Raw genomic sequence first — 115,343 nt, forward strand, 5'->3', positions numbered from 1 at the left:
GATATTAAAGCCAATACAGCAGCTCCAGCAGTAAGTGTAAACCGAATGAATCATGCGCTACTTTTCAATAGTGTGAATCGCACAGTTCCGTTTTTACCAGTCGATGAGCAAATCGTGAATCGAATCGAAGCGGCGTTAAAACAAGCACCTTTTATAAACGGTAAAGATGGTTCTTCAAAAATCTCTATTCGTTTATATCCTGAACAGTTAGGTGAACTAGTCGTTCAAGTAGATCGAAAAGGAAATGAACTTACGATTAAGCTTTTCATGGCGAATGAGCAAACAAAGCAATTGATTGAACAACAACTCGGAAAACTACATACGACACTACATCAACAGAGTCCGGTTGTGAAAATCGAAACAGGTATCATTGCTACGGCAGCAAGAGAATTTGAACAAGGATTCTCTTCAGAACGACGTGAACAGGAAAAACAGGAATCTTCTTCACATCAGCAAGAAGAAGAGCGAGAGGAGGAAGAAGATGACGGAAGGGATTAAAAATGACGGTTCTTCGTTTCAGTTACCTGAAAAAAAGCAAACCGTATCCAACAACTCGATGGATAAAGATATGTTCATGAAGATTTTAATCGCCCAGTTATCGAACCAAGATCCAACAGCTCCAATGGAAGATAAAGAGTTCATTGCCCAAATGGCTCAGTTTTCTTCGTTAGAACAGATGCAATCGATTGGAAAAGGCATGGAAACGATGATCCTAAACCAGCATGCAGGTGCGCTAATGACGTACAGTAACCTGATTGGAAAAGATGTCAGTTATACACCGTCTTCTAACGCTGAGGGTGAAACCTCTTCAACGGAAGAGACAGCAACTGTACTAAGTGTCAAACGAGATGGTGTGGATGTCATCGCTGAATTATCGAACGGTAAACGGGTCAGTGTGTATGACCTGACGCAAATCAAATCTAAGGAGGAAAAATAATGTTACGTTCAATGTATTCAGGAATCAGTGGATTGAAAAACTTCCAAACGAAATTGGATGTCGTCGGTAACAACATCGCAAACGTCAATACATTCGGTTATAAAAAAGGGCGTGTCACGTTCAAGGATTTAGTTAACCAATCTGTCGGATCTGCTTCAGGTGCTGGTGGTAATGTCGGGGGAACAAACCCAAAACAAGTTGGTCTCGGGGCATCGATGTCAACAGTCGATAACGTTTACAACCAAGGAGCACTTCAAAATACAGGTCGGACGCTTGACGTCGGGATTTCAGGAGAAGGATTCTATCAAGTCATGACAGCGGAAGGTGTTCGATATACGAGATCTGGAAACTTCTATACAGATTTAGATGGAAACATCGTTACTGGTGATGGAAACTACGTTGTTGGTACTGGAACAGCTACTGTTCCAACCGTTCCTGTTCCTAACAACTTACCGGATGCACCTGCAACGCCGACTGCCGGTTACCAAAAATTAAAAATCCCTACCGATGCACGAAACTTATCTATTGGGAAAGATGGATTAGTCACTTATGTAAATAATACAGGTGCGTTAACTACGGTAGGGTACATTACATTAGCAAACTTCCCTAACCCGGGTGGTCTTGAAAAATCAGGCGTGAACTTATTCTCGGCTTCGCAAAACTCAGGTGGAGCAGCAATAGGAACACCGAGCACTAAAGGTCTCGGTCAATTGACATCCGGAACACTCGAGATGTCAAACGTCGATTTGTCAGAAGAATTTACGGAAATGATCATTGCACAGCGTGGTTTCCAGGCAAACACACGAATTATTACAACGAGTGACCAAGTGTTAGAAGAACTCGTGAATCTGAAACGATGATTCAGTTAACGACGTTACGGAAAACACCATTAGTCATTAATGCTAGCTTGATTGAATCCATTCGTTCGACTCCTGATACGACGATTCATCTCATTGGTGGACAAACTTATGTCGTGCAAGAATCGATGGAGGAAGTAACGGAGGCGGCAATTCAATTTTATCGTCAAATCGGATTAACCGGTTTGACGAGTATAAGGAGGATCGATGATGGCGGAAGAAGAGAAAAAGAAAAGTAAGCTTAAATTACCATTGATCATGGTCATCGTTGCTCTCATGATGGTTGGAGCTGGATACATGGTAATGAAATATCTGATTGCTCCAGATGAAACGAAAGCAAAAGTAGAACAGCCGACTGGAGAAGAGCTAGACGCACGAAGTCTTCAGACTGATGATTTGACGACGAACATCTCAGATGAACGTTTCTTGAATGTACAATTCACGATCGTAACCGATGACCAGAAGACACGGGATGATCTAGAATTGCGTAAATTTCAAATTAACAATATCATTCTCGGAGATTTATCTACCATGAAAAAATCGGATTTGGATTCGAAAGCCGACATGGAGAAACTGGAAGAAAAACTGCGTGTCCAGTTCAAAAAACTCATCCAAGAGGGTGATGTACAACGTGTCTACACTACGAAAAAAATCATCCAGTGAGGTGGCAGCATGAGCGAAGTATTATCACAACATGAAATTGACGCCTTGCTATCAGCTATTTCAAGTGGAGATATGGAAGTTGAGGAAATCAGGAGTCAAGAAGAAGAGCGTCGCGTTAAAGTGTATGATTTCAAGCGTGCTCTTCGTTTCTCTAAAGACCAATTACGAAATTTAACGCGCATTCATGAGCAATTTGCTCGAGTGCTAACGACTCACTTTTCAGCTCAGTTAAGAACATATGTCCAGTTTACTGTGAATACGGTGGAACAACTGCCTTATGACGAATTTATTCATTCTATTCCAAATATGACATTAATCAATTTGGTCAACCTTCAGCCATTAGACGGGAAAGTCATTTTTGAAGTGAATCCAAACATTGCATATGCCATGTTAGATCGACTTCTTGGTGGACCGGGCGAAGGAATGAACAAAATTGAGAACTTAACAGAAATTGAAACACGAATTTTAACGCAGTTGTTTAAACGAGCATTCGTACAATACGGAGCAGCATGGGAATCGATTACAGAATTAGAAGCTGAATATGATGATCTTGAGATTAATCCACAATTTCTTCAGCTCGTTTCTCCAAACGAAACGGTTATACTCGTGTCCATTTATGTAACTGTCGGCGAAGTGAGTGGCACATTAAATGTATGTTTACCTTTCGTCACGTTGGAACCGATTTTACCTAAACTATCCAGTCATTTTTGGATGCAACAAGATAAACGTAAATCAATCAATGATCAAGCGTCTGAACATATGCAGACTCAATTAATGAGTTCTGTCGTCGATTTGAAAGCAGTGCTTGGCCAGACGGATCTGTCGTTTGGTGAGTTGTTACACCTCGAAGTTGGCGACTGTCTATCCCTGAAGACACGTACATCTGATCCGGTTGAACTGTTCGTCGATGATCGTAAAATGTTCAAGGCGCGACCAGGTCTAAATGGGAAGCATCTCGCTTTACAAGTCATACAACGAATTGAGGAGGAATAACATGAGCGATATGCTTTCGCAAGATGAGATCGATGCTTTATTAAGAGGAGCGCCATCTGATTCTGATGATGTGAGCGATAGCCAATCTGATGAAGAAGTTTTAGACGAAATGGAAATCGATGCACTTGGAGAAGTTGGGAATATTTCTTTAGGGAATTCAGCTACGGCTTTATCCGCGTTATTGAATCAAAAAGTAGAAATCACGACGCCACATGTTCGAATGATTACGATGGATGAACTAAGAAGTCGGTATCCAATTCCGCATGTTGCTTTACGCGTTGGATATACAGAAGGTTTTAAAGGTGAAAATGTCCTCATCTTAACACAACGAGATGCCTCCATTATTGCGAACTTAATGATGGGTGGAGATGGTGTCATTGATGAGACTGCTGAGATGGAGCCGATTGCGCTCTCAGCTGTACAAGAAGCGATGAACCAAATGATGGGAGCTGCCGCTACATCGATGTCAACGGTATTCTCCATGAGAATTGATATCTCACCTCCAGCTGTTGAAATCTTTGATTTTTCTCAAGAGAAAAGTATCGTAGATAGTTTCTCTCTTTGGGACAGCATGGTCATCATTGAGTTCGATTTGAAAATCGGTACATTGATTGATTCGAAAATCGTACAGTTGGCACCGCTCGAGTTTTCGAAACAACTCATTCAAAAGTTGTTCTTAGCGAGTACTGAAGTATCACATGAACCTTCACCGGTTCAACCTGCGGCACATACTCAACCTAAGCCGTCACCGGTCGTTGAAGCTTCTCCGCCGCCTGCAAAACCTGCTCCAGTTCAGGAGCAAGTAGTGAAAGAGAGTGTTGCTGTCAGTCCTGTCCAATTCGGTCAATTAAGTGATGCACAAGTAGACGGAACACCTTCTAATATTGGTATGTTGTATGACGTGCCATTGAACGTCACGGTTGAACTAGGACGTACGCGACGATCGGTTAGAGATATTTTAGAACTGACGCAAGGTTCCATCATTGAACTTGATAAATTAGCAGGTGAACCAGTAGATGTGTTTGTAAATAATACGTTGATTGCGACTGGAGAAGTCGTTGTCATTGAAGAAAATTTCGGAGTACGTATTACAGAAATCGTAAATACAAAAGAACGTCTTCGGATGTTCTAAGGAGGAACTATATAATGAGTGCAAAAGTATTAATCGTAGATGACGCTGCTTTCATGCGAATGATGATCAAGGAAATTTTATCGAAGAACGGCTATGATGTCGTTGGTGAAGCGGAGAATGGATTAGAGGCTGTTTCGAAGTATAAGGAATTAACACCAGATCTCGTCACACTTGATATCACGATGCCAGAAATGGATGGAATCTCTGCTTTAAAAGAAATTAAAGCAATTAATCCGGCTGCCAAAGTCATCATGTGTTCAGCAATGGGACAACAGTCGATGGTTATCGATGCGATTCAAGCAGGTGCGAAAGATTTCATCGTCAAACCGTTCCAAGCAGATCGTGTACTTGAAGCGGTCTCGAAAACTGTCTCGTCATGAAAAAAGTGACTTTGCTGATTTGTCTACTGTTTTTGCTTGCGCTTCCCGTAAATGCAGAAACAGTCGAAGAAAAATTAAATCCAACTCAGAACGATGCACCGGCGACTCAGCAAGTCGATGAGAGTCCTTCCATGGCGTTGACCATTTTTAAAGGAATCGTCGTTCTGATCGTCTTGATCGGCGGATTCATCCTTGTGACACGATTCATTCATGAACGGACGCGAGGTGTTAGACATTCTGGACGATTGACACATCTAGGTGGAGTACCACTTGGGAAAGATCGATCGGTCCAGTTAGTCAAGATACAAGGTAAGATTTACGTCGTCGGTGTTGGTGAAAATGTACAATTATTAGATACTTTGGATGATTTTGAAGGATACGAATCGACGGATTTTGAAGAGTCTTCTCCTAAATCATCACCATCACCGTTTCTTGAGACGTTTAAACAACAACTCGAACAACTGCAAAAGAATCGAGGGCGCTCATGAATACGATTGAGAATCTGATATCACTCGATACTCCGTCAGGAACAGCGACATCCATTAAACTGCTCGTGTTATTGACGTTGTTATCGCTTGCACCGTCACTACTCATCTTAATGACCTGTTTCACACGTGTCGTCGTCGTATTGTCTTTCGTCCGTTCGGCTCTCGGAACGCAACAGACGCCACCGAACCAGTTACTCGTCGGACTCGCTTTGTTCATCACGTTATTCGTCATGTCGCCTGTCTTATCTGAATTAAACACGACGGCTCTTAAACCATATATGGCAGATAAAATTAGTCAAGATGAAGCGTTTGATAATGCGGGAGATACGATGAAACGGTTCATGTCGAAGCACACGCGCACGAACGATTTAGAGTTGTTTTTAAAATACGGTAATTATGAAAAACCAAAAAAGATTGAAGATATTCCACTTGTCGCACTCGTTCCAGCATATGCGATCAGTGAATTAAAAACGGCGTTTCAAATCGGGTTCATGATCTTCATACCTTTCCTTGTCATTGATATGGTTGTTTCAAGCGTCCTGATGTCGATGGGGATGATGATGTTGCCACCTGTCATGATTGCGTTACCGTTTAAATTATTGTTATTTATTTTAGTTGACGGCTGGCACCTGATCGTTGAATCGTTGCTTGTCAGTATGCGTTAGGGGGAGAGAAGATGACTCAAGAAATGATTATTCAGTTGGCAAGTTCTGCTGTCTGGACATTACTCAAAGTTTCGGCTCCCTTGTTACTCGTCTCGCTCGTTGTCGGTCTACTCGTCAGTATCTTACAGGCGACGACGCAGATTCAGGAACAAACGTTATCGTTCGTTCCGAAGATCGTTGCCGTCTTTTTAGCACTCGTCTTTTTCGGTCCATGGATCATGCAGGAGTTACAGACCTTTACGATTGATCTATTTAAGCAAATCGCTGAGGTTTCCCGAAAATGACGTTACTTTCTTTCCTGAGTGTCTTTCTGCTCGTCTTTGGACGAATCGTCGGTTTCCTCGTTTCGGCTCCCTTGTTCTCGTCAAAGCAATTACCTGCGCAGCATAAATTGGCGCTAGCGGCAGGTTTAGCTTACTTTGCGAGTTACGCCGTGAAGACAGATGTCCGCGTAGAAGATTTCGATTTTTTCTTTCGAATGGGAACGGAAGTCCTGATTGGTTTAGCTCTAGGCTTACTTGCCAGTTTTTTATTGTATGCGCCACAAATTGCTGGTTCGATCATCGATTTGCAGATGGGACTTGCGATGGCTTCGGCTTATGATCCGATGTTTGGCGGACAATCACCCATCGTTGGACGATTTTATTACATGCTGACGTTACTCGTCCTACTCGCTTCCAATATGCATCTGATTTTACTTGACGGAATCTATACGAGTTTTCAAATCTTTCCGCCGGGTACTCTGATAGCGGTGTCGGGTGACGCAGGAATGAGTTTGGTCATCCGTGTCGTTGGTCTTGCAATGCTGACCGCTTTGCAAATGGCAATGCCACTAGTTGTTTCACTATTTTTAGTCGATCTCGCACTCGGTTTTTTAGCGAAAACGGCACCCCAATTCAACATTTTTGCAATTGGTTTTTCAGTCAAACTTTTGATGGGGTACGCCATCTTGTTTTTATTAGCAGGTGCGACGATCACAGGGATTGGTCGATTCGTCCCATTACTACAAGATGTACTTGCAGATGCCATTCGATTACTAGGAGGTTAAGGACATGTATACATATCGATTACGCCTTGACCTTCAGTACTTCGCTGGTGAAAAGACGGAGAAGGCGACACCTCGAAAGCGGGATGACTCTCGTAAGAAGGGTCAAGTCGCAAAATCAGCGGATTTGACGAGTAGTTTTATGTTATTCGCGATGTTTCTCGTCCTCTATTTTTTTGGTCCATTTCTAGGAAGGCGATTCGTGCTTGTTTTACAAGATGGTCTCAGTGCAAGTCAAGTCTTGCAGGCTGTCGAGGAGGGACGGATCGAACAGATTCTCGTCGAGATGCTCATTCAGATGGGAATTCTCGTTGCACCGTTTTTCTTAACTGCGGTTGTTATCGGTATTCTAGGAAATTTCGTCCAGATTGGTGTACTTCTGAGTGGTGAGGCGATTCAACCTAAACTAGATCGTATCAATCCACTGCAAGGTGTCAAACGCATCGTTAGCGTCAAAGCGCTCGTCGAGTTTCTAAAATCCGTTTTTAAACTGCTTGTCATCGGTGTGACGAGTGGTACGGTCTTATGGAACAACAAGGTCGAAATTTCGCGGTTGACTTCGGAACCGATTGGCGATGCTTTAGCTATTATTGGTCATTTAACATTTTTACTCGGTTTGTCCGTTAGTATCGCTTTAATTGCGTTAGCCATTTTAGACTTTGCTTATCAAAAATTTGATTTTGAGAAGTCGATTCGAATGAGTAAACAAGATTTAAAGGACGAACATAAGAATACGGAAGGTGACCCTCAAATCAAAGGAAAAATCAAACAACAACAACGGGAGATGGCGATGCGGCGGATGATGCAAGAAATACCAAATGCCGATGTCGTCATCACGAACCCGACACATTATGCGGTAGCGATCCAATACGATGACGGAAAACATATGGCACCGATCGTCGTTGCGAAAGGCGTAGATGCTGTCGCGTTCCGGATTCGGGAGAAGGCGACAGCAGCTGATGTCCCGATTGTTGAAAACCGTCCGCTCGCGCGGGCGTTGTTCGCTCAATCAGAAATTGGTATGGCAGTGGATGAATCGTTCTATCAGGCGCTCGCTGAAACACTCGCCTTTGTCTATCAACTGAAACAAGCAAAATGAAAGGATGAAGCATCATGAGTATATCAACACGAGATTTAACAGTTCTGCTAGGCGTCATCATGATCGTCTTCATGCTCGTCATTCCACTGCCTGCTATCATGCTCGATTTTTTAATCATCATCAATATTCTAATTGCCTTGATGGTACTACTCGTTGCGATGAATGCCAAAGAGGCACTTGAGTTTTCTGTATTTCCAACATTATTACTGATCGTTACGCTGTTTCGTCTCGCGCTCAATGTCTCAACGACACGGGCGATTTTATCAAACGGAAACGGTGGCGAAGTCATCGAAGCTTTCGGTAGTTTTGTTGTCGGCGGTAATGCCCTTGTCGGCTTCGTTGTTTTCTTGATTCTCGTCTTGATCCAGTTTCTTGTTATCACAAAGGGTTCAGAACGAGTATCGGAAGTTTCGGCACGTTTTACACTCGATGCGATGCCAGGGAAACAAATGGCAATCGATGCCGACTTAAATTCTGGCATGATTGATGAACTACAAGCACGAACTCGCCGCCAAAAGATACAATCGGAAGCAGATTTTTATGGAGCGATGGACGGAGCTTCAAAGTTTGTTAAAGGAGATGCGATTGCCGGAATCATCATCGTCATCATCAACTTGATTTTTGGAATGATCATCGGTGTCGTCCAGCAAGGGTTACCGATGATGGAATCTGTAAATTTGTATACGTTGCTAACAGTTGGTGATGGTCTCGTCAGTCAGATTCCAGCGCTTTTGATTTCAGTTGCGACTGGTATCATCGTCACACGTTCTACATCTGACGGAAATCTCGGTGAGGATGTCATCGGTCAATTGACACGGACACCACTTCTCGTTGGAATTGCGGCAGGAGCGATTTTCTTACTCGGATTGTTCACGGCGATTCCAGATTACGTCACGATGCCGATTGCAGCGTTGTTTGGATTTTTTGCTTGGCGAATGAAGCAGACGACAAAGACGATGCAAGAAGAGGTGGCTGTCGAAGAAGCACCAAGCGAAAATTTACGATCAAGCGAATCAGTCATTTCCTTACTGAATGTCGATACGATTGAATTCGAATTTGGTTACGGTTTGATTCCACTCGCTGATGAAGCGCAAGGGGGAGACTTACTGGACCGTGTCGTTATGATTCGAAGACAGCTGGCACTTGAGCTCGGTTTTGTTCTACCGACCGTTCGGATTCGTGATCATCTTCAGTTATCCCCGAATCAGTATCGAATCAAGATTCGTGGAAGTGAGATGGCAAGCGGAGAATTGTTGCTCGATCATTATTTAGCAATGAGTCCAGGTGTCGACGATCCAGAAATCCGCGGCATCGAGACAGTCGAACCGGCATTTGGTATGCCGGCACTATGGATTGATGAGCAGACACGAAGTCGAGCAGAAATGTCAGGCTATACGGTAGTTGATCCACCATCTGTTGTAGCTACTCATCTAACAGAACTCTTAAAGAAACATGCGGCTGAATTACTCGGCCGGGAAGAAACGAAACAATTGGTCGATCATTTGAAGGAATCGCATCCGATTCTAGTGGAGGAAGTTACGCCGCAATTACTATCAATTGGAGATTTACAAAAAGTATTCGTTCAACTATTAAAAGAGAAAATTTCAATTCGAAATCTACCATTGATTTTTGAAACATTGGCTGATTATGCAGCAGTAACCAAGGATAGTGAACTGCTAGCAGAGTATGTTCGCCAATCCTTATCACGTCAAATTACTGAACAGGTCATGCAAGGCGAGGTGTTACACGTCGTAACAGTCTCAAGTGAGATGGAACTCGATATTCAGTCGGCGATTCAGAAGACGGAGTTTGGTAATTATTTAGCGCTTGATCCCGAAAAAGCGAGTCGCTTCATCGAAACGCTTCAAGAGCGAACACTGGAGTTCGAACGCTACGGCGCACATCCAATCATTCTGACTTCTCCAAGTATTCGGATGTTCGTCCGTCAGTTGACAGAACGATACTTCCCAGATATACCGGTCTTATCGTATAACGAATTAATGCCGACAATCGAAGTGAAGAGTATTGGGGTGATATAAGCGATGATAGTAAAAAAAATCGTAGCAGATACGGTAGCTGAAGCCATGGAGCGAATCAAACAAGAGTTAGGCGAAGAGGCTATCATCTTAAATACAAGGCATATAAAAGTCGGCGGTATTTTCGGAGTCTTTGCTAAACGAAAAGTGGAGTTAGTCGGTTCAGTTGATGAACATGTGGAAGACAAATCGGATGTTAAAGTTGAACTACCGTCTAGAGTGAGTCCTCGTGTGAACCAATTAGAAATACGATCAATCGCAGATCGTCCTACAATCATTACCGTAGGAGAAAGACCATTACCAAGAGAGCTCAGACACTATTCGAAGTTACTGGCCGAGCCAGCACTGAATCAGTTGGCAGAGCAGTTACATGAGAAACTTGTGTCGACCTATTATCAAACGCAGCAAACTGAATTGAACACTGTCCTACTCGAAGAGGTTCAAACAAAGATTCGAACGAAAACGACGCACTCGAAATTCATCATGTTAACAGGTCCTACAGGAGTCGGAAAGACGACTACGATTGCAAAATTAGCAGCTTATTATACGTTAACTGAGAAAAAACGTGTCGGTCTCATTACGACGGATACGTATCGAATATCTGCTATTGAGCAATTAAAGACATATGCAGATATTTTAGATATCCCAATCCATGTCGCATACGACCTGCATGACTTCGAGCAAGCGAAAGTAGCTTTACAATCGTGCGATATCGTTCTAATTGATACAGCAGGTAGGAATTTTCTCGATGCGGGGTATGTTGAACAATTAAAAAGTCGACATGATTTCGAAGATACAGATGTTTTTCTTGTACTTAGTTTGACTGCGAAGTACCAAGATCTACTTCGTATGTATGATCGCTTTCAATCCGTACCTGTATCTGGATTTATTTTCTCAAAAGCGGACGAGACAAGTGAATTATGGTCAATTGTTGGTCTCGCAGAAGCGAGTGACTTACCAATTTATTGTATAACTACTGGTCAAGAGGTGCCTGAAGATATCACGTTCAGTTCTGTAGAAGAGATATCCCAGATGGTCGTCGAGAGAGGAATGGGATGATGCAAGAAGATCAAGCTCGAGTCCTACGCTCTAAATTATCCGTAAATGAGACTAAAACAATTGCAATTGTCAGTGGTAAAGGTGGCGTCGGGAAAACGAACGTCGCTGTCAATTTAGGTGTTGCTCTATCTCTTCAAAACAAGAAGGTACTTATCATCGATTTAGATATCGGTATGGCCAACATTGGTATTTTACTTGGTAAATCTTCTAAGTTATCACTGATGGAATGTGTGAAGAGGAGAGAGTCACTACAACAGTCAATTGTAGAGTATTCATCAACCCTTCAGTTCATTCATGGTGGAAGTGGATTCGCAGAATTGACAAATTTTACGAGTGACGATATTACCTTTTTACTACGTGAATTCCGATTCTTCTATGAATATGATTACGTATTACTCGATCTAGGTGCTGGTGCTAATCATCAAACGTTTGATTTCATTGGTAGCGCAGATGAAGCATGGCTGGTTGTTACACCAGAACCTACTTCCATCATGGATGGGTATGCGTTTGTAAAATTAGCACATCATCATGCGAATGAATTGCCCATCTCTGTGATTGTCAATCGAGCTACTAATGGTGAAGAGGCTCTTGAAACATTCGATCGTCTCGAATTAGTCAGCTCTCAATTTTTAAAAAAATCATTACGTTTCATTGGTTTTCTACCTGAAGATCAAACAGTTGTGAAAGCGGTTAAAGCACAAATGCCATTTTATATCATGGATCGAAAAAGTCATGTCAGTTGGCGAATGGATCACATTACTACTTCGTTGACGGGTGTTCGCGTAAAAGAGCGAAAGTTTTTAGATCGATTATTAAGTCGACTAAAGCATGGGAAGGATCATGTCCATTAAGTTGGAAATAAAGGAGGAAATCATTCATGGACTTAAATGAATATGTAGGGTTGTTCCTTGATGAATCAATGGAGCATCTTCAAGCGATTAATACTAGCTTATTGGATTTCGAACAACGTATGGATGACGAAGCTGTCATTGATCAAATTTTTCGGTCAGCTCACACACTCAAAGGAATGGCGGGAACGATGGGGTATGATGCTATTGCTGACTTAACACATGAAATGGAGAGCGCGCTCGATTTAGTTCGTTCTAAAAAACAACCAGCCACCCCCGAACTAATTGATGTATTATTCGTCGCAGCAGAACAGCTTGAGACGATGGTTGAAGATATTAGTCGAGGCGGGAAAGGGAAATTAGATGTAACGGAGACGGTAAATCGATTGAAGCGGTTCATTCAACCGAATGATGTACAGGTCGAAACGAATGTTCTACCTACGACGCAACAGAATTTTGAATGTGATGTCTATTCAAAAGCGGTCGTCCAACAATCGATTGCAGCAGGCTATCAAGCGTACGTGTTATCAGTCGAACTATCAGCTGATGTCATCCTAAAGGCTGCTCGCGTTTATATGGTGTTTGATCGTCTTCAATCACTTGGAGACGTCATCCTCTCCAATCCGACTTCAGATGACTTAGAGCAAGAACATTTTGATACATCATTTGAGATTCTATTCGTAACACAGAGTGAAAAAGAGACTATTCGAGAAGCAGTTGAAGCTGTATCAGAAGTGGCGAACGTTTCCATCGTTCCTTTTGAGACGACGTCAGAAGCGGAAGTTGCCACTTCTACGTTACAACAAGAACCCGTTACTAAAGAGACTCAAAAAGAGTCAACTTCTACGAGTGAACCAATAGATGTTACGGCACCAGTCGCTTCAAAAACGATTCGTGTCAATCTTGAACGGATTGATCGTCTCATGAACTTATTTGAGGAGTTCATCATCGATCGAGGACGCTTAGAACGAATTGCGGCAGAAGTCGGTTCTCCTGAACTAACGGATACTGTCGAGCGAATTAAGCGCGGTACGAACGAATTACAGTCTCTCGTATTGACTTTACGTATGATGCCGATTGAACAAGTATTTAATCGTTTCCCACGAATGGTACGTTCTGTATCCAAAGATGTCGGAAAACACATAAAACTTCATATCACTGGTGCTGAAACCGAGTTGGATCGAACAGTCATCGATGAGATTGGTGATCCACTTGTTCACTTGATTCGTAACGCAATCGATCATGGAATCGAAAATAAGGCGGACCGGATTCTTGCTGGGAAACCTGTTGAAGGGAATTTATCATTACGCGCTTATCATTCGGGAAATCGAGTCTTCATTGAGATTGAAGACGACGGTGCTGGAATCAATCATGAACGCGTCACGCGAATTGCGATTGAGAAGGAGCTAATTACGGAAGAAGAGGCTGCGCTATTAACAATCGAAGAAGCATCGATGTTACTGTTCGCTCCAGGTTTCTCAACAGCAGAAACGGTGACGGATTTGTCTGGACGAGGTGTTGGACTCGATGTTGTTAAATCAAAGATTGAATCTCTTGGTGGAGAAGTATTCGTAGAAACACGTCGTGGTGAAGGTACGATTTTCAGAATTAGTCTACCACTTACGCTATCCATCATTTCAGCAATGTTGGTTGAACTTGGTAAAGAAACGTATGCGATTCCATTGACAGCAATCATTGAGACAACATCGTTACGAAGCACTTCCATTCTTCAGGCTCACCGAGAAAAAGTATTCGATTTCCGTGGACAACTTGTACCTTTAATTTCTTTGAATGAAGTATACGGTTTACCACAACATGATGCGGATGCCTACTCGGTTGTCGTTGTTCGTAGTGGTGAAAAACTGGCAGGTTTAATTGTCTCTGAATTGATTGGGCAACAAGAAATTGTCATGAAACCATTAGGTAGTTATCTAGAAGGTATTCGAGCTATTTCCGGAGCAACTATACTTGGTGATGGACAAGTGGCATTAATCATTGACAGTAATGCTCTATTACGAAAGTGAGGGAATTGAAGATGGAACAAAAGTGGGTTGTTTTTCAACTAGAAGAGAATTCATATGGGATTGACGTACAATCTGTTCGTTCAATTGAACGTCTTATTCCCATTACACGAATTCCGAATGCTGCTTCTTACGTAAAAGGTGTAATCAATTTGCGTGGAGTTGTAACGCCTGTGATCGATTTACGTTCACGTTTAGGTTTTGACGTGATTGAAGAAACCGAAGAAACACGAATCATCATTGCCACACTTGAGCATGGAGACGCTGGATTCATCGTTGATCGAGCGAATGAAGTCGTAGAATCCTCTGAAGTTAGAATCGAGCCTTTGGGGGAACAAAAACAAGAAGATGCATCTTATCTAACGGCAGTCGCAAAAGGAGAAGACCAACTGTTTTCTTTAATCGAACCAAATCGATTATTTGAGGATATCGTTCATGCTTAACTCAGACCAAAAAGATATTTTCAAAGAAATTGGAAATATCGGAGCAGGTCATGCTGCTACAGCGTTATCTACACTATTAGGGAAACCGATTGAAATCGAAGTGCCGTCAGCCGAACTAGAATCGTTTACGACGATCATAGATCGTGTTGGTGGTGCAGAAGCTTACACTGCTGGTGCGTTGTTGCGGTTCTCAGGAGATATTCGAGCGACATTGCTTTTTTTAATGCCACTTCATGATGCAGAAAAGTTAATTGGACAGCTTATGAAATCTGAATTCCAATTTTTCTCTGATTCACATGAAATGGGGGTTTCTGCCTGGGAGGAAATCGGGAATATACTTATTGGTGCATATGCACGCTCGATTTCAGATTGGTTGGATTTATCCCTCCAAGTCAGCGTTCCTGCTTCTGCATTTGATATGGTTGGAGCTCTACTCGAGGTGGCATTGCTTGAATCTTCAACACCAGGAAATATGGCATTGTATATCGACACTCATCTTTCTAGTGCCGGGAATGAATTGACTGGACACTTGCTTCTCCTTCCTGAAGCAAATGCGTTTCAGACAGTTTTTCAGCGATTGGGTGTGGATATTGATGGATGAACTCATACGCATTGGAATTGCAGAATACGCGATTAGTAAACAACCTGTCATTCTTCGTACTGCTGGACTTGGTTCTTGCGTTGGGGTCGTCATTTATGATCAAGAGCGAGGATTATCAAGTATGGCACATGTCATGTTGCCAGATTCAGCAATTAGTCGCAATCGCGAGGCTGAAATCGGTAAATTCGCAGATACTGCTATTCTAGAAATCGTAAAACGCCTACGAGCAAATGGTGCATTACGTTTACGCGCTAAGATTGCTGGTGGTGCACAGATGTTTCAATTCAAATACGAGCATGAATCGATGCGAATTGGAGAACGAAACATTGCGTCCGTCAAAGATATGTTACAAAAGACAGGAATCCCACTCGTTGCAGAAGATGTAGGTGGCACGAATGGACGGACGATCGAGTTCCACTCAAAGTCAGGACGTCTCGTTATCCGGACAGTAAATGTCGGGACGTTGGAAATATAGAGGAGGAATGGTCATGCGTGAGGAATTACAACAACTTTGGGATCGATGGCTATCGACACGTGATATCACGGTAGCAGATGAATTACTTTTGAATTACGAGCCCCTCGTTCAATATCATGTTCAACGCCTAAGTGCAACATTACCTAAAAGTGTCGATCGGGATGAATTGAAAAGTTTAGGAATGATGGGATTGTACGATGCTCTTCAAAAATTCGATCAAAATCATAATAATAAATTCGACACGTATGCCGCCTTTCGGATTCGAGGAGCAATTCTAGATGGATTGCGAAAAATCGATTGGTTACCACGTTCTTTACGAGAAAAAGCAAAGCGGGTCGAAGCAGCTGTTGAAATACTAGAGCAATCTCTTCAAAGAACTCCGACGATTGAAGAAGTATCTTCGATCGTGGAAATGTCTACGGATGAAGTGAAGAGTGCGTTAGCTGAAAGTTATTTTGCAAACGTATTATCGATTGATGAAGCCGTCACCTTACAAGATGAAGGAAAAGCAATGACCGTTTCCTATCTAGACCCTGATACTGCGACTCCGGAAGACATGTTATTGATGCGTGAATTGATTGCTAAATTAGCAGAGGAAGTTAAAGAACTGTCTGAAAAAGAACAACTGGTCGTTTCGTTGTTCTATTATGAAGAATTAACGTTGACCGAGATTGGAGAAATCCTTGAACTGTCTACATCTCGGATTTCTCAAATCCATTCCAAAGCATTACGTAAATTAAAAAATGCATTGGGAAGTGCATACTTAGCAGATCGTGTCGCAATGTGAAAGGAAATCCATCATGACAGTCGTGTATATACTTTTAGCAGCTCTTATATGCTACGCATTACTCTTACTGTTTCGTCAGCAAGCGGATTTAAAAGATCGTATCTCCCGTTTGGAGCGTGAAAAAAGCGAAACAGAGCAAGTTTTATTAAGCTTTATGGAACAAGTGAGTGAAATGACCGAGCAGAACTCAAAAGCTGAAGCCTCATCCAATGTTATAAATGAAGCACATCAGAACCTATCAACGGAATCAGTCTTATCTGAGGAAAATGTTGTGCAAAATGAACAAGCCGAATCATTTCTTAAAGCATCAGTTCTTTCTGAAATACAGATCGAAGAACAGGACTTAACAGAAGAACAAGTCTTAACAGATGTTGAACAGGCGTTACGCGAAGGGACAGATCTTGAGACACTCGCTCGTTCTTTGAATCGAGGAACGGGTGAGGTCGCTTTGATCGCAAAACTTTCTCGTCAAACGAAGGTTGCTCCTCGTTAATCTTTATGCTATATTAGTCTACGGTGTTAATTACGCACGCATGTATCGCCAGCTGCGGTGCCTTTAATAGGTTAGCTGGATAGACGATCATCGCGGAGGACATCCAAAACCCAAAAGGAGGAATTCATCATGGCAGTAATCTCGATGAAACAATTGTTAGAAGCTGGTGTACACTTCGGTCACCAAACACGCCGTTGGAACCCAAAAATGGCGAAATACATCTTCACAGAACGGAACGGAATCTACATCATCGACCTTCAAAAAACGGTCAAAAAAGTAGACGAAGCTTATAACTTCATCCGTGAAGTAGCGTCTGAAGGCGGAAACGTTCTTTTCGTTGGTACGAAAAAACAAGCACAAGACACTGTGAAAGAAGAAGCGATCCGTGCAGGACAATACTTCATCAACGAACGTTGGTTGGGTGGAACTCTCACGAACTTCTCTACAATCAAAAAACGTATCAACCGTTTGAAACAACTCGAAAAAATGGAAGAGAACGGTACATTCGAAGTTCTTCCTAAAAAAGAAGTCATCATTCTTAAAAAAGAAATGACTCGTCTTGAGAAATTCCTCGGCGGTATCAAAGATATGCCAGGCGTTCCGGATGCACTCTTCATCGTTGACCCACGCAAAGAGCGTATCGCGATTGCAGAAGCACACAAACTCAACATCCCAATCGTTGCGATTGTTGATACTAACTGTGATCCAGACGAAATCGACTACGTCATCCCAGCGAACGACGATGCGATCCGTGCAGTCAAATTGCTCACTGGTAAAATGGCTGACGCAATCCTCGAAGTTAAACAAGGCGAAGATAACGTAGCACCTGAAACTACTGAAGAAGTAGTAGCAGACGCTGAGTAATTCGTGATGCCAGGTGATAAAGGGAATCGACCTTTTATCACCTTTTTTTTGAAAATAAGGACGTTATAAGGAGGAATATCGAATGGCTATTACAGCAGCAATGGTTAAAGAACTTCGTGAAAAAACAGGTGCAGGTATGCTAGACTGCAAAAAAGCACTCGTTGAAACTGACGGTGACATGAACGCAGCAGTAGATTTCTTGCGTGAAAAAGGAATCGCCAAAGCAGCAGCAAAAGGCGATCGTATCGCAGCTGAAGGGTTGACTGCAGTTGCAGTTGATGGCAACAAAGCAGCACTCGTCGAAATCAACTCAGAAACAGACTTCGTTGCGAAAAACGAACGTTTCCAAACGCTCGTTCAAAACATCGCTGATGCTGTTCTTCGTAACGGTTCTGAGACTGCTGAAGCAGCGCTCGCTTCTGAATACGAAGCAGGTAAAACAATCGACACGTACATCTCAGAAGAAGCTTCTACAATCGGAGAGAAAATTTCACTCCGTCGCGTAGCTCTCTTCACAAAAGCAGATGACGCAGCATTCGGTTCTTACCTCCACATGGGTGGACGCATCGGTTCAGTCGTCGTTATCGAAGGTACGACAGATGAAACAGTTGCAAAAGACGTTGCAATGCACATCGCAGCAGCTCGTCCACTTTACGTTGACCGTACTTCTGTTACAGAAGAAGAAAAAGCACGTGAAGAAAAAGTTCTTACTGAGCAAGCATTGAACGAAGGAAAACCAGCTAACATCGTTGAAAAAATGATCGTTGGTCGTATGAACAAGTTCTTCGAGGAAATCTGCCTCGTCGATCAAACGTTCGTTAAGGATCCAGACTTCAAAGTTGGTAAATTTGTAGAATCTAAAGGCGGTAAAGTCGTGTCATTCGTACGCTTCGAAGTTGGAGAAGGTATGGAAAAACGCGAAGAGAACTTCGCTGAAGAAGTTATGAACCAACTTAAAAAATAAGAATCGGGATCATCCTGATGACAAGAGAAGGAACACGTATGCTTCAATCCACTTTCGTGTGGAAGTGGTTCGTGTTCCTTTTTTACGGAATTTAGCAAGGGGGACATAGTCATGCAACCGAAATATAACCGGATTGTGTTAAAATTGAGCGGAGAAGCGCTCGCAGGAGATCAAGGGTTTGGGATCAATCCTGTCATCGTCAAATCTATCTCGGAACAGATTCGCGAATTAATTGAATTGAATGTTGAAGTAGCGGTCGTTGTCGGAGCTGGAAATATTTGGCGTGGTAAAACAGGAGCAGAACTTGGGATGGACCGGGCCAATGCCGATTATATGGGGATGCTAGCGACAGTCATGAACTCGCTTGCGCTTCAAGACAGTTTAGAAGATGTAGGTGTTGAAACGCGTGTTCAAACATCAATCGAGATGCGCCAAGTAGCAGAACCATATATCCGTCGCCGCGCAATGCGTCACCTGGAAAAAGGGCGCGTTGTCATCTTTGCAGCAGGTACAGGGAACCCATACTTCTCGACTGATACGACGGCTGCGCTTCGTGCGGCAGAAATCGAAGCAGAAGTCATCTTGATGGCAAAAAACAACGTCGATGGTGTGTACTCAGCTGATCCAAATGTTGATCCAGAAGCGAAGAAATTCGAGACACTTTCTTACTTGGATGTTTTAAAAGATGGACTTCAAGTCATGGATTCTACAGCTACATCACTTTGTATGGACAATGACATCCCGCTCATCGTCTTCTCGTTGATGGAAGAAGGAAACATCAAACGTGTCGTCATCGGTGACGAAATCGGGACAATCGTAAGGGGGAAATAATATGTCAAAAGAAATCTTGAAACAAGCCGAAGAACGGATGGAAAAAGCACATCTTTCACTTAAAAAGGAACTTGCAACACTCCGTGCAGGTCGTGCGAATGTTGCCATTTTAGATCCCGTTCAAGTCGAATACTATGGTTCACCAACACCGCTGAATCAAGTAGCGAATGTCAACACACCAGAAGCACGCCTGATCTTGATCACTCCTTGGGATAAGTCAATGGTCAGCGAGATCGAAAAAGCGATTCAACGTGCTGATCTTGGTCTTGCACCGTCATCTGATGGTACAGTCATCCGTCTTGCGATTCCACCATTAACGGAAGAGCGTCGGAAGGAACTTGTTAAACTCGTCAAGAAGTATACGGAAGAAGGAAAAGTTGCGCTCCGTAACATTCGTCGTGATACGAACGAACAGTTGAAAAAACAAGAAAAAGATGGTGCATTGACAGAAGACGATCTGCGTGGTTACACAGAAGATGTTCAGACGTTGACAGACAAGTTCGTCAAACAACTTGATCAAACGGCAACGGAAAAAGAACAAGAAATCATGGAAGTATGACGCGACGGATCGTCATGGGGGGGACTCTTTGTCACACGAAGAGTCCCTTTCTTCATAATTGAGAGAGGAGGAAGTGCGAATGTTTCAATGGTTGAATCAGACGAAAGAAACCGAAACCTATGAGCGGGTGCCTGAACATGTTGCCATTATTATGGATGGAAATGGACGATGGGCAAAAAAACGTGGGCTTCCACGAATCATGGGACATCGTGAAGGTATGAAATCGATTCGAGAAGTTGTTCGAGTCGCCAATGAGCTTGGTATCAAAAGCTTGACACTGTATGCCTTCTCAACTGAAAACTGGACGCGTCCAGAAGAAGAAGTAAATTTTCTAATGAAGCTCCCAGCTCAGTTTTTAGAATCAGATTTAAAAGAACTCGATGCCCAAAATGTTAAAGTCGAGGTAGCAGGTGAAGTATCTCGCCTCCCTCATTTCACGCGCGAGGCGGTCGAACAAGCGAAGCTGGATACGCAACACAATACAGGACTTCGTCTGATTTTCGCTCTGAATTATGGAGGACGCGATGAACTTGTGCAAGTCATGCAAAAACTGGGCGCCCAAGTCCAAGCAGGCTTATTGTCACCGGATGCGATTACACCGGAGACGATTGAACGCGAGTTGATGACAGGATCCGTGACGGATGTCGATTTTGTGATTCGGACAAGCGGGGAACAACGCCTGTCGAACTTCTTGCTGTGGCAAGCAGCCTATGCAGAGTTTTATTTCACAGATATCCTGTGGCCGGAATTTCGTCGTGAGGCATTTCTAGCTGCAATTGAAGATTACAATCAACGGACACGCCGGTTCGGCGGCGTCTGATTAAAATGAGGAACTAGCTTATGAAAACTCGAATTATTACAGGGATATGGGCGGGCGCCATCTTTTTGGCACTTTTGTACATCGGTGGACTACCCTTTTTAGCGTTTATGGTAGTCTTAACGATTCTCGGGTATACCGAACTCGTCCGGATGCGACAATGGAGTGGCTCACGTATTCCAAGGATTTTATTTGGAATTGGAACGCTATTGCCGTTTATCGGTATTTATGAGGAGGCAGTTGATCGGACACTTCCAATCGGACTCTCACCTATCGCTTGGGCGATGATCATCTTGTTAGTCGGTCTGTTCTGGAATGTCTTTTCAAAGAACGTCTTTACATTTGACGATGTTGCCTTTTTGCTATTGACTGCCGTTTATGTCGGTGTCGGTTTTGCGTCATTCGCCTACATCCGCTTACTCGAACACGGATTAACATGGTCACTCTTAATCATTCTCTTGATTTGGTTTACCGATTCCGGAGCGTACTTCGTCGGGAAACGATTTGGTAAGAATAAACTGTGGCCATCGATTAGCCCGAATAAAACAATTGAAGGGGCAGTCGGTGGTGTCATACTCGCCATCTTACTTGGTGTCGTGTTCGAAACCATTGAACCGACAGTTGGTTTTGGAAAAGTCATTTTACTTGCCATCATCGTTGCCGTCGTGGGTCAACTTGGTGATTTGGTCCAGTCAGCCTACAAACGCCACTACGGTGTAAAGGATTCTGGAACGTTACTACCGGGTCATGGTGGTATTTTAGATCGGTTCGACAGCATGATGATCGTCTTTACGGTCCTCGTCGTACTTGATATCTTTGCTTGAGGAGGCGCTTCATATGAAGAAAATCAGTATCATCGGCGGGACAGGATCGATTGGTACGCAAACGCTTGACGTCATTGCGGCTAATCCTGATCTTTTTGAATTGACGAGTTTTGCATTTGGACGGAATACGACGGTTGCCGTACCGTGGTTGAACCGTTTGCAGCCGATGCTTGTCGGTGTACAGGATGAAACGACTCGCCAAGAACTTGAGCGTCACTTAACATATCAGCCGACGATCGTCATTGGCGAAGAAGGACTGCTTGAGATCGTGACGCATCCCGAAGTCGATACGGTCATTACAGCGGTCGTTGGTGCCGTTGGTTTACGTCCGACGCTTGCAGCGATTGAGGCTGGCAAAACGATTGGGTTAGCGAATAAAGAAACACTCGTAACAGCAGGTCATCTCGTCATGAAACGAGCACGCGAAAAAAACGTCACTATCTTACCGGTCGATAGTGAACATGCAGCAATCTTCCAATGTTTGAACGGGGAACGACGTGAGGATGTGCGTCAAATCATCTTGACGGCGTCAGGCGGAAGCTTCCGCGATCAAACACGTGAAGAATTAGCAGACGTTACGGTCGAACAAGCTCTTGCACATCCAAACTGGTCGATGGGAGCGAAAATCACGATTGATTCCGCAACGATGATGAACAAAGGGTTCGAAGTCATTGAAGCGCATTGGTTATTTGATGTCGACTATGCGGATATTGATGTCGTCATTCACCGGGAATCAATCATCCACTCGATGGTTGAGTTCAACGATGGTGCAGTAATGGCGCAACTTGGCATGCCAGACATGCGGGAGCCGATTCAGTACGCTCTTACATATCCGTCCCGCCTTGAAATCCAAGGGGGAGAACGGTTAAACTTAAAGCAAATCGGACGCTTACACTTTGCTGATGCTTCATTCGACCGTTATCCATTGTTACGACTTGCTTTTGAAGCTGGTCAAGCCGGTGGTTCGATGCCATCAGTACTCAATGCTGCGAACGAACAAGCAGTGGACCGCTTTTTAAAAGGGGACATTCGCTTTTTAGAAATCGAAGCGAGCGTTGAGGCGGCGCTTCAAGCTCACGACCTTATCGAAGAGCCATCCTTGGATCAAATCCTTGCGGCAGACCGATGGGCGCGTGAGTTCGTATCGTCTCTTACATTCGCTAACTAAGGATGGGATAAGTAATGACGACCTTTATTTCAATCGTACTGATGTTCGGTGTACTCGTCGCCGTCCATGAATGGGGTCATCTCGTAATGGCGAAGCGGGCAGGTATTCTCTGTCGTGAATTCGCAATTGGATTTGGACCGAAGATTTTTTCAGTGTTTAAAAATGAGACGTTGTATACAGTTCGCCTATTACCGATTGGTGGTTACGTCAAAATGGCGGGAGAAGAACCTGAACTCGTTGAAATCAAGTCAGGTCAAACTGTCGGATTACAGTTAAAAGCGGGTGTCATCGAGACGATTTATTTCGATGCGGATCAGCCGCAAGTCGATCAAGTCGTCACAGTTGAGCGGATTGATCTACTGCATCAACTCGAACTCGTTGGGTTACAGGATGAGACATCGGTCCGGTACCCCGTTCTCACCAACAGCGTTTCTCGTCGAAGGTCAGACACGGACACAAATCGCCCCGTATGATCGCACATTTGGATCGAAATCCGTATGGAAACGCGTCCTTGCCATCGCTGCAGGACCGTTCATGAACTTCGTTCTTGCGTTCGTCATTCTATTCGGCCTTGCCCTGTATAACGGTTCTCCGACAGGGGAAAGCGTCATCGGAACAGTACAAAAAGGTTCACCGGCTGACAAAGCTGGACTTGTTGAAGGAGACCGGATTGTCTCAGTCAACGGACAGGATACAGCAAAATGGACGGATTTACGTGCTGGATTCCAAGACCGCGCTGGTAAAGCAACAGAAGTGGAATATGAGCGTGATGGGAAAGAGACGACAACCGAGATCACTCCTAAAGTACAACAACAAGGAGAACAGAAGGTTGGTATCATTGGTGTCACGAATGAGACAGAAAAATCATTCGGGACAGCTCTTCAAACAGGTGTCTCTGAAACATGGCGGATGTCGACACTTATCGTCGGTGCCGTTGGAGATCTCGTGACTGGTGTCGTTGGTGTCGATCAGTTATCAGGACCAGTCGGAATCGTCAAAATGACTGATCAGGTCGCAGATAGTGGATTCTCGATGCTGTTGACATGGACAGCACTGTTGTCCGTCAACTTAGCGGTCTTTAACTTGTTACCACTTCCAGCGCTTGACGGTGGACGATTGCTGTTCCTCTTCCTTGAAGCCTTACGCGGAAAACCGGTTGATCCTCAAAAAGAAGGATTGGTTCACTTCGTTGGTTTTGCGCTCTTAATGTTACTCATGCTCGTCGTCACTTGGAACGACATTCAAAAGTTCTTTTAATTAATCACTCAGTCAAAGGAGTTCGTGACTCATTATGAAACAATCAAAACTATTCATGCCAACGTTGCGTGAAGTACCATCTGATGCAGAAGCCATCAGTCACCAACTCTTGCTTCGTGCAGGATTTATACGTCAAAATGCCGCTGGGATCTATTCGTATTTACCACTCGCAAAACGTGTTCTCGCAAACATCGAGACGATCATCCGTGAAGAATTAGATGCAGCAGGGGCACAAGAATTACTCATGCCAGCGATTCAGCCAGCTGAACTTTGGGAAGAGACAGGTCGCTGGGATATCTATGGACCTGAATTAATGCGTTTAACGGATCGTCACGATCGTCGTTTTGCACTTGGTGCGACACACGAAGAACTGATCACATCGATCGTCCGAGATGAGTTGAACTCGTATAAGAAGTTGCCAGTCAACCTCTTCCAGATTCAAATGAAGTATCGTGACGAACGTCGTCCACGTTTTGGTTTATTACGTGGTCGTGAGTTCATCATGAAGGATGCCTATTCATTCCACTCGTCACAAGAGAGCTTAGACGAAGAATATCAAAATATGTTTGATACGTATTCGCGGATCTTTACACGTGTCGGTCTTGAATTCCGTCCGGTCGTCGCCGATTCTGGCGCAATCGGTGGTAGCGGAACACATGAGTTTCATGCCTTAGCGGCAATCGGTGAAGACACGATCGTCTATTCGGATCAGTCGGATTACGCAGCAAACTTAGAGATGGCTGAATCAATCGATGCTTATCCAAAGCAAGACAAAGCACCAGAAGCGCTGGAAGAAGTGCATACGGCAGATGCGAAGACGATTGAAGCAGTCAGTGCACATTTGAACTTGCCAGCTAACGAATCAATCAAGACGGTCATCTTCAAAACGGAACAAGGGCTTGTCATGGCGCTTGTTCGTGGCGATCATGAAGTCAATGACATCAAGTTGAAGAACTATCTCGGTGCACTTGATATCACAATGGCAAGTGATGAAGAGATTGAAGCAGCGCTTCACTCAACACCAGGAACGCTTGGACCGATTGGTGCTGACATGAAGATCGTTGCAGATTACGCGATTCGTGCCTTGACGAATGCGGTCTGTGGTGCGAATAAAGCAGAAACACATTATATTCATGTTGATCCAAGCCGTGATTTCGAAGCAGACTATACAGACTTGCGCTTCGTTGAAGAAGGTGACGTCTCACCAGACGGTAACGGTAACGTTAAATTCGCTCGTGGAATCGAAGTGGGTCAAGTCTTCAAACTCGGAACACGTTACTCAGAAGGGATGGGAGCGACATTCCTCGATGAAGGCGGTAAGGCACAACCTCTCATCATGGGTTGTTACGGTATCGGTGTCTCGCGGACATTGTCGGCAGTCGTCGAACAACATTATGACGAGCGTGGAATCATTTGGCCCAAAGCGATCGCTCCATACGATGTTCATTTAATCGTCGTCAACGGTAAAAATGCAGAACAACTCGAGCTCGGAGAAACATTATACCGTGAGTTGACAGCTGCAGGATTCAGTGTTCTCCTTGACGACCGGAAAGAACGGGCAGGCGTCAAGTTCGCTGATGCGGATTTGATTGGTCTACCGGTTCGTTTGAACGTCGGGAAAAAAGCGGCAGAAAGAATCGTTGAATTAAAAGCACGTCGTGGTGGCGATGCAGAAGAAGTTGGACAAGAACAAGTCGTTGAGGCTGTTCGTTCACTCTATGAAGGTTTAGAATAAAGAATGGAGACGGTCACTTTTCATAAAGTGACTGTTTTCTTGTCTCACACCCATTCGCCCCTTGGGCAATCCGCAAGAGGAGGAGGAGTTGCTGTCACGGTGTGAAGCGATCAGACAGCACAATTGCGAGTGGATACACAACAACGCATGTCACTGTTACTCAGTGACTTGGAATTACCGAACGGGATTATTGAAGAATACTTTCACGAAGCAGTTCTCGAAAAGCTTCGCGTCAATAAAGCTAAAGCCACGTGGACATTTGAGATCCGCTTGCCACACGTTTTACCACAAAACGTCTATCAACTCTTCACGAGTCGTTTAGTCAGTCGGTATCAACAATTTGCCGAAGTCAAAATCATATTGCATGCAGATAGCCGTCCAGACGAGCGTATGTATCATGACTACTGGCCATATGTCGTTCAGGATCTCGCGGATGTTTCATCAGCGATGCGAACTCAACTTGGACGTGTCTTACCAGAGTTCAAAGAACAGAAATTATTCATTCCAGTCCGGAGTGAACCAGAAGCAGGTTTCTTGAAAAGTAGCCTATGTGGTGAGTTACAGTTACTCTATAGTGCTTACGGATTCCCGAAGTTCAACTGTGAACCGATTGTTCAGATTAACGAGTCGAAACAAGAAGAGTTGCGCAATCAGGTGAAGCAGGAAGACATGGAAGAAGCAAAGCGGATGCTCGAATTGCAATTTAAACGGGAGCAGACACGAGATGATGATGAAGGTCCTGTCGATATCCGAATCGGGAAACCGATTCAAGATGAGATTGTCCCAATCAAGACGATTCAGGACGAAGAGCGACGAATTGCCATTCGTGGTCTCGTCTTCTCAGCAGAAAGTCGTGAACTACGAAGCGGGAAGACGATCTTTACGTTTAAGATGACGGATTATACGGACTCGCTTGTCGTCAAGATGTTCGCGCGTGACGAGACGGATGTTAAAATCCTCTCGGCGATCAAAAAAGGCATGTGGATTCAAGCGGCAGGTCGAGTCGAATTCGATACATTCCTTCGCGATCTCTGTATGATGATTGCTCAACTATCAGAAGTGAAGATGGAAGCACCAGCTGATCCTTGGGCAGGTGAGAAGCGCGTCGAATTACATGCGCACTCGCAAATGAGTCAGATGGACGCCGTCATGAACGTGACGAAATACGTTGAACGGGCAGCAAAGTGGGGACATCCTGCTGTAGCAATCACCGATCATGCCGGTGCCCAAAGTTTTCCGGATGCTTACTATGCTGGAAAGAAAAACGATATTAAGGTGCTATACGGAATTGAAGCAAACGTCGTTAATGACGGGGTGCAAGTCGCTTATCATCCGATTGATCGAAATTTAGATGACGCAACGTTTGTTGTCTTTGACGTTGAGACGACGGGTTTATCAGCGATGTACAACAAAATCATCGAACTCGCAGCTGTCAAAATCTATGATGGCGATATCATCGATAAATTCGAAGCGTTCGCAGATCCGAAGCATCTCCTATCGGCAACGACGATTGATTTGACAGGCATTACCGATGATATGGTCCGGGGACAACCAGATTCAGAACAAGTCGTTAAGGAATTCATGGACTGGGCAGGTGACTCGATTCTTGTTGCCCATAACGCCTCGTTTGATATTGGATTCTTAAATGCGACGCTCCGGTCTGGTGGTCATGAGGAGTCACTGTTACCTGTCATCGATACATTAGAACTAGCGCGTGTGTTGATGCCGACATTAAAAAACCACCGATTGAATACACTCGCGAAACGATTTGACATCGAATTGACGCAGCATCACCGCGCCATCTATGACGCGGAAGCGACGGGATATTTGATGGTCAAATTGCTTCAAATGGCGGATGAGATGTTCGACATGAAGACTCATGCCTCACTTAACCGGGAGATGGGGAAAGATATCTCGCGGGCACGACCATACCATGCGACGGTTTACGCGAAAAACCGGACGGGCTTGAAGAATTTGTACCAATTGATTTCGCTTGCCCACACGAAACACGTTCACCGTGTCGTGCGAACACCACGTTCACAACTCGTCGCGCACCGTGATGGATTAATCATCGGTTCTGCATGCGATAACGGCGAAGTCTTTGATGCTGCCCTGAATAAATCGGATGAGGATTTAGCGAAGGTCATGCAGTTCTATGATTTCATCGAGATTCAGCCACCCGCGATGTACGGTCATTTGATTGAACGGGAAATCGTTCAGAATGAACTTGAACTGCGTGAACTGATCAAGAAAATCATCCGCGTCGCAGAAGAACATGATATCTTACCGGTCGCGACAGGGAATGTGCATTACCTCGATCAGCATGACGCGACGTACCGAGAGATTTTGATTCGGACACAAGGCGGAGCGAACATGTTGAATATGCGGAAACAATTGCCACCAGCTCATTTCCGCACGACGAAGGAAATGATGGACGACTTCAAGTTCCTCGGACCAGATGTGTCGGAACGTCTCGTCATCACGAATAGTCAAGCCGTCGCGGAACAGTTTGAGAATATCGACATCATTCCAAAAGATTTGTATACACCAAAGATTGAAGGCGCAGATGAAGAAGTCCGAAACTTGTCATATGATATGGCACATCGGATTTATGGGGAGACATTACCCGAAATTGTCGAAGCACGACTTGAAAAAGAGCTGAAGTCGATTATTGGTCACGGATTCGCCGTTATTTATCTGATTTCGCACAAGCTCGTTAAAAAGTCACTCGACGATGGTTATTTGGTCGGTTCACGGGGGTCGGTCGGATCGAGCCTTGTTGCGACGATGACGGAAATCACGGAAGTTAATCCATTACCTCCGCATTATGTCTGTCCGAATTGTAAGGAATCAGAATTCTTTGATGACGGTTCCGTCGGTTCAGGATTTGATTTACCGGACAAATCGTGTTCGAAATGTGATATTCCGCTATTTAAAGACGGTCATGATATTCCGTTTGAGACATTCCTTGGTTTTAAAGGGGATAAAGTACCAGATATCGATTTGAACTTCAGTGGGGAATATCAGCCGCAAGCGCATGCTTATACGAAAGTCCTGTTCGGTGACGATTACGTCTATCGTGCCGGAACGATCGGAACGATTGCCGAGAAAACAGCGTATGGATATGTCAAAGGGTATCAGTCAGAGAATGAGTTGACGTACCGGAATGCGGAAGTCGATCGTCTCGTTAGCGGAGTCACCGGTGTCAAACGAACAACCGGACAACACCCAGGCGGAATCATCGTCGTACCGGACTACATGGACATCTACGATATCAGTCCGATTCAATATCCAGCGGATGACATGGGTTCTGAATGGAAAACGACACACTTCGATTTCCACTCGATTCACGATAACTTACTCAAACTCGATATCCTCGGTCACGATGATCCGACAATGATTCGGATGCTACAAGATTTATCAGGACGTGACCCAAAGACGATTCCTGTTGATGACCCAGAAGTCATGAAAATCTTCAGTTCGACGGAATCAATCGGTGTGACACCTGAGCAGATTGATTCAAAAACAGGAACGCTCGGTATTCCGGAGTTTGGGACTAAGTTCGTTCGCCAAATGCTAGAGGAGACAAAACCGACGACGTTCTCGGAACTTGTTCAGATTTCTGGACTCTCACACGGAACGGATGTCTGGCTTGGAAATGCAAGTGAACTGATTTACAACGGAACATGTGAGTTAAAAGACGTCATCGGTTGTCGAGATGACATCATGGTCTACTTGATCTATGCCGGTCTTGAACCGTCGCTTGCCTTTAAGATCATGGAGTCGGTCCGTAAAGGGAAAGGGCTCTCGATTGATATGGAAGAGGCGATGATCGAGAACGACGTGCCACTCTGGTACATCGACTCTTGCAAGAAAATCAAGTACATGTTCCCAAAAGCCCATGCTGCCGCTTACGTCTTGATGGCGGTTCGGATTGCTTACTATAAAGTTCACCATCCGATGTATTACTATGCTTCGTACTTTACGGTACGTGCGGGTGACTTTGATATCGGTGCGATGAATAAGGGCTCTGCTGCGGTTCGTAAAGTCTTACAAGACATTAAGGATAAAGGTTTTGAAGCGACGGCGAAGGATAAAGGCTTGTATACAGTCCTTGAAATTGCGCTCGAGATGATTGAACGCGGCTTTACATTCCAGAAAGTCGATCTCTACCGTTCGAGCGCATCAGAATTCTTGATTGATGGGGATACATTGTTACCGCCGTTTGATGCCGTGACAGGTCTTGGGACGAACGCTGCGAAGCAAATCGTCGAAGCACGTAAAGGCGGAGAATTCCTCTCGAAGGAAGATCTTCAAAAACGCGCGAAGTTGTCGAAATCCATCATCGAGACCCTCGATAACCTGGGTTGTCTCGAAGGGTTACCAGACGAGAATCAGCTCTCCTTGTTCGACTTGTAAGCCCTTAGGAACACTTGCTTTGAGCGCTTTCCTATGCTATATTGAGTGAGGAAATGTTTTTTATACTACGACTTGGAAGGAGTAGGGGGACCTGCTCCTTTCTTGTTTGTTTTTTGAAGGAGGATGAAGATGACGAACGTAACGGAAAAGGTCGAAGCGCTCGCAAAACCAATCGTCGAACGAGAGGGGATGGAGCTAGTCGACGTTGAATTCGTCAAAGAAGGGGCGGATTGGTTCCTACGTGTCTCCATCGACAAAGAGGGTGGCGTAGATCTTGAAGACTGCGTCAAAATCAATGAACAGTTATCGGAAGCATTGAATGATAATGATCCGATCGACGAGCCGTATTACCTCGACGTCGCTAGTCCAGGAGCGGAACGTCCACTGAAGAAAGACGAGGATTTCGAAAAAGCAATCGGGAAACATGTGTACATCAAAACGCACGATCCAGTGAAGAATGCAGTTGAATTCGAGGGAACGTTGCTATCGTACACACCTGAGATGCTTGAAATCGAAGTGCGTGTCAAAACAAGAAAATTGAAAATTGAGATACCGGTCGACAAGATTGCACTTGCGCGACTTGCGGTAATGTTCTGACGGAAAGGAAGAGAACGATGGGACCACAGTTACTCGAGGCGATCAATCAAATCGCGAAAGAGAAGGAAATTGATAAGAATATCATCATCGATGCGCTCGAACAGGCATTGATTTCAGCGTACCGACGTAACTTCGGAAAAGAGTCGGAGGCTGTAAAGGTCGAATTCGACCAGCAGACAGGAGATATTCGTGTCTTCGCGCTTAAGGAAGTCGTTGAACGATTGACGCAACCGGAAGAGCAACTCTCGCTTGAAGAAGCACATGAAATCGATCCAACCTATGAACTCGGCGATTTCCATAAAGTCGAAGTGACGCCAGGCGACTTTGGTCGTGTTGCGGCACAAACGGCGAAACAGATCGTCACACAAAAAATGCGTGAAGCAGAACGCGAACGCATCTATAATCACTTCGCGGATCGTGAAGATGAAATCATGACGGGTATCGTCGAACGTCAAGATGCACGGAACTTGTACGTGAACCTAGAAGGTATCGAAGCCGTCTTGACGACACACGAGCAAATGCCGAATGAACGTTTCGGGATTCGTGATCGCATTAAAGTGTACGTCACGAAAGTTGATCCAATGGTCAAAGGATCAGGTGCCTCGATTCTCGTATCACGGACACACCCAGGTCTCTTAAAACGTCTCTTTGAAATCGAAGTACCGGAAATTTCAAGTGGCGAAGTCGAAGTTAAATCTGTTGCACGTGAAGCGGGCGACCGCTCGAAAATCGCAGTCGCAGCGGATGACATCGATCCAGTTGGTGCATGTGTCGGACAAAAAGGCGCACGTGTTCAGCGTATCGTCAATGATCTGAACGGAGAAAAAATCGATATCGTTCGTTACTCGGATGATCCGAAAGAATATGTCGCGAATGCACTCAGCCCTGCTCAAGTCGTTGCTGTTTATGTCAACGAACCAGCGAAGGCAACGATCGTCGTTGTTCCAGATTTCCAACTGTCACTTGCAATCGGGAAGCGTGGTCAAAACGCGCGTCTTGCAGCAAAATTGACAGGATGGAAGATCGACATCAAGAGTGAGTCTGAAGCAGAATCGATGGATCTCGAAGATGTCTTCGCAACGGAAGAGCCGACAGTAGAAGCGGTCCAAGTTGAAGGCGAGGAATAATTCGTGCAAAAAAAGGTACCATTACGCAAGTGTGTCATCACACAAGAAATGAAACCGAAAAAAGAATTAATTCGTGTCGTCCGGACACCTGAACAAGAGGTCGTCATCGATTTAAATGGTAAGATGAATGGGCGGGGTGCCTATTTATCAAAAGATGCGGCAGTCATTGCGACGGCGAAGAAAAAACGGACGCTCGATCATCATTTGAAGGTCAAGACGACAGATGCCTTATACGATGAATTGCTAGAACTCGCGGGAGGTACGCATGAGTAAATGGGAATCCCTTCTCGGTCTCGCGAATCGAGCTAGGAAAGTGACGACTGGAGAAGAACTCGTACTGAAAGAAGTACGAGGAGGACAAGCGAAGCTTGTTCTCTTAGCAGCAGATGCGGGGGCTGCCACGCGTAAGAAAGTCACAGATAAATGTACGAGTTATCAAGTTCCTTACCTAGAAGTCGCCGACCGGACGATTCTCGGTCAAGCATTAGGAAAGGATGCGCGTGTTGTCGTGTCAGTCAATGAAGCCGGATTTGCGAAAAAGCTAACTGAACTCCTCTCGAACGACTAATTGGAGGTGGATCCTTTGGGTAAACGTGTATACGAATTCGCCAAGGAACAAAACGTAACAAGTAAGCAGGTCATCACCCAGCTTGAAAAGCTGGAGAAACCAGTCAAGAATCACATGGCAGTATTAGATGAACAGACAGTACAGCAACTCGATCAAGTATTTAATCCCGAGAAATATCGGGCTCAAAAGACGGAGGCTCCAAAACAAGTGAAATCAGATAATAAACCGAACCGACCAGGAAGTACAAACAAACCAGCAGGTAACCAATCACGTAACAGCAAAGGCGGACGCCCAGAATTCGGCAACCGTAACAACCGTGGCGGCAAACGTCGTCCGAACCAAAAGAAAGCAGAACCACGTAAACTCGAAGTAGCGGATCCGAACTCGAAGTCGAGTCAACGGAAAGCAGCTCGTCGGGCACAAGAAGAGGCGATGGCAAACGTCGTTCAATACTCTGACAACTTGACAGTCGGTGAACTTGCTGAAAAAATGGCGAAAAAACCGAATGAATTGATTATGAAATTGATGGGTCTCGGTGTCATGGCGACGATCAACCAAGATCTCGATGACGAAACAGTTGAACTGCTTGCAACAGAGTTCGGTTTTGAAGTCGAAAAGACAGTCCAAGTCGATGAGACGGACTTTGATCAATACGAATTGAACCTCGACCAGTACGAATTGTCTGAGCGTCCACCGGTCGTTACGATCATGGGACACGTCGACCACGGTAAAACGACTTTGCTCGATTCAATCCGTAACACGAAGGTCACTGCAGGCGAAGCCGGCGGGATCACACAGCACATCGGTGCGTACCAAGTTGAAATCGACGGTAAGAAAATCACATTCCTTGATACACCAGGTCACGCGGCATTTACAACAATGCGTGCACGTGGAGCAGATGTCACGGATATCGCGATCATCGTCGTTGCAGCGGATGATGGTGTCATGCCACAAACGGAAGAAGCAATCAGCCACGCGAAAGCAGCTGGTGTTCCAATCATCGTAGCTGTCAACAAGATGGACAAAGAGGGTGCTAACCCAGACCGTGTCAAACAAGAATTGACAGAGTTCGAACTCGTTGCAGAAGACTGGGGTGGCGATACGATCTTCGTACCGGTTTCAGCACTTAAAGGTGACGGAATCGATGAATTGCTCGAAATGATTCTTCTCGTTTCAGAAGTTCAAGAATATAAATCAACACCAGAAATGCATGGTCGTGGTACAGTCATCGAGGCGAAACTCGATAAAGGACGTGGACCAGTTGCAACGCTTCTCGTTCAACACGGTACACTCCGTGTTGGGGATCCAATCGTTGTCGGTCATACGTTCGGTCGTATCCGGGCAATGGTCAACGATATCGGTCGTCGTGTTAAAGAAGTTGGACCATCGACGCCAATCGAAATCACAGGTTTAAACGACGTACCGAAAGCAGGCGATCAATTTTTCGCATTCGAAGATGAGAAAAAAGCTCGTCAAATCGGTGAAGCGCGTTACCAACGTGAAATCGAAGCACAACGTCGTGATTCGGCGAAAGTCAGCTTAGAAGATCTCTTCGACCGCATTAAAGAAGGCGAAGTCAAAGACCTTAACATCATCATCAAAGGTGACGTTCAAGGTTCAGTTGAAGCCTTAGCCGGTTCATTGAAGAAAATTGATGTCGAAGGTGTTAAAATTAACATCGTACACTCAGGTGTCGGTGCTATCACGGAAGGTGACGTCATCCTTGCTTCGGCAGCGAATGCGATCATCATCGGATTCAACGTCCGGCCAGATGGTAACGCCAAATCGATGGCGGATCAGGAAAAAGTCGAAATTCGTCTTCATCGGATCATCTATAACGCAATCGAAGAAATCGAGCAAGCGATGAAAGGTCTTCTTGATCCTGAATTCGTTGAGAAAATCATCGGTCAAGCTGAAGTCCGCGATGTCATCAAAGTATCGAAAGTCGGTACGATCGCAGGTGGATATGTCACGGAAGGTAAGTTAACACGTGATGCAGGCGTCCGTGTCGTACGTGACAGTATCGTCATCTACGAAGGAAAACTCGATACACTTCGTCGTTTCAAAGATGATGTCAAAGAAGTCGCTACTGGCTATGAGTGTGGAATTAAGATTGAAAAATATGATGATATCAAAGTTGATGATGTCATCGAAGCGTTCATCATGGAAGAAGTTAAACGGAAGTAACAGAACGGAATCCATTCTTCCGAACTGGAGGGAATAACTATGAGTTTACGCTCGAATCGTGTCGCCGAACAGATGCGTAAGGAAATTACGCAACTGCTCATCAAAGATGTCAAGGATCCTCGCGTCAAGACGATTACCGTCACAGGTGTCGAAGTGACAGGAGACTTACAACAAGCGACGATCTTCTACTCGGTCCTCGGTGACGATAAAGCACGTGAGGATGCGCGCATCGGTCTTGAAAGATCAAAAGGCTTTATGCGCAAGGAAATCGGATCACGGATTCGTCTACGGAAAACACCTGAACTATTGTTCGAGGTCGATTCTTCTGTCGAGTACGGATCACGCATTGATGAGTTGCTTCGGAATTTGAACAAAGATTAACACCTAAGGCAGCCACGTGTGTGGTTGCCTTTTTTCAAGGAGGAAATAACGTGGAACCCATCGGAGTATTACCGTTAGATAAACCAGCGGGTATGACGAGTCACGATTGTGTCTTTCGTCTACGTCGCTTGTTTCAGACGAAAAAAGTTGGACATACAGGGACACTCGACCCGGAAGTAACGGGAGTCTTACCGATTTGTCTTGGTCGAGCGACGAAGCTTGCCCGCTTCATCACGGATGAAGGAAAGCGCTACGCAGCGGAAGTGACGATCGGCTTTGCGACGACAACGGAAGATGCGCACGGGGAAACAGTTCGCGAAACAGCGGTTGAACCGGGAAGTATTACCGAGGAAGCAATTGCGGACATCTTGACTCAATTGACAGGAGAGATCGAGCAGACACCACCATATTATTCAGCTGTTAAAGTGAATGGGAAAAAATTATATGAATATGCTCGAAAAGGAATTGAAGTTGAGCGTCCGACGCGCATCGTCCGCATCGATCGACTAGAACGAACATCAGATATTGTATTTGAAGACGGTCTCTGTCGCTTCCGTCTTGATATCGCTTGTGGAAAAGGGACGTATATTCGGACATTAGCGGTCGAGATCGGAGAACGACTTGGTTACGCGGCACACATGAGTGAACTACGCCGGACAAGCTCTGGTGCCATCGCTGAGACGGATACCGTGACACTTGAGACGCTTGAATCGTATGAGACGGTTGAAGAACGGATGCAACACGTTCTACCGATTGAACACGTCATTCAAAAATGGCCACGCTTGACGGTCGATGCGTCGACAGCACAGCGTGTCTTAAATGGAGCGAAGCTGACGAGCATTCCAGTCGAATTCGAGCTGTTTACTGTCTATAATGAAGAAGACGTACCTTTAGCGCTATATCGACGTCTTCCAGAAGAACAGGTAGCACGCGTCGAGGTCATGCTACAAATCGATTAAGATCGGAGAGAGCATCATGGACATCATACATTTGACATATCCGGAACAGCCTCAAAAAGACCCTGCCGTCGTCGCACTCGGCTTTTTTGACGGCGTACATCTCGGGCATCAGCAGGTCATCGCAGCAGCTCGCAAAGAGGCGGAGGCTCGTCGCTTGCCCTTAGCTGTCATGACGTTTGATCCGCATCCGAAACAAGTACTTGGTAAAGGCGATGAACCGGTCCGCTACATCACACCACTTGAACGTAAATTAGAGAAAATCGAACAGCTCGGTGCCGATCGTGTTTATGTGATTGAGTTTACAATTCCCTTTTCGGAATTATCACCGCAAGCCTTCGTTGACGAATATCTGATTGCATCCGGAGCAGAACACGTTGTCGCAGGATTTGATTATTCCTATGGTCGCTTCGGAGCAGGTAAAATGGCGACACTTGATTTCCACAGTCGGGGCACGTTTACACATACTGTCGTTGCGGAATTTCAAGAAGAAGCGGAAAAAATCAGTTCGACCCGGATTCGACGTTTACTTGCTGCAGGTGAAGTCGAACAGGCTGCGCATTTGCTCGGTGAACCCTATCAAATCAAAGGAACGATCATTCACGGTGACGCACGCGGACGGCAAATCGGCTTCCCGACAGCCAACATGCGTCCGGAATTTTCTTACGTCATTCCGAAACTCGGTGTGTATGCGACATTCGTTCGCTTAGCAGACGGTCGTCGGTTCAAGGCGATGACGAATGTTGGGAGACGACCGACGTTTTATGAGACGGGAGACGTCAGTATCGAGACGCATCTGCTTGATTTTGACGAAGACCTCTATGATCAAGAACTGACACTTGAATGGATCGCTTACTTACGGGATGAAAAAGCGTTTAACGGCATCGATCAATTAAAAGAACAATTAGCGCGTGACCGCGAAGAAGCAAATGCACGATTAAGCGTTTGACAGTACGGACAGGGTTCGTTATGATAGGTCAGTACGATCACGTACAGCCGATTCACTTGGCATCTGGTCTCACCATCCGATGCTCGGGAATACGGTCATTCATAAGATGGAGGTGGAGTGACAATGGCACTCACAAAAGAACGTAAAAACGAAATTATCGAAGCATATGCTACGAAACAAGGCGATACTGGTTCGCCGGAAGTACAAGTTGCTGTTTTGACTGAACAAATCACAACTTTGAACGATCACTTACGTACACACAAAAAGGATCACCACTCACGTCGTGGTCTCTTGAAAATGGTCGGTCGTCGCCGTAACTTGCTCACATACCTTCGTAACAAGGATGTTGCACGTTACCGTTCGTTGATCGAGCGTCTTGGTCTCCGTCGCTAATCCCGACGAGAACGAGGTAGGGAAGCAGGAGCATCGTCTCCTGTTTCTTTTTTTTGCCGATTCATGGACTTTTTGCGCAAGAACCTACATAATTAGATTTGAATGAAAAAACGGATAGCAGTGAGAGGAGATTTGTGCATGTCACAAACAAAACAGACGTTTTCGACCGAACTCGGTGGACGTCCATTAACGATTGAAATCGGTCAATTAGCAAAACAGGCGAACGGAGCAGCATTGATTCGTTACGGCGATACAGCCGTTCTTGCTACGGTCGTTGCATCAAAACAACCGAAGGACTTAGATTTCTTCCCATTAACAGTGAACTATGAAGAAAAATTATATGCGGCAGGGAAAATCCCAGGTGGATTCCTTAAACGTGAAGGACGTCCTGGAGAGAGTGCCATCTTGACTTCGCGTCTGATTGACCGTCCGATCCGTCCATTATTCCCAGACGGTTTCCGTCACGATGTACAAGTGGCGACAACGGTTCTTTCGTCAGATGCTGACAATTCACCAGAAGTTGCAGCGATGATCGGTGCTTCGATTGCGCTTTCGATTTCAGATATTCCATTCGATGGTCCAATCGCCGGCGTTACGATCGGTCGCGTCGACGGTGAATTCGTCGTGAACCCGACTTCAGCACAAATGGAAGTCAGCGACATCGATCTCCAAGTTGCCGGAACAAAACATGCCGTCAACATGGTTGAAGCAGGTGCGAAGGAAGTATCAGAACAAGCGATGCTTGAAGCGATCTTGCTTGGACACGATGTCATCAAGGAAATGATTGCGTTCCAAGAAGAAATCGTTGCTCAAGTCGGTAAAGAAAAATTCGAATATACGGTATCAAGCTTCGATGAGACAATCGTCAATCGCCTGAAAGCAGAAGCATTGGCAGAAGTCACACAAGCGGTTCAAGTCGAAGAAAAACAAGCGCGTGACGTTGCTATCAATGAAGTCATCGCAAAATACATCGAGTTGTATGCAGCTGACGAGTCAGTCACAGCAGAGCAACTGTCAGAAGTATCAGGCGTTCTCAACAAGTTCGTCAAAGACGAAGTCCGTCGTCTCATCACGGAAGACAAAGTTCGTCCGGATGGTCGTGGTCTTGCTGAGATTCGTCCACTCGATTCAGAAGTTGGTCTCTTACCACGTGCACACGGTTCAGGTTTGTTCACACGCGGTCAAACACAAGTCTTGTCTGTTGCGACACTCGGTGTTGCGGGCGACGCTCAAATCATCGATGGACTTGGTTTGAAAGAAGAGAAACGTTTCATGCACCACTATAACTTCCCACCATTCTCAGTCGGGGAAGCACGTCCAATGCGTGCACCAGGTCGTCGTGAAATCGGTCACGGTGCACTTGGAGAACGCGCACTCTTACCAGTACTTCCGAATGAAGTTGATTTCCCGTACACGATTCGTCTCGTGTCAGAAGTTCTTGAGTCGAACGGTTCTTCGTCACAGGCGTCAATCTGTGGTTCGATCCTTGCTATGATGGATGCGGGTGTTCCACTCAAAGCACCTGTCGCTGGTATCGCGATGGGCTTGATCATGGAAGGCGATCACTACTCGATCTTGACAGATATTCAAGGGATGGAAGATCATCTCGGCGATATGGACTTTAAAGTCGCTGGAACTCACGAAGGTGTTACAGCTCTACAAATGGATATGAAAATTGGCGGAATCACACGTCAAATTCTTGAAGAAGCACTCGAACAAGCACGTCTTGGTCGTCTGCACATCCTTGAGCATATGCAGACTGTCATCGCTGAACCACGTGTCGAATTGTCGCAATACGCGCCGAAAATCGTCACACTCAAAATCAATCCAGATAAAATTCGTGATGTGATCGGACCTGGTGGTAAAGTCATCAACGGTATCATCGATGAGACAGGCGTTAAGATCGACATCGATCAAGACGGAACAGTCTTCATCGCTTCGACAGATCAAGCAGGTATCGATCGTGCCCGTCAATTGGTCGAAGATATCGTCCGTGAAGTCGTCATCGGTGAAGAGTTCGATGGAACTGTCCGTCGCGTTGAAAAATTCGGTGCATTCGTCGAATTGTTCAAAGGAAAAGACGCCCTCGTCCACATTTCGGAACTTGCACTTAACCGTGTTGGTCAAACGGAAGATGTCGTTAAACTTGGTGATAAGCTAAAAGTCCGTGTTACGGAAATCGATGACAAAGGTCGCGTCAACGCTTCGCACAAAGTCTTACTCGTTGAAGGCTTAAGCGAAGAAGATCGTGCCGCATACGAAGAAAAGAAAAAGACAGAGCGTGAGAACCGCCCGCCACGCCGGGACCAGGGTTCACGCCCACCACGTGACGGACAACGTCCACCACGTCGTAACTAATGAATCCAAGGTGGCTCGACGGTGCAGAGAATGCAACGAGAGCCACCTTGTTTCCTATATTTGGAGGAATTACTATGATCGAACGGATACAACTAGAAAACGGGGTTCGACTAATCGTTGAGCGGATGCCGGAAGCACGCAGCGTTGCGACAGGCATCTTCATTCAAGCAGGGAGTCGGACTGAACATAGCGAAGAGCATGGCATCAGTCATCTGATTGAGCATATGATGTTCAAGGGAACAAAACGCCATACGGCAAAAGAGATTGCGGTTTACTTTGACCGACTTGGTGGAAATATTAATGCGTTCACGAGTAAGGATCAAACGTGCTATTACGTCAAGACATTAGATGAGCATGCGGGAGAAGCCTTTCAGGTATTAGCGGACATGTTCCTCGAATCGACGTTTGACGCGGATGAACTGGAAAAAGAGAAAAAGGTCGTCATCGAAGAGATTAAAATGTACGATGACACACCGGATGATCTTGTCCACGAACTGCTAGCGATTGCAGCATACGGTGAGGATGTCATGGCACGTCCGATTCTTGGAACGGAGGAAAGTGTGCTTCGGATTGATCGGAAGATGATTGGACAGTATCTTGAAGAAGCGTATGCGCCGGATCAAATCGTTATTTCCGTTGCCGGGAACGTAACAGACGAGTTGATTACGCAGATTACGGAGCGAATGTCGATTCTTGTATCACGCGAGAAAACACGTCAAACGACGTCACCAAGGTTACAAAATGGTGTGATTCGTAAGGAAAAGGATACGGAACAGGCACATATTTGTTATAATTTCCGTGCGATTCCTTCTGCTGATCCACGTTTGCCTGCCCTCGCCTTACTCAATAATGCATTCGGTGCAACGATGTCGAGTCGTTTGTTCCAATCGATTCGAGAGGAACGTGGTCTTGCTTATTCAGTCTTTTCGTATTACACGACGTTTGACGATCACGGAACGTTTACGATTTATGTCGGGACGTCACCGGAATCGGTCGAAGAAGTCGAACAGGTCCTAGCAGCTGAAATTAATCGATTGAAGCAGGATGGATTATCGGCTAAGGAACTGGAAGATGGAATTGAGCAGCTGAAAGGTTCTCTCATCTTGGGGAACGAAGGCACTTCGAGCCACATGAACCGAAATGCACGGAATGAGTTGCACCTGCACCGTCATCCGTCACTAGAAGAAGTGTTAGCGGATGTCGAACGGATTCGTCCGTCGGATATCGAGGAACTGATTCAGTACATCTTTTCGGAGGAACCGGCAAAGGCCTATATTCTTCCGGCAGACGATGATGATGAAGAGGAAGCCTGACAGTAGAACGGAATAGATGTAACACATGAAATGACGATGTCGAGAAAGAAGGAATACCGTTGAATTTAGCTGAACTGATTCAAGTCATACAGACGCAAAAAATCGAACGAATGGTAGAGGTGGACGTTACGTCCATCACGACCGATTCACGGGATGTTAAACCGGGCACATTGTTCGTTGCCATCAAAGGGTACACTGTTGATGGGCACGACTATGTTAAACAGGCGGAAGCACAAGGAGCAGTCGCAATTGTCGCGGAACAACCGGTCGACGTGTCGATTCCTGTCATTCTTGTTCGCAGTACATCACGTGCCATTGCCGAGTTGGCTGGTAAATTCTATGATTATCCTTCTGAAAAGATGCGGATGATCGGTATTACAGGAACGAATGGGAAAACGACGACGACGACGATCGTCCGTGATATATTAGCGCACCTTGGTCGGAAGACGGGCATCATCGGGACGGTTGAAGTCAAGATTGGCGACCGCGTCGTACCAAGCCGTAATACGACACCTCAAAGTTCTGAACTGCAAGCCTTTCTCCACCAGATGCACGAAGAAGAGGTCCAAGATGTCATCATGGAAGTATCTTCGCACGGATTAGAGCTTGGCCGGGTGACAGGTGTTGATTACGACGTAGCTGGATTTACGAATTTAACGCATGATCATCTCGATTTTCATAAAACGTTTGAGAATTACGCGCGCGCAAAAGGGTTGTTATTCGCACAACTTGGACAACGGCTGACGACAGAAAAAGTCGCAGTTTTGAACGCTGATGATCCGACGAGTGAATTGTATGAGATGATGACAGGTGCTCGTGTCATGACGTACGGTATTGACAATATGGCGGATCTTCGAGCGACGAACATCCATCAGTCGCTTCAACAAACGACATTCACGATGTTGTACAAGGAAGAACAAGTCGATGTCACGGCGAACTTCATCGGTCGCTTCAATGTCTATAATTTATTGCTTGCGACAGGAATCCTTTTGTCTTGCGGATATGATTTAGCGACGATTGCAGGAGCCATCTCAGCGATCCGTCCGGCAAAAGGGCGGATGCAACGTTTGCCAATTGAAGGGTATAACGTCTATGTCGATTATGCACATACGCCAGATGGCATTGAACAATGTCTGAAAGCACTTGTCGATGTACCGAAGGAAAAGATTGTTTTCCTCATTGGTACAGGTGGAAACCGTGACGTGACGAAACGACCAAAAATGGGTGAACTCGCTTCGACCTATGCAGGAACGGTCGTCATCACGACGGATGATCCACGATATGAAGCATATGATTCGATTACGTCCGGCATTGCAAAAGGGATGACTCACGATCAATTCGTCGAGATCGGCGATCGAGAAGAGGCAGTCCGTTACGCAGCACGTCTTGCGCGACCAGACAATATCGTCATCTTAGCCGGTAAGGGCCATGAAAAATATCAAATCATTGAGGATGAGAAAATTCCTCTCGATGAGGAAGTCATCGTCAAAGAGATGATACGGCAAATGGAGGAACAGAAGTGACTTATCAACCAATCGTTGTAACCATAGATCAATTTGAAACATTCGTAAAAACACATCCAAAAGGCGATTTACTTCAGCTTCCTGCGTGGGGTGAAGTCAAGAGCGCAACTGGATGGACACATGAACGCATTGCAGTCGGAACGACTTCCGGTGAGATTGCCGGAGTCGGGCTGCTCTTATTCAAGAAAGTACCGAAGTTACCGTTTACGCTTTGTTATGCGCCACGTGGTTTCGTCGTCGATTATACGGATACGGACGCACTCCGTGTCCTTCGTGACGAAGCGATTCGTGTCGCAAAACAACACAAGTCGATCGCGATTAAATTTGATCCAAACGTCGAGCGAGAAGAATACCCTGGGCTGTTACAGGAGATGCAAGGCCTCGGATTTAAACATAATGGCTTCGGTGGTGGTTTTGACTATGCACAACCACGTTTTACGATGGAGACGAGTCTTGAAGGGACAGAAAAAGAAATCTTCGATGGTTTCCATTCGAAGTTTCGCTATAATGTCCGCCTTGCTGAACGCAAAGGTATCGTTTGCGAACAAGTCGATCGCGAAGGACTCAAAACATTTGCGAAACTGATGGTCGAGACGGGCGAGCGGGATGGTTTCTCGATTCGTGGTCTGGATTACTTCGAAAATCTGTACGATCATCTGCACCCACAAGGGGACGCTGTTTTGTTCTTGACGAAACTTGATGTCGTCCGTGCGCTTGAAAACACGGAAGCATTATTGCTTCAAGCGGATAAGGAACTCTCGAAGATTCATCGTCAGCTGGAGAAAGAAACAGCTGAGAAGAAGTTGAAGAGCTTAAACAACCGCTTGGAACAGACGACAGCACAAATTGAAAAAGCAGAGAAGTCGAAGACGGAACTGATGACGATTGCTGCGAAACATCCAAACGGTGTCATCTTGTCTGGTGGGTTATTAACGCTCGCTGGTCGACGTTCGTATTACTTATACGGCGCATCGTCAAACGAGTACCGGGAGTTCATGCCGAACCACTTGATGCAATGGACGATGATGCAATATGCGAAAGAACATGGAGCGCTCTCCTATGACTTCGGTGGAGTTAGCGGTTCGACCGATCCAGACGACCATTATGCGGGACTCTACGCCTTTAAATCAGGTTGGGGTAGTCGGATGATCGAAAAGATTGGTGAGTTCGATTACGTGCTTAATCGTCCCTTGTATCTATTACTTGAAACAGGGTTACCGATTCTCCAAAAATTGCGGAAGAAACTCCGTCGCTGATGAAACGGGGGACAATCTTCGGTTGGATCGTGTTTTTATTGACGATGTTTGCGGTTGGATTGTTTCTTGCGGCATCCATGAATCGGATGCCGACGATTTTAATGGATCAGCCAGAGCTCGGAATCGAGAGTTGTCCACGAGACGAAGCGGGTGAAAATCGATTGATTAACGCAAGCGAAGCGAACCTGAAACGTCTGCACCCAGCTGTTGAAGCAGGAGCAAAAGATCTGATCCGAGTTGCCCACTCTTGCTACAATATCGATATTAAGATTACGCAAGGGTACCGCTCGATTCAGCAACAGAACGCGCTTTATGAACAGGGGCGTTCTGAGGCAGGCGAAGTCGTCACAAATGCACGCGGTGGTGAATCGATGCATAATTATGGACTCGCTGTCGATTTCGTACAACTGGTGAACGGACAGATATCGTATGATCTTGAGTACGATGGGAATCGGTCAGGGAAAAGTGACTGGCTTGAAGTCGCTGATATTGGTAAAGCACTTGGTTTTGAATGGGGAGGCGACTGGAAACGATTCGTCGACTATCCACACTTCGAGATGACGTTCGGATATTCGCTTGACGAACTGAAGGATGGGGAACGTCCAAGTCGTTCGGAAAAAGCAAAACGGACGGAAGAAGTCGAAGACCTGTTGAATACATGATCAACGTCATTCCTGGAGTAATGTGGCAGGAATGACGTTTTTTTTAGATTTCCTAGTCGTTTTGTTGGCAGATTGTGAAAATTCGGCTAGAATAGTGATAGTGATAAGTGGACGGCTCACGAAAAGTGAATATGAATTATAGGAGGTCATGTTGTGTCAAAGAAGAAGACGGAAAAAGTAAGCGTCTTTGCTCTTGGTGGCGCCGGTGAGATCGGGAAGAACATGTACGTCGTCGAACTCGACGAGGACATCTTCGTCATCGATGCCGGATTAATGTTCCCAGGAGACGAGATGCTTGGAATCGATAAAGTCATTCCAGACATCAGTTATTTAAAAGAAAACAAAGAGCGGATTCAGGGGATTTTCATTACCCATGGTCACGAGGATCATATCGGGGCACTCAGTTACGTCTTACGTGACTTGAAGGTACCAGTTTACGGAACACGTTTAACGCTCGGTTTGATTGAACACAAATTAAAAGAAGCCGGTTTATTGAAAAAGGCAGATCTTCGTCCAATTGATGCCAAGACGAAATTAACCGTTGCAGGTCATTTTATTACGTTCTTCCGGGTCAACCACTCGATTCCGGATGCAGTCGGGGTTTGTATTCAAACGTCTCAAGGTGCCATCGTCCATACGGGGGATTTCAAGTTCGATTACACACCAGTCGATGGAAAACAGGCAGACTTCGGGAAAATTGCAGCGATTGGTCAACGGGGAGTACTTTGCTTACTGTCTGACTCGACGAATGCAGAGCGACCAGGGATGTCTGGGTCAGAATCGATCGTCGGTTCTGAACTCAACGATGTCATCTATGAGGCACCAGGTCGTGTCATCGTCGCTTCATTCGCTTCGAACATTCATCGTTTGCAACAAGTGTTTGCAGCAGCAGAAGCGAATAATCGTAAAGTAGCAGTCGTCGGTCGGAGTATGGTCAACAACGTCGAAGTGGCACAGCGTTTGAATTACTTACGCTTTAAACAAAAAACACTGATTGATCTGTCTGACATCAACCGCCTCGACGATAACCAAGTCGTCATCTTGACGACAGGATCGCAAGGTGAGCCGATGGCAGCCTTGACACGAATGGCACGTAACGCGCATAAGCAAGTTAACATTCGCTTAAACGATACCGTCGTCGTTGCGGCTTCGCCGATTCCAGGTAATGAAAAGTCGGTTTCGAAAACAATCGACCTATTATTCCGTGCGGGTGCGAATGTCATTTATAACCAACGAAAAGTGCACGTTTCAGGTCACGGTCATGCAGAAGACTTAAAATTGATGCTCAACTTGATCAAACCGAAATTCTTCTTACCGATCCACGGTGAATTCCGGATGCAAAAGGCACATAGTCGTCTAGCACAAACAGTGGGTGTCAATGCAAACAACATCTTCATCATCGAAAATGGTGATGTCGTTGAGTTTGAGAAACGAAAAGCACGGATGTCACGTAAAGTTAACGCTGGTAACGTCTTGATTGATGGAATCGGTGTCGGTGATGTTGGAAACATCGTGCTTCGCGATCGTCGCTTGTTATCGCAAGACGGTGTCGTCCTCTGTGTCATTACGATCAGTCGGAAAAACAAGACGATCGTCTCGGGACCAGAAATCATCTCTCGTGGATTCGTCTACATGCGCGAATCAGAGGATATGATTAATGAAGCGAACCGAATCGTTGCGAAACAACTGCAAGGTAAATTAAACGGAGAATTGGATTGGACGGAAATGAAATCGCTGATTCGAGATAAACTGAGTGCTTATCTCTATGAACAGACGAAACGCCGCCCGATGATTCTTCCAATCATCATGGAGATTTAACAAACAAGCGGCTCAGATTGACCAATACCTGGTCCACTGAGCCGTTTTTTTATCAGGAGGGATGACGTATGGCGACGACGAAACGAAAACCCGTACGAAAAAAAACGCCGCCACGGAAACGACCGGCAGCTAAGAAACAACGTCAGCCGATTGCTTATCGTACATATGCGACCATCATCGCAATCGTCTCACTGCTTGCCTTCTTCCTCGCTTTTGGAGAGTTCGGAAAAGTCGGACTGACGCTAGCTGACGGAGGAGAACGACTGATTGGTCAGTTTGGTTCCTTATTATATGGAGGGATTGGTGCTGTCCTACTCTTACTACTGTCGTCTGCTTCGCGCGCACAAAAATGGGCATGGTCGATGTTACTGATCGGTTTAGTTGTCTGGATCGATTTGATACTTGGTGCACCCCGCGGTATCTTAAACGGATGGCTTTATCAAAACGCAGCCTATTACATCTCAAGCAGTGGTGCCTTTTTGATTGGCCTGTTCTTTATTGGGACAGCCGTTCATTTACTTCGACCAGCGTTCTATGGAGAACTCTGGCTCGGACTTCGGGAACGCATAGAAGAGTTTCGCAATCGTGAACGGATACCTCGTCCTCGTGTCGAAAAAGAGCTGACGCCGAAACCGGTCCGTGAGAAAAAACCGAAGACGTTGCGACCGGCAACTGTCGAGGAACCGGTGGAAACGGAACAAGAAGCAGAGGATCCTTCGGTCAACATTCAAGACGTACCAATCATTGGTTTTGCTGATCATGTTGAACCGCAAGCAGCGGAGACACAAGGACCACTGACGATGACGGAGACACCAGATGGATATCAACTGCCGTCGCTTGATTTATTAGCCGAGCCGACGTCAAAAGACTTATCGGGTGAGAATAAACGACTAAAGGATAACGCGACGAAATTGATTGCAACCTTAAAATCATTCGGAATTGGAGCGAAAGTCTTAAAAATTCACTTAGGACCGAGTGTTACGAAATATGAAATTGAACCAAAGCAGGGCATCAAGCTTAGTCGAATTACTGGACTCGCCGATGATTTAGCGCTTGCGTTAGCGGCGAAAGATATTCGGATCGAAGCACCGATTCCGGGGAAAGCTGCTGTTGGGATTGAAGTTCCAAACCGTGAAGTCGCGATGGTCTCCCTTCGAGAAGTACTTGGCGCAGAAAGTGTACAATCGGATAGCGATCGATTACTTGTAGCGCTTGGACGAAGTATTTCTGGTGAGACGGTAACGGCAAAGTTGAATAAGATGCCACACGTCTTAGTTGCCGGTTCAACCGGTTCTGGTAAATCGGTCTGTATTAACGGTATGATTGTCTCGATATTAATGCGCGCACGACCGGATGAAGTCCGTCTGATGATGATCGATCCGAAAATGGTCGAGTTGAATGTCTATAATGGGATTCCACATCTCTTAGCACCAGTTGTCACTGATCCGAAAAAAGCGGCACAGGCGTTAAAACAAGTCGTCTCAGAAATGGAACGTCGTTATGAGATCTTCAGCCAAAACGGAGCAAGAAACATTGAAGGCTACAATGCATTGATTGATAAGATGAACGCAGAGGAAAAAGTTCATCAACGATTACCGTACATCGTCGTCATCGTCGATGAGTTGGCAGACTTGATGATGGTTGCGTCAAATGAAGTCGAAGATGCGATCATGCGTCTTGCACAAATGGCACGAGCGGCAGGAATTCATATGGTCATCGCGACGCAACGACCGAGTGTTGATATCATCACGGGTGTCATCAAGGCGAATATTCCATCGCGTATCGCATTTAGTGTCTCGAGTGCGACAGACTCACGGACGATTCTTGATACAGGAGGTGCTGATAAGTTGCTTGGACGAGGAGATATGTTGTTACTCGGTAACGGCATGAACAAACCCGTCCGCGTACAAGGTGCCTTCCTATCGGATGAAGAAGTCGAGAAGGTCGTCAATCATGTCATCAGTCAACAAAAGGCACAATACGTTGAAGCGATGATTCCAAAAGATGTACCGGAAGGGGAAACAGAAGTCGATGATCCTCTTTATGATGAAGTTGTCCAGTTCATTCTGACCCAAGAGACGGCATCGACTTCAATGATTCAACGAAAGTACCGGATTGGTTATAACCGCGCAGCCCGTCTAATCGATGCGTTAGAAGAAAACGGATTGATTGGTCCGTCTGAGGGATCGAAACCACGTCGTGTCATGGGACGTTGATCGATTGAAAAGGAAGTCACGGATTATTCCGGGACTTCCTTTTCTTTTTTTAGAATAATGGCTTGATAGAAGGAGAACCTCGTTCATATAAAAATATAAAGGATCAAAACAGAGGATGATTTTGTATAAATAGAAATGAATGGGAAAAATCTAGAATCAAACAAAAATAAAATCGCTTTCATGAAAATAGTTGTCAGACGTCTGTTGATTTTCGAAAGACTTTTTGGCATACTCAGTCATATGAGAGACCGACCTTTGACTAAGGTCTGGGAGCGACTTTTTCACAAATAGATAATGAAAGCGCTCTCATAAATGTAGAGGAGATGGATAAGATGAAGAAGAAACACGTGATCGTATCGATGATGTCAGTAGCAACGGTTGGTCTTGCTGCTTGTGGTGGTTCTGGTGAGAAAGCCGATCAAAAAGATCAATTCTCTGTTGCAATGGTAGCAGACAAGGGTGGAATCGATGACAAATCGTTCAACCAATCAGCTTGGGAAGGACTTCAAGCATACGGAAAAGACAACAAACTTCAAAAAAACGAAGGCTTCTCTTATCTACAATCTAAATCACAACAAGATTATCAGCCGAATTTATCACGTCTTGCTCGTGGTGGAGAAGATTTAGTCTTCGGAATCGGGAACACGTTCAATGAGGATATCAAAACAGTTGCGGATCAATTTAAAGACACACAATTTGCAATCGTTGATAACGTCGTTGAAGGAAAAAACGTCACGTCGATTACATTCAAGGAAAATGAGGGAGCGTATCTCGCGGGGATCGTTGCTGCAATGGAAACTAAAAAAGATCACATCGGTTTCGTTGGTGGAATGAAGATGGACGTTATCGAGCGGTTCCGTGCTGGTTTCGAAGCAGGTGCTAAATCCGTCAATCCGAAGATTAAAATTGATGTTCAGTATGCTGAAGATTTCGCAGCGCCAGAAAAAGGTCAAGCCATCGCAGCAGGTATGTACGGTAAAGGAGCAGATATTATCTTCCCAGCAGCAGGTGGGACAGGAAATGGTGTCTTCACAGAAGCGAAGAATCGTAAGAAAAATGGTGAAGATGTTTCGGTTATCGGTGTCGATCGTGACCAAAAAGAAGAAGGTATGCCTGAAGATGTAACATTGACATCTGTCATTAAGCGTGTTGATCGTGCAGTCGAAGATACAGCAAACGCAGCGAAAGACGGTAAACTCGAAGGTGGAAAAACGATTCGTTATGGTCTGAAAGAAGATGGCGTTGATGTTGTTCCGTCAGAAAAAATTTCGAAGAAGACGATGACGGTGCTTGAAAAAGCAAAAGCGGATGTCGTTTCTGGAAAAATCGAAGTACCTGAGCAATAAGCGTTGAAAAGAGAAAGGGCATTCTTAGGTAGAATGCCCTATTTTCTTCCATTATTGATTGCGTTATGAAAAGGGTTACAAAAGCGCCAGAAGTCAGACTTCTAACCTGTTACAAAATGATTGCAGGATTGTGTTGGGCGTCATATACTTATCTTGGCTGGAGTTCTCATACGTCAGAAGTCTGAGCACTGGTTACAACTAGATAGAGGATGGAGATGCGTCATGTCGATTAAATTAGATCATCGTTTGCTTTATTTACGTGTGATTGAAAAAATCAAGTCTGACATCGATGACGGCGTTTACAAGGAAGGCGAGAAGCTCCCTTCAGAGTTTGAACTTTCAAAGCAACTTGGCGTCAGTCGAGCTACTCTTCGAGAGGCATTACGAATTCTTGAAGATGAGAACATCGTCATCCGTAAACACGGTGTCGGTACGTTTATCAATGCAAGACCACCGTTTACTTCTGGCATTGAGGAGTTATACAGTGTGACAGAAATGATTGCACGTGCAGGTATGATTCCGACATCAGAAGTGTTATCATCCGAGATGGTCCAACCGACTGAGCGCGACCGAGAACGCTTTCAACTTGGTCCGGATGAATTGGTTTATCGAATCGAACGAATCCGACTCGCAGGAGATGTTCCTGTCGTCTATTGTATCGATAAGATTCCAAGCCATTATATTAAAAATGAAGAGCAGTTCACCTCTTCGACATCATTATTTGATGCTCTAGAAAAAGAACTCGGACGACGTGTCACACATGCCGTGACGCATATCGAGCCGCGTATTGATCCGAAAATCGCTGAACAATTACATACGGACCAACCTTTGCTCGCATTGCGCCAGACGCATTATGATGAGCTCGATCGTTCCGTTCTTTTTTCAGCGAACTACTTCCGAGCAGATAAGTTTGATTTCCACGTCATCCGTAAACGTGTGTGAGCCATTGTTTTAGGATGAATACTGAAAGCGCTTTCCGTCATAACCTACGTAACGCTCCTCATCGCCAGCCTCGGGTGCTAGACGTAGTCTTGAACTTTGTATGACCATATTCGAAAGGGGATTTTCCAGATGAAAAAGAAGTCACTTCTCGCATTAGCAGCAACAGGTTTAGCAATGAGTTCGGTCCTTGCAGCATGTGGTGGCAACGACGATTCAAAAGATTCAGGTAGCGGTAGCAAATCAGAAGGCTTTAAAGTAGGTATGGTTACAGATACAGGCGGCGTGGATGATAAATCATTCAACCAATCTGCTTGGGAAGGTATCCAGAAGTTCGGAAAAGACAATGACTTAAAAGAAGGTACTGGCTACAAATATCTTCAATCTGCAAAACAATCGGATTACCAACCAAACCTTCAGCAATTAGCTCGTGCTAAATACGACTTGATCCTCGGTATCGGATTCTTGATGGGTGAAGACATCGGTAAAGTAGCGGATCAGTTCAAAAAGAGCAACTTTGCACTCGTTGATATGGTTGTCGACAAGCCAAACGTCGCGTCAATCGTCTTCAAAGAAAACGAAGGATCGTTCCTCGTGGGTGTTGTTGCTGGATTGACGACGAAATCAGATAAAGTCGGATTCGTCGGTGGCGTTAACTCTGATTTGATCAAAAAGTTTGAAAGTGGATTCAAAGCAGGCGTTAAAGCAGTCAACCCTGATGCAGACATCGAAGTACAATATGCAGAAGACTTCAATGCTGCTGAAAAAGGACAAGCAATCGCTTCAGGTATGTACGGTAAAAAAGTCGACGTCATCTATCACGCAGCTGGTGGTACAGGACAAGGGGTATTCACAGAAGCGAAAAACCGTAAGAAAAACGGTGAAGACGTTTGGGTTATCGGTGTAGACCGTGACCAAGTCGAAGAAGGTATGCCTGAGAACGTCACATTGACGTCAATGGTCAAACGTGTTGATACAGCAGTCCAGCAAGTCGCTAAAGATACGAAAGACGGCAACTTCCCAGCAGGTAAAGTCGTTGAGTTCGGTCTAAAAGACGGTGGTGTTGATATCGCACCTTCGAAAGACAACGTTTCGAAAGAAGCACTCGACAAAGTCGAAGAGTACAAAAAACAAATCATCGATGGCGACATCAAAGTCCCATCGACAGACGACGAGTACAAAGAATACGAAGCGTCACTGAAATAATAATGAAAGCGGGGGTCGCTAGCATTGCGACTCCCCCTTTTAAACTAAACATGGGAGTGGATTTTCTTGGAATACGTCATTGAGATGCTAAACATCAGAAAAGAGTTTGGCAGTTTCGTCGCAAATGATAACATCACGCTCCAGCTTCGGAAAGGTGAGATTCACGCTTTACTTGGTGAAAACGGTGCCGGAAAATCGACGCTGATGAACGTCTTATTTGGTTTGTATCAGCCTGAGGCTGGAGAAATTCGTGTACGTGGTGAAAAAGTCAATATTACGAGTCCGAACGTCGCGAACGATCTAGGAATCGGAATGGTGCACCAACACTTCATGCTCGTTCAAAATTTCACTGTTACTGAAAACATCATTTTAGGTGCAGAGCCACGTGCGGGAATTAAGATCGACCGTGCATCTGCACGTGAGAAGGTACGCCAGATTTCTGAACAGTATGGTCTTGCTGTTGATCCTGATGCAAAAATCGAGGATATCTCAGTCGGAATGCAACAGCGTGTTGAAATTTTGAAGACGTTGTACCGTGGTGCAGATATCTTGATCTTCGATGAACCATCTGCTGTCTTGACACCACAAGAGATCAAGGAATTAATTCAAATCATGAATCGCTTGATCGCAGAAGGAAAGTCGATCATCCTCATCACGCATAAACTGAAGGAAATCATGGAAGTAGCTGATCGCTGTACGACGATTCGCCGAGGTAAATATATCGGAACGGTCGATATCGATGAGACGATGACTCAATCCCGTCTTGCTGAAATGATGGTAGGTCGTGAAGTAAACTTTAATGCGGAGTATTCCAAGGCAAATCCACAAGAACTTGTTCTCGACATCAAGGATTTGGTCGTCAAGGACAGTCGCGGCATCAAAGCTGTCGATGGATTGAATCTCGACATTCGTGCCGGAGAGATCGTCGGAATTGCCGGAATCGATGGCAACGGGCAAACAGAATTGATTGAGGCGATCACAGGTCTTCGTAAAGCAGACAGCGGTGAGATTTTCCTCAACAATAAATCAATCAAAAACTTAAAACCACGTAAAGTGACAGAGTCTGGTGTCGGTCATATCCCACAAGACCGTCATAAACACGGACTTGTCCTCGATTATTCAATCGGGCATAACATGGTCTTGCAAACGTATTATCAACAACCGTATTCAAAAGCGGGCATCATGAACTATAAACAAGTCATGGAAAAAGCCAAAACGCTCATCGAGAAGTTCGACGTCCGAACTCCGAGTCCAGAGACGTTTGCTCGTGCTTTGTCAGGTGGTAACCAACAGAAAGCAATCATTGCGCGAGAAGTCGATCGTTCACCAGATTTGTTGATTGCAGCACAGCCGACACGTGGTCTTGATGTCGGAGCAATCGAGTTTATTCATGAACAGTTGGTTCTCGAACGTGAAAAAGGGCGCGCTGTCCTATTGATTTCATTCGAACTTGAAGAAATCCTTCAAGTATCAGACCGGATTGCTGTTCTTTATGAAGGGAAAACAGTTGCCTTCTTGGATCCAAAAGAAACGAATGAGATCGAGCTTGGCTTCCTGATGGCCGGCGGTAAGAAAGAGGAGGTAGGTCATTCATGAAGTTAGAGCGTTTTTACGGCATCCTCATTCCGATTCTTTCCATCATCCTTGGAATGGTCGTCGGGGCGATTGTCATGCTCATCGGCGGATACGATCCGATAGCCGGTTTTGATCAGTTATTCTATGGTATTTTTGGCGAACCATACAGTATCGGTGAAACATTACGAGCAGCAGCTCCGTTAATCTTTGCCGGTCTCGCGGTCGCGTTTGCCTTTCGGACTGGACTCTTTAATATCGGGGTTGAAGGTCAAGTACTCGTCGGGTGGATGGTCGCAGTTTGGATCGGAATCGAGTTTGATTTACCGACAGCGATTCATTTACCGCTTGCATTAATCGGTGCAGGATTAGCTGGTGCACTTTGGGCTTCGATTCCAGGTATCTTAAAAGCGAAGTTCCACGTGCACGAAGTTATCACGTCGATCATGATGAACTATATCGCGTTATATGTTACGAATGATATTTTACGTCACGTCATCGGAATTACGAACGAACGGACGGAATCCGTAAAAGAATCAGCATCCCTTGCGTCTCCGTTCTTGCAAGAAATCACTGATTTCTCACGGTTGCACAACGGAATCTTCATCGCAGTCATCGCAGCGCTTGTCTTCTGGTTCATCTTGTGGAAAACAACGCTTGGTTATGAACTCCGAGCAGTTGGATTCAACAAAAATGCTGCAGAATATGCAGGGATGGGCGTTAACCGTAACATCATCCTATCGTTCGTCATCTCAGGTGTGTTTGCAGGGCTCGCTGGAGCGATGGAAGGTCTTGGGACATTCCAAAACATGACACTAAACGCATCCTTTACAGGAGTTGGATTTGACGGAATTGCGGTTGCCTTATTAGGTGCGAATAACCCAATCGGTGTCGTTCTCGCGGCATTACTGTTTGCGGGACTTAACATCGGTGGTCTGTCGATGCAACAGATCGGTATTCCGCCTGAATTGATTAAGATCATCATTGCGTTCATTATCATTTTCGTTGCTTCTGGTTACGCGATTCGTCTCGTCATTGAGAAGTTCACGGTTAAGAAAGAATCTAAAAAAGCGAAAGGAGCCGGTCAATAATGGGTTTTCTTGAAGTACTTTATATCATCGTGCCAATCGCACTTGCCTATTCGGCTCCATTGATCATTGCAGCACTTGGTGGCATTTTCAGTGAGCGTTCAGGCGTCGTTAACATCGCATTAGAAGGATTAATGGTCATGGGTGCTTTCACAGGTGTTGTCACAGCGTTAACACTATCAAAAATGGGATTAGGTGCTGCGAGCCCATGGCTAGCGATGCTGATCGCAATCATCGTCGGAGCGGTCTTCTCGCTCTTCCTTGCGATTCCAGCAATCCTTTTCCGTGCAGACCAAACGGTTCTTGGAGTGGCAATCAATTTGCTTTCAGTCGGTCTTGCGATCTTCCTTGTCCGTGCGCTTTATGAAAAAGGACAGACAGACTCGATTCCAAACCGTATCTCGAAAGAAAACGTACCATTCTTGTCTGACATTCCGGTCTTGAAAATGTTCTTTGCGAACGTTTATTACACATCGTATATCGCGATCGTTCTTGCCTTCGTTGCGTGGTATATCATCTTTAAGACACCATTCGGTCTTCGTCTTCGTTCTGTTGGGGAACACCCGATGGCAGCGGACACGATGGGAATTAACGTTACGAAGATGCGTTTCATCGGTGTCATGATCTCTGGTGGTTTTGGTGGTCTTGCCGGTGCTGTCTACGCAACATCCATTTCATTGAACTTCAGTGTCACGACGATCCTCGGTCAAGGGTTCCTCGCAATCGCTGCGATGATCTTCGGAAAATGGAATCCGCTTGGTGCGATGGGAGCTGCGCTCTTCTTCGGATTCGCTCAAGCGATTTCAATCATTGGTCAGCAATTGCCTTTACTTGATCAGATTCCACAAGTTTATCTATTGATTGCACCGTATTTATTGACGATCTTGGCACTCGCTGGTGTCGTTGGTCGTGCGGATGCGCCAAAAGCAGTTGGTATACCGTATATCAAAGGAAAACGCTAAAATTTTACCAATCAAGAACCGGACATTGCCAATCGGCAACGTCCGGTTTTTTAAAACATGACCATTCATCGAGTTCGAAAAAGAGTGAATAAAAAAAGATGTTTCGCGAGGAAACATCTTTTTTTATTCACTTATTCGAATTTTAACGCATCGCCTTCGAATGATTCATCTGCTACTTTGATTGAATCCGTTGGGCATCCTTCGAATGCATCAATCATATCGTCGAATAATGCTTCTGGAATTTCGGCAGTACCATTGTTATCATCAAGAATGACATACGCCAAACCCTCATCATCATAATCATAGATATCTGGTGCCGCTGCTCCACAAGCACCACATGCGATGCATGTATCTTTGTCGACAATCGTAAATTTAGCCATTGAACGGTCTCCTCTCTATACGAAAACATTATTGAAACACGCTGTTCTCATCTATATGTCATTGTATCGGACTCATCGTTGCATTTCAATGACGAAGCGTAAGTGACAACAGAAAATGTATATATCATCACATGCCCGCAAATGGTATGTCTAAAACGTAACGAACGAAAATGGACAGGTATCATACCTAAATAGGTGAACAATAGAAATCAGAAGGGAGCGTGACATATGGAAGTTTCTTTACTGGAGCGTATTTTTCTGGAATCGATTCAGCGTCTTCGAAATGAACGATCGGATCGGAGTCTTTATCATGTTTTTCAAGGGAAGAAGTCAGCCACTTCCCTGCAAGATGCTCATTTTTATGATTTGGAGTCGACGTTCGGTACCGTTACAGTTAGTAAACAACGATTTGAATCGATCTTAACTGAGCTTGCCGAGAAACAGTGGATCGAACGGCAAGAGACATTGCGACTGACGAATGAAGGTACGCGACTAGTGGGTCAATCGAGTAGTGTAGTCATCGATCAATTAGGTGGTGAACTACGTGGATATGCCGAGATGATGTGGAAACGACTCAGTCTGCTCGTTCAAACGCTGATTTGTTTAGAAGCGAAACAACCGTTCATTCCCGTGCAACAGGAGACGATTGTTCGCGAATGGGTAAAGAGTGTTCTTCCAACCATTTCGAATCGATCGAATTGGTTACATGATATGCACCAAGAGTTAATACGGCTCTTTGAGCGTTTGCCAGAGCGAGAGGCGACGTTAATTAGTTATCGATTGTCTGGCGTGCAAGCAGGATGGTCCTATCCGCAATTGGCACACATGATGAAGGTGGATGTTGAGACTGTCCAGTTCGAATTTACAATCGCTTGGCGAAAGTGCATCGCTGACTTAGAAAAAGCACCACTCCTAAAACAGATCGGTGCTGATCTACACACATCTAAAATGACGCAGTCTGCTCAAACGACATGGGAGTTATTGCAGCAGGGAATATCGGTTGAAGATGTTGCGATTCGGAGACGACTAAAAAATAGTACGATGGAAGATCATCTCGTCGAAATCGCCATGTATGCTTCTTCTTTTCCGTTGGATCATTTTGTTATACCCGCTCAGCAAGAAGAAATTCGTCGTATTTCACAACAACTCGAAACTTACGCACTCAAGCGAATCAAAAGTGATATGCAGACAGACGCATCCTATTTTCAGATTCGACTTGTGCTAGCACGTAGCAAATGGGAGGGGATTTAATGGAAGCGTTATTGCATCGTCATTTCGGTTATGAAGTGTTTCGACCCGGACAACGCCCAATCATCGAATCCATCCTGAACGGACACGACACGCTTGCCATCTTGCCGACAGGTGGAGGCAAATCTGTCTGTTATCAGTTTCCTTCTTATGTCCAAGGTGAAGGACTGACATTGATTCTGTCGCCGTTACTCTCGTTGATTGAAGATCAAGTCATGCAAATCAAACGCAGGGGAGAACGGTCTGTCGCTAAGTTAACTTCTGTCGAGACGCGAGATGAGAAAGAACAGATCTTATCTGTCCTCGAACATCTTCGGTATCTTTACTTATCGCCGGAACAACTCGCATTACCGCAGATTCGAGCTCGCTTAAAGCAGGTCAACATCGCATTATTTGTCGTAGATGAAGCACATTGTATCTCACAGTGGGGACACGAGTTTCGACCGGAGTATGCAAGACTCGGTCAAATCCGGCAAGAACTCGGTTTTCCGCCATGCCTCGCCTTAACAGCAACCGCGACGCGTGCTGTGGAGGAGGATATTCGAACACAATTACGTATGCGTGACCCAAAAGTCATTCGTCGTTCTATTAATCGACCAGAACTCCAGTATGTCGTCGATTGCGTCGATCGAGATGAAAAAGATGCCGTACTACAACGATGGATGACACGCATCGCTCGTCCGTGCGTTATCTATACGACAACTCGTAAAGAAGCGGAACGGATTGCGGAAATCATTGAAGGAGCGACCTACTATCACGCTGGATTAACGATTGAAGACCGCCAGCTTGTTCAACAACAGTTTCTTCATGATGAAATTGATTGTCTCGTTTGCACGAGTGCTTTTGGGATGGGCGTTGATAAGGGCAATGTTCGATCGGTCATTCACTATACGATGCCTGCGACGCTTGAAGCCTATATGCAGGAAGTCGGACGCGCGGGTCGAGACGGAAAAGAGGCGACGGCCATTTTGCTGTATGCTGCTCAAGACGAGCAATTACAAACGTACTTGATTGATACACAATATGCACCCGCTCTATGGATTGATCAGTTGCAACAAGGCATGAACCGAGGTGAATCATACACTAAGATAGAAAGTCGTCTGCGTCTTAATCCGGAAGACCCGGCATATCGGCTCCTAAAGTCGCAACTCGAGAACGGTTGGTCGAAGGAACGCATTACCCAGTGGCAAACGGAACGTAAACAACTCAAACGACAAGAGGTCAAGCAAATGATGAACTATATTCACCGGAACGAATGTCGACGGACGATGTTATTACATCATTTTGATGAAGCGGCAGTCGTTCAACCCCGTTGTTGTGATGTATGTGGAACAATTGAGTGGGAAAATCCAGTGAAGAGAAAGATGCCGCAACCGGTAGATTGGAAAATACGTTTAGAACAAGTCTTTTTTTCATCACCATATTCGGTGTAAACTAGAAAATATCCTTATATTTTTCAAGAAAAGGTGATGAACATTGAGTAAACAAGATCAACGACGGTTGCATCAGAGCGAAGAGGATCAGTTATTGCCACCGCGTTCTTCGCGTATCGAACACGTTCGAAATGAACGATTAAAACAGCCATTTCGAAAAAATCCGCTAGCCATCACGCTGACGGTACTCATGATCACGATCATCATCGCCTTCGTCTCCATCGGTTTCATGATGTAAGGGCACATTGTGAACAGAGATTTTTTTCCTTTCAGCGTATACTAGAAAGGAAGGGGAAGGAGGCACGATGCATGGATCGTGGGAAATATAATATCAAAGCAGTCGCTGCGTTAGTGGGACTCAACCCGACGACCATTCGTGCTTGGGAGCGGAGATATCAGGTGCTCGATCCGGATCGAAGTGAATCCGGACATCGAATTTATAGTGATAACGACGTCGCGAAACTACGCTGGATCGTCGATAAACAAAAAGAGGGATTGTCTGTCTCTAAAGCAATTCAATTGTACGAAATGCCTGTTAATCGTGCTGAAGTACCGCACGATTACGGAGTCGAACTGCGAGATCAGTTGTTCCAGGCATTGACGAACTTTGAAGAACGACATGCGCATGACATCATGAATAAAGCATTCTCGATGTTTAGCTTCGATAAAGTCATTCAGGACATCGTCGGTCCACTCTTACATGAGATTGGAGTGAAGTGGGAGTCGGGAGAAATTACGATTGCGCACGAGCATTTTGCAACGGCATTTCTAAGAGCACGCCTCTCGACACTATCGTTACAAATGCCGATCAATCCGTTTTTACCGCGAATCGTCTGTGTGTGTGCGCCCGAAGAAGAACACGAACTCGGATTACTTTTCTTTACGCTTTATTTACGTCAATCTGGATTTGATGTTATTTTCCTTGGTTCCGGAATACCAGTCCAGGATTTAGTGACGGTCACCCATCAGTTGCAACCGAAAGCGGTCATTCTATCTTGCACGTTATCGGATCATTTACCGTTACTTGATGAAGCACTAGCACACTTGATGTCTGATTTTCCGGATCTTGAGATTGGTCTTGGTGGTTATGCGGTCGATCAGCTCCCGGAACGATATGGTCCACATTTGCTTGGTGCAGACGATCAATCTTGGAAAAGTTGGTTAAGTCGACTCACTCCGACAACTGGTGTATAGTATGGTTCATAACGAACGGAGACATCTGTGTTTCCGGTTTTGACTGGAGGAGTCTATATGAGGTTTGAACAAATGAAACAAGGACACCTTCGTGTCTTCATCACAAAGCAAGAGTTATCGCTTCACGACGTCCGACCAGAAACGTTGGCTGTCGGAAAGGGACAAGCTTTATTGCGTAACTTATTAGAAGAAGCTGAATCGAATTTTGGTTTTCAGGCAGCAGGAACACTCGAATTTTTCGTCACGTTCTTCCCAAATGACGGTATGCTCGTTGATGTACGCCGTGAAGGTGATTTACCGGAAGAGATGAATGAAGAGTTCGATCAAGTCGAAATCCGGATGACAGTCGACATCGTCCATCACGTCTTGTATGCTTTGCATTCGCTCGAAGATGTCATTCAGGCGAGCCATGGGTTATTACGGCATATGACATATACGGAGACAGGCGGTAGTCTTTATTTCTTCGAAGGCAGCTATTATCTTTATTTCCAGGAACGAATGAACGACGCATTAGAACGTACGGTGACGACGATTCTATCGGAATACGGTGAACCGAGCCCGAAAAGTCCGCTTGTCATGGCGGAGTATGGAAAGACGATTCAGTCGGAACATGCCGTTGCAACGATTGCTGAACAGTTCAACATTTAAAACATCAGGTGTGATGTTGCCTCTTAAGGCAATGTCGCACCTTTTTATCTTCTGTCCGAAGTGGCACCATTTTGTATTTTTTCATAGTCAGAAGGATGGTATGATAATCATTGAACGTAAGAAGAAGGAGTGAAGTAGGATGAAAGTGGCAGTGTTATATGGTGGGACTTCGGGTGAACGGGAGGTTTCATTAAACAGTGGAAAATCGATCATGGAAGCATTAAACAGTAAAGGACATCAGGTCACGGCTGTTGATTTCCATCCTGATCGGGCACATGAACTCTTCCAACTCGATGTAGATGTGGCTGTCATCGCTCTTCACGGAAAGATTGGTGAAGATGGACGCGTGCAAGCGTTACTTGAACTTGCAGATATTCCATACACAGGTTCAGGTGTTTTAGCGTCAGCACTTGCGATGGATAAGGCACGATCAAAAGTTCATTTTGATAAAGCAGGTATTACGATTGCGCGCGATGTGTTGTTAGAGCGTCAAGATGATATCGAAGAAAAAATCGCGGAATGGAATGGACAATTTCCTTGTGTCGTTAAACCAGCGCAGGAAGGATCATCCAACGGATTGACGATTGCACAAGATGAGACGATGTTACGCGAAGGAATCGCTAAGGCATTTGAAGCAGATGATGCGGTGCTCGTCGAGCAATTCATTAAAGGACGCGAAGTGACGGTTCCAGTCGTTGGTCACAAAGGGGCAGAAAAAGCATTACCTGTCATCGAGATTATTCCGAAGAATGCCTTTTATGACTATGAGTCAAAATACGCAATCGGAGGTTCGGAACATATTTGTCCTGCTGAACTTGACAAAGAGACGACAGCGAAACTGCAGGAATGGGCTGTTAAAGCACATCAAGTACTCGGTTGTGCAGGATACTCACGATCTGATTTCCTTGTTCCGGAATCCGGAAATCCAGTCATTTTGGAGACGAATACACTCCCTGGTATGACTTCAACAAGTTTATTCCCGGACGGCGCACGGGCGGTAGGGATCGAATATCCGGAATTGGTCGAATATTTCATGGAACTTGCAATCGAACGACATCGTCAAACAAAACAGCCGAATCAATGATATCCTAATAAAAGAAGTGGGAAAGCGCTTACAAATATAGGCGTAACCCCTTTCATTACGTTCGAGAAAAGAGTATACTTTATCCGAACAAGGAAACGGCATAGGGGATGCCACTTATGGGGAGGAACGTTGGAATGATCACTGACCAACAACATGCGAATCACCGCAAGAACGTACTGGAAGCGACACAAGAAATCGTCAAGGAAGCACTAGGAAAACTAGGGTATCCGGACGAAATGTATGAATTACTTAAAGAACCACTTCGGATGTTAACAGTTCGGATTCCGGTGCGGATGGATGATGGTTCGACAAAAATCTTCACAGGATATCGAGCGCAACATAACGATGCCGTTGGACCAACGAAAGGTGGAATCCGTTTTCACCCGAACGTGACGGAAGTCGAAGTCAAGGCATTATCCGTCTGGATGAGTCTAAAGGCGGGTATCGTTGACTTACCATATGGCGGAGGAAAAGGCGGCATCATCTGTGATCCACGTGAGATGAGCTTCCGTGAAATTGAACGTCTTAGCCGTGGGTATGTCCGTGCTATCAGTCAAATTGTTGGACCGACTAAGGATATTCCAGCTCCTGACGTCTTTACGAACTCACAAATCATGGCATGGATGATGGATGAATACAGCCGAATCGATGAATTCAACTCGCCAGGCTTCATTACAGGGAAACCACTCGTCCTAGGTGGCTCACATGGTCGCGAGACAGCAACGGCGAAAGGTGTCGCAATCATGATCCGAGAAGCAGCTGCTAAAAAGGGTATCACGCTTGAAGGCGCACGTGTCGTCGTTCAAGGATTTGGGAATGCAGGAAGTTTCTTATCGAAGTTCATGTATGACTTAGGTGCAAAAGTCATCGCGATCAGTGATGCTTATGGAGCACTTCATGATCCGAACGGACTTGATATTCCATATCTTCTCGACCGTCGCGACTCGTTCGGAACAGTGACGACATTGTTCAAAAATACGATTTCGAACAAAGAATTGCTTGAACTCGAATGTGATATTCTTGTTCCAGCAGCAATCGAGAATCAAATCACAGAAGACAACGCGCATGATATCAAAGCAGCGATCGTCGTCGAAGCGGCTAACGGTCCGACGACGAACGAAGCGACGAAAATTCTCGCTGAACGCGACATCCTGATCGTTCCGGATGTTCTAGCTTCGAGTGGTGGTGTAACGGTTTCTTACTTCGAGTGGGTACAAAACAACCAAGGATACTATTGGACAGAAGAAGAGGTCCACGAGAAACTCGAGAAAGTCCTCGTCAACTCATTCAACCAAGTCTATCAGACAGCGCAGACGCGAAATGTCGATATGCGTCTTGCTGCTTACATGGTCGGCGTCCGGAAGATGGCGGAAGCATCTCGTTTCCGTGGTTGGGTCTGACGTAATATGTGCTACACCCGTTCCTTATGATGAGGAGCGGGTGTTTTACTGTTGCAATTTCTTTCGTCTCTGGATGAGATTTGCTAAGATATAAAAAAAAGCAACCGGAAGAGGAGATATTCGAATGTTAGATTGTATCGTAATCGGTGCGGGACCGTGTGGGTTATCTGCAGCAATCGAAATGCAAGATCGAGGACTAGACGTCGAAGTTCTCGAAAAGGGAAATATCGTCGAAGCAATCTATCGTTATCCGACGCATCAAACGTTTTTTTCAAGTAGTGAGAAATTAGAAATCGGTGGTGTACCGTTCATCAATAAGGAATTAAAACCACGACGTCTCGATGCTCTCGTGTACTACCGAGAAGTCGTCAAACGAAAGAAGTTGACGATTCGTCCATTTGAGACGGTCGAGCACATTGAACGTCAAGCGGATCATTTCATTATCCATTCAGAACGTTCTGGGGAAAAAAGACGCCGAGAGGCGCGTTCCGTTGTGCTTGCGACAGGTTATTATGGATTACCGAACCGCATGGACGTTCCAGGAGAAACGTTGCCTCATGTATCGCACTACTTCACGGAAGGACATCCGTATTTTGATCAGGATGTCGTCGTCATCGGTGGGAAGAATTCAAGTGTCGATGCAGCAATCGAACTTGAAAAAGCGGGAGCACGTGTGACCGTTCTTTATCGGGGGCCGGAATATAGTCCGTCCATCAAACCGTGGGTGTTGCCGAACTTCGAATCACTTGTTCGTTCAGAAAAGGTCAAGATGATTTTTGATGCAACGATCGAAGCGATTACAGAGCAAGAAGTCGTTTATCAAATAGATGGCGACAAACGGACCGTCCGTGCCGATTTTGTATTTGCGATGACAGGATATACACCAGACATCGGTTTGTTTGCTGATACGGGTATCACGATTGATCGTGAGACCGGCATTCCGAGTCATGATGAAGAGACGATGGAATCGAACGTACCGGGTATCTATATTGCAGGCGTCGTTGCAGCAGGATACGATGCTAATAAGATATTTATTGAAAATGGACGTTTTCATGGTGAAAACATTGCGAACCATCTCGTCGAACGGTTACGTGGTGCATCAATCCAAGCCTAAACAAAACCTCTCGATTCGGAAAGTAGATGTCCGGATCGAGAGGTTTTTTCATTTATTCAACACGGAATGACTCTTCAAGTTCTGGTTGTGACGCATCGATTTCAAGTTCAACCATCAACTTAAGGCGTGCTTTTTGCGAATTCAGTCCATTTGAGAAAATGACACCGAGTTCTTTTAATTGTTGTCCTCCACCCGTATAACCGTAAACGTCTTGAACGATTCCATTGAAACAGCGACTGACGATGACGATTGGCATGACGGTAATCAGTTCGGCGATCGCATCGACGATACTTGGAGGAACATTCCCTTGACCGAGAACTTCTAGGACGAGTCCGTCATAACCGAGTTGTTTTACGGCAAGTAATAAATCTGGTTCCATACCGGCATAGACTTTTAGAACGGCGACCCGTTTTGAGAGTGACGTCACCATATGTGTTTGCTTCAGAAGCGGTGTGTTGAATAAATAGACGTGGTCCTTCGTCACCATTCCGAGATTTCCGAAATGAACGGATTTAAACGTATCGACGGATGACGTATGCGTTTTCGTGACGTTGAATGCTGAATGAATTTCTCCGTTGAAGACGACAAGGACACCTTTTCCACGAGCGGCTTCACTGACGGCGACGCGAAGAGCTGTGATCAAATTAAACTCGCCGTCAGATCCGACTTCATTGGAAGAACGCATGGCTCCTGTCAAGACGATCGGAATAGGAGCACCAAGCGTCAAATGTAAGAAATAAGCAGTTTCTTCAAGGGTATCCGTACCGTGGGTGATGACGACGCCATCATAGTGTTCTTTTGCTAGCTCACTCTCGATGAAATGCGCGAGACGGAGCATGATGTCAGGTGTCATATGCGGAGAAGGCAAATTTGCGAAGTGACGCGTCGTGATGTTGGCGATATCTGTTGCTCGCGGAAGTGAAGCATCGAGTGGATTGATGTCATTCGGTAAGACGTGACCGGAGTGATCTTGCGCCATGGCAATCGTTCCACCCGTATGAATGAGTAATAATGATTTCATGTTAAATGGTCTGTGTCAGAAGACAAAAGACCTTCACCTACTTTCTATAACGTATTCGATTCGTTCTTCCATATTGTAACCTTTTTCCCTCTTGAAACAACGAGGACGTTTTCTTTTTTCCAAGAAACCTTTATTCTTATAAGGAGGAAGAAAGGGGGAGAGGAAGCGTGGTTCAAATCGTTTTCTCCGGAGTTGCCCCAGGCATCGCACTCCTAACTTATTTTTATCTACGTCACGAACATGAATCGGAGCCGGTCGGATATATCCTCCGTAGTTTCATCTTTGGCATTTTACTCGTCTTTCCCTTGATGTTCATCGACTATATTATCCAAACGGAATTTGGCGGACGTGAAGAGGTGAAATTGGTCCGAACAGCAGTTACAGAAGAGTTTGCCAAATGGTTCGTCGTCTTTTATACGGTTTATATTCATCAGCGTTTTAACGATTATTACGATGGTATCATCTATGCGGTCGCGTGTTCTCTTGGATTTGCAACACTTGAGAATATTTTATATTTGATGGTGAATGGAACCGTCGAACATATGCTCTTCCGTGCCTTGTTGCCAGTATCTGGGCATGCTTTATTTGCGGTCATCATGGGGTTCTTCATGGGGATGGCGAAATTCTCGCCTCATCCTTACCGGTGGTTATCATTATCGATTGCGCTTCCGGTATTTGCGCATATCTTATTTAATTTGTTAATATTGGAAAATGGTGGTATATCTTTTTTGCCGATTGTCTTCATGATGATCTTATGGACAATCGGATTATTTCAAGTAAGAGGTGCCAATCGCTTGAATCGACGATTTAAACGAAAAAAACAACATTCAGATGGCATCAAATAGAGAGTAGGAGCGAAGTAGTATGATGGAAATCGGGGATTTGGTAATGCTTTCGAATAGTGAGGATCGACAAGGTCGCTCAAAGGTAACGGCTGTGACAAACCGTTTGATATGGATTGAAGCACCGAGTGAGGTCGCGACGCTAAAAACATTCATTTTGTCAGAGCAAGAAGAAGTGTCTTTTTATTTCTTTAAGGAAAAAGGTAAATTATTTGGTTTTGATACGGTCGTCGTCGAACGACAAAACGATCCACTTCGTGGTCAACGATATGCTTTAAAACGACCGAAGGACGATCAAATCGAGCGAATCCAACGGCGTCAGTTCGTTCGAGTGCCACAAATACTGGATGTCGCCGTACACCCACATAAAACGCAATTCGATCCGTTCACGACAGTGACGCTCGATCTATCAGCAGGCGGAATGATGATTTTATCAGATCAATTACCGATTCAAAAAGACGAAGAGGTAGAGATGACATTCATTTTACCTACTGGTGAAGGGGTATCAAGTACACTAGACGTTGTTGCTGAACTCGTTCGAATCGATCGTCGTGAAGAAAGATATGAATTAGCATTCCAATTTACGATGATTCCTGACAGAAGTCGTGAACTTGTGTTGCGTCATTGTTATCAAATGCAAATGAAAAGTTCAAGAAGGGGCATGAATCCATTCACCTGACCGTATTTTTTTGCTATGATAACGTTCGGAAGAATGAATCCCTATCAATTAGAGGGAAGATGGAAGGACAGGATGGATGATGATGAAAAAGATTCAAATCGCTTTAGATGGACCAGCGGGTGCTGGGAAAAGTACGATCGCAAAACAATTGGCAGCGCGCCTTGACTATGTATATATCGATACAGGAGCTATGTACCGAGCTGTGACGCTAGCAGCACTTGAACAATCGCTTGATCTCAACAATGGTGAAGTGCTCGGTGAATTGATGAAATCGCTGGATATTCGTTTAACACCAGGTGAAAACGGGCAACGTGTCTTTATTGGTGATCGCGAAGTGACGGATGCGATTCGTTCGATCGAAATCACGAATAATGTCTCGTTCGTCGCTCGACAAAAAGAAGTCCGGGCTGCGCTTGTTACGGCACAACGGAAATTAGCTGAGCGCGGTGGCATCGTCATGGATGGACGTGATATCGGTACAGTCGTGTTACCTGATGCAGAATTAAAAGTCTTTTTGACGGCAACCGTTGAGGAACGAGCAGCTCGTAGACATCGTGAAAACATCGCGCGTGGGATGGATAGTGACATCACGATTCTTCAAGAAGAGATCGCGTTACGTGATAAACGAGACAGTGAGCGTGAAGTATCGCCATTACGCCAAGCGGACGACGCGCTTTATCTGGACACGACAGAGATGACGATTGATGATGTCGTCGTCCGATTGATGGAACTAGCAGAAGGTGTTTTAAAATGAAACGTCAAGATACCGTTTATCGAATTGCGCGGTTCGTCGTCTGGGTCATTGCCAAAATAGTCTTTCGTGTGAAGGTGACGGGGCAAGAGAACATTCCAAAGGATGGGTCTTTACTCGTCTGTGCCAATCACAGTTCGAACTGGGATCCGGTCTTCCTCGTCAGTGCGATCCCACCGAAGCGTGCGGTTCGTTACATGGCAAAAGAAGAATTGTTTAAAGTTCCTGCCTTAAAACAGTTGATGATTGCGGCAGGAACATATCCTGTCGGTCGCGGTCAAGGAGATCGTCAAGCCTTAAAGCGAACGATCGAGTTATTGAATTCGGATGAAACTGTTGGTATTTTCCCGGAAGGAACACGTTCTGCACCAGGTGAATTCACTTCAGCGCAACCGGGTGTTGGATTCTTCGCCTTGCGGTCGACTGCTCAGATTTTACCGATTGCTATCATCGGATCATACCGTCCTTTTAAACGGATGCACGTCGCAATCGGAAAACCGGTTGATATTTCGGATTTACGTGATCAACGTGGGGCAGCAAAATCGATTTCTGATCGAATCATGGACGAAATCAAATCCGTCTACTTCAATCACGCTTAATACCTTGACAAATAGTCAGAATTGTAAGAAGTTAGAAGCAGGATAAACGTATTGACATGTGTCATGCGTTTCTTGTACTCATCGTGAGGAGGTTGTTTTGGAATGGTCGAAGAAATGAAAGATATGCCTGATTTTGAAATTCATCGGGACCAGGTAGTTACCGGAATGGTCGTGAAAATTGAAGACAAGCAAGCACTCATTGATATCGGATATAAAACAGAAGCCATCTTACCGATTAGCGAAGTATCGAGTCTCCATCTTGATGACATTCGTGGCGTGTTGAACGTCGGAGATGAACTACAAGTGAAGGTCAAGAAAATCACGGATGAAGAGGTTGTCGTCTCAAAACGAGAAATTGACGCACTCAAAGCGTGGGAGCAAGTAGAAGAGAAGTACAAATCAGGTGAAATCTTTGAAGTTGTCGTCAAAGACATCGTCAAAGGTGGTCTCGTTGTTGATATTGGCGTTCGAGGATTTATTCCAGCGTCGCTCGTCGAGCGGCATTATGTCGAGGATTTCTCAGACTATATCGGTCGTTCGATCGAAGTTAAGGTCGTTGAACTCGATCAAGAAAAGAACCGTGTCATTCTCTCGCATAAAGCAGTTGTTGAAGGTGAATTGAATGCGAAGAAAAAAGAGACACTTGAAAATCTAGAAGTGGGTCAAGTCCTTGAAGGAACGGTCCAGCGTTTGACAGATTTCGGCGCGTTTGTAGATATCGGTGGCGTCGACGGACTCGTTCATATCTCAGAAATGGCGCATCATCGTGTCGAACGTCCTTCAGATATCGTCACGGAAGGTCAAAAAGTCGAAGTTAAAGTACTTGGTGTTGACCGTGATACTGAGAAGGTCAAGTTATCGATTAAGGAAACACAACCGGGTCCATGGCAACAGATGGAAGGGAAAATCGAAGCTGGGGATATCGTCAAGGGACGTGTACGCCGTCTCGTCCAGTTCGGTGCTTTCATTGAACTTGCGCCACAAGTAGAAGGACTTTTGCATATCTCACAAATTGCAAACCGCCATATTGGATCGCCTTCGGAAGTACTCGAAGAAGGGCAAGAAATTGAAGCGAAAGTATTAGAAGTGCGTCTCGATGAGCATAAGATTTCGCTATCAACACGTGTTCTTGAAGAGGAAGAAGCGTCTTCTGAAGACTACTCAGATTACACGAATCAATCAGAAGGATTTTCTGTTGCTGATTTGACAGAAGAGGACTCAGAGGCGAAAGAATAAAGCATGACACAAAGCGGACACAAGCGTGTCCGCTTTTTATATGCGGTTTGTTATGGTATATGAGAGTTTGATTTGATACAATAGAACGGCTATGAAGCGAGAGAAGAGAAAGAAGGTGTTGGGATGGCAATTCCAGTCGTGGCGATCGTAGGTCGCCCAAATATCGGAAAGTCGACGATTTTTAACCGGGTGATTGGAGATCGGGTTTCAATCGTAGAAGACAAGCCAGGCGTTACCCGCGACCGTATTTACGGAACTGGAGAATGGCTGAATCGTCATTTTCATTTGATTGATACAGGTGGAATCGAAGTTGGGGATGAGCCCCTACTTCAAATGATGCGTCATCAGGCGGAGCTCGCCATTGATGAAGCGGACGTCATCATTTTCATGGTGAATGGACGCGAAGGAATCACAGCAGCAGATGAGGAAGTTGCGAACATGTTATTCCGTTCGAACAAACCAGTCGTCGTAGCTGTCAACAAAGTAGATAATTTTGAAATGCGTGATTTAATGTATGAATTCTACTCTCTTGGATTCGGAGACTTGTTCCCGATTTCTGGTACGCATGGTCTTGGTCTTGGTGACTTACTTGACCGCGTCCTTGAACTTGCACCAGATAAAGAAGAGTTGGAATACGATGAAGGTACGATTAAGTTTGCCTTGATTGGTCGCCCAAACGTTGGGAAATCAAGTATGACGAATTCGATTCTTGGTGAAGAACGTGTCATCGTCTCGAGCATCGCTGGTACGACACGTGATGCCATCGATACACCGTTTTCGCGAGATGAACAAGAATACGTCATCATTGATACGGCAGGGATGCGAAAACGTGGAAAAGTCTATGAATCGACGGAACGTTTTAGTGTCATGCGTGCACAAAAAGCAATCGAGCGGGCGGATGTCGTCTGTGTCGTTCTTGATGGTGAAGAAGGTATCATCGAGCAAGATAAAAAAGTAGCAGGATATGCGCATGAAGCAGGACGTGCGATCGTCATCGTCGTCAACAAATGGGACGCTGTCGAAAAAGATGATAAGACGATGAAGAAAATGGAAGAAGAAATTCGTGAAGAATTCCGTTTCCTTGACTATGCACCTATCGTCTTCGTTTCGGCGAAAACAAAACGTCGCTTGCAGACTTTATTACCAGTCATTCAACAAGCTGCGCACAGTCATGCGCAACGGATTCAGACAAGTGTCTTGAACGATGTCATCGTTGACGCTGTCGCGATGAACCCAGCGCCGACAGATAAAGGGGTTCGTCTTCGGATTAACTACGCGACTCAAGTCGCGTCACGACCACCAACGTTCGTCTTATTCGTTAATGATCCAGAATTGCTGCACTTCTCTTATAAACGATATCTCGAGAACCGGATTCGGGAAGCATTTGATTTTACAGGTACACCAATCCGGATTTTAGCTCGTCAAAAACAATAATGAGGTGAGTCAGTATGACCAAAATCGCAGTCATCGGAGCGGGAAGCTGGGGAACAGCCCTCTCGCTCGTCTTAGCTGATAATGATCAGGAAGTCATTCTTTATGGTCGTGAGCAAATTAATGTTGATCGAATCAATGAGCATCATGAAAATACGCAGTTCTTGCCAGGTGTTGCGTTACCAAAAGCATTAAAAGCAACGACAGATCTCAAAGAGGCGGTAGAAGGGGCGACGCATATCTTAATCGTCACACCATCCTCTGCGATTCGAGCAGTTTCTCGTCAATTAAATGAGCTGTTGACGGAACCGGTTGTTCTGATCCATGCATCGAAAGGGATCGAGCCGAAGACACATCTTCGATTGTCAGAGTTAATCGAAGCAGAGGTCAATCCAGCGAAGCGTAAAGCTATTTGTGTATTGACGGGTCCTTCACATGCTGAAGAGGTTGCGTTACGTAAACCAACGACGGTAACGATTGCATCGGATGACTTAGAAGAAGCAGGGCGTGTTCAGGAACTGTTCACGAATGAAAACTTCCGTGTCTATCTGAATGCGGACATCATTGGTGCAGAACTCGGTGGTGCACTGAAGAACATTATTGCGCTTGCCGCTGGTATGACGGATGGTCTTGGTTATGGTGACAACGCGAAAGCAGCTCTGATTACACGTGGGATGGTCGAAATGGCGCGTCTCGGTACGATGCTTGGAGCTAATCCGATGACGTTTACTGGATTGACGGGTATGGGGGACTTGATCGTTACCTGTACATCGGTTCATAGTCGAAATTGGCGTGCGGGGAATGCCATCGGTCGAGGTGAAAAATTAGAGACTGTGCTTGAAAACATGGGAATGGTCGTTGAAGGCGTTCGTGCGACCCAAGCGGCGTATGATTTAGCGGAGACGAAACAGTGTGAACTGCCAATTACTTCTGCTCTCTACCATGTTCTCTTTGACGGTCATACACCTGAAGAAGAAGTCAAAAAGTTGATGCAACGACCACAAAAAAATGAGATCGAGCATCTCTTCACGACGAAAGATTAACGGAGTGGGGTGGAAACCTTGAGTCCAGGATTATTAAAAATGTGGATTTCGTTCGCTGGCATCGGACTCTTTGCGATCAGTGTCTTACTGGTCACCGTCAGTCGGACGAAGTTGAAAGGGATATGGCAGATTCTTGTATCAACCTTGGCATTCGTTTGTTTCATCGTCGCGTCAATCATCATGGTATTCATCGTCATGGCGGGGCCGAGCGCATGAAAAAATGGTTCGTGCTATTCATGCTCATTCCGGTGACGTTATTATCCGGCTGTCTCTTTCCGGATAGCCAAAAACCGTCTAACCGTGTACCGTATCCGCAACAGTTACGTACCGTTCAGGATGCTGTCGATGCATATCAAAAAGATACAGGTGTACTACCAATCAAGACGATGGAAGCCGATACTCCGCTTATGGAGCGTTACCAAATCGAACTTGGGCGGTTGATACCGCGATATATGAGTGATCCACCAACGAACAGCTTCGAAGGTGGGGGAACGTTCATTTACTTGCTTGTCGATGTCGAGACGAAACCAACCGTTAAGTTGATGGATTTACTTGTTGCGGAAGAGTTACAAAAACTTCAAGTCCGAATTGATGCTTATCGGAAAAAGAATGATAAGTATCCCTTCAAAGGTTCATTTGGTAAGAACCAGTTTACACTTGACTATAAAAAATTATTTATCAAAAAAGAACCGACCGTTCCAAGTCCGTACTCAGATGAAAAATTATCGATTTATGTCGATGGTCAAGGACGACTCTTCATCAACTATTTGCCAGAGTTGAAGAAAGCGGTGCAAACTGCGAAGAAAAAGCCGAAAGTTGGTCAAGATATTCGGTATTTACTCTATGAAGATCAGCCTTTTGTTCCTGCCTATTCTCAAAGCTACACGATAAACGAAAAAGGCGAACCTGTGTTTTCAGAGAAATCGAGCGAAGAATCTGAAAATTGAACGTTATTTACACGAAAATGTTGTAATAGCAACGTTTATGGGGTATGATTACCCTCGAAGAAGTGATTGGGAGGGGGTGAAAGTAATGAACAAAACTGAACTCATTCAAGCAGTCGTCGAAAAATCAGGTCTTACGAAAAAAGACGTGACGAAAGTTGTCGAATCAACATTCGAATCGATCACTGAGACACTTCAGTCTGGAGAAAAAGTCCAATTGATTGGATTTGGTAACTTCGAAGTCCGTGAGCGTGCAGCCCGTAAAGGTCGCAACCCACGTACGAAAGAAGATATCGAGATTCCAGCAAGCAAAGTACCTGCCTTCAAACCAGGTAAAGCATTGAAAGATGCTGTGAAGTAATCCGGCTACATAGTCGCCCGAGATTTTCTCGGGCGGCTTTTTTGTGGACATTCAGAAGCGTGAAAGCCCACCGATTATGGTATATTAAAAAAGAAGAACGTCCATCAACGAGATGGCACTGGAGATCGGGGGGTAAAAGCATGGAACAACATGAGCTGCGCGTGGATGAAATCATCACTGCACTCACCACTAAACAAACGACACGATTGGCTCGACATGTGGATTTCCCTTCCATCGATCGTGAACAGATCAGTTGGTTGATTGATGTCGCTCAGCATGACACGTTGGACGCTGAGGCACTTGTCAAAGCGATTCATTTCGCACAAGTCGCCTTACGTTTGCATGAGCGTGTCAATGAGACGCAACGTGGTTCGAAGGAACGGCAGCTTCTTGTGTTAGCAGGAGATTTATTCTCGAGCTATTTCTTTGAACAGTTAGCTGGGTTGCCAAAAGAGATTCTCGTCTCACTCGGACGGACCATTCAACGTGTCAATGAAGCGAAGTGTGCCTTACACGAAATGAATTATGAATCGACGGAAGAACGGGTTCTCTTATGGTTAACGGCAGAGTTCGGCTTAATGCAAGGACTCGCGGCAATCACCAAACGAGAATGGCTGACACGACAGGGGCGGCAGATCATTCAGCAACAGGCAGAACAATTAGATCTGGTCGCACAGAAATTACTGTTATCACATCTCGAGCAGATGGCGGTAGCATGAGATCTTGGAAAGGGTGAGCAGTGTGCAGACAAAAGATAAAGAGAAAAAAGTATATGAAGTATTCCAATCGATATCTTCGAACTATGATCAAATGAATTCGGTCATCAGTTTCCGATTGCATAAATTATGGAGACGCGAGACGATGCGCCGGATGCAAGTCTTCCCAGGTGCTAAATGTCTCGATCTTTGTTGTGGAACAGCGGATTGGACGATTCAACTGGCGAAAGCAGCAGGTCCGACAGGTGTAATCAAAGGACTTGATTTTTCAGAGAACATGTTGAAAGTCGGCGTGGAAAAAGTAGAGGCGCTTGATATGAAAAACATCGAGTTGATTCATGGAAATGCAATGGATCTTCCATTTGGCGATAATTCATTTGATTACGTAACAATCGGCTTCGGTTTACGAAACGTACCCGATTACCTACAGGTCATCAAAGAGATGCATCGTGTCTTAAAACCAGGTGGAACGGTCGTTTGTCTTGAAACGAGTCAACCGACTGCTCCGATTTTCCGCGAAGCGTATTCGTTATACTTCGGAAAAATCATGCCGCAAGTCGGTCGATTGCTTGCAAAATCATATGATCAATATAACTGGCTACAAGAATCGACGGAAGTATTCCTCGACCGCGTCGAACTGAAACAACTCTTCGAACAAGCAGGCTTCATGCAAGTGGAAGTCAAAGCATTCGCGGGTGGGGCTGCTGCGATGCACCTTGGGAAGAAGTGGTGAGATGTCACTGCATTCCATATACCGTGATGTCACGAAGGAAGTTAATTTAGTCGATCGTTTTCTGATCAATCATATCGCTTCTGAAGAACCAACGATCGATGCAGCAGGAAAACAATTGCTGAAAGCTGGTGGGAAACGAATTCGACCAGCATTCGTCTTGCTCGCATCCAAGTTCGGTGAGGCAGATCGAGATGAACTGATTCGTGTAGCGGCAAGCCTTGAACTTGTCCATATGGCATCACTCGTCCACGATGATGTCATTGATGACGCAGAACTACGTCGAGGAAAACCCACCGTCATGCAATATTTTGATGAGGAAGTGGCGCTGTATTCGGGCAATTATTTGTTTGGAGAAGCCGTTCGGTTGATTGGTGAAGTCGGGAAGCCGGAACTGGTCCAAGTCATGGTTCATACGATGCGTGAAATTTGTGAAGGTGAGATTGAGCAAATTTATGACCAATACGATTGGGAACAGTCGATTAAACGATATATCAAACGAATTGAACGAAAGACAGCTATTCTGATTGAAGCGAGCTGTCATCTGGGTGCAATTGTTGCGAATTGTTCTGCAGCCGATACGAAAGCGTTACGGTTGTTTGGGCGAGATATCGGACTCGCTTTTCAAATTGCTGACGACTTGCTTGATTTCACAGCGAATCGTACAGAACTTGGTAAGCCGGTAGCAGAGGATCTGCGTCATGGACACAAAACATTACCTGTCTTTTATGGTGCAGAGAATGCTACCTTTTACGAACGTCTTTCGCAAATCGAGAGTATGCCAACACATGAAGAAGTAGCACCGTTGCTGTCGTTTCTTCAAACTTCAGGCGCCCTCGAACGGACGCAACAAACGGTCGATCACTATATCCACCGTGCGATCAAACGTCTTGAACCATTACCTAAATCATCAGCCAAACGATCGCTTGAAGAAGTAGCACGCTACGTTGGAAAACGAAAAGGATGAAGATTGTCAAAAATTTCTTGCTGTTCTTCACAAAAGCCAGTAAACTGACTATGTAAGCGCTTTTCTAAAAGCATTTCATAGGGGGAACTAGAGATGGAACAGACATTTTTGATGGTTAAACCAGATGGCGTAGAACGTGGATTGATTGGGGAAATCATCGGACGGATCGAACGCAAAGGATTCATCATTCGCGAAATGAAAATGATGAATGTTACAGAAGAACTCGCAAAAGCACATTACGAAGAGCATGCTGAGAAACCGTTCTTCGGAGAGTTGGTCACTTTCCTCACATCGGGTCCTGTTGTCGCACTTCGCGTCGAAGGAACAGACGTCGTTGCTGTTTCTCGTTTGATGATTGGGAAAACAAAACCTCTAGAAGCAGCACCTGGAACGATTCGTGGTGATTTCGCGAACACGATGAGTGAGAACGTCATTCATGGTTCGGATAGTATCGAAAGTGCGGGGCGTGAGCTTACGCTTTGGTTTCAAGGACAGCCAGTCAACGCGTAATACATGAATAAAAAGACAACGGGGAAGGGATTCGATTTGATCGAATCCCTTTTGTCGTATTCTTGTAAAACGGAATGACCAGATTATCTAATTGCTTTTTGGAATGCCTATAGCTTTATGCTACTATAGAAAATAAGTTGAACTGGTCATGGAGATGACCATTCGATATCGAGAGTGAGCGAGGTGTGCCAATTGGAAGATTATGAACTTTTCATTCAACGGTTCAAGACCAAATCAGGGATTGATCTCGGTCAGTATAAAGAAGCACAGATGAAACGGCGATTGACAGCGTTACGTGATAAAAAAGGCTACAGTACATTTGCGTCTTATATGCAGGCAATGGATAAGAGTACATCGTTATACGAAGAATTTTTAGATCGGATGACGATCAACGTCAGTGAATTTTTCCGTAATCCGATACGTTGGCAACAATTAGAACAAGACATCTTACCGATCCTTGAGTCGCGCGCACACGGACGTATCCGGACATGGAGCGCAGCTTGTTCGACCGGAGAAGAACCGTACTCCCTTGCGATGATTTTAAATGAACGGCTCGACCCGTCCGCTTTTACGATTCAAGCAACGGATTTGGATGATCTCGTCCTTGAAAAGGCAAAGCTTGGACGATACGGCGCCTCCGCTTTGAATGAAGTCGTAGAAGCGCGCAAAAAGAAATATTTCATTGAGCAAGAGCAGACGTTTGAAGTCGTTCCTGAAATTAAGCGACTCGTTCGTTTTAGTAAACATAATCTGTTAGGAGACCGGTACGATACGGGATTTGATCTAATTATCTGCCGCAATGTACTGATTTATTTTACAGAAGAAGCGAAAGCACATGTCTATCGTTCGTTTGTCGATGCCTTAAAACCGGGCGGAATTCTTTTCGTTGGTGGAACGGAGCAAATATTCCAACCTGAACGATTTGGATTGAAGATGAAACAAAGCTTCTTTTACGAAAAAATCGGTTGAACAGAAAGGGATGAAGCGAATGCGTTACATGACAGCAGGAGAATCACACGGAAAAGGGTTGACCGTCATTATAGATGGAATGCCGGCAGGACTCACGATTGATTTCGAAGCGATTCAGCGCGAGATGACGCGTCGCCAAGGTGGATATGGACGCGGTCGACGGATGCAAATCGAACAAGATCAAATTGATGCACGTGGTGGGATTCGTCATGGATACACGACGGGATCACCCATCAGTTTGTTCATCGAAAATAAGGATCATGCGCACTGGACACAAGTCATGCAAGCAGAACCGCTTAAAGAACAGCTGGAACGTCCTCGGACGTTGACACGCCCGCGTCCCGGACATGCTGATCTCGTGGGAGGTTTGAAGTACGGTCATCGTGACTTACGCGACGTACTAGAACGTTCCTCAGCTCGTGAGACGGCAGCACGTGTAGCCGTCGGCGCCTTTGCTAAACAATTACTTCATGAACTCGGTATCGAAGTGTTCTCGCACGTCCGGTCGATCGGTGGAATTGATGCACCTTGGAAAGATCCAGTTGAACATCAGGAAACGATTGATGCTTCACCCGTTCGTTGTGCGGATGAGGTGGCAGGACAACGGATGATGGAAGAAATTGATGCGGCTAAAAAAGAAGGAGATACACTTGGTGGCGAGATTGAAATCGTCGTTACGGGCATGATGCCAGGAGTCGGTTCTTTCACTCAAAACGACCTCAAACTCGACAGTCGAATCGCACAAGCTGTGATCAGTGTCAATGCGATGAAATCAGTCGGTTTTGGGGATGGGTATGAACTTGGTCGTCGTAAGGGTAGTACTGTCCAGGATGAAATCATTCATGATGCATCAGGGTATCAACGACGAACGAACCATTTAGGTGGAATCGAAGGCGGGATGTCGACAGGGATGCCAATTCGTGTCCAGGTAGCAATGAAGCCGATTCCGACGCTCTATCGTCCACTTCAATCGGTTGATATCGAAACGAAGGAAGCGTTTACGGCACAAATCGAACGAAGTGATGCCTGTGCGGTTCCTGCTGCATCCGTGGTCCTTGAAGCCGTCGTTGCGTTTGAAATCGCGGTCGCTATCCTTGAAATGTTCGGGACATCCACACTTGATCGTCTTCAAGCTGCTGTCGCTGCCTACAAAGAGGAGGTTCGGACGTTTTGATCGAGCTCGATATTCGGTTGAATGCGTCATACCCTGTACTTATTGGAGCTGATACTCTATCGCGGCTGTCGCATCTCCCGGCTCTTCAAGCTGCGGATCAGATCTGGATCATCACGGATGAAACGGTACATCAGTTGCACTTGAATACATTACAAAAGGCGTTAGCGGCTACATCTGTTTCGGCAGCTATTCATATTAGCACGGTTGCGGCTGGGGAACAGAGTAAGTCGTTAACGACCTATGGTTCGTTATTAGAAGAGGGAATCCGTTTCGAGATGACGCGTCACAGTATCATCCTTGCGTTTGGAGGTGGCATGATTGGCGACTTAGCAGGATTCGTTGCTGCCACTTTCTTGCGTGGTATCCCGTTCATTCAAATTCCGACGACATTGTTAGCTCACGATTCAAGTGTCGGTGGAAAAGTTGGTTTGAACCTATCTCTTGGGAAAAACTTGGTCGGTGCATTTTATCAACCGAGTGGTGTCGTGTATGATTTGGCGCTTCTTCAGACATTACCGGACCGGGAATGGCGAAGTGGCTTCTTTGAGTTAGTCAAGCATGGATTCCTCGCGCGTCCGTCGTTTGCAGACACGTTACTTGATGTCTCACTAGACGCCGTCAAAGGACTCGATCTAGAAGACTGGCTCGCCCGCGGCATTAGCGTCAAACGCGATATTGTCGAACAAGATGAGACGGAGCAAGGGATGCGGGCGTTCTTGAATTATGGGCACACGTTCGGTCACGCTGTCGAATATGCTAGTCCTGGTCTTGCGCATGGAGAAGCAGTAGGGATTGGACTCGTGTTCGTCAAATTCCTTGAAGGAAACGAAAAGCAGGCAGAACAACTCGGACGATTGCTTCGTCGTCTTGGTACGGTATTACCAAAGCGGAGATCATTTACAACGTATCTTAAACTGATGCGTCGCGACAAAAAGAATCAACAAGCAACGATTCGATTCGTCCTTGAGAAGGAAGGACGATTCGTCCTAGAGGCGATGAGCGAAGAACGATTGCGCCAAGCATTTAATCAAACTGTGAGGTGTTTAGAATGGGCTTAAGAGGAACAGTACAAGTACCAGGCGATAAATCAATGACACATCGTGCCTTCTTGTTCGGAGGAATTGCTGAAGGAACGACACGTGTCAGAAATGCACTCGAAGGAGCCGATTGTCTCGCTTCACTAGATGCGATGCAGTCACTTGGTGCACATGTCGAGCGAACACCAGAGGAAATTCGAATCACTGGAACGGAGACGTTTCAAGAAGCGACGATCGACTGCGGAAACTCAGGTACGACGATTCGTCTTTTAAGTGGTATATTGGCTGGCGGTCAAGCGACGTATGCACTCGATGGAGATGATTCATTGCGTAGACGCCCGATGAAACGGATCACGGAACCACTTGCTTTATTTGGGGCGAACGTAACTGGTGAAACTGCGCCACTACACATCACAGGCACTCCGCTTGTCGGAACGACGTATACGTTACCCGTTGCAAGTGCCCAAGTGAAAAGTGCTGTGTTGCTCGCGGGTCTTCATGCGACAGGAGAAACGACGGTCATCGAGCCGATCTTGTCTAGAGATCATACGGAGCGGATGTTGCCGCAATTTGGTGTCGACATATCGATTGATGACTTCGAAGATGGTCGTCATATTCGCCTCCAAGGTCCTGTTCGTCTGCAAGCGACGTCACTCGACATTCCAGGTGATCCGTCGTCAGCAGCGTTCTGGTGGACAGCGGCAGCAATCGGACAAGATAGTCGCATCACGACGACGCACGTCTTGATGAATCCAACGCGTATCGGTTTCTTACAAACGTTACGACAAATGGGTGCAAGTGTCGAAATCAATCACCGTTCGGAAGCAGGCGGAGAAGAGACAGCAGATGTGACTGTGGAGACGACATCGTTGCAGGCGGTCACGGTCGAAGGCGACCAGATTCCTTCCTTGATTGATGAAATTCCATTGCTCGCGTTACTTGCGACACAAGCGGATGGACGAACGGTCATTCGGGATGCGGAAGAACTCCGCGTCAAAGAGACGGATCGTATCGCAACGGTCGTGGCGGCATTAAGTCGTCTCGGGGCAAACATCGAAGCGACGGATGACGGCATGATCATTGAAGGTCCAACTCCCTTATTAGCAGCTGAAGTGGATAGTGCGGGCGATCACCGGCTCGCGATGATGTTGACGATTGCGGCGACGATCAATCCGGAAATTAACGTTCATGGACGCGAAGTAGTTGAAGTCAGCTATCCAACGTTCTATGATGATTTAAAGAAACTTCAATCCGACCGTTCTGAATAAGATACAGGCGGATAACAGAAAGTGGGGCGCTTGCCTTGAATGAACAACTATTGAATGGCATCATCGAAGAATTAGAACACGGTCATACTTCGGAAGCTTTAGCAGCATTAGAACAACTTGAAAAGACAGGAACGGATGAGGACCGCCTCGCCGTTGCCGATCTCTATATCGAACTCGGATTATCTGACCGAGCGGTTGATCTCTTAGCACCGCTTTATGTCGAATACGCGGGTAACGCAGGAGTTGCCTTGTTACTGGCGGAGTGTTATATCGATTTGGATCGCGAAGAGGAAGCGATTTCCGTGCTCGAGCAGGTTGATACGTCGGACATGGAATACGGTCCCCGTTCGCTCGTGTTACTCGCAGATCTCTATCAGTCACAAGGACTCGACGAAGTGGCATTAGCGAAATTGAAGGAAGCACGTAATCTTGCGCCGGAAGAACCGTTGCTCGCTTACGGATTAGCTGAGCTCTACATGACGCTTGGCGCTTTCGATCAAGCAGTACCATTATTCGCTGAAATCGCAGAACGTCCGGAGTTACGTGCTGAATTGCCACTCGATGCCCTTTATGCGGAATCACTTGCGATGACAGGACAGTTTGAAGATGCGATTCCACTGTATGAACGTGCCGTTGCGGAACGGTCTGACTTGCATACGTTGTTTGGTCTTGCGATGACGGCTCACCGAGTCGGTCAACACCAAAAAGCGGTCGAGACATTCCAACAATTGATTGCGCAGGATCCAGATTATACGTCTGCGTATGTTCCATATGCGGAAAGCCAAGCCGAACTCGGTCTGACAAAAGAAGCACTGAACGTAATCAAGCAAGGGATGGAGCGTGACGATTACAATGACGAATTGCGGACGATGGAAGCCTTATTCCTTCTGAAGCTCGGTGATCGCGCAGGAAGTGTACAAGCTTTACGTGAGGCACTTGCCTTGAATCCTGAATCGATCGTTGCGGCGGAACGTTTGTTATCGTTACTTGCTGAAGACGAGGACCATGATGCGATGATCGAAACGATCTCAGCCATCGAAGAACACGTGACGGCTCCGATTTTGACATGGTATCGGGCACGTGCTTTATATGCCTTAGAGGAATATACACAAGCGATGGAGAATTATGCGATAGTCGAGGGCGCATTTACAGAAGACGCGCTCTTCTTGAAAGAGTATGGTTTTGCACTCGTCGAGGAAGGACGTCGTGAAGAAGGACAACGTCTCCTCCGTCGTGCTGCCCAGTTGACACCAGAAGATAACGAACTCGTTGACTATGTTGAACGAATGGATGGATGACTTCACGGGAGAAGGGAGTAGGATTGAGATGATAGAGAGAAAGCAGCGATTCTTACGCCGCATCTTGACCTATTACACGTTAAAGCGACGGGAAGCGAAATGGATCATTGATTACTGGTTGCGTAATGAGGCAAAACTCGAACAGGTTCACTTCGTTCAAAATGCAACGTTCGCTCCGAAAGCCATCATCATGACGACATATGGATTCGATGCAGAGCCGTTTCTCTTCAAAAAAGGAGATGTCACGACGCTAGACCCAGAAAAAGCCTATCATGATATTCGTCTGACTTCAGAAGAAATTTATATTGAGTTAAATTTCCAAGGTATGATGATGGATGATGAGTATCTGTCTCTCCTCGAAGAGAATCCATTTCGTCCAGAAGTTGCTGTTGAACCGCGCTTAGCAGATGAAGCGACGCATTTCATCGCGGTCACGGTCAATCGACAAGAAGAAGAACGATTGGTCCGCTTGATTGATGAAGCACTCGATGCACGCGATCAACACCGTTTCCACTCCCTTTCCGAACAGTTACGACTCGTTCGAAGTCAACTACCTTAACAGTAGGACCTTATCACCTCTTGAAGGTGATAAGGTCCTTTTTGTATGTGAAGATTTGTGCAAAATATGAAGAAAAATAGACCGGAATTTCATAAAACGTTCACATTAAGACAGCAGGAGGAAATGCGGATATGATACATTAAATGTGACGAATTGTAAGTACGAAAGAAAGGGGGAAATGACTTGCGTTTCAAACCATCCGACGTACAGCGGACACGAAGCGAACAAGCGTATATCGATACGCTGATCGTGCCTTTGCTTCCGATCGGTTTCGATGAGGCGATGCATGCTTACGCAGAATGCGCAGACATGACATTGACGGTGGCGTCCGAAGTTGAACGTCAGCTATCCGGACGGGCTTTGCTCTTACCCGCCATGACATACATCGATACACCATCGATCGGACAGTTGGAAGGATGGCGTCAAGCGGGTGCTTCCGGGCAATTCCGTTTCATCACCTTCATCACCGCTGATTTAAGGTGGAAGGAGACTGCCGCCGAAGAGATTATCTACGTGCCACGTCTAGCTCTTGAGACGATGAGTCGTGACCAACAAGGTCAGATGGTCGGGAATTTTGTTGGACAAGTTCTCGAACAGTTAGGAAACCGTTGGACCGCGCTATGAAGCGGTTGACGCAATGATTTTATTAAGATACTATTACCATGTGAGAAATTTGTGTGAAGTACTGTCGTCTTGGGGCACAGCGTACATCACAAGGGGGGATCGAGATGGCTCAAAACGGGTCTAACGTAACACGTCGTCAATTCTTGACGTATACATTGACAGGCGTCGGCGGTTTCATGGCGGCGACAATGGTCATGCCGATGGTCAACTTCGCAGTTGATCCAGTCCTGAAGAAATCAGGAGCAGGCGATAAAGTAAAAGTAATGAAGTTGTCGGATATCACGACAGAACCAAAACGGGTCGACTTCAAGAAACAAACGCAAGATGCGTGGTATGAGTTCGAAGAAACATTGTCTGCTTGGGTGTTCAAAGATGATAAGGGAGAAATTCTTGCTCTTTCACCGATTTGTAAACACTTAGGTTGCCAAGTCAGCTTCGGCGCAGATCCAACGCACCCGGAGCAATTCTATTGCCCATGTCACTTCGGACGGTATACGAAGGATGGCACGAACGTACCTGGTACGCCTCCAACGAAACCACTCGATGAGTATGAAATGCAACAGAAAGATGGTTACCTCTATCTTGGTAAACCAGTCGAAAGAGGTGCGTAAGCGATGATGCAAAAAATCTATGATTGGATTGATGAGCGCGTTGACATTACGCCGCTCTGGCGAGACATCGCCGATCATGAAGTACCGGAGCACGTCAACCCGGCACATAACTTTTCAGCTTTCGTTTATTGTTTTGGCGGATTGACGTTCTTTACGATCGTCATCCAGATTCTTTCGGGGATGTTCTTGACGATGTATTATGTACCGGACATCATCAACGCACACGCGTCCGTCTATTATCTTCAAAACGAAGTCGCGCACGGACAAATCGTTCGTGGTATGCACCACTGGGGCGCATCTGTTGTTATCGTAATGTTGTTCTTACATACATTACGTGTCTTCTTCACTGGTTCATACAAAAAACCACGTGAATTGAACTGGGTTGTCGGAGTACTCTTGTTCTTCGTCGTCTTAGCTCTCGGTCTGACAGGATACCTATTGCCTTGGGACATGAAAGCCTTGTTCGCAACGAAAGTTACAATTCAGATTGCTGAAAGTATTCCGGTCATCGGTGGTATCGCGAAGACCCTCCTTGCGGGTGGAGAAATCGTCGGCGCAAGTACAATCGCTCGATTCTTTGCGATTCACGTCTTCTTCCTTCCTGCAGCATTGTTCGTCTTGCTCGGGGCCCACTTCATGATGATCCGTAAACAAGGGATCTCTGGACCACTTTAAACCGACTATCATCTAGACAACAAAAAAGGGGGAGAACACGATGCATCGTGGTAAAGGAATGAAATTCGTCACCGATTCACGGGTGTCGATCAACAACCGGATGCCGAACAAGTCGAAAGACTATTCGGAATATCCAGGTCGAACGGAAGCGTTCTGGCCAAACTTCTTACTTCGCGAATGGATGGTTGGAGCGGTCTTCTTGATTGGCTTCATGACACTGACAATCGTTGAAGCAGCACCACTTCAAAACATTGCCGATCCGACGAATACGTCGTACATTCCACTTCCGGACTGGTACTTCCTATTCCTCTATCAGCTCTTGAAATACCAATTCGCTGCAGGTCCATACATTTTGATGGGTACGGTCATCCTTCCAGGTCTTGCGTTCACAGCACTTCTCGTCGCGCCATGGCTCGACCAAGGTCTTGAACGTCGTCCTGCGAAACGTCCGATCGCAGTCAGCATGATGCTCCTTGCAGTCGTCTCGATCGTCTTCTTGACATGGGAATCTGTTCAAACGACTCACTGGGATACAATCCACAAACAAGGTGAGTTGACGATGGACGAAGGACCGAAAATTGATACATCAGCAAAAGGATACGAAATTTATTCGAACCAGTCATGTGTCAACTGTCATGGTAAGAACCTCGAGGGTGGCGCAGCAGCTCCAGCGCTCGTCGGTACGAAAAAGACAGAAAAAGAGATTTATGATATTGCAGTCAAAGGTGTCGGTTCGATGCCCGCTGGTCAGTTCAAAGGATCAGATGCAGATCATAAGGAACTTGCGAAATTCATCGCTTCATACGGTGAAGGCGGCGAAAACAATAAATAAGCCAAAAGCCGGGGGAGCAATCCTCCGGCTTTTGTCGATGATGAGGTGAAACGATTGCAAGGATTACTTACGTTACTCCGTCATAAAGCGGTGCTCTGGGTCGTCGGATTGATCAACTTAGCAGGCACCTTATACGGTTACTACTGGTACGAACCACAACTTGCTACATCAAAGTGGTATTATTATCCGTTCATACCAGATAGCCCAACTGCATCACTGTTCTTTACGATCATCGTCTTTCTCTGGATTTTTGGACGACGTTCCCGGTTGTTTGAAGCACTTGCCTTCGTGACATTGATCAAATATGGGGTTTGGGCAGTCGTCATGAATGCCTTGATGTTGAATCAGCTCGGAACAGAAAATCCGTTCTTAACAGCGATGGCACTGATGTTGATGGTGTCACACGGAGCGATGGCGTTTCAAGCGTTACTGTATAGTCCGCTAATGACGTTTCGTGTTAAGGAACTTGTTCTTGTCGCGATTTGGGTCATTCATAACGACATTGTCGATTATGTCCTCGGGCAATGGCCACGTTACCCGGCACTTGCGGAACATATCCAGTGGATCGGATATGGTTCCTTCTGGTTGACGGGATTATGTCTTTTGATGGGATATCTCCTTGTCGCGCGCGATTCAATTGACAATAAGATCACTTGAACATAAAATAGACCTATAATCAAAAAAAGAAAGGAACAATGTCTCGTGGCAAACTATTTGATCTATCTCGCGATCATCATCATCGTCCCGATTTGGGCTCAGATGCGCGTGCGGAGCACGTATAAAAAGTATCAAGATGTTCCGATTCAGAGTGGGGTGACGGGAGCGCAGGTTGCCGACTTCATCATGAAGCAAAACGGCATCACGAACGTTCGACTCGAGCCGATTGGTGGAACGATGTCCGATCATTATGACCCGACGAACAAAGTCGTTCGTTTGTCTGAAGACGTCTACTATGGTTCGACGGTCTCAGCTGTTTCGATTGCAGCACACGAAATCGGTCACGTCATTCAAGATGCGACGGACTATAATATGATGCGTGTCCGTCACCGGATTGCACCTGTCGCGTCGATTACATCGAATTTATCGTTCCCGCTGTTGTTGGTTGGTCTATTTGCTGGGTTGAGTGGTCTAGCGATGCTCGGTGTCGTCTTGATGCTCGGTGCCGTCATTTTCCAACTCGTCACGTTACCAGTTGAGTTTGATGCCTCAAACCGTGCAATGGCACAGTTGACGGAACACGGAATCATCGATGCGGAAGAAGAGCGTGGTTCACGCCGTGTCTTAAATGCAGCGGCTTGGACGTATGTAGCTGCAACACTTGTTGCCGTTGCCGAATTCCTTCGTCTTGCATTGATCGTTTTTAACCCGTCAAGTGATGATTAAGTAAAAAACACGGATTGCTCAAACGAGCAATCCGTGTTTTTGTCTACTTAGGTTTCTTTGATCGGAACCCGGTTTTCATCGAACGTAAACCCTTCTCCCGTCACTTCATAGACATCATGTAACGTAATGAAAGCATGTTGATCGACACTTTTAACAAGTGTCTTCAAGCGATTGATCTCGTTGCGGGCGACAACGACATATAACACTTCGAGGTCGCGTCCCGAATAACCACCTTTTGCAATCAATCGTGTCGTTCCCCGGTTCATCGTCGCATGGATACCGTCCGCGATTTCCGTCCGGTGATCACTGATGATCATTGCCGCTTTTCCGGCGTACGTGCCTTCTTGCATCCAATCAATGACACGAGCACCGACGTAGACGGCGAGTAACGTATACATCGCCTGTTTATAGTCGAGATACGTCAAGGAAGCGACGATGACGAAGAAATCGAAGATCAAGAACGTGCGACCAATCGACCATCCGAAGTAACGTTTCGTCAGACGCGCGATAATATCGACACCACCTGTCGTACCGCCGTTGTTGAAGATGATGCCGAGACCGACCCCGATGAAAACACCAGCGAACAAAGCAGCGAGGACCATATCGTCTCGAAGGTCAATCACGAGTGGTGAATACTTCGAGATTAGTCCGTACCAAAAGGAAAAGCTGAATGTCCCAATCAACGTATAGACGAAGGTCGTCCGACCAAGAATTTTATAACTGACGAAAAAAAGCGGAACGTTTAGGACTAAGTTCGTGATCGATGGAGATAATCCAAACAAGCCTTTTAAGATCAGGGTAATTCCTGTAAAGCCGCCTTCAGCTAATTCGTTTTGCACGTTAAAATGATAAATACCAAAAGCAAAGATAAATGATCCGACTAAAATCCAGAGGATGTTCTGGATCCGAATCGGAAACTGGAATGGAGGTGCCATTTCCGTATGCTCCTTTCAAATCAAGACTCTTTCTCTAGGGTAACGGCACGGTCGGAAAAAGACTAGCTTTTCCTCAGAAAATTAGTCGAAAAGTGATCAGTATGGTCATTCCGATCGATATTGCTTAGAATAGAGACGAATAGAAGTCATAAAGAGAGTGTGGTTGTATCATGAAAAAAGCAATTGGAATCCTTTGTTATCCCTCTGTTGGCGGGAGTGGCGTCGTCGCAACAGAGCTCGGTATGAAACTGGCGGATCGTGGACATGACGTTCACTTCATTACGTCGAGCATGCCGTTTCGACTGACGGAATATCGCCCGAACATCACGGTACACTTGGTGGAAGTCAACCAGTATTCCGTTTTTAAATATCCCCCTTATGACATTACACTAGCATCGAAAGTAGCAGAAATCATTGATCTATTCGATCTTGATGTCATTCATGCCCATTATGCTGTGCCGCATGCGGTCTGTGCTGATCTCGGTCGAAACATGGCGAAGAAAAAAGGTGTCGCTGTCGTGACGACGTTGCATGGTACGGACATCACGGTCATCGGACAAGACTTAGAGATGCAACCGGCCATCCGGTATGGTATCGAACGATCGGATGCGGTTACGGCCGTCTCAGAAAGTCTAGCGCTTGAGACGAATGCAACGCTTAACGCGCACTACGACATCGATGTCATTGCGAACTCGATTGATGAGAGTGTCTATTATCCGATGCGTGACGAACGTTTGAAACGACACTACGGCATCGAGTCAGATGAAGTCGTTGTCATTCATATCTCGAACTTCCGACCCGTCAAACGAATCGACGATACACTTGCTGCATTCGCAATCGCAGCGAAAGATCGGAAGATGCGTCTATTGCTCGTCGGCGATGGTCCAGAGATGGGGCAAACGAGACGGCGTGCGAAGGAACTTGGTATTGACGATAAGGTCATCTTTGCCGGTAAACAGGAACATGTCGCGCAATTGCTCGCCATCAGCGACATTCATGTCTTGTTGTCTGAAAAAGAGGCGTTTGGACTTGTCGTTCTCGAAGCAATGGCGATTGGTGTCCCGAGTGTCGTTTCGACAGCAGGTGGATTACCAGAAGTCATTCAGGACGGGGTGACTGGGTATATCGTTCCGACCTACGATGTCAAAATGGCTGCAGCGCGTATCGGTGAACTTGCAGATGATCCGATGTTACGCGAACGAATGAGAGAAGAGGGGATTCGCGATACGCGTCGTCGTTTCGATTCGAATGAGATCGTCCGTCGCTATGAACAAGTGTATGAACGGGTGTGTGCACGTCATGAACTTGCTTGAAGGCGCACATCACATCATTGAAACGATCGAACAGGCGGGGGGTGAAGCCTACATCGTGGGTGGCGCCGTTCGTGACATGTTGCTTGACCGAATACCAGGAGACTATGACTTAGCCAGTTCAATGTTACCGGAACAGATCATCGATTTATTCCCGGTCGTCATTCCGACAGGCCTTGAGCACGGAACCGTGACAGTCGTCCTAAACCACGTGCCGTATGAAATCACGACATTCCGTTCTGAAGCGACATATAGCGATCGCAGGCGTCCGGATGCGGTAACGCTTGGCGTAAGTCTGGAAGAAGATTTGACACGACGTGACTTCACGATTAATGCAATGGCACTTAGACCTACGGGGCGCGTCGATTTATTTGGCGGTGAACGTGACATCAAAGAGCGGATCATCCGTACGGTCGGTGCGCCGAAGGAACGCTTTAATGAGGACGCACTTCGCATGATGCGGGCATTTCGTTTCATGAGTCAACTCGAGTTCGATCTTGATCCTACAACTGAACAAGCGATTACGGAACTCGCCCCACATCTAGCTGCTGTTGCGATTGAGCGGATTGCGATTGAGTTTGAAAAGCTATTACTCGGACCAGGAAAGCAGCAGGCACTTAACGCGATACTACGGACTGGGATTGAAGAGTACCTACCCGGGATGGACGCAGTGATTATAGAAGCTCTTGCTAAGCAATCACTACGAGGCGTCTCAAAGGACGCCGTCTGGACACTTGTGCTCGATGCCGGTCTAACGCGTGAGCAATTAACCCGTTGGAAACGGTCGAAACAACAAATGCGGCTCGCTGCGCGCCTGGTCCCACTGCTCCATCGTCCTTTAACGGATTGGGATCGTTATCAGTTATCGGATGAGGAACTGGACATGCTGCGCCAAATGACAGGAATCGATTATCCGGATCGATCGGACTTACCGATTCGTGGACGAAAAGAGCTTGCAGTAGACGGAAAAGATATGATTCGTTTTGGTCTTCGAAAACAACAGATCAAAGAAGCGCTGTTGCATCTAGAGTACGGCGTCATCGAACAGGCTTTCCGAAATGATCAAGCCACATTGATGGAGGAGGTAAACCGTTGGCACATACAGTCCGAGAACAAATCCTGATGGCACTACGCAAGCGGACTTGGTATTCAGGACAAGAATTAGCAGAGACTCTAAATATTTCACGTACCGCCATTTGGAAACATATGCAAACATTAAAGGATGAAGGCTATCACATCATCTCCAATAAAAAACAAGGCTATCAATTAGTCGACGAAGGTGATTTATTGACACCAATCGCGATTGAACAATGGTTAACGACATCACGTCTTGGTCAACAAATCCTTCATTTTGACGAACTCGATACAACGCAGCGGATTGCACACGAACAAGCGCAGCAGCAAGCAGCAGAAGGAACCCTCGTCGTCTGCGATCATCAGACGAATGGACGAGGGCAACTAGGACGGACCTGGCATGAAGCAAAGAACAAGGGTATCGCGATGAGTCTACTCGTCCGTCCGGATGTACCGATGCATCAAGCCGGACAATTAACGCTCGTAGCCGGTATTGCACTGGCGAAAACATTACGTTCTCTTGATACACCAGTCACTATTAAATGGCCGAACGACATCCTGATTCATGGTCGAAAGGTCGCCGGCATCTTGACTGAGATGCAGACCGAGGCAGATCGGATTAGTTCCGTCATTATTGGAATTGGCATCAATGTGCACCATCAACAGTTCTCTGAAGGAATCGAGAATCGGGCGACTTCCCTCGCAAAAGAGACGGGACAGTCGTTTCGTCGAGCGGAAGTCGTCGGTCGTTTCCTTAATCAGTTCGAACTGCTTTATACACAATGGCTTGAATTAGGATTTGGTTCGTTTGTTGCCGATTGGGAATACCTTTCTGACCGATTGCACGAAACCGTAACTTTACGGACGCGCCAAGCGACAGCTTCTGGAACACTGCTTGGTATTGACGAGACCGGAACGATTCGGATCCAGACCGACGCGGGCGAGACTCGTTTTCACTCAGCTGAGCTCGTTTACTGGGAAAAAGAGTGAGTTCTTGAATCAGACGGTTTGCAGGGACCTTTTCCTGTCATGTATAATAAAGCCACGGATGGTATCCGCTTATTGGAACCATACCGAATTGACAGGTGCCAGTTTTAGCTGTTTCAACTGCCTTGATCTTAACGGACAGGGACAGAAGGACGATATTCAATTATTCCGCCTTCTTTCCGCATGCGTTTATTTTGGAAAGAAAGGCGTTTTCCTTTTGTCCTCCCTACACACGTAAGGAGAGAACACAATGCACACAATGGGTCCACTATTAAAAAAACAACAAGCTGGTGAAAAGCTCGTCATGTTGACAGCATATGACTATCCTTCAGCAAAATTATCGGAAGCAGCAGGTGTTGATATGCTGCTCGTCGGGGACTCCCTCGGGAACGTCATCCTCGGCTATGATTCAACGATTGCCGTCACGGTCGACGACATGGTCCATCATGCGCGCGCAGTACGCCGGGGAGCACCACAAACGTTCATGATCGTCGATATGCCGTTCGCAAGTTACCACGGTTCATTTGATCGAACACTCGAAGCTGCAGCGCGCATCTTCCAAGAATCGCAGGCAGACGCTCTGAAACTAGAAGGGGCAGGAGACATCTTAAAAACGATTCGTCGTTTGACGGATGCTGGAATGCCTTGCGTCGCGCATCTCGGATTAACACCACAATCCGTTGGAGTCCTGGAAGGATTCAAAGTCCAAGGGAAATCATTAGAAGCAGCCGAACAACTGATTGCAGATAGTTTGGAAGCAGAGCGTGCTGGTGCGAAGATGCTCGTACTTGAGTGTGTGCCACACCCGCTCGCAAAGCGGATTCAAGAACTGGTTACGATTCCTGTCATCGGGATTGGTGCCGGAGCTGATGTTGCCGGTCAAGTCCTTGTCTATCATGATATCTTGACGTATGGGGTTGGTCGTTTACCGAAGTTCGTTAAAGCGTACACGAACTGGAATGCTTCAGGAACAGAAGCGATTGCGGCTTATGTCAAAGATGTGAAAGCAGGAACGTTCCCGGAACTTGCTCATTCATTCCAAATGGATGAAGAGCTAATTGGTGCGCTTTACGGAGGAAACAAGGAATGAAGATCATTCAAGATGTAAAAGCGTTACGGGACGTCTTATCAGGACACGATTCTATCGGGTTCGTACCGACGATGGGATTCTTGCATGAAGGACATGCCTCATTGCTCAAACAAGCACGCCAAGAGAATGATGTCGTTGTCTTGAGTATTTTTGTCAATCCGACGCAATTCGGACCAAATGAAGACTTGGATCGTTATCCACGAGACGCAGAACGCGATCAGAAGATTGCGGAAGCAGAAGGGGTCGATTATCTGTTTTATCCGACGAATGAGACGATGTATCCGCTCGATATGGCTCGTGTTACGGTCCGTTCGGGGGACGATGTCTTATGTGGTGCGTCTCGACCGGGGCATTTTGACGGTGTGTTGACAGTCGTCAGCAAACTATTGAACGTCGTTCGTCCAACTCGGGCGTACTTCGGTTTAAAAGATGCCCAACAACTTGCGTTGATCGAAGCGTACGTTGCAGACTATTTCGTTCCAGTTGAAATCGTTCGTTGCCCAATCATTCGCGAAGAGGATGGACTGGCGAAATCGTCACGTAATGTCTATCTATCGGATACGGAACGCACGCAAGCCCCAGGTATCCAGCAGGCACTGCAGCAAGCGAAACAAGCGCTTGACCAAGGTGAAGCGATCGAAATAGTTCTCGAGCAGACGCGCGATGCGCTGCAATTTGATGGGACGACGATTGATTACGTCGAAGCCGTCGACTATCCATCGCTACGACCCGTCACTGAACAAACGACGACGATTCTCCTAGCTGTCGCCGTGCAGTTTGCATCGGCACGCTTGATCGATAATTTACTATATACGAGAGGAGCATGACGATGTTACGCACATTCATGCACGCCAAACTACACAAAGCCCGGGTAACTGAGGCGAACTTACACTACGTTGGATCGATTACGATTGATGAGGATTTACTCGACGCTGTCGGGATTTTGGAAAACGAAAAAGTACAAGTGACGAACAATCAGAACGGTGCGCGGATTGAAACGTATGCCATCAAAGGTGCACGTGGATCAGGTGTCATCTGTTTGAACGGTGCAGCAGCACGCCATTTCCAAGTCGGTGATGAAGTCATTATCATGGCGTATGCACAACTATCGACGGAAGAAATCGCGACGCACGTACCAAAAGTAGCTGTTTTGAACGAACAAAATGACATCACACAAATGTTGTCTCAAGAAATCGCCCACACGATCTTATGAAATTTTAGAGACCCGATCATGCCAGCGGGTCTCTTTTTTTGTTAAGATGAAGAATGAGATGCCATCCAATCATGGAGAGGATGGATTAAAGGTGGAGGATCAGTGTTGAAGAAAAAATACGTCGTAGTCGACCTGGAAACGACAGGTCACTCCATAAAAGCTGGCGATGAGATGATTGAGATCGGAATGGCGGTCATTGAGGATGGACAATTGACAGAACAATTGTCTGCCTTCGTACGTCCGACACAGCCGATTCCTCCGTTCATTTCCCAGTTGACGGGCATTACGGATGAGGATGTCAAAGATGCCGAGACATTTGATATCATCGCACCACGCGTTTTGTCATTACTCGATGGTGGTGTCTTTGTCGCCCATAATGTGCAGTTCGATTTGAATTTTTTAAATGATGCATTAGAAGAAGAAGGCTATTTGCCGTATTCGGGACCGGTCATCGATACGGTCGAACTTGCGCGGATCTTACTTCCAACAGCGGAAAGTCATGCGCTCTCGCATCTGTCAGAGTCTTTAAGCCTTGCTCATCAAGAAGCGCACCGGGCAGGAAGTGATGCTTCAGCGACAGCTGAATTGTTACTTGAACTACTCAAACGACTACATACGTTGCCGCTTGAGACGTTGAAGCACTTAAGACGTTTATCACCACGTCTGTTCAGCGCCATCGAAGAGGAAATTGATCATGCGATTCGCTTGGTCGGTATCGAAGAGGATGTACGATTCGACCGTTTTCGAAAAATCGCCTTAAAAAAACGCCAGACGATCGAACGCTTGACGCATCCGCCCGTTCTTGAACCGTTCGGACCGTTTGTTGACGAATTAAATGCTGTCACGTTTCCTCGTTTGTTCGAAGGGTATGAAGAACGTCGTGGGCAACTCGAAATGATGCGGCATGTCTATCAGTCGCTTGATCAAGAAGCGCCGTTACTCGTCGAAGCAGGGACAGGAACCGGAAAATCGCTCGGTTATCTTGTCCCGGCAGCGCATTACGCGCTCGAACATGAAGTACCGATCGTCGTCAGTACGCATACGATTCAATTACAGGAACAACTGTTTGCGCGTGATTTACCGTTGTTACGTCAACTGTTCGATGCGCCAGTTCAGATTGCGCTTCTCAAAGGACGGAGTAACTATATCGATTTACGGAAGTTCGAATTTTTCTTAAATGATCAAGAAGATGCTTACAACTTTACGCTCGCAAAAGCGATTCTGCTCGTCTGGTTAACGGAGACGGAAACGGGAGATTTAGAAGAAGTCAGCTTACCGGGTGGTGCGGCACAAGGAAATATCGGGATCAAGCAGTTGATTCAGTCCGATAGTCAGTCACAGCTTGGACGATTTGATCCATGGTACAGTCGGGACTTCTTTCAGCATGCGATTCGCCAAGCGAAAGATGCGACGATCATCGTCACGAACCATGCTTTGTTATTTAGTGACTTGCAATTCGAGGCAGGAGTCTTACCGAAAGGAAGTCCGTTGATCCTCGACGAGGCGCACCAAATCGAAGAAGTTGCGAGTCATCATTTTGGTCTCGTCTTTGATGGACATACGTTTGATCGTCTGTTCCGACAGCTTGGGTATTCGTCCGATAAAAAACTGTTACACCGCTTGCTTGATCTGTCGGAGGAATGGGACATTTCCGAGATGGTCGAAGCGCACAGTGAGACGGTTGATGAGGCATTGACGACGTTGCTCGAAGAAGCAGACGGTCTATTGATGATCATTCAAGCGTATGGACTTGAATTGGCTTCCCGAAAAGCACGACGGGAAGGGATGGTCAGCATTCGTTTTAAGCGACTCGATCGCTCGATGCGTGCCGTTCAGGAGAGTGCCAAACGGGTGGAATTGGTTTTGCGCCGCTTACGTCAGGCCATCCGTGCCATTCACAAACTGTTCCATGAACATCGGGAACAGATGAGTTATCGCGAGCGTTCACTCGTTGCCGATTTAAAAGCGATTACGTCACAAATCGAAGAAGCAGAACTCGCCATCTTCGAGACGATGCTTGCACCGCACGACGAAACGGTATCTTGGATCGAGACGTCCGTGAAGAACCGGAAACTGACACGGGTGTATACCCAACCGATCGATATTTCAGAGCGACTGCGACGCGATGTTTTTTCGAAACGAACATGTATCCTTACGTCTGCGACGTTGACCGTCTCGAACAAGTTCCAATTCATTGAGAACCGATTAGGACTTGACGCTTTTGATACACGACGGTTCGTCGTCCCTTCACCGTTTGGGTATGCGGATAATGTACGATTGATGATTCCAACGGATCTTCCGTTATTACAAGATGTTCCGTTACCGGAATTCGCGGAAACGATCGCGGAAGCAATCTTACAGATCGCGGAGGTAACGGAAGGGCGAATGCTCGTCTTATTTACATCAAACGATTTATTAAGACTGACGCATGAGGCAACGAAACCGTTGCTTCCGGAACGCTTTACACTGTTATCACAAGGCGTCACGCAAGGTTCGCGGCAACGACTCATGAAGCAGTTCAAGCAACTTGATGCCTGTATCTTGTTCGGAACTGCTAGCTTTTGGGAAGGTGTCGACATTCCCGGAGATGACCTCAGTTGTCTCGTCATCGTTCGTTTACCGTTTGCTCCACCTGATCAACCAATCGTCCAAGCACGGTCAGAACGCATTGAGAAACTCGGAAAATCATCATTTTTCGAGTACAGTCTACCGCAAGCAATCATTCGGTTTAAGCAAGGATTTGGTCGTCTGATTCGGACGACGAACGATCGAGGTGTTGTCTTCGTACTTGATCGCCGGATTGAAACGACGCGTTACGGAAAACGCTTCGTCACGAGTCTTCCGAAAGTTCCTGTTTTATCAAAACCACTCGACGAACTAACAGCAGAATTAGAATTGTTCTTGAATGATGGCGATTGAGTCTATTCAGATAAACCCTATCGCATTATAATAGATAGAGAAAAATGAGGGAGGACATACAGATGGATTCAAAAATTGAAACACTTGCGACCGTCAAAGTGAACCGCCATGACGATACGTATAAAATCGTCGACTTATTGAATCGGACGCTAAAGACGGAAGATTTAATGTTCGGTCTTGCTCTCGATGAAAAAGACAAGGAGCAGATGGTCTTTACCATCTACCGCACATGAAGTGGAAAATTACGCTTGGTCTGCTGAGTGCACTCATCCTTTTGACTGTACTTGGCACCGCCGTTTATCAGGTGACGATCGCTGAGGCAAAAGACCGGGAACAGAGCGTCGCTGAACAAGCAGAGACGCGTCTGAAAAAAGAACTCAAACCGACGGACGTCCGGTTCGAATCTGTCTTTAACGGGAAACGCCAATATGTCGTTTTTACGATGAAGCAGAGCGGACAGGCGGTACGGGCGTTCGTTCCGAAAAAAGGAAAGATTGAGACACGACCGATTGCTGATGGTATTGCCATTAAGACAGTCGTCGCAGATCATCCAGAACTAGGGGACATCGTGTCTGCTAAGTACGGCTTTGAGGATCGTGCCGTCATCGAGATCGTTTCGAAGACGGAAACAGGCTATGATTATTCGTATTATACGTATCAAGAAGGTTCTTTCATCAAACGATTACGAATCAAGTAAAGGGAGTGGGCGACATGTTATCGAAACGCGTACGACAATTGACACCATCTACAACGCTAGCCATTACAGCGAAAGCCAAGGCACTACGTGAAGAAGGTCAAGACATCATCGGTTTAGGTGCGGGAGAGCCCGACTTCAATACACCGGAATTCATCATCCAAGCAGCATTTGAAGCAGCAGAAGCGGGCGATACGAAGTATACGCCGTCTGGCGGAACTGTTGCCTTGAAGGATGCGATCATTGAAAAGACACGCCGTGACTTATGGATGCCATATGAACGCTCGGAAGTCATGGTAGCTTCAGGAGCAAAACATGCACTTTCGACATTATTCCAAGCGATTCTCGATCCAGGCGATGAAGTCATCGTCCCAGCACCTTATTGGGTCAGTTATCCGGAACAAATCAAACTCAGTGACGGCGTCCCTGTCATTCTTGAAACAGATGAATCGTCTCGTTTTAAAGTGACACGGGAATTGCTCGAGCAACATATCACATCGAACACGAAAGCACTTGTCTTGAACTCGCCATCAAATCCGACGGGAATGGTCTATTCAAAAGAAGAGCTTGAGATGGTAGCGGATATCGCAATCAAGCATGACTTACTCGTCATTAGTGACGAGATTTATGAGAAGTTACTTTATAACGGTGCGACGCATATCTCAATCGCTTCTTTACCAGAAATGCGCGAACGGACGGTCATCATCAATGGTGTCTCAAAATCCCATGCGATGACAGGTTGGCGGATCGGATATGCAATTGGACCGAAAGAGATCATCGCGGCGATGACGAACTTAGCGAGTCACTCGACATCGAATCCGACATCGATTGCGCAAGCGGCGTCGGTTGCTGCATATGCAGAAGGAGATGCACCGGTCGAAGCGATGCGTGTCATCTTCGAGGAGCGACTTGAAAAAATCTACGCACGACTCATCGAAATTAAAGGATTGACGTGTCTGAAGCCGGAAGGAGCATTCTACTTGTTCCCACATGCAAAGCAGGCTGCCGAGATGTGTGGATTCGATAATGTCGATGACTGGTGTACAGCTGTTTTATCTGAAGCAAAAGTCGCCTTGATTCCGGGTTCAGGATTTGGGGCACCGGACTATGTCCGTCTATCTTACGCGACAGATCCGGCGCGTGTCTTAGAGGCACTCGACCGGATTGAAGGATTCATCACGGCACATACAGCCGTTTAATAGAGAGAGGATGTTGACTGTTGAAAGCAATGATTCGGGATGTAAACAAACATGTAGGAGAAGAAGTGACGATTGGGTGTTGGTTAGCGAACAAACGCTCAAGCGGTAAAATCGCCTTCCTCCAACTACGAGATGGCTCTGGTTTCATGCAAGGGGTTGTCGTTAAAGAAACAGTTGGCGAAGACTTGTTCAAACAAGCAAAAGGCTTAACACAAGAATCATCACTTTGGGTGACAGGTGTCATTAAATCAGATGGTGGTCGGACAGCGATCGGTCATGAAATGGAAATTTCAAAGATTGAAGTCATCCATGAAGCAATCGATTATCCAATTACACCAAAAGCACACGGTACAGACTTCTTGATGGATAATCGCCACCTTTGGTTACGTTCGAAACGTCAGCACGCTGTAATGGTCGTCCGAAACGAATTGATTCGTGCGACGTACGAATTCTTCAACCAAGAAGGATTCATCAAAGTCGATCCGCCAATCTTAACTGGTAGTGCACCAGAAGGAACGACAGAATTGTTCCACACGAAATATTTCGATGAAGATGCCTACCTGTCACAATCAGGTCAACTCTACATGGAAGCGGCAGCAATGGCACTTGGTAAGGTCTTCTCGTTCGGACCAACGTTCCGTGCTGAAAAATCAAAGACACGCCGTCACTTGATCGAATTCTGGATGATGGAGCCTGAGATGGCGTTCCACGATCACGAGATGAACCTCGAGGTTCAGGAAAACTACGTCTCGCATCTCGTTCAATCGGCATTAAAAAACTGTCGTGCTGAACTCGAGTTGCTTGGTCGTGACTTGACGGTCCTTGAAAACATCAACGCACCGTTCCCGCGCGTCAAGTATACGGAAGCGATCGACATGCTCAAAGAGCAAGGATTCGACGATATCGAATTCGGAGACGATTTCGGAGCACCACACGAGACTGCAATCGCCAACAGCTTTGCACGTCCTGTCTTCATCACGCACTGGCCTAAAGCAATTAAACCGTTCTACATGAAAGAAGATCCGGAAAACCCAGACTTCGTTCTATGTGATGATTTGATTGCTCCTGAAGGCTATGGTGAAATCGTCGGAGGATCGCAACGTGAAGAAGATCACGAGAAACTCCTCGCTGAGATGAAGAAACATGGTCTTGACGAAACGGGTGCTTATAAATGGTATCTCGAAACACGCCAATACGGTTCTGTTCCACACAGTGGCTTCGGTCTTGGTTTAGAGCGGACAGTCGCTTGGATTACAGGTGTCGAGCACGTTCGGGAAACGATTCCGTTCCCACGTTTGCTGAACCGCCTCTATCCATAAGCAGTAAGGAAAAACATCGACCCATCGTCTCGACGGGTCGATTTCTTGTTTAGACTAGAGAATCGAGGAAATACGATGAATCATAATTTAGTTCAATTATTCGAGGAAGGGACGGTCGTCTTACCGAAGCGGTTGTTCACGGAGGCAAAACGGTTAGGCATTAGTTTTGTCGAGTTCACGTTAATTGGTCAATTATTCGCTTGTCGGGCGGAAGGGATGGAAATGCCTTCTCCGGAAGAGTTAAGTAATCGTCTCGGATTATCTGAGACGGAAACCATTGAGACGACGCTTGGTTTGTTACAAAAAGGGCTGCTTGCGATGGAGAACGTCAGTGGATCAGAACGCTATTCGCTTGTTCCACTTTATGAAAAGCTGATGGCACCACCCGAACAGGAAGCACCGAACTTTGATACGATCAACCCGTCTGTCTTCCAACAATTCGAACGAGAACTCGGGATGATGTCACCGTTCCAAATGGAGCAGATCATCCAGTGGTTGACGATCGAGAATATTTCGGAAGAGCTTGTACTTGCTGCACTTCGAGAAGCGGTCTATCATAACGTTCGCAAGATGACTTATATCAATCAAATTCTACGAACGTGGGAACGCGAAGGCATTAAAACACTTGAGGATCTTGCCGGACGGGGAGGCTGAGTAGATGTTACGGAAGGCTGAAATCGATCGGATTGAAGCGACGTTAGAAGAGATGTTTCCGGATGCATTTTGTGAGCTGATTCACCGCAATCCGTTTGAACTAGTCGTCGCCGTTGCACTGAGTGCACAAGCGACCGACGTACTTGTCAATCAGGTGACGCCTGGATTATTTGCAGCTTATCCGGATCCCTCTTCACTTGCTGCGGCACCGGTCGAGGAAATCGAAGATAAAATTAAACGTCTTGGTTTGTATCGGAATAAAGCGAAAAACATCAAGGCGCTTGCGGCACAATTACTCGAACGACATGACGGTGAAGTTCCGACAGAGCGAGCGGGTCTAGAAGCATTGCCTGGTGTTGGACGTAAGACGGCGAACGTTGTCTTATCTGTTGCTTTCGATGTCCCGGCATTTGCTGTCGACACACATGTTGAACGTGTTTCAAAACGCCTCGGGATCTGTCGCTGGAAAGATAACGTCACACAGGTCGAAGCGACCTTGATGCGTCGTTTCAAGCGAGAGCGTTGGTCGAAACTGCATCATCAGTTCATCTTTTTTGGACGGTATCACTGTAAGGCACAACGTCCGAACTGTGAAGCATGCCCGTTACTCGACATGTGTCGAGAGGGCAAAAAAAGAACAAAAGGATTAGCTACACCATAAAAACAGTGGATCCGGTTTCGGATCCACTGTTTTTATGCATATTATCCATTCCAAGGAGTATCAGACCACTCACGACGCTTTTTCGTGATCGGTACCTTCTTGAAGCCCCAGTTTCGGAAATCTTGGTCTGGGCTATCGCGGCGAATATAAATTTTATCTTTGATGGCCTTAAAAATCCGGTTTTCGTCCCCATAATGGACAAACCGTGGTTTTACCTCGATGACACCTCGACGAACGCGGGATAAAGGTAAGCAGACCAAATCGGCAATCTCAAGACCGGATTGGTAGAGGTCGCTGTCTTTTTCAGCAAAGATGAAGCCTTTGATTTTTTGACGACTTTTTTCGACGTCGAGATGAACCGTTCCTGAATTGAAGATATCGAAAAACGCTTTTTGAATCAACAAGTTCTGATAATCATCACGACTCTCAAGAACGACGCGAGCACTCGTTGCTTCTGTCTCATCGAGGAAGGAATAAAATGACTTCATCAAATGAGCGAAGGCGACGACATACGGATCCTTCGGAGTCGAGAAAAAGTCTTGTAGCTTCTGTTTATCGACTTCGACACTGACGATCGTACAATCGATATCAACGAGAAATTCCGGCAAGGCAATCCAAAAGTGACGCAACATATCAATCGTGATGCCGTCTTCCTTACCGTAAGGATGCTCCGCTTTTAAGATTTCTTTAAGATGGAGCGGAATATGTGGATCTTCAAAGACTTTTGCCTTGAAATCCATCAAGCGTTTGCGAAGCGGACTTGGTTCACCTGTCTCATCCGAATCAATGGCATATTTATATTCCATCAAGACGCCGGTTAAGTTGAATTGTGTATTACCCTTTGGCGTCCCAGTTTCGTCGACGAACATAATGTATTTCTTCGGGGCAGGGGTTGAGTTCTTAGGAAATCCTTTGACATCAACGCCTTTGACGTTCGATTGTACCCGTTTGTTCAAATGAATCTCCTCCAATTGCACGATAATTACACAGTCTTTTAGAAAGAAATGCTCTTGATGCCACTTTACACGCTAGGCGGCTGAAAAGCTATAGCCCGACAAGTGGAAACTTAGAAACATTTCCTCATAGATAAGGTGTTCGACTCAAGGAAGATAATTCCTGTTTTTAATTGTTATTCTTCTCCGTTCATTAATCGATCAATATAACGAACGGATTTAATCGTTTCATTAAAACGTTTCAGACTCGTTTTCGGTTGAAAGGCTTGAACAGAAATTTGCTTCAGTTGATCGACTGCACTTTCAACCATGTTCGGTCGTAGGTATGGACTATCTTGGGCATTCATTTGCCACTCAGCTATCAATTGATCAGCTCGTTCAACGAACGGCACGACGTCTCGATTAAAGTCATATTCGGTTCCGGCACGTCCTTCTTGATAAATACGTTCAATCTCTTGTAATAACGGTTCAATTGTCATTGGTTTTTAACTACTCCTCTCGGCCGATACGGTACAATCACATATCATGGTACAATAAACGCGATAGGAGGGGAATCGTTTTGAATTACCCGAATGGGAAAAAATTTCAAAAGCCACTCGAGTCGCATGGAACCCAAATTAAGAAGGCGCGATCAACCGAGTCAACCTTTTCAAATCGAGGAATGACGCTCGAAAAATTATTGAATGAAAGCAATACGTTTTATCTAACCCATAATCGGGCAATCATTCACAAGAAACCCACTCCGTTACAAATTGTCCAAGTCGATTATCCAAAGCGATCAGCTGCTGTCGTTAAGGAGGCCTATTTCAAGCAACCGTCGACAACCGATTATAATGGTGTGTATCGTGGAAAATATATTGATTTCGAAGCGAAAGAGACGACGAATAAAACCTCTTTCCCAATAAAAAATTTTCACCCCCATCAAATCGCACACATGCGTCAATGTGTCGAACATGGAGGAATTTGTTTTGTCATCATTCGATTCAGTCTGTATAATGTGCAATATGTGCTTTCAGTCGAGCACGTGTTCCCCTGGTGGGATCAGCTAGAAAGCGGACGGAAATCAATTCCGCTGACAGCAATCGAACAAGACGGTATTAGAGTCGAGACTGGAGCGTACCCTGCCATCGATTATTTAAAGGCAGTGGACGAACTATATTTCAATTCAGACACTTTTTGATTGAAGGAGAAGGATAGCATATGGAAAGAAGTCGTGTCGCACGTCGTGAAGAGACCAAGTCATCTGAGAAAAAGATGAAACGGACAAAACGTCCTCAAAAGAAGAAGTCAGGTGGCGGTTCTGGTGGGAAAGGTCCACTTTGGAAAAAATTATTGTTGATTGCTACCGGTCTATTCATCTTAATGATGCTGATTGGTGGTGGTTTTGCAGCGTATGCCGTAGCTACTGCTCCTGAACTGGATGAAGCAGAATTACGTGATGCGTTGCCGCTAAAAATTTACGCAAGCAATAAGAAAGAAATTACGAAAGGCGGAACGAGCCGAGAGTACGTCTCGATTGATGAAGTCCCAGAAGTAGTGAAGGACGCATTCATTTCGATCGAGGATCGTCGTTTCTATCAGCACAACGGGATTGATTTCCGTCGTCTTGGTGGAGCCATCATTGCAAACGTGACAGACGGATTTGGTTCTGAAGGGGCTTCGACGATTACACAACAGGTCGTCAAACAATCGTTCCTCAGCTTTGATAAGACGATTACACGGAAAGTCCAAGAGCAATGGCTCGCGATTCGTTTAGAACAGGACTATACGAAAGATCAAATTTTAGAGATGTATTTGAACAAAAACTATTATGGACAAAATTCATTCGGGATCCAGACAGCTTCAAAAGCATACTTCAATAAGCCTGTAAATAAATTAAATTATGCGGAAGCTGCGATGCTTGCAGGACTCCCGCAGCGTCCGACAGCATATGATCCAATTAAAGGAGATCCAAAGTTAACGAAATGGCGTCAGACGCAAGTCCTCAATGCGATGCAGACGACAGGCGTCATTACAGAAGCACAACGAGATAAAGCAGTGAAGCAGCCGATCTCAAAATTGATCAATCCGGCACCGAAGTCAACAAAGGATGAGTCTTATGATAGTGTCATCTTCGATATGGTATCAAAAGAGTTAGAAGATGATTTTGGCTTAGAAGGGAAAGACATCTATGGTCAAGGGTTAAAAATCTATACATCGATCGATAAACCGATGCATGACTATATGAATGAAGCAATCAAAAAAGATCAAATCGTTAAGATGCCCGAATATGCAGAAACAGCTGCTTCGGCGGTGAATACACAAACGGGTGAGATTTTAGCTGTCGTTGACGGAAAAAATCCAGGTAAAGGTACAGCGCGACGTAACTACGCAAATGAGCCACATCAACCGGGATCGTCTGCAAAACCATTCTTTGCCTATGGTCCAGCAATCGAAAATGATAAATGGTCGACTGCGAAACAATTGACGGATAAACCAACAGAAGTCAACGGCAAAGAGATTGGAAACTATTATGATGGATACCGTGGTACGAACACAATTCGTCATTGGTTAAAAATCTCAGCGAACACACCAGCTATTCAAACGTTCCAAGAAATCGGTGGTGACCAAGTTCAAACATTTGCTGAAAAATCAGGTTTGAAATTAGAAAACGATGAATCGATTTCTCCAGCTTATGCAATTGGTGGGATGAAACACGGATTCAATACGACTGAGATGGCTGGAGCTTACGCGACACTCGGAAACGGTGGCGATTATATTAAGCCACACCTGATCAAATCGATTGAATATAGTGATGGATCAAAAATCAAGTCGCCTGTCAAATCGAAAAAAGCGATGGAAGACTACACGGCATACATGTTAACGGATATGCTTCGTGATGTCTTAAAACCAGGTGGTACGTTCCCAAGCGCCGGATTGTCATTTGATGCAGCCGGTAAGACTGGGACTACGAATGCTTATAAAGATGTCTGGTTTGCAGGGTATACGTCTGATGTCTCAATCAGTGTCTGGACAGGAACGACGAAGTCTGGAAATAACAATGGATCTGGACTAAGTGGTCCGTATAACAGCACGATGGCACAGCAAATCTGGAAAGATTTCATCACAAAAACACGCGATCGTACACCAGCACCATTCAAACAACCTAGTTCTGTCCTTAGTATCGGAAATGAATTGTATGTGAAAGGGACGAAAGAGCCTGTCGTTGAAAAAAAGACAGTACCCGCTCCGACTGGATTACAAGCATCTTACGATGAAGACACAAAGAGCGGTGAACTAACTTGGAACTATAACGATGCTGCGTTACGAGCCAATGGGTATGATGATGTATCGTTTGAAGTGACGATGACAGATGCTGATGGGAAGTCATCGACAGTCGGAACGAGCACTACAAATCGTATCGCCATCAATGGTTTGAAACCAGGACGATCGACATTCCAAGTCGTTGCGAAAGCTTCTGGCGAGGAATCAGGTCCAGTCTCAACGACGGTCACGGTCACAGATCCTGAAGCAGATGAACCGACGACGGATGAACCAACGACGGATGAGCCGACGACGGATGAACCGACGACGGATGAACCGACGACGGATGAACCGACGACGGATGAACCGACGACGGATGAACCAACGACGGATGAACCAACGACGGATGAACCAACGACGGATGAACCGACGACGGATGAACCAACGACGGATGAGCCGACGACGGATGAACCAACGACGGATGAACCTTCATCGAATGATGGTGCAAATGCTCAAAGTAACTCCAATGCACCAGCGGAACGAAACAACAACAATAACAATAATAATAATCCGAATAATAGTGGAGATGACTCTGAGAATTAATGAAAGATCATCACCTGTAAAGTAGACAAGACCAAAGACGAGTAGATCGTTCTTTGGTCTTGCCTCTTTTTTTGTATAATGAGAGAAGTGGAAGGAAGTGAAGGCATGCAAGCGAAACAAACGCTCGTTGCATTTCTTGAAGAACTCAAACAAGACCGCTCGTTCATGGAGCGGATTACGTATATGAAAACAATGGAAGCGACAGCGGGACGTTATGTCGATTTTCCAGAACAACTACCAGATCGTTTGCGACAAGCGCTACGAATACGTGGAATTAACCAGTTATACCGTCATCAAGGGTTAGCGTATGAACGTGTACAAGCGGGAGAGTCGACGGTCATCGTCACACCAACCGCATCAGGAAAGACTTACTGTTTTAATTTACCGGTCTTATCGCATCTATTACAGCATCCGAACGCGCGAGCATTGTATCTTTATCCGACGAAAGCTCTCGCACAAGATCAAAATAGTGAGTTACTGGAACTGATCGATCAATTAGAAGCCCCAATCCGTTGTTTTACCTATGACGGGGACACATCACCAACGATTCGAACAAAAGTACGAAAAGCAGGGAACATCGTCATTACGAATCCGGATATGCTACATTCCGGGATTTTGCCACACCATACCAAATGGATTGAATTATTTGAGAATCTTAAATATATCGTCATTGATGAGTTACACACGTACCGTGGTGTGTTTGGTAGTCATGTCGCGAATGTCATTCGTCGGCTACGACGGATTTGTCGTTATTACGGGAGTGACCCGGTTTTTATCATGACGAGTGCGACGATCGCCAATCCAAAGGAACTGGCAGAACGATTAACGGAAAAAAAAGTCGGTCTGATTGATGAGAATGGTGCGCCGACTGGACGTAAACATTTTCTCGTTTATCAACCGCCCATCGTCAATGCGCAACTTGGGATACGACGTTCAGCGACGCTTGAGACGAAACAACTGGCGATGCGCTTCATCAAGAAAAAATTCCAAACGATTATCTTTGCACGGTCACGTGTCCGCGTCGAAGTCTTATTGACGTATCTACGAAGCATCTACCCGCATGAACTTGGTCCACGATCAATCGAAGGGTATCGAGGAGGATACTTGCCAAGTGAACGACGTGATATCGAACGTCGATTACGACAAGGTGAGATCACGGGTATCGTCTCGACGAATGCTCTCGAACTTGGTGTCGATATCGGTCAACTGCAAGTCTGTATCATGAATGGCTATCCGGGAACGATTGCTTCGCTCTGGCAGCAAGCAGGTCGCGCTGGCCGCCGTCAAGATGATGCCTTGATCATCCTTGTCGCTTCTTCCGGTATGCTCGATCAATACGTCGCAGAACGTCCAGAACTGTTCTTGAATCAATCACCAGAAGCAGCACGCCTCGATCCAGATAATCTGATCATTGCAGTAGATCATGTCAAATGTGCAGCGTTTGAACTACCCTTTACAAAAGGAGAGTCATTCGGGACACTTGAGACGGAGGATATCCTGGAGTACTTAGTCGAAGAGCGTGTCTTGCACGAAAGAGGCGAACGTTATTATTGGATGAACGATGCGTTCCCGGCGCACGGAATTTCGCTTCGATCGAGTGATCAAGAGAACGTCATCATCGTTGACCAGACAGAGGTACCGAATCGGGTCATTGGTGAGATGGATACATTCAGTGCGATGACGTTGTTACATGACGAGGCGATTTATCTTCATGGAGCGGATCAATATCAAGTCGAACATTTAGATTTTGAAGAGAAAAAAGCCTTCGTCCGTGCCGTAGACGTTGATTATTATACAGATGCTAATTTTTCAGTCGACCTTTCTGTACTCGAAGAAGACGAACGATACGCTGAAGGAGAATATAGTGTTGCCCGTGGCGATGTCAGCGTTCGTGGGATGGCGACGATGTTTAAGAAGATTAAGTTCGGCACCCATGAGAACATCGGCTCTGGTCCGATTCATTTACCGGAACGAGAAATTCACACGACAGGTGTCTGGTTCACTTTACCGGATCACGCACGCTCCTCGACAGAGCTAGAGCAAGTGTTAGAAGGCGTCGCGAATAGTCTACGGCGTGTTGCACCGCTTTATTTGATGTGTGATGCGAGTGACGTCTTCGTCGTGCCACAAGTCAAAGCGACACACACACAACAGCCTACCGTCTATCTGTATGATCGTTACCCTGGTGGTGTTGGTCTAGCGCAGTCGATCTATAAGCAACGCGGTGTCATGTTGCGTGCAGCACGAGATTCAATCATCACGTGTCCTTGTCAGGACGGTTGTCCTGCGTGTATCGGTATGGTTGGTGTCGCAGATGAAAAAGAACGAACGATTCAGTTATTAGCAGAAATGGAGAAGGAACTATCATGAAAAATCGTCTTAGACGCATGCTGAAATCTACATCAGACGTCGCACCGGATACTCCTGCTTCTTCCGCTTCTGAAACGGAAACAGCGAAGAGACTAGTCGGATGGACCGACGAGCAGCAGGCTTGGATTGATCGAGGGGCCGACATCTTAACTTTTGAAGAAGAGTGGATTGTTCGGATCGACAAACGGTATGCGTTAACGGACCGTCATGGAGATCGAAGCTTTGCGGAAGTGTATGAGTCCTTACAACTGCCGCATCCACCGCTTGCGCTGGACGTCCCGCTCGAGCAGGTCATCTTCTTTGATACAGAGACGACAGGATTACGAGGAACCGGAACGACAATCTTTTTGCTTGGTTTTGCTCGCTTTGAGCAGGGCGGGTTACTGATGCGTCAGTATTTCTTACCACATCCACACTTTGAAGCTGCCTTTTATCATCACTTTCTGCACGACATCGGAGATGATGTCCGGTTCGTAACCTATAACGGTAAAAGTTTTGACTGGCCACAAATCAAGACACGACATGTCTTCGTGCGGGAACGCGTTCCGCGGTTACCGAAAGTCGGTCATCTTGATTTACTGCATGTTGCACGGCGAATTTTCAAAGGAATGTACGACTCTTATCGATTAACAGCGATGGAAGAGCGAATCGGGTTCGAACGAGAGGGAGATTTACCTGGATTTTTGGCGCCTATGCATTACTTCCAGTACGTCGAACATCAGCATCCCGATATCATGACAGGCGTCTTACAACATCATCTTGATGACTGCCTGACTCTCGTTAGTCTGTATGACACGTGCAACCGACTCGTCACGCATCGGGCAGAGGCACCTTCACCGATTCAAGAGAACATCGCGATTTGGTTAGCAGATCTCGGAATCCATGAAGGATCCCATGCTCATTTTCAGCAGGTCAAAGAGTTATCGCCAGAAGGGTGGCTGCGCCAAGGGTATTTGCATAAAAAAATGAAAAACCATGAACAAGCTCGAGAATGTTTCTTAAAAAGTGATAGTTACTTGGGGTATATCGAACTCGCGAAATGGGCGGAGCACATTGCAAAAGATCCAGTGCTTGCTTATGATTATACTGAACGAGCACGACACCAAGTCGAACGCCACCATTGGTTAATTACGAAAAAAGAACGAATCTTAGCAGAGCTTGATCATCGAGGACGTCGGTTGAAAAGGAAGTGTAACGCGTGAAAGTGGTTGCCATCACAGGGTACAAGCCAAATGAACTAGGCATCTTCGATCAAAAACATCTCGGTATCCGTGTCTTAAAGGCAGCCTACCGAGAGCGGATAATTCGCTTAATTGAAGATCGTGGAACGGAGTGGTTCATTACGAGTGCGTCACCTGGCTGTGAAATCTGGGCGTGCGAGGTCATTCTAGAATTGAAGGAAGACTATCCAGATATTCGTCTAGGTATCCTCTTGCCATTTCTAGAGCAGGAGGCACGCTGGAAAGAACCTGTGCAAGCACAGTATCTTTCAATCCTTGAACAAGCTGACTTTGTGGAAGCAATTAGTCAGAAACCGTACACGGATCCATCACAGTTACGTAATAAAACGGAATTCATGATTCAAAAAAGCCAAGGGTTGTTATCGGTTTTTGATGAAGAACATGGAGGATCAGCGAAATTTTTAGTAGAGCGTGCTAGAATGGAAATGGAACAATCCGATTATCAGTTGTTTTTGATTACGCAAGATGATTTATCTTGGCTCGAACAAGAATTACAACACAATGACCAGTGGGAGTGAAGAGGATGTATAAGCCATTGTTGACAGCGGACGATATTTATAAAAAAGAATTCAAGACCGGCCTCCGTGGCTACGTCATCGAGGATGTCGATGGATACTTGGATCAAATCATTAAAGATTATGAAGGATTCGAACGTGAAATCGAACGTCTGAAGAAAGAGAATGAGTCGTTGAAACAAGCGCCTGTTCAACCGGAAAAACGGGAGGAACGTCGCGTCGAACAATCGGAGCCGCAAGTTTCTAGTTCATCCAACTATGACATGTTGCGTCGCATCTCAAATCTCGAGAAGGCGGTCTTCGGACGACCGCACCAAGACTAATGAATCAAAAAGATATTTCTGCCAATTGGTCAGGAATATCTTTTTTGATTGCCTTCTTTTTGAAAGAATCATCATCTGAAGGAAAACGGTGTTAAGATAACTAATAATACATACTACAAAGGATGATGAATCATGTTACAAGTCATGACAGCTTCGGTTCCGGAACCACCACGTCGCCGTTTCTTTGGAAATAAACAAGTGAATACGACGACGTACGAAACAGATGCGCTTTGTAATGAAATCCGTCATGTGTGTCGTTTTGATTGGATGTTATTTGAACGCATTCGCCTTTCGGACACGATTACCATCCCTTTTGCTCTAATTGGACCGAAAGGACTATTTCTCTTGTTGCAAAACGATGCTGCTATAGAATGGATGACAGAGGAATCGTGCCACGTGATGGATCCTGTTCATGGAAAGAGATTGTTTACACCTCATCCAATTGATCAATCGAAGCGAATCGTTCAAGCTGTTCGTAAAGCGTTGAAGGAGCAAGGGGTGACCATTCCGATTCATGCTATGACCCTTTTCCCGAAGGCACCACAGATGCGGACGGAACGCATTAAATTTCCGACAGGACATACGTTCAAAGATGTACGAGCATTCATCGTCTCAAAGAAATCTTCACCTGTTCAAGAACAAGAACGAAAACAAGTTGCATTTTATCTCGCCCAGCACCAAGAATAAGAAAAGGCAGTGAAGCGTTCGCTTCACTGCCTTTTTGGTGATATCTTGATCAATTTAACGTCTCGGTCGTGTCGCAAGAATTTCCTCAGCTTGTGTTAGATCTTCTTTTAAGACATAGACCGCAACGCGATCGTCCAAGTCTTTGCTGAAACGTCGGAACAAAAACGAAGTCTTAATACCACGCTCAACGCGAATGTCTAGTTCAGCTGCCTCTAGTCGAGCAGCATCCTTCAATAAATCTTCCCCTTTTTCACCAAAAGCCTCTCCAAGAAGCGACCAGCGAAGATTTTCCTTTGTTCGTCTACTGACGATGACAAGAAACGCGACAATGAGAAGAATGATTAAAACCGTTCGAATCAGTTGTATATCCATATAGATGTTCACCTCATCTACTATCATACCGAGTTATCGCGCATAAAGTAAACGTTCAACATACCGAGCGAATGATTTACTTTTTAAACCTTGTTGGCGATAAGCAATATAACCGTCGGGGCGAATCAAGTATAATCCGGACTGTTTGATACCGAAGCGTCGTGCGAGTTCACCGCCTTGATCGACGACACCATCTTCTTTTAAGGATTGATGAATTGGCACTGTTTCAAAGAGATCCGGATACGTATAATCTAATTCCTTAAATGGTTCAAGAAGATCATCTGTAGCATTCTTCGGTAAGAACAATAGTAATAAGAAATTTCGGTCAGCGCGACGCAACAAGAGTTCATTCTTTTTCGTTCGCGGATGAACGACTTCACTATAAGGCATTGGTTCACCTGGTTTTGGCGTCAATGGACTGAAGCGTCCTTGTGTGACGAATGTTGAACTCGCTGGGTAGTGACTGTTGAGCTGAGCGATTCGATTCGTTACGAAATGATGCAGTGGTGCGATTTTGAGACTATTTCGAATGACTTTCTCTTGCAACGGTAACAAAAAGGGAATGTTGATTTGCAAGAGTTCCGTCGCAAGATTCGTTGACCTTAAGATCCCTTGTGCCGCTTCTCGCCGTTCGACGCTATAGGAGTCGAGTAACGGAAAGCTCGCCTTGAACTGGTGGACGCACCAAAGTTTCCATGCAAGATTCATCGCATCGGCAATACCAGTATTCATCCCTTGACCACCGACGGGAGAATTGATGTGAGCCGCATCCCCAATCAGATAGATGCGATGATGTCCGAACTTCTCAATGATCCGATTATGAACGCGGAACATCGAGTACCAATGGACTTTTTTGAGCTTAAACGGAACTTTAGCTCGATTTTTCAAAAAATCATCAATCGCATTATGATCCGTCGGAACAGGTCCGCTCGTTAGATTGCCGGTGATGCGAAATAGATTCGATTGAAGAGGAAACGACTCGATGACGCCATGATCAGAGAAGAAAATGTGTACTTCTTCGGAAGAAAGTGGCCAATCGACCTCGATATCTGCCAGTGCCCAAGATTCTTTAAATGACTTACCGCTAAATGGAAGTCCGAGTTCCCGACGGACGAAACTATTTGCACCATCAGCTCCGATAATAAAAGAGGCATCAACTGTCTCCGTTTCTCCTTTATGTTGTAAGGAAGCGGTGACAAACGTTGGGAATTGAGCGAATCCCGTTAATTCCGTCTCTCGTTCAACGCTATGCCCGTAAGCGGCGAGTTGTGCTTCGAGAATCCGTTCCGTCTCACTTTGGGGCAAGAGCGTAACAAACGGAAAAGGTGTATTTAAATCAGTAAAATCAAGTTTTGCCTGCCATGCGCCATTAACATAGAGGTTTCCCTGATTGATTTTAATCGCATTTTCCATTAAGTCTTCTGCCACACCAAGTCTTGCGAACAATTCAAGGGAACGTGCTTGAATGCCGATGGCTTTGGAGACGACAGATGGTCCACTTGCACGTTCAACGATGCGGAAGGATAATCCATAGCGCGAGAGTGCGAGTGCGAGTGTTAAACCGGTTGGTCCGGCACCAATAATGAGGACATCTAATTTTTTATTCACGGATAACCCCCCTTAATTTACATCTTAGCCAAAACTCGTTACCATTAAACTATTGATGACACGCTCGACGTGTGAAAGGATGAAACTTGTGAACGAACAACTTTTTACGACAGAACGATTGATTGCGAATTTTAAGGAATATATACGTCAGAACGAGGCGCATCTGACCAAGCGCAATGCTTTAAACGCCTATTACAAGACGGTAGCAGGATCAATCTTATCAGATCGGATCGCTAAAAATGCGGATTTAATCGTTCGTATGCGCCATCTTGAAGAAGCGTACCATCATGTTGCACAAGAAGGGCGATGAAACAGGTGAACTTAGCCGATATCCGAAAGCAGTATGTAGATTCTGAAGAACGTTTACCTCGTCATGCGGCAGCCGTACTCGTTCCGTTGGTCGAACAGGATGGCGAAGTCTATTTGTTATTTCAAGTACGCGCCAAGACACTGCGTTCACAGCCAGGTGAAATCGCGTTTCCAGGCGGGCGAATCGATGATGGCGAATCACCAAAAGCAGCAGCTATCCGTGAGACGGTCGAAGAATTGAATGTCAAAGCTTCAGAAGTTGAACTGATTGGAACGTTAGAGCCGCTTGTGACACCAAATCGGTCAATCATTTATCCGTATCTCGGTATCCTTCATGCGACGGATTTTAAGCCTTCTCCAGCAGAAGTCGATCATGTGTTTCTCGTATCATTAAAAGAGTTGATGACTTCAAAACCAATCAAAGGGGATATGGAGTGGCGAATCCGACCAGGAAAAGAGGTCCCAACAGAACGAATGGCGAATCGTGAAGCCTACTTGGATCGCACGTATACGGTCACGGAGCATTTTTATGAGCATGGGGACTATCTGATTTGGGGACTAACTGCTAAAATCTTGCGCCAGTTCTTGGCTCAATTAACGCGTGACTAGCTTTTTCGGTCGTTATTTTATATGATTAACTGTAATTGAACGTGTCAGGAGATGAGTCAGATGGAAGAAACAGAAGAGTTATTCGATTATATCGTTGGCGATATGGTAAAAACAAAAGATGGCTGGGTTGCGGAAGTGACAGCTGTATTGACAAATACAGTCGTTGGTGACCTATCTCATACGAAAAACTTTGAGTCACTCGGTTTGGAGTTTGAAAAACAAGTGTTATTAAAGTCAGAAATTGAACTGTTAGAACGTAAAACAAAATAATGTATGAGAGCACACCAGTTCATACGGTGTGCTTTTTTCATGTTCATCCAGATAAGTGAATAATAATGAACTGCTACTTTAGACGAGTGAAGAGAAAATTGGACAAAATAACTGAAAACATCGAAAAGATACATTTATTACAGAAGAGTAACAAAGAGTAAATCGTAACAGAACGGTTACAAAACATAAAAACGTTGCTACACAACGGATGAGAGCGTTTTTTGTAAGCGTGTAACCGTTTCGTTACTTTTTGACAGATATATTTCAATTCATGGTGTTCGCTTTTCAAACCGTTTGTCACCGTGATACGTTGTGCGGGTCGTAAAACGGCAAGAAAGGTTGGCATCAACATGAAACGAACATCATTCCTATTATCCCTTTGTTTAGCGGGATTCATATTTATTCTTTTGCCACATCATGAAGCATCAGCAGCACAAATCGGTATTGGTACGGAGAAGACGATCGTACAAAATCCGTTAGAAATGAAACGTCAAGCTGCACAAAAGAAGCTGGAACAAGCAGAAGCACGAAAACAGGCACGCTTACAAGCAGAACAGAAAGAAAAAGCCGGGCAGAAAGTAAAAATAGATGCTAAAAAGAAAGCGCAACAGGCAAAGAAACAAAGTCGTTCGCAAACAAAGTCCAATCGTTCAGCGAAACGTACGGAAACATTTGAGACGACAGCATATACGACAAATCCAGAAAACAATGGAAGTCGCCTGTATAACGGTCGTGCATTAACGGCATCGGGTTATGACGTCACGAATACGATTACATACGAAGGACGTCGGATTGTAGCAGTCGATCCATCGGTCGTGCCCCTTGGAACTAAGGTACACGTTGAAGGGTTCGGGGATGCGATTGCCCTCGATACAGGTGGTGCGATTCGTGGAAAAATCATGGATCTTCTAGTTGGATCAAAACAAGAGGCGTTAGAATGGGGTCGCCGCCATGTAACGGTGACATTCGAATAATAGAATCATACAGTCAGACGGTGGATCGATTCTACCGTCTTTTTTTGTTTTTCTAAACTGATTTGCATGAATGTAAAATGAGAAAAACAGGATAAGAAGTGGACGGAATAGGTTTTAGAATGCTCGAGAAAGGGGAATTTTACAAAGATAATAAACAGGGGAAACGAGGGATGATACGTGATTGAATTTAAGGATGTCGGCAAAACGTATGCAGACGGAACAAAGGCAGTACAACACGTCAACTTCACAGTTGAACAAGGCGAGATTTTTTGCTTGATTGGTCCTTCAGGTTGCGGTAAAACAACGACAATGAAAATGGTTAATCGGTTGATTGATCATACGGAGGGGCAAATTTGGATTGACGGTGAACCGATCATGTCAATTAATGAACATGAACTCCGGCGTCGAATTGGATACGTTTTGCAACAGATTGCCCTATTTCCACACATGACGATTGAAGAAAATGTCAGCGTCGTACCCGAATTATTGAAATGGGACAAACAAAAAGTGACGCGTCGGGTCGAGGAACTATTCAGACTGACAGGGTTGAGCACATCACTTAAGAAAAAATAT

The 115,343-nt window shown here is 45.7% G+C and carries 119 protein-coding genes and 1 pseudogene (2 of these 120 only partly in view); 113 read left to right on the forward strand and 7 right to left on the reverse strand.

Annotation, left to right across the window (positions count from 1 at the left end; genetic code table 11):
• From ACV3PA_RS08460 to ACV3PA_RS08725, 54 genes and pseudogenes are all read left to right on the forward strand, one after another.
• Window positions 1–498, forward strand: partial view of a flagellar hook-length control protein FliK gene (locus tag ACV3PA_RS08460; protein WP_053453787.1) — the 3' end only. 639 nt of this gene lie to the left of the window's left edge; the window shows 498 of its 1,137 coding nt (coding positions 640–1,137); the start codon falls outside the window, past its left edge; its stop codon occupies window positions 496–498.
• On the forward strand, window positions 482–937 hold the full coding sequence (gene flgD, locus ACV3PA_RS08465; protein WP_053453786.1) for a flagellar hook assembly protein FlgD: 456 nt from the start codon (window positions 482–484) through the stop codon (window positions 935–937). The genes ACV3PA_RS08460 and flgD overlap by 17 nt, the downstream gene beginning before the upstream one ends.
• Window positions 937–1,797, forward strand: a complete 861-nt coding sequence (gene flgG, locus ACV3PA_RS08470; RefSeq protein WP_053453785.1) for a flagellar basal body rod protein FlgG — start codon at window positions 937–939, stop codon at window positions 1,795–1,797. The genes flgD and flgG overlap by 1 nt, the downstream gene beginning before the upstream one ends.
• Window positions 1,794–2,033: a flagellar FlbD family protein gene (locus ACV3PA_RS08475; RefSeq protein WP_456124446.1), complete on the forward strand. Its 240-nt coding sequence runs from the start codon at window positions 1,794–1,796 to the stop codon at window positions 2,031–2,033. The genes flgG and ACV3PA_RS08475 overlap by 4 nt, the downstream gene beginning before the upstream one ends.
• Entirely contained in the window at window positions 2,005–2,457 is a 453-nt protein-coding gene (locus ACV3PA_RS08480; protein ID WP_023468711.1) for a flagellar basal body-associated FliL family protein, read from the forward strand. The genes ACV3PA_RS08475 and ACV3PA_RS08480 overlap by 29 nt, the downstream gene beginning before the upstream one ends.
• A gap of 9 nt (window positions 2,458–2,466) precedes the next feature.
• A complete protein-coding gene (fliM, locus tag ACV3PA_RS08485; RefSeq protein ID WP_023468710.1) occupies window positions 2,467–3,450 on the forward strand; it encodes a flagellar motor switch protein FliM in 984 nt (327 codons plus the stop codon).
• 1 nt (window position 3,451) lies between these two features.
• The gene (gene fliY, locus ACV3PA_RS08490; RefSeq protein ID WP_456124447.1) at window positions 3,452–4,582 is read left to right on the forward strand and encodes a flagellar motor switch phosphatase FliY; all 1,131 of its coding nucleotides are present in this window, start codon (window positions 3,452–3,454) and stop codon (window positions 4,580–4,582) included.
• A gap of 14 nt (window positions 4,583–4,596) precedes the next feature.
• Window positions 4,597–4,962, forward strand: coding sequence for a response regulator (locus ACV3PA_RS08495; protein ID WP_023468708.1), 366 nt, complete (start codon window positions 4,597–4,599; stop codon window positions 4,960–4,962).
• Window positions 4,959–5,450, forward strand: coding sequence for a flagellar biosynthetic protein FliO (locus ACV3PA_RS08500; RefSeq protein ID WP_456124448.1), 492 nt, complete (start codon window positions 4,959–4,961; stop codon window positions 5,448–5,450). The genes ACV3PA_RS08495 and ACV3PA_RS08500 overlap by 4 nt, the downstream gene beginning before the upstream one ends.
• Window positions 5,447–6,115 carry a flagellar type III secretion system pore protein FliP gene (fliP, locus tag ACV3PA_RS08505; RefSeq protein WP_053453782.1) on the forward strand — a complete coding sequence of 223 codons (669 nt, stop codon included), beginning with the start codon at window positions 5,447–5,449 and terminating at the stop codon, window positions 6,113–6,115. Before ACV3PA_RS08500 ends, fliP begins: the two co-directional genes overlap by 4 nt.
• A gap of 11 nt (window positions 6,116–6,126) precedes the next feature.
• Complete coding sequence (gene fliQ / locus ACV3PA_RS08510; RefSeq protein WP_023468705.1) at window positions 6,127–6,399, forward strand: flagellar biosynthesis protein FliQ; 273 nt, start codon at window positions 6,127–6,129, stop codon at window positions 6,397–6,399.
• Window positions 6,396–7,163, forward strand: coding sequence for a flagellar biosynthetic protein FliR (gene fliR, locus ACV3PA_RS08515; RefSeq protein ID WP_456124449.1), 768 nt, complete (start codon window positions 6,396–6,398; stop codon window positions 7,161–7,163). Before fliQ ends, fliR begins: the two co-directional genes overlap by 4 nt.
• Window positions 7,164–7,167: 4 nt before the next feature.
• On the forward strand, window positions 7,168–8,259 hold the full coding sequence (flhB, locus tag ACV3PA_RS08520) for a flagellar biosynthesis protein FlhB (RefSeq protein WP_053453780.1): 1,092 nt from the start codon (window positions 7,168–7,170) through the stop codon (window positions 8,257–8,259).
• Window positions 8,260–8,273: 14 nt separating this feature from the next.
• Window positions 8,274–10,298, forward strand: coding sequence for a flagellar biosynthesis protein FlhA (gene flhA / locus ACV3PA_RS08525; RefSeq protein ID WP_053453779.1), 2,025 nt, complete (start codon window positions 8,274–8,276; stop codon window positions 10,296–10,298).
• 3 nt (window positions 10,299–10,301) lie between these two features.
• Window positions 10,302–11,354: a flagellar biosynthesis protein FlhF gene (locus ACV3PA_RS08530; protein ID WP_053453778.1), complete on the forward strand. Its 1,053-nt coding sequence runs from the start codon at window positions 10,302–10,304 to the stop codon at window positions 11,352–11,354.
• Window positions 11,351–12,205, forward strand: a complete 855-nt coding sequence (locus ACV3PA_RS08535; RefSeq protein ID WP_053453777.1) for a MinD/ParA family protein — start codon at window positions 11,351–11,353, stop codon at window positions 12,203–12,205. The genes ACV3PA_RS08530 and ACV3PA_RS08535 overlap by 4 nt, the downstream gene beginning before the upstream one ends.
• Before the next feature lie 26 nt (window positions 12,206–12,231).
• Window positions 12,232–14,226, forward strand: coding sequence for a chemotaxis protein CheA (locus ACV3PA_RS08540; protein WP_053453776.1), 1,995 nt, complete (start codon window positions 12,232–12,234; stop codon window positions 14,224–14,226).
• Window positions 14,227–14,237: 11 nt separating this feature from the next.
• On the forward strand, window positions 14,238–14,666 hold the full coding sequence (locus ACV3PA_RS08545) for a chemotaxis protein CheW (RefSeq protein ID WP_023468698.1): 429 nt from the start codon (window positions 14,238–14,240) through the stop codon (window positions 14,664–14,666).
• Window positions 14,659–15,267: a chemotaxis protein CheC gene (locus tag ACV3PA_RS08550; RefSeq protein ID WP_456124450.1), complete on the forward strand. Its 609-nt coding sequence runs from the start codon at window positions 14,659–14,661 to the stop codon at window positions 15,265–15,267. Before ACV3PA_RS08545 ends, ACV3PA_RS08550 begins: the two co-directional genes overlap by 8 nt.
• Entirely contained in the window at window positions 15,260–15,742 is a 483-nt protein-coding gene (locus ACV3PA_RS08555) for a chemotaxis protein CheD (RefSeq protein ID WP_023468696.1), read from the forward strand. The genes ACV3PA_RS08550 and ACV3PA_RS08555 overlap by 8 nt, the downstream gene beginning before the upstream one ends.
• 13 nt (window positions 15,743–15,755) lie before the next feature.
• On the forward strand, window positions 15,756–16,529 hold the full coding sequence (locus tag ACV3PA_RS08560; protein ID WP_053453774.1) for a FliA/WhiG family RNA polymerase sigma factor: 774 nt from the start codon (window positions 15,756–15,758) through the stop codon (window positions 16,527–16,529).
• A gap of 13 nt (window positions 16,530–16,542) precedes the next feature.
• Complete coding sequence (locus ACV3PA_RS08565; RefSeq protein ID WP_456124451.1) at window positions 16,543–17,022, forward strand: hypothetical protein; 480 nt, start codon at window positions 16,543–16,545, stop codon at window positions 17,020–17,022.
• A 129-nt stretch (window positions 17,023–17,151) separates the two neighbouring features.
• Window positions 17,152–17,886 carry a 30S ribosomal protein S2 gene (gene rpsB, locus ACV3PA_RS08570; protein WP_012370721.1) on the forward strand — a complete coding sequence of 245 codons (735 nt, stop codon included), beginning with the start codon at window positions 17,152–17,154 and terminating at the stop codon, window positions 17,884–17,886.
• Between the two features lie 82 nt (window positions 17,887–17,968).
• Complete coding sequence (gene tsf / locus ACV3PA_RS08575; protein ID WP_456124452.1) at window positions 17,969–18,850, forward strand: translation elongation factor Ts; 882 nt, start codon at window positions 17,969–17,971, stop codon at window positions 18,848–18,850.
• Window positions 18,851–18,961: 111 nt separating this feature from the next.
• Window positions 18,962–19,681, forward strand: coding sequence for a UMP kinase (gene pyrH, locus ACV3PA_RS08580; RefSeq protein WP_053453772.1), 720 nt, complete (start codon window positions 18,962–18,964; stop codon window positions 19,679–19,681).
• Between the two features lies 1 nt (window position 19,682).
• Window positions 19,683–20,240: a ribosome recycling factor gene (frr, locus tag ACV3PA_RS08585; RefSeq protein ID WP_023468691.1), complete on the forward strand. Its 558-nt coding sequence runs from the start codon at window positions 19,683–19,685 to the stop codon at window positions 20,238–20,240.
• A gap of 79 nt (window positions 20,241–20,319) precedes the next feature.
• Window positions 20,320–21,060 carry an undecaprenyl pyrophosphate synthase gene (locus tag ACV3PA_RS08590; RefSeq protein WP_053453771.1) on the forward strand — a complete coding sequence of 247 codons (741 nt, stop codon included), beginning with the start codon at window positions 20,320–20,322 and terminating at the stop codon, window positions 21,058–21,060.
• A 20-nt stretch (window positions 21,061–21,080) separates the two neighbouring features.
• Window positions 21,081–21,881 (forward strand): phosphatidate cytidylyltransferase, encoded by an 801-nt coding sequence (locus ACV3PA_RS08595; protein ID WP_456124453.1) that lies wholly within the window; start codon window positions 21,081–21,083, stop codon window positions 21,879–21,881.
• Between the two features lie 13 nt (window positions 21,882–21,894).
• Window positions 21,895–23,049 (forward strand): 1-deoxy-D-xylulose-5-phosphate reductoisomerase, encoded by a 1,155-nt coding sequence (locus tag ACV3PA_RS08600; protein WP_053453769.1) that lies wholly within the window; start codon window positions 21,895–21,897, stop codon window positions 23,047–23,049.
• Window positions 23,050–23,063: 14 nt separating this feature from the next.
• Window positions 23,064–24,306, forward strand: a pseudogene (gene rseP, locus ACV3PA_RS08605) (RIP metalloprotease RseP).
• 34 nt (window positions 24,307–24,340) lie between these two features.
• Complete coding sequence (locus tag ACV3PA_RS08610; RefSeq protein ID WP_456124454.1) at window positions 24,341–26,041, forward strand: proline--tRNA ligase; 1,701 nt, start codon at window positions 24,341–24,343, stop codon at window positions 26,039–26,041.
• Between the two features lie 147 nt (window positions 26,042–26,188).
• On the forward strand, window positions 26,189–30,460 hold the full coding sequence (locus ACV3PA_RS08615; RefSeq protein ID WP_456125958.1) for a PolC-type DNA polymerase III: 4,272 nt from the start codon (window positions 26,189–26,191) through the stop codon (window positions 30,458–30,460).
• A gap of 129 nt (window positions 30,461–30,589) precedes the next feature.
• Window positions 30,590–31,057, forward strand: a complete 468-nt coding sequence (gene rimP / locus ACV3PA_RS08620; protein ID WP_053453766.1) for a ribosome maturation factor RimP — start codon at window positions 30,590–30,592, stop codon at window positions 31,055–31,057.
• A gap of 17 nt (window positions 31,058–31,074) precedes the next feature.
• Window positions 31,075–32,184, forward strand: a complete 1,110-nt coding sequence (nusA, locus tag ACV3PA_RS08625) for a transcription termination factor NusA (protein ID WP_053453765.1) — start codon at window positions 31,075–31,077, stop codon at window positions 32,182–32,184.
• A 3-nt stretch (window positions 32,185–32,187) separates the two neighbouring features.
• Entirely contained in the window at window positions 32,188–32,457 is a 270-nt protein-coding gene (gene rnpM, locus ACV3PA_RS08630; protein ID WP_082318558.1) for an RNase P modulator RnpM, read from the forward strand.
• The gene (locus tag ACV3PA_RS08635; protein WP_023468681.1) at window positions 32,450–32,752 is read left to right on the forward strand and encodes a YlxQ family RNA-binding protein; all 303 of its coding nucleotides are present in this window, start codon (window positions 32,450–32,452) and stop codon (window positions 32,750–32,752) included. The genes rnpM and ACV3PA_RS08635 overlap by 8 nt, the downstream gene beginning before the upstream one ends.
• A 15-nt stretch (window positions 32,753–32,767) precedes the next feature.
• Complete coding sequence (gene infB, locus ACV3PA_RS08640) at window positions 32,768–34,939, forward strand: translation initiation factor IF-2 (protein WP_053453764.1); 2,172 nt, start codon at window positions 32,768–32,770, stop codon at window positions 34,937–34,939.
• A 39-nt stretch (window positions 34,940–34,978) separates the two neighbouring features.
• Entirely contained in the window at window positions 34,979–35,320 is a 342-nt protein-coding gene (rbfA, locus tag ACV3PA_RS08645; RefSeq protein ID WP_053453763.1) for a 30S ribosome-binding factor RbfA, read from the forward strand.
• Between the two features lie 50 nt (window positions 35,321–35,370).
• A complete protein-coding gene (truB, locus tag ACV3PA_RS08650; RefSeq protein ID WP_053453762.1) occupies window positions 35,371–36,279 on the forward strand; it encodes a tRNA pseudouridine(55) synthase TruB in 909 nt (302 codons plus the stop codon).
• Between the two features lie 16 nt (window positions 36,280–36,295).
• Window positions 36,296–37,225 (forward strand): bifunctional riboflavin kinase/FAD synthetase, encoded by a 930-nt coding sequence (locus ACV3PA_RS08655; protein ID WP_456124455.1) that lies wholly within the window; start codon window positions 36,296–36,298, stop codon window positions 37,223–37,225.
• Window positions 37,226–37,348: 123 nt separating this feature from the next.
• Window positions 37,349–37,618 (forward strand): 30S ribosomal protein S15, encoded by a 270-nt coding sequence (rpsO, locus tag ACV3PA_RS08660; RefSeq protein ID WP_023468676.1) that lies wholly within the window; start codon window positions 37,349–37,351, stop codon window positions 37,616–37,618.
• Window positions 37,619–37,756: 138 nt separating this feature from the next.
• Entirely contained in the window at window positions 37,757–39,976 is a 2,220-nt protein-coding gene (gene pnp, locus ACV3PA_RS08665; protein ID WP_456124456.1) for a polyribonucleotide nucleotidyltransferase, read from the forward strand.
• 74 nt (window positions 39,977–40,050) lie between these two features.
• Entirely contained in the window at window positions 40,051–41,289 is a 1,239-nt protein-coding gene (locus ACV3PA_RS08670; RefSeq protein WP_053453759.1) for a M16 family metallopeptidase, read from the forward strand.
• Window positions 41,290–41,348: 59 nt separating this feature from the next.
• Window positions 41,349–42,812, forward strand: a complete 1,464-nt coding sequence (locus tag ACV3PA_RS08675; protein ID WP_456124457.1) for a UDP-N-acetylmuramoyl-L-alanyl-D-glutamate--2,6-diaminopimelate ligase — start codon at window positions 41,349–41,351, stop codon at window positions 42,810–42,812.
• Window positions 42,809–44,068, forward strand: coding sequence for a lipid II:glycine glycyltransferase FemX (locus tag ACV3PA_RS08680; RefSeq protein WP_456124458.1), 1,260 nt, complete (start codon window positions 42,809–42,811; stop codon window positions 44,066–44,068). The genes ACV3PA_RS08675 and ACV3PA_RS08680 overlap by 4 nt, the downstream gene beginning before the upstream one ends.
• The gene (locus ACV3PA_RS08685; RefSeq protein ID WP_456124459.1) at window positions 44,068–44,730 is read left to right on the forward strand and encodes a M15 family metallopeptidase; all 663 of its coding nucleotides are present in this window, start codon (window positions 44,068–44,070) and stop codon (window positions 44,728–44,730) included. Before ACV3PA_RS08680 ends, ACV3PA_RS08685 begins: the two co-directional genes overlap by 1 nt.
• A gap of 153 nt (window positions 44,731–44,883) precedes the next feature.
• Complete coding sequence (locus tag ACV3PA_RS08690; protein WP_023468670.1) at window positions 44,884–46,548, forward strand: ribonuclease J; 1,665 nt, start codon at window positions 44,884–44,886, stop codon at window positions 46,546–46,548.
• 68 nt (window positions 46,549–46,616) lie between these two features.
• On the forward strand, window positions 46,617–48,764 hold the full coding sequence (locus tag ACV3PA_RS08695) for a DNA translocase FtsK (RefSeq protein ID WP_053453755.1): 2,148 nt from the start codon (window positions 46,617–46,619) through the stop codon (window positions 48,762–48,764).
• Window positions 48,765–49,096: 332 nt separating this feature from the next.
• Complete coding sequence (locus ACV3PA_RS08700) at window positions 49,097–50,110, forward strand: BMP family lipoprotein (protein ID WP_053453754.1); 1,014 nt, start codon at window positions 49,097–49,099, stop codon at window positions 50,108–50,110.
• 222 nt (window positions 50,111–50,332) lie between these two features.
• On the forward strand, window positions 50,333–51,052 hold the full coding sequence (locus ACV3PA_RS08705) for a GntR family transcriptional regulator (RefSeq protein WP_035407101.1): 720 nt from the start codon (window positions 50,333–50,335) through the stop codon (window positions 51,050–51,052).
• A gap of 129 nt (window positions 51,053–51,181) precedes the next feature.
• Window positions 51,182–52,255, forward strand: a complete 1,074-nt coding sequence (locus ACV3PA_RS08710; RefSeq protein ID WP_053453753.1) for a BMP family lipoprotein — start codon at window positions 51,182–51,184, stop codon at window positions 52,253–52,255.
• Between the two features lie 66 nt (window positions 52,256–52,321).
• A complete protein-coding gene (locus tag ACV3PA_RS08715; protein ID WP_053453752.1) occupies window positions 52,322–53,851 on the forward strand; it encodes an ABC transporter ATP-binding protein in 1,530 nt (509 codons plus the stop codon).
• Window positions 53,848–54,918 carry an ABC transporter permease gene (locus ACV3PA_RS08720; protein ID WP_053453751.1) on the forward strand — a complete coding sequence of 357 codons (1,071 nt, stop codon included), beginning with the start codon at window positions 53,848–53,850 and terminating at the stop codon, window positions 54,916–54,918. Before ACV3PA_RS08715 ends, ACV3PA_RS08720 begins: the two co-directional genes overlap by 4 nt.
• Complete coding sequence (locus ACV3PA_RS08725; RefSeq protein WP_053453750.1) at window positions 54,918–55,877, forward strand: ABC transporter permease; 960 nt, start codon at window positions 54,918–54,920, stop codon at window positions 55,875–55,877. The genes ACV3PA_RS08720 and ACV3PA_RS08725 overlap by 1 nt, the downstream gene beginning before the upstream one ends.
• 131 nt (window positions 55,878–56,008) lie before the next feature.
• Here ACV3PA_RS08725 and ACV3PA_RS08730 read toward each other — a convergent pair whose 3' ends face one another.
• The gene (locus ACV3PA_RS08730; RefSeq protein ID WP_029342027.1) at window positions 56,009–56,257 is read right to left on the reverse strand and encodes a ferredoxin; all 249 of its coding nucleotides are present in this window, start codon (window positions 56,255–56,257) and stop codon (window positions 56,009–56,011) included.
• A 228-nt stretch (window positions 56,258–56,485) separates the two neighbouring features.
• Between ACV3PA_RS08730 and ACV3PA_RS08735 the strand changes: the two genes are divergently transcribed.
• The 8 genes from ACV3PA_RS08735 to ACV3PA_RS08770 all read left to right on the forward strand — a co-directional run bounded on the left by ACV3PA_RS08735 (window position 56,486) and on the right by ACV3PA_RS08770 (window position 64,378).
• Window positions 56,486–57,508, forward strand: a complete 1,023-nt coding sequence (locus ACV3PA_RS08735) for a YpbB family protein (protein WP_053453749.1) — start codon at window positions 56,486–56,488, stop codon at window positions 57,506–57,508.
• Entirely contained in the window at window positions 57,508–58,938 is a 1,431-nt protein-coding gene (locus ACV3PA_RS08740; RefSeq protein WP_235504891.1) for a RecQ family ATP-dependent DNA helicase, read from the forward strand. Before ACV3PA_RS08735 ends, ACV3PA_RS08740 begins: the two co-directional genes overlap by 1 nt.
• A gap of 43 nt (window positions 58,939–58,981) precedes the next feature.
• Window positions 58,982–59,176: a hypothetical protein gene (locus ACV3PA_RS08745; protein ID WP_053453747.1), complete on the forward strand. Its 195-nt coding sequence runs from the start codon at window positions 58,982–58,984 to the stop codon at window positions 59,174–59,176.
• 71 nt (window positions 59,177–59,247) lie between these two features.
• Entirely contained in the window at window positions 59,248–60,132 is an 885-nt protein-coding gene (locus ACV3PA_RS08750; RefSeq protein ID WP_053453746.1) for a MerR family transcriptional regulator, read from the forward strand.
• A gap of 57 nt (window positions 60,133–60,189) precedes the next feature.
• Window positions 60,190–60,780, forward strand: a complete 591-nt coding sequence (locus tag ACV3PA_RS08755; RefSeq protein WP_053453745.1) for an adaptor protein MecA — start codon at window positions 60,190–60,192, stop codon at window positions 60,778–60,780.
• Window positions 60,781–60,919: 139 nt separating this feature from the next.
• Window positions 60,920–61,864 (forward strand): D-alanine--D-alanine ligase, encoded by a 945-nt coding sequence (locus tag ACV3PA_RS08760; RefSeq protein WP_456124460.1) that lies wholly within the window; start codon window positions 60,920–60,922, stop codon window positions 61,862–61,864.
• A 134-nt stretch (window positions 61,865–61,998) separates the two neighbouring features.
• Entirely contained in the window at window positions 61,999–63,264 is a 1,266-nt protein-coding gene (locus tag ACV3PA_RS08765) for a Glu/Leu/Phe/Val family dehydrogenase (protein ID WP_053453743.1), read from the forward strand.
• A gap of 124 nt (window positions 63,265–63,388) precedes the next feature.
• Window positions 63,389–64,378, forward strand: coding sequence for a YpdA family putative bacillithiol disulfide reductase (locus ACV3PA_RS08770; RefSeq protein ID WP_053453742.1), 990 nt, complete (start codon window positions 63,389–63,391; stop codon window positions 64,376–64,378).
• 52 nt (window positions 64,379–64,430) lie between these two features.
• Here ACV3PA_RS08770 and ACV3PA_RS08775 read toward each other — a convergent pair whose 3' ends face one another.
• A complete protein-coding gene (locus tag ACV3PA_RS08775; RefSeq protein ID WP_053453741.1) occupies window positions 64,431–65,399 on the reverse strand; it encodes an asparaginase in 969 nt (322 codons plus the stop codon).
• Between the two features lie 167 nt (window positions 65,400–65,566).
• On the opposite strand from ACV3PA_RS08775, the gene prsW reads away from it, so the two are divergent.
• The 26 genes from prsW to ACV3PA_RS08905 all read left to right on the forward strand — a co-directional run bounded on the left by prsW (window position 65,567) and on the right by ACV3PA_RS08905 (window position 86,638).
• Window positions 65,567–66,244, forward strand: coding sequence for a glutamic-type intramembrane protease PrsW (gene prsW, locus ACV3PA_RS08780; protein ID WP_053453740.1), 678 nt, complete (start codon window positions 65,567–65,569; stop codon window positions 66,242–66,244).
• A 19-nt stretch (window positions 66,245–66,263) separates the two neighbouring features.
• Window positions 66,264–66,920: a flagellar brake protein gene (locus ACV3PA_RS08785; protein WP_053453739.1), complete on the forward strand. Its 657-nt coding sequence runs from the start codon at window positions 66,264–66,266 to the stop codon at window positions 66,918–66,920.
• Between the two features lie 79 nt (window positions 66,921–66,999).
• Window positions 67,000–67,674, forward strand: a complete 675-nt coding sequence (cmk, locus tag ACV3PA_RS08790; RefSeq protein WP_053454549.1) for a (d)CMP kinase — start codon at window positions 67,000–67,002, stop codon at window positions 67,672–67,674.
• Window positions 67,671–68,270, forward strand: coding sequence for a lysophospholipid acyltransferase family protein (locus tag ACV3PA_RS08795; RefSeq protein ID WP_053453738.1), 600 nt, complete (start codon window positions 67,671–67,673; stop codon window positions 68,268–68,270). The genes cmk and ACV3PA_RS08795 overlap by 4 nt, the downstream gene beginning before the upstream one ends.
• Window positions 68,271–68,372: 102 nt before the next feature.
• A complete protein-coding gene (gene rpsA, locus ACV3PA_RS08800) occupies window positions 68,373–69,506 on the forward strand; it encodes a 30S ribosomal protein S1 (RefSeq protein WP_053453737.1) in 1,134 nt (377 codons plus the stop codon).
• A 123-nt stretch (window positions 69,507–69,629) separates the two neighbouring features.
• A complete protein-coding gene (gene der, locus ACV3PA_RS08805) occupies window positions 69,630–70,940 on the forward strand; it encodes a ribosome biogenesis GTPase Der (RefSeq protein WP_053453736.1) in 1,311 nt (436 codons plus the stop codon).
• A gap of 14 nt (window positions 70,941–70,954) precedes the next feature.
• Window positions 70,955–71,980 carry an NAD(P)H-dependent glycerol-3-phosphate dehydrogenase gene (locus ACV3PA_RS08810; RefSeq protein WP_456124461.1) on the forward strand — a complete coding sequence of 342 codons (1,026 nt, stop codon included), beginning with the start codon at window positions 70,955–70,957 and terminating at the stop codon, window positions 71,978–71,980.
• A gap of 18 nt (window positions 71,981–71,998) precedes the next feature.
• Complete coding sequence (locus tag ACV3PA_RS08815) at window positions 71,999–72,196, forward strand: DUF2768 domain-containing protein (protein ID WP_231496841.1); 198 nt, start codon at window positions 71,999–72,001, stop codon at window positions 72,194–72,196.
• Complete coding sequence (locus ACV3PA_RS08820) at window positions 72,193–72,927, forward strand: hypothetical protein (RefSeq protein ID WP_053453734.1); 735 nt, start codon at window positions 72,193–72,195, stop codon at window positions 72,925–72,927. Before ACV3PA_RS08815 ends, ACV3PA_RS08820 begins: the two co-directional genes overlap by 4 nt.
• Window positions 72,928–73,012: 85 nt before the next feature.
• Window positions 73,013–73,285: an HU family DNA-binding protein gene (locus ACV3PA_RS08825; protein ID WP_012370671.1), complete on the forward strand. Its 273-nt coding sequence runs from the start codon at window positions 73,013–73,015 to the stop codon at window positions 73,283–73,285.
• A gap of 140 nt (window positions 73,286–73,425) precedes the next feature.
• Window positions 73,426–74,004, forward strand: coding sequence for a heptaprenyl diphosphate synthase component 1 (locus ACV3PA_RS08830; protein ID WP_053453733.1), 579 nt, complete (start codon window positions 73,426–73,428; stop codon window positions 74,002–74,004).
• A gap of 22 nt (window positions 74,005–74,026) precedes the next feature.
• Complete coding sequence (locus ACV3PA_RS08835; protein ID WP_456124462.1) at window positions 74,027–74,734, forward strand: demethylmenaquinone methyltransferase; 708 nt, start codon at window positions 74,027–74,029, stop codon at window positions 74,732–74,734.
• Between the two features lies 1 nt (window position 74,735).
• Window positions 74,736–75,698: a polyprenyl synthetase family protein gene (locus ACV3PA_RS08840; protein WP_053453731.1), complete on the forward strand. Its 963-nt coding sequence runs from the start codon at window positions 74,736–74,738 to the stop codon at window positions 75,696–75,698.
• Window positions 75,699–75,791: 93 nt separating this feature from the next.
• On the forward strand, window positions 75,792–76,208 hold the full coding sequence (gene ndk, locus ACV3PA_RS08845) for a nucleoside-diphosphate kinase (RefSeq protein WP_053453730.1): 417 nt from the start codon (window positions 75,792–75,794) through the stop codon (window positions 76,206–76,208).
• Window positions 76,209–76,400: 192 nt separating this feature from the next.
• Window positions 76,401–77,177 (forward strand): CheR family methyltransferase, encoded by a 777-nt coding sequence (locus ACV3PA_RS08850; protein ID WP_456125959.1) that lies wholly within the window; start codon window positions 76,401–76,403, stop codon window positions 77,175–77,177.
• A 19-nt stretch (window positions 77,178–77,196) separates the two neighbouring features.
• Window positions 77,197–78,351 carry a chorismate synthase gene (aroC, locus tag ACV3PA_RS08855; RefSeq protein WP_053453728.1) on the forward strand — a complete coding sequence of 385 codons (1,155 nt, stop codon included), beginning with the start codon at window positions 77,197–77,199 and terminating at the stop codon, window positions 78,349–78,351.
• A complete protein-coding gene (gene aroB / locus ACV3PA_RS08860) occupies window positions 78,348–79,409 on the forward strand; it encodes a 3-dehydroquinate synthase (RefSeq protein WP_053453727.1) in 1,062 nt (353 codons plus the stop codon). Before aroC ends, aroB begins: the two co-directional genes overlap by 4 nt.
• Complete coding sequence (gene aroA / locus ACV3PA_RS08865) at window positions 79,400–80,656, forward strand: 3-phosphoshikimate 1-carboxyvinyltransferase (protein WP_456124463.1); 1,257 nt, start codon at window positions 79,400–79,402, stop codon at window positions 80,654–80,656. Before aroB ends, aroA begins: the two co-directional genes overlap by 10 nt.
• A 35-nt stretch (window positions 80,657–80,691) precedes the next feature.
• On the forward strand, window positions 80,692–81,954 hold the full coding sequence (locus ACV3PA_RS08870) for a tetratricopeptide repeat protein (protein ID WP_053453725.1): 1,263 nt from the start codon (window positions 80,692–80,694) through the stop codon (window positions 81,952–81,954).
• Between the two features lie 28 nt (window positions 81,955–81,982).
• Window positions 81,983–82,513 (forward strand): ReoY family proteolytic degradation factor, encoded by a 531-nt coding sequence (locus tag ACV3PA_RS08875; protein ID WP_053453724.1) that lies wholly within the window; start codon window positions 81,983–81,985, stop codon window positions 82,511–82,513.
• 183 nt (window positions 82,514–82,696) lie between these two features.
• A complete protein-coding gene (locus ACV3PA_RS08880) occupies window positions 82,697–83,137 on the forward strand; it encodes a DUF2487 family protein (protein ID WP_456124464.1) in 441 nt (146 codons plus the stop codon).
• 104 nt (window positions 83,138–83,241) lie between these two features.
• Window positions 83,242–83,748, forward strand: coding sequence for a ubiquinol-cytochrome c reductase iron-sulfur subunit (locus ACV3PA_RS08885; protein WP_035396830.1), 507 nt, complete (start codon window positions 83,242–83,244; stop codon window positions 83,746–83,748).
• Between the two features lie 3 nt (window positions 83,749–83,751).
• On the forward strand, window positions 83,752–84,423 hold the full coding sequence (gene qcrB, locus ACV3PA_RS08890; protein WP_012370658.1) for a menaquinol-cytochrome c reductase cytochrome b subunit: 672 nt from the start codon (window positions 83,752–83,754) through the stop codon (window positions 84,421–84,423).
• A 40-nt stretch (window positions 84,424–84,463) separates the two neighbouring features.
• A complete protein-coding gene (locus tag ACV3PA_RS08895; RefSeq protein WP_053453722.1) occupies window positions 84,464–85,255 on the forward strand; it encodes a menaquinol-cytochrome c reductase cytochrome b/c subunit in 792 nt (263 codons plus the stop codon).
• A 54-nt stretch (window positions 85,256–85,309) separates the two neighbouring features.
• Window positions 85,310–85,912 carry a DUF1405 domain-containing protein gene (locus ACV3PA_RS08900; protein ID WP_456124465.1) on the forward strand — a complete coding sequence of 201 codons (603 nt, stop codon included), beginning with the start codon at window positions 85,310–85,312 and terminating at the stop codon, window positions 85,910–85,912.
• A gap of 45 nt (window positions 85,913–85,957) precedes the next feature.
• Window positions 85,958–86,638, forward strand: coding sequence for a zinc metallopeptidase (locus ACV3PA_RS08905; RefSeq protein WP_082318557.1), 681 nt, complete (start codon window positions 85,958–85,960; stop codon window positions 86,636–86,638).
• 47 nt (window positions 86,639–86,685) lie between these two features.
• On the opposite strand, the gene ACV3PA_RS08910 is transcribed toward ACV3PA_RS08905, so the two are convergent.
• Entirely contained in the window at window positions 86,686–87,573 is an 888-nt protein-coding gene (locus ACV3PA_RS08910; RefSeq protein WP_053453721.1) for a YitT family protein, read from the reverse strand.
• A gap of 170 nt (window positions 87,574–87,743) precedes the next feature.
• Between ACV3PA_RS08910 and bshA the strand changes: the two genes are divergently transcribed.
• From bshA to nth, 13 genes are all read left to right on the forward strand, one after another.
• Window positions 87,744–88,886, forward strand: a complete 1,143-nt coding sequence (gene bshA, locus ACV3PA_RS08915; protein WP_053453720.1) for an N-acetyl-alpha-D-glucosaminyl L-malate synthase BshA — start codon at window positions 87,744–87,746, stop codon at window positions 88,884–88,886.
• Entirely contained in the window at window positions 88,873–90,006 is a 1,134-nt protein-coding gene (locus ACV3PA_RS08920) for a CCA tRNA nucleotidyltransferase (protein WP_456124466.1), read from the forward strand. The genes bshA and ACV3PA_RS08920 overlap by 14 nt, the downstream gene beginning before the upstream one ends.
• Window positions 89,976–90,947 (forward strand): biotin--[acetyl-CoA-carboxylase] ligase, encoded by a 972-nt coding sequence (locus tag ACV3PA_RS08925; protein WP_456124467.1) that lies wholly within the window; start codon window positions 89,976–89,978, stop codon window positions 90,945–90,947. The genes ACV3PA_RS08920 and ACV3PA_RS08925 overlap by 31 nt, the downstream gene beginning before the upstream one ends.
• 247 nt (window positions 90,948–91,194) lie before the next feature.
• Complete coding sequence (gene panB, locus ACV3PA_RS08930; RefSeq protein ID WP_053453719.1) at window positions 91,195–92,034, forward strand: 3-methyl-2-oxobutanoate hydroxymethyltransferase; 840 nt, start codon at window positions 91,195–91,197, stop codon at window positions 92,032–92,034.
• Window positions 92,031–92,861, forward strand: a complete 831-nt coding sequence (gene panC / locus ACV3PA_RS08935) for a pantoate--beta-alanine ligase (protein WP_053453718.1) — start codon at window positions 92,031–92,033, stop codon at window positions 92,859–92,861. The genes panB and panC overlap by 4 nt, the downstream gene beginning before the upstream one ends.
• A gap of 2 nt (window positions 92,862–92,863) precedes the next feature.
• Window positions 92,864–93,247 carry an aspartate 1-decarboxylase gene (gene panD / locus ACV3PA_RS08940; RefSeq protein WP_053453717.1) on the forward strand — a complete coding sequence of 128 codons (384 nt, stop codon included), beginning with the start codon at window positions 92,864–92,866 and terminating at the stop codon, window positions 93,245–93,247.
• Window positions 93,248–93,349: 102 nt separating this feature from the next.
• Window positions 93,350–96,166 carry an ATP-dependent DNA helicase DinG gene (gene dinG, locus ACV3PA_RS08945; RefSeq protein ID WP_235504887.1) on the forward strand — a complete coding sequence of 939 codons (2,817 nt, stop codon included), beginning with the start codon at window positions 93,350–93,352 and terminating at the stop codon, window positions 96,164–96,166.
• Between the two features lie 62 nt (window positions 96,167–96,228).
• Entirely contained in the window at window positions 96,229–96,399 is a 171-nt protein-coding gene (locus ACV3PA_RS08950; RefSeq protein ID WP_012370646.1) for a YpmA family protein, read from the forward strand.
• A complete protein-coding gene (locus ACV3PA_RS08955; protein ID WP_053453716.1) occupies window positions 96,396–96,863 on the forward strand; it encodes a hypothetical protein in 468 nt (155 codons plus the stop codon). The genes ACV3PA_RS08950 and ACV3PA_RS08955 overlap by 4 nt, the downstream gene beginning before the upstream one ends.
• Before the next feature lie 14 nt (window positions 96,864–96,877).
• Window positions 96,878–98,059, forward strand: a complete 1,182-nt coding sequence (locus tag ACV3PA_RS08960) for a pyridoxal phosphate-dependent aminotransferase (RefSeq protein WP_456124468.1) — start codon at window positions 96,878–96,880, stop codon at window positions 98,057–98,059.
• A gap of 29 nt (window positions 98,060–98,088) precedes the next feature.
• Entirely contained in the window at window positions 98,089–99,378 is a 1,290-nt protein-coding gene (gene asnS / locus ACV3PA_RS08965) for an asparagine--tRNA ligase (protein WP_235504924.1), read from the forward strand.
• Between the two features lie 75 nt (window positions 99,379–99,453).
• Complete coding sequence (locus ACV3PA_RS08970; protein ID WP_053453713.1) at window positions 99,454–100,032, forward strand: DnaD domain-containing protein; 579 nt, start codon at window positions 99,454–99,456, stop codon at window positions 100,030–100,032.
• A gap of 4 nt (window positions 100,033–100,036) precedes the next feature.
• On the forward strand, window positions 100,037–100,693 hold the full coding sequence (gene nth, locus ACV3PA_RS08975) for an endonuclease III (RefSeq protein WP_053453712.1): 657 nt from the start codon (window positions 100,037–100,039) through the stop codon (window positions 100,691–100,693).
• Window positions 100,694–100,734: 41 nt separating this feature from the next.
• On the opposite strand, the gene ACV3PA_RS08980 is transcribed toward nth, so the two are convergent.
• Together ACV3PA_RS08980 and ACV3PA_RS08985 are read right to left on the reverse strand one after the other, a co-directional pair.
• Entirely contained in the window at window positions 100,735–101,649 is a 915-nt protein-coding gene (locus tag ACV3PA_RS08980) for a DUF3800 domain-containing protein (protein ID WP_053453711.1), read from the reverse strand.
• 173 nt (window positions 101,650–101,822) lie between these two features.
• Window positions 101,823–102,125 (reverse strand): DUF1798 family protein, encoded by a 303-nt coding sequence (locus ACV3PA_RS08985; protein WP_456124469.1) that lies wholly within the window; start codon window positions 102,123–102,125, stop codon window positions 101,823–101,825.
• A 74-nt stretch (window positions 102,126–102,199) separates the two neighbouring features.
• Between ACV3PA_RS08985 and recU the strand changes: the two genes are divergently transcribed.
• The 7 genes from recU (at window position 102,200) to ACV3PA_RS09020 (ending at window position 110,628) form a co-directional block, all read left to right on the forward strand.
• Window positions 102,200–102,826 (forward strand): Holliday junction resolvase RecU, encoded by a 627-nt coding sequence (gene recU / locus ACV3PA_RS08990; protein ID WP_456125960.1) that lies wholly within the window; start codon window positions 102,200–102,202, stop codon window positions 102,824–102,826.
• A gap of 20 nt (window positions 102,827–102,846) precedes the next feature.
• The gene (locus tag ACV3PA_RS08995; protein ID WP_456124470.1) at window positions 102,847–105,492 is read left to right on the forward strand and encodes a PBP1A family penicillin-binding protein; all 2,646 of its coding nucleotides are present in this window, start codon (window positions 102,847–102,849) and stop codon (window positions 105,490–105,492) included.
• A gap of 105 nt (window positions 105,493–105,597) precedes the next feature.
• Window positions 105,598–107,862, forward strand: coding sequence for a DEAD/DEAH box helicase (locus ACV3PA_RS09000; protein ID WP_053453708.1), 2,265 nt, complete (start codon window positions 105,598–105,600; stop codon window positions 107,860–107,862).
• On the forward strand, window positions 107,859–109,064 hold the full coding sequence (locus ACV3PA_RS09005; protein ID WP_456124471.1) for a ribonuclease H-like domain-containing protein: 1,206 nt from the start codon (window positions 107,859–107,861) through the stop codon (window positions 109,062–109,064). Before ACV3PA_RS09000 ends, ACV3PA_RS09005 begins: the two co-directional genes overlap by 4 nt.
• Window positions 109,061–109,621 (forward strand): SLOG family protein, encoded by a 561-nt coding sequence (locus tag ACV3PA_RS09010; protein ID WP_456124472.1) that lies wholly within the window; start codon window positions 109,061–109,063, stop codon window positions 109,619–109,621. Before ACV3PA_RS09005 ends, ACV3PA_RS09010 begins: the two co-directional genes overlap by 4 nt.
• 5 nt (window positions 109,622–109,626) lie before the next feature.
• Window positions 109,627–109,941 (forward strand): cell division regulator GpsB, encoded by a 315-nt coding sequence (gene gpsB, locus ACV3PA_RS09015; RefSeq protein ID WP_053453705.1) that lies wholly within the window; start codon window positions 109,627–109,629, stop codon window positions 109,939–109,941.
• 132 nt (window positions 109,942–110,073) lie between these two features.
• Window positions 110,074–110,628 (forward strand): nuclease-related domain-containing protein, encoded by a 555-nt coding sequence (locus ACV3PA_RS09020; RefSeq protein WP_053453704.1) that lies wholly within the window; start codon window positions 110,074–110,076, stop codon window positions 110,626–110,628.
• 54 nt (window positions 110,629–110,682) lie between these two features.
• Here ACV3PA_RS09020 and ACV3PA_RS09025 read toward each other — a convergent pair whose 3' ends face one another.
• Both ACV3PA_RS09025 and ACV3PA_RS09030 read right to left on the reverse strand, forming a co-directional pair.
• Window positions 110,683–111,000 carry a hypothetical protein gene (locus ACV3PA_RS09025; protein WP_053453703.1) on the reverse strand — a complete coding sequence of 106 codons (318 nt, stop codon included), beginning with the start codon at window positions 110,998–111,000 and terminating at the stop codon, window positions 110,683–110,685.
• Window positions 111,001–111,033: 33 nt separating this feature from the next.
• Window positions 111,034–112,608, reverse strand: a complete 1,575-nt coding sequence (locus ACV3PA_RS09030) for an FAD-dependent monooxygenase (RefSeq protein ID WP_456124473.1) — start codon at window positions 112,606–112,608, stop codon at window positions 111,034–111,036.
• Between the two features lie 79 nt (window positions 112,609–112,687).
• Here ACV3PA_RS09030 and yvfG point away from each other — a divergent pair, with 79 nt between their 5' ends.
• From yvfG to ACV3PA_RS09055, 5 genes are all read left to right on the forward strand, one after another.
• A complete protein-coding gene (gene yvfG, locus ACV3PA_RS09035; RefSeq protein ID WP_231496844.1) occupies window positions 112,688–112,918 on the forward strand; it encodes a protein YvfG in 231 nt (76 codons plus the stop codon).
• Window positions 112,915–113,526, forward strand: coding sequence for an NUDIX hydrolase (locus tag ACV3PA_RS09040; RefSeq protein ID WP_053453701.1), 612 nt, complete (start codon window positions 112,915–112,917; stop codon window positions 113,524–113,526). The genes yvfG and ACV3PA_RS09040 overlap by 4 nt, the downstream gene beginning before the upstream one ends.
• Before the next feature lie 60 nt (window positions 113,527–113,586).
• Complete coding sequence (locus ACV3PA_RS09045) at window positions 113,587–113,796, forward strand: hypothetical protein (protein WP_053453700.1); 210 nt, start codon at window positions 113,587–113,589, stop codon at window positions 113,794–113,796.
• A 350-nt stretch (window positions 113,797–114,146) separates the two neighbouring features.
• Entirely contained in the window at window positions 114,147–114,770 is a 624-nt protein-coding gene (locus tag ACV3PA_RS09050; protein ID WP_456124474.1) for a 3D domain-containing protein, read from the forward strand.
• A gap of 177 nt (window positions 114,771–114,947) precedes the next feature.
• Window positions 114,948–115,343, forward strand: partial view of an ABC transporter ATP-binding protein gene (locus tag ACV3PA_RS09055; RefSeq protein ID WP_456124475.1) — the 5' portion only. It continues 336 nt past the right edge of the window; the window shows 396 of its 732 coding nt (coding positions 1–396); its start codon is at window positions 114,948–114,950; the stop codon falls past the right edge of the window.

The sequence above is a fragment of the Exiguobacterium sp. EA-TM-5 genome, from assembly GCF_053878415.1.

Bases quoted from the DNA above. Each gene is read 5' to 3' on its own strand.
- flgD (WP_053453786.1), top strand. From the start codon at position 482: ATGACGGAAGGGATTAAAAATGACGGTTCTTCGTTTCAGTTACCTGAA.
- flgG (WP_053453785.1), top strand. From the start codon at position 937: ATGTTACGTTCAATGTATTCAGGAATCAGTGGATTGAAAAACTTCCAA.
- ACV3PA_RS08475 (WP_456124446.1), top strand. From the start codon at position 1,794: ATGATTCAGTTAACGACGTTACGGAAAACACCATTAGTCATTAATGCT.
- ACV3PA_RS08480 (WP_023468711.1), top strand. From the start codon at position 2,005: ATGGCGGAAGAAGAGAAAAAGAAAAGTAAGCTTAAATTACCATTGATC.
- fliM (WP_023468710.1), top strand. From the start codon at position 2,467: ATGAGCGAAGTATTATCACAACATGAAATTGACGCCTTGCTATCAGCT.
- fliY (WP_456124447.1), top strand. From the start codon at position 3,452: ATGAGCGATATGCTTTCGCAAGATGAGATCGATGCTTTATTAAGAGGA.
- ACV3PA_RS08495 (WP_023468708.1), top strand. From the start codon at position 4,597: ATGAGTGCAAAAGTATTAATCGTAGATGACGCTGCTTTCATGCGAATG.
- ACV3PA_RS08500 (WP_456124448.1), top strand. From the start codon at position 4,959: ATGAAAAAAGTGACTTTGCTGATTTGTCTACTGTTTTTGCTTGCGCTT.
- fliP (WP_053453782.1), top strand. From the start codon at position 5,447: ATGAATACGATTGAGAATCTGATATCACTCGATACTCCGTCAGGAACA.
- fliQ (WP_023468705.1), top strand. From the start codon at position 6,127: ATGACTCAAGAAATGATTATTCAGTTGGCAAGTTCTGCTGTCTGGACA.
- fliR (WP_456124449.1), top strand. From the start codon at position 6,396: ATGACGTTACTTTCTTTCCTGAGTGTCTTTCTGCTCGTCTTTGGACGA.
- flhB (WP_053453780.1), top strand. From the start codon at position 7,168: ATGTATACATATCGATTACGCCTTGACCTTCAGTACTTCGCTGGTGAA.
- flhA (WP_053453779.1), top strand. From the start codon at position 8,274: ATGAGTATATCAACACGAGATTTAACAGTTCTGCTAGGCGTCATCATG.
- ACV3PA_RS08530 (WP_053453778.1), top strand. From the start codon at position 10,302: ATGATAGTAAAAAAAATCGTAGCAGATACGGTAGCTGAAGCCATGGAG.
- ACV3PA_RS08535 (WP_053453777.1), top strand. From the start codon at position 11,351: ATGATGCAAGAAGATCAAGCTCGAGTCCTACGCTCTAAATTATCCGTA.
- ACV3PA_RS08540 (WP_053453776.1), top strand. From the start codon at position 12,232: ATGGACTTAAATGAATATGTAGGGTTGTTCCTTGATGAATCAATGGAG.
- ACV3PA_RS08545 (WP_023468698.1), top strand. From the start codon at position 14,238: ATGGAACAAAAGTGGGTTGTTTTTCAACTAGAAGAGAATTCATATGGG.
- ACV3PA_RS08550 (WP_456124450.1), top strand. From the start codon at position 14,659: ATGCTTAACTCAGACCAAAAAGATATTTTCAAAGAAATTGGAAATATC.
- ACV3PA_RS08555 (WP_023468696.1), top strand. From the start codon at position 15,260: ATGGATGAACTCATACGCATTGGAATTGCAGAATACGCGATTAGTAAA.
- ACV3PA_RS08560 (WP_053453774.1), top strand. From the start codon at position 15,756: ATGCGTGAGGAATTACAACAACTTTGGGATCGATGGCTATCGACACGT.
- ACV3PA_RS08565 (WP_456124451.1), top strand. From the start codon at position 16,543: ATGACAGTCGTGTATATACTTTTAGCAGCTCTTATATGCTACGCATTA.
- rpsB (WP_012370721.1), top strand. From the start codon at position 17,152: ATGGCAGTAATCTCGATGAAACAATTGTTAGAAGCTGGTGTACACTTC.
- tsf (WP_456124452.1), top strand. From the start codon at position 17,969: ATGGCTATTACAGCAGCAATGGTTAAAGAACTTCGTGAAAAAACAGGT.
- pyrH (WP_053453772.1), top strand. From the start codon at position 18,962: ATGCAACCGAAATATAACCGGATTGTGTTAAAATTGAGCGGAGAAGCG.
- frr (WP_023468691.1), top strand. From the start codon at position 19,683: ATGTCAAAAGAAATCTTGAAACAAGCCGAAGAACGGATGGAAAAAGCA.
- ACV3PA_RS08590 (WP_053453771.1), top strand. From the start codon at position 20,320: ATGTTTCAATGGTTGAATCAGACGAAAGAAACCGAAACCTATGAGCGG.
- ACV3PA_RS08595 (WP_456124453.1), top strand. From the start codon at position 21,081: ATGAAAACTCGAATTATTACAGGGATATGGGCGGGCGCCATCTTTTTG.
- ACV3PA_RS08600 (WP_053453769.1), top strand. From the start codon at position 21,895: ATGAAGAAAATCAGTATCATCGGCGGGACAGGATCGATTGGTACGCAA.
- ACV3PA_RS08610 (WP_456124454.1), top strand. From the start codon at position 24,341: ATGAAACAATCAAAACTATTCATGCCAACGTTGCGTGAAGTACCATCT.
- ACV3PA_RS08615 (WP_456125958.1), top strand. From the start codon at position 26,189: ATGTCACTGTTACTCAGTGACTTGGAATTACCGAACGGGATTATTGAA.
- rimP (WP_053453766.1), top strand. From the start codon at position 30,590: ATGACGAACGTAACGGAAAAGGTCGAAGCGCTCGCAAAACCAATCGTC.
- nusA (WP_053453765.1), top strand. From the start codon at position 31,075: ATGGGACCACAGTTACTCGAGGCGATCAATCAAATCGCGAAAGAGAAG.
- ACV3PA_RS08635 (WP_023468681.1), top strand. From the start codon at position 32,450: ATGAGTAAATGGGAATCCCTTCTCGGTCTCGCGAATCGAGCTAGGAAA.
- rbfA (WP_053453763.1), top strand. From the start codon at position 34,979: ATGAGTTTACGCTCGAATCGTGTCGCCGAACAGATGCGTAAGGAAATT.
- ACV3PA_RS08655 (WP_456124455.1), top strand. From the start codon at position 36,296: ATGGACATCATACATTTGACATATCCGGAACAGCCTCAAAAAGACCCT.
- rpsO (WP_023468676.1), top strand. From the start codon at position 37,349: ATGGCACTCACAAAAGAACGTAAAAACGAAATTATCGAAGCATATGCT.
- pnp (WP_456124456.1), top strand. From the start codon at position 37,757: ATGTCACAAACAAAACAGACGTTTTCGACCGAACTCGGTGGACGTCCA.
- ACV3PA_RS08670 (WP_053453759.1), top strand. From the start codon at position 40,051: ATGATCGAACGGATACAACTAGAAAACGGGGTTCGACTAATCGTTGAG.
- ACV3PA_RS08685 (WP_456124459.1), top strand. From the start codon at position 44,068: ATGAAACGGGGGACAATCTTCGGTTGGATCGTGTTTTTATTGACGATG.
- ACV3PA_RS08695 (WP_053453755.1), top strand. From the start codon at position 46,617: ATGGCGACGACGAAACGAAAACCCGTACGAAAAAAAACGCCGCCACGG.
- ACV3PA_RS08700 (WP_053453754.1), top strand. From the start codon at position 49,097: ATGAAGAAGAAACACGTGATCGTATCGATGATGTCAGTAGCAACGGTT.
- ACV3PA_RS08705 (WP_035407101.1), top strand. From the start codon at position 50,333: ATGTCGATTAAATTAGATCATCGTTTGCTTTATTTACGTGTGATTGAA.
- ACV3PA_RS08710 (WP_053453753.1), top strand. From the start codon at position 51,182: ATGAAAAAGAAGTCACTTCTCGCATTAGCAGCAACAGGTTTAGCAATG.
- ACV3PA_RS08720 (WP_053453751.1), top strand. From the start codon at position 53,848: ATGAAGTTAGAGCGTTTTTACGGCATCCTCATTCCGATTCTTTCCATC.
- ACV3PA_RS08725 (WP_053453750.1), top strand. From the start codon at position 54,918: ATGGGTTTTCTTGAAGTACTTTATATCATCGTGCCAATCGCACTTGCC.
- ACV3PA_RS08730 (WP_029342027.1), bottom strand. From the start codon at position 56,257: ATGGCTAAATTTACGATTGTCGACAAAGATACATGCATCGCATGTGGT.
- ACV3PA_RS08735 (WP_053453749.1), top strand. From the start codon at position 56,486: ATGGAAGTTTCTTTACTGGAGCGTATTTTTCTGGAATCGATTCAGCGT.
- ACV3PA_RS08740 (WP_235504891.1), top strand. From the start codon at position 57,508: ATGGAAGCGTTATTGCATCGTCATTTCGGTTATGAAGTGTTTCGACCC.
- ACV3PA_RS08750 (WP_053453746.1), top strand. From the start codon at position 59,248: ATGGATCGTGGGAAATATAATATCAAAGCAGTCGCTGCGTTAGTGGGA.
- ACV3PA_RS08755 (WP_053453745.1), top strand. From the start codon at position 60,190: ATGAGGTTTGAACAAATGAAACAAGGACACCTTCGTGTCTTCATCACA.
- ACV3PA_RS08760 (WP_456124460.1), top strand. From the start codon at position 60,920: ATGAAAGTGGCAGTGTTATATGGTGGGACTTCGGGTGAACGGGAGGTT.
- ACV3PA_RS08765 (WP_053453743.1), top strand. From the start codon at position 61,999: ATGATCACTGACCAACAACATGCGAATCACCGCAAGAACGTACTGGAA.
- ACV3PA_RS08770 (WP_053453742.1), top strand. From the start codon at position 63,389: ATGTTAGATTGTATCGTAATCGGTGCGGGACCGTGTGGGTTATCTGCA.
- ACV3PA_RS08775 (WP_053453741.1), bottom strand. From the start codon at position 65,399: ATGAAATCATTATTACTCATTCATACGGGTGGAACGATTGCCATGGCG.
- ACV3PA_RS08785 (WP_053453739.1), top strand. From the start codon at position 66,264: ATGATGGAAATCGGGGATTTGGTAATGCTTTCGAATAGTGAGGATCGA.
- cmk (WP_053454549.1), top strand. From the start codon at position 67,000: ATGATGAAAAAGATTCAAATCGCTTTAGATGGACCAGCGGGTGCTGGG.
- ACV3PA_RS08795 (WP_053453738.1), top strand. From the start codon at position 67,671: ATGAAACGTCAAGATACCGTTTATCGAATTGCGCGGTTCGTCGTCTGG.
- rpsA (WP_053453737.1), top strand. From the start codon at position 68,373: ATGGTCGAAGAAATGAAAGATATGCCTGATTTTGAAATTCATCGGGAC.
- der (WP_053453736.1), top strand. From the start codon at position 69,630: ATGGCAATTCCAGTCGTGGCGATCGTAGGTCGCCCAAATATCGGAAAG.
- ACV3PA_RS08810 (WP_456124461.1), top strand. From the start codon at position 70,955: ATGACCAAAATCGCAGTCATCGGAGCGGGAAGCTGGGGAACAGCCCTC.
- ACV3PA_RS08820 (WP_053453734.1), top strand. From the start codon at position 72,193: ATGAAAAAATGGTTCGTGCTATTCATGCTCATTCCGGTGACGTTATTA.
- ACV3PA_RS08825 (WP_012370671.1), top strand. From the start codon at position 73,013: ATGAACAAAACTGAACTCATTCAAGCAGTCGTCGAAAAATCAGGTCTT.
- ACV3PA_RS08830 (WP_053453733.1), top strand. From the start codon at position 73,426: ATGGAACAACATGAGCTGCGCGTGGATGAAATCATCACTGCACTCACC.
- ACV3PA_RS08840 (WP_053453731.1), top strand. From the start codon at position 74,736: ATGTCACTGCATTCCATATACCGTGATGTCACGAAGGAAGTTAATTTA.
- ndk (WP_053453730.1), top strand. From the start codon at position 75,792: ATGGAACAGACATTTTTGATGGTTAAACCAGATGGCGTAGAACGTGGA.
- aroC (WP_053453728.1), top strand. From the start codon at position 77,197: ATGCGTTACATGACAGCAGGAGAATCACACGGAAAAGGGTTGACCGTC.
- aroA (WP_456124463.1), top strand. From the start codon at position 79,400: ATGGGCTTAAGAGGAACAGTACAAGTACCAGGCGATAAATCAATGACA.
- ACV3PA_RS08875 (WP_053453724.1), top strand. From the start codon at position 81,983: ATGATAGAGAGAAAGCAGCGATTCTTACGCCGCATCTTGACCTATTAC.
- ACV3PA_RS08885 (WP_035396830.1), top strand. From the start codon at position 83,242: ATGGCTCAAAACGGGTCTAACGTAACACGTCGTCAATTCTTGACGTAT.
- qcrB (WP_012370658.1), top strand. From the start codon at position 83,752: ATGATGCAAAAAATCTATGATTGGATTGATGAGCGCGTTGACATTACG.
- ACV3PA_RS08895 (WP_053453722.1), top strand. From the start codon at position 84,464: ATGCATCGTGGTAAAGGAATGAAATTCGTCACCGATTCACGGGTGTCG.
- ACV3PA_RS08910 (WP_053453721.1), bottom strand. From the start codon at position 87,573: ATGGCACCTCCATTCCAGTTTCCGATTCGGATCCAGAACATCCTCTGG.
- bshA (WP_053453720.1), top strand. From the start codon at position 87,744: ATGAAAAAAGCAATTGGAATCCTTTGTTATCCCTCTGTTGGCGGGAGT.
- ACV3PA_RS08920 (WP_456124466.1), top strand. From the start codon at position 88,873: ATGAACTTGCTTGAAGGCGCACATCACATCATTGAAACGATCGAACAG.
- panB (WP_053453719.1), top strand. From the start codon at position 91,195: ATGCACACAATGGGTCCACTATTAAAAAAACAACAAGCTGGTGAAAAG.
- panC (WP_053453718.1), top strand. From the start codon at position 92,031: ATGAAGATCATTCAAGATGTAAAAGCGTTACGGGACGTCTTATCAGGA.
- panD (WP_053453717.1), top strand. From the start codon at position 92,864: ATGTTACGCACATTCATGCACGCCAAACTACACAAAGCCCGGGTAACT.
- ACV3PA_RS08950 (WP_012370646.1), top strand. From the start codon at position 96,229: ATGGATTCAAAAATTGAAACACTTGCGACCGTCAAAGTGAACCGCCAT.
- ACV3PA_RS08955 (WP_053453716.1), top strand. From the start codon at position 96,396: ATGAAGTGGAAAATTACGCTTGGTCTGCTGAGTGCACTCATCCTTTTG.
- ACV3PA_RS08960 (WP_456124468.1), top strand. From the start codon at position 96,878: ATGTTATCGAAACGCGTACGACAATTGACACCATCTACAACGCTAGCC.
- asnS (WP_235504924.1), top strand. From the start codon at position 98,089: ATGATTCGGGATGTAAACAAACATGTAGGAGAAGAAGTGACGATTGGG.
- ACV3PA_RS08970 (WP_053453713.1), top strand. From the start codon at position 99,454: ATGAATCATAATTTAGTTCAATTATTCGAGGAAGGGACGGTCGTCTTA.
- nth (WP_053453712.1), top strand. From the start codon at position 100,037: ATGTTACGGAAGGCTGAAATCGATCGGATTGAAGCGACGTTAGAAGAG.
- ACV3PA_RS08985 (WP_456124469.1), bottom strand. From the start codon at position 102,125: ATGACAATTGAACCGTTATTACAAGAGATTGAACGTATTTATCAAGAA.
- ACV3PA_RS08995 (WP_456124470.1), top strand. From the start codon at position 102,847: ATGGAAAGAAGTCGTGTCGCACGTCGTGAAGAGACCAAGTCATCTGAG.
- ACV3PA_RS09000 (WP_053453708.1), top strand. From the start codon at position 105,598: ATGCAAGCGAAACAAACGCTCGTTGCATTTCTTGAAGAACTCAAACAA.
- ACV3PA_RS09005 (WP_456124471.1), top strand. From the start codon at position 107,859: ATGAAAAATCGTCTTAGACGCATGCTGAAATCTACATCAGACGTCGCA.
- gpsB (WP_053453705.1), top strand. From the start codon at position 109,627: ATGTATAAGCCATTGTTGACAGCGGACGATATTTATAAAAAAGAATTC.
- ACV3PA_RS09020 (WP_053453704.1), top strand. From the start codon at position 110,074: ATGTTACAAGTCATGACAGCTTCGGTTCCGGAACCACCACGTCGCCGT.
- ACV3PA_RS09025 (WP_053453703.1), bottom strand. From the start codon at position 111,000: ATGGATATACAACTGATTCGAACGGTTTTAATCATTCTTCTCATTGTC.
- yvfG (WP_231496844.1), top strand. From the start codon at position 112,688: ATGAAACTTGTGAACGAACAACTTTTTACGACAGAACGATTGATTGCG.
- ACV3PA_RS09040 (WP_053453701.1), top strand. From the start codon at position 112,915: ATGAAACAGGTGAACTTAGCCGATATCCGAAAGCAGTATGTAGATTCT.
- ACV3PA_RS09045 (WP_053453700.1), top strand. From the start codon at position 113,587: ATGGAAGAAACAGAAGAGTTATTCGATTATATCGTTGGCGATATGGTA.
- ACV3PA_RS09050 (WP_456124474.1), top strand. From the start codon at position 114,147: ATGAAACGAACATCATTCCTATTATCCCTTTGTTTAGCGGGATTCATA.